A 115343-nucleotide genomic window follows, 5' to 3' on the forward strand; every position below is an offset into this window, starting at 1 on the left:
TATTGAGAAATCTGGGGCATATGGACTTTGCTACAGTCCTACCTTATTTTTAGGTCATTCTTCTCCGCTAGAGCTGCTTTTGTTTGAAGGAAACGATTATGTCATTCGAGAGAGAGGGACCCCGGATGATCTTTTATTAAAACAAAATAGATTATTCTTTACACAAAGGAGGGATGAATATGACACTGACAGAGCTACGTCAAGAAACGATTGATCGTCTTATTTTGCAATTTTCGGAAAGGGCGAGTCAGCTTGATGACAAATTTCAGTTCCCGCATCAAAATCTAGACGAACTGATTGATTGTGGATTACATGTCGCCAATATGCCGAAACAAGACGGGGGTCTTGGTTATGGATTTGAAGAAACGGTGACTCTTTTGTCACACATATCTAAAGGATGCGCGTCGACAGGACTCATTATGGCGATGCATTACTATTCGCTCGGCGCATTTTCTGAAGTGCTTACAAGTGAGCAGCAGGCCATGGTTTTTGACGATATTCGGCGTTCAGGAGAACTAATCGCTTCTGTTAGCGATCCGAATGTGATTTTTATTTATCAGCGTAAGCAAATGGACGGAATTCCGACCATTACCGCAGAAAAAACAGATGGCGGATATCTTGTGAGTGGAACTAAATTTACAGTAACTGGTGCACCGCGCATTAAATATTTACCGATTTATTGTCAGTATGCTCCGTCGTCATGCACATCTCAATATGGAATGACGGCTCTATTAATGACATTACCTACTGAAGGCGCTGCGATTGAAGAATCGTGGAATTATTCGGGCATGAGGGCATCGATGAGTCATCACATTCATTTTGACCAAGTGTTTATACCCGATCATCAGCTAATCGGACGGGAAGGCTACGCGATAGAAGATACTGAAAATTTAATTTACTGGTTTCGTCTAGCTGTTACAGCTGTTTATTATGGCATTGCAAAAGCAGCATATGAACATGCCCTCGGTATGGCATATAAAAGAAATGATCGAATTTCCAAGAAAAAATCAGCCTTTTTACCAGGTCCACAATTTCGTATTGCAGATATGAAAATTAAATTAGATGTTGCACATTCTCAGCTTATGGCTTGCGCTCAGCAAGCAGATCAAGAAAAGAAACAAAATCATTACTCAAGTGATTTGTATACGAAGACACTGATTACAAAACATTTTGTGACGCAAGCAGCAGAAGAAATCGTGCAGCTAGCTTCTCAGGTCGAGGGTTTTTCTTCATTACAGCAAGGATCTTTGCTCGAGCGTTTAAGCCGAGATGTGAAAGCGGCAAAATTTCATCCGCCTTCTGAAGATTTATTAAAAGAAGTGATTGCGAAAAAAGAGCTGGGCATTATCCCGTTAAAAAATCGATGGGTATGATGGCAAGAAAAAGGAGGAGACATAAGTGGCTACTGCAGCACCTATTTACCGGAACAATTACTTAAACTGTTCTCAATTAACGATTGCAGCCATGCTTCTTAGAAAAGGGATTGAAATTGATAGGATTTGGAGGCAGGCCGGCCTTGTTTATAGACCCCAAGACAAAGGGTTTGTTTTGATCGGTTCCTTTAAACATTTTCGTGAGGATATTCTTCATCATAATGGCATTCATTTAGAAGAAATTTTTTACACGGAAGAGGAATTAGACCTCTATATCAATCGTGTGTTTAAACAGCATCCAAGCGGAGGGACTGTGTCTGTTTCCCTAGATATATTTGACTTACCGTACTGTCCATTTTACGAAAGAGAACATGGGTATCACACATTGGAAGTACTTGAGGTGAATGATGATCATGCAGTGGTCAGTGATCATGCATACTCCTATCATGGCACATTGAGTAAAGACCATTTGATGAAAGCTGCGCGCTCTGTATATGAACATACACCTCGAACCGAAAATCGTTATAAGTGGATTAAACATGTGGAACTTCAGAAAGAACCGGATGTGTTGGTGATATTAAAAGAGCATGCGGCCATATTAGAAGGAGCACCGCCGCATTTTGATTTGCCTGGAGCTGTCACAGGGCTGGGCGCTATTTCAGTCATTCAAAGGGATTATATTGATAGTATCAAAGACAATGAAACTGGAAATTTATTAGACAATGTTTACTTTGAAGGACTAAAGGATGTGGCTAACTCCAGAAAACATATGGTGACATTCCTATCTTCTTATGAAAATGAGCTTTTACATCCCCTTATTCAAGCGTTTGAAGATGCTTATCAAAGCTGGACAGTACTCGCCAATTTTACGGCTAGAGTAGGCCTCAGTAAAAATCCTCGCAGTATGATAGAAAGAACGGCGAATCGGTTTCAAAAAACATTAGAAGTGGAGACCAGCCTGCTCACAGAACTAAAAGAGGTGATTCAAAATGAAGACTTATCAAACTCTTTCTCTTCATGATTATGTCAATAACAGAGGCATCACATATCAAAATGAATATGAAAAAGGCCAATTAACAATTGGCGGAGCTTCTTTGCCGGCTGAGTTAATTATGAACGTGCAAGATCCTTTTATCGAAGGGATTCCATTTCAGTTCATATATCAAGATCAAGGAGACAATATTGAATTAGAGGGACAGTCTCTTCATTTTCCGCCACTTGAAGCAGAAGCGCTTCATGTCGTTGGCTGTTCATCCAATGGCAATCTTTACGAAGAGATTTCATTATTACGAGAGGGGAACGTTGTCTGTGAGACTCGGCTTTCATTAACGGATGTGATTGAACGTGAACCTGCATTTCATGATCGAGCGGCATATGCATTTGATTATATTCATACGGTATCCGGCATTAATCATCATATGACATCAAACCTATGGCTTGATTCGCTCACCTTCTCGAAAAAAGTAGTTTTTGATGAAATTCGCTTTCAAGATAATCCATTTATGCATATTTTCGCAATGACGATTCAGCAGTCAAATCATTAATGGAAGGGAGCCATGTCTATGTGCGGCATTGCAGGTTATTGTCATTTTAACCAAGCACCACTAGATCCTCACATCTTACTGAAGATGAAAAACGCCCTTGCTGTGCGTGGACCTGATGATAGTGGTGTATATCAAGATGACTCAGTTGGTTTGGTTCATACGCGGCTTTCCATTATTGATATTCAATCTGGACCGCAGCCAATAACAAATGAAGATGATTCTATCTGTGTGATTCTAAATGGTGAGATTTATAATTTCAAAGATTTAAGAGAGAAATTATGGAATAAAGGCCATTTGTTTCGTACGCAGACAGATACAGAAGTACTTGTTCATGGTTATGAAGAATACGGAATTTCCTTTGTTGAGCAATTAAACGGAATGTTTGCAGCTGCGATATGGGATAAAAAGAAGAAAGCACTTTATTTGTTTAGAGACCGGTCTGGGATCAAACCGCTGTATGTTTCAGAATGCCGGGGAGGGCTTATTTTTGGATCGGAAATGAAGGCTCTTTTTCAGCATCCTGACATAAAAACTGCTATTGAGCCGGAGGCTGTTCTTAGTTATTTATCCTTCCGTTATTCGATCGGAGAGCAGACTTTTTTTCAAGGAATTCAAAAATTACCCCCAGGTGTTATCTTGAGAATAGATGAAACAGGCATAACAAAAGAGGCCTACTGGCAATATCCGCTTCCGGCTGATGGGATCGATCGGGGAGAACGTTATTATCAAAAGGAATTGTTTGAATTAATTCAAGATAGTGTGCAAAAACAGATGATGTCTGATGTGCCTGTGGGAGCTTTTTTGAGCGGGGGAGTGGATTCGACTTCGATTGTCGCTTTGATGTCCAAATACAAAAACGAGAATATTCATTGTTTTTCGACCAGCTTTGAAGAGGAAGGCTTTTCTGAAGAAAGTTATGCCAAACTCGCGGCAGATCAATACAATGTCAAGCTTCACTCACATCGAATGAGTGAAGAAGAGTACTTTCAATTACTGCCTGAAGTTGTGAAGCGAAGAGATCATCCTCTTTCTATTCCTCATGAAGTCGCTTTTTACCATATGTCACGGGAAGCAAAAAAGCACGTGACGGTTGTTTTATGTGGTGAAGGAGCGGATGAATTGTTTGCAGGTTATGGACGTGTCTTTAGGAGTCCAGCAGATTGGCGGAAAATTTTATGGCTTCAAAAAAACAGAAAACTGTCCTCCATCCTTTCTAAGGTATTATTTGAACCATCCTTTCAGCACGAGGTCCATCAAATGATCCACCTTGAAGGTGAGATGGATCATTACAAAAAAAGGTATGCATGGTTTACTGCTGGCGAAAAAGAGCTGCTTTTAAGTCGTCACGCTGATTCAATTGATCCTCCTGACTCGCACATGAACCAGTTTATTGCCCATTGTTTTCAAAAGATGGAGGGGGAGTCTTATGAAAATAAACTGCTCTATTTATTTCAGCAGATTCATTTACCCAATCTGTTAGACCGGCTGGATATGATGACGATGTCACATGGACTAGAAGCGCGTGTTCCATTTCTTGATCATCGCATCATCCAATTTGTCAATGACATGCCCTTCAAATATAAGCTTCCTTATAAAGGACTGCCTAGCAGGCTGCAAGCCTTTTTTCAGTCGAGTCTCAAAACAAGTGAGGTACAAGACATTCCGAAATATATGTTGAAAAAGACAATGGAGCAAACGGTGGATAAGCGTATATTATATAGAAGAAAAATGGGTTTTCCGGTTCCTGTGTATCATTGGATGAGCAAAAGGATGAAAGAAATCGAAGAGAAGCTTCTTGATCAACAAAGCTTTGCAACAGAACTGTTTCAAAGAAAGCCGCTAGAGCAATTTTTACGAAATCATTCGAATCAGAAAAACAAAAATGGAGCGGATCAAAAAGTCTGGATGCTTTACAACTTGGAATTATGGCATGATCACTACATGAAAGAGGCTCGGCTTCCTCTCCAAACTAGTCATTAAAGAGATCCGGTCTATTTCTCTTGCCTGCTGCATATATGATACGGAAGGGAAGTGATGCGATTTTGAGGCTGAGTGAACTGTCGGGAAAAGAGATCGTCGATATTAAAAGAGCGGAGCGGCTTGGCGTGCTTGGACAAACTGACCTTGAAATCAATGAACAGGACGGTCAAATTACAGCACTCATTATACCTTCCGTGAAGTGGTTTGGCTTTCGAAAACAAGGAAATGACATCCGCGTCCCGTGGAATCACATTCAAAAAATAGGATCAGATATGATCATTCTCGATGTGCCTGAAGAACTTCAGCTGCACGGAGAAAAAGAGCACCCGCAATAATGGGTGCTCTTTTTCTTTTCTCTCTCTGATTTGTTCACAGGCTGAATCCTCTCCTCATATGCTGAAAGGGAGATTCAGAAAATATTACAGACTTTTTTAAATAAAGAAGGTGAACGGTCAGTATGTTGAGCGGTTTAACGGTTGCGGTGATCGGGGGAGATGCAAGGCAGCTTGAAATTATTCGCAAGTTGTCACAGCAGCATGCCAAAGTATTTTTGGTTGGATTTGACCAGCTGGATCATGGATTTATCGGTGCTGAAAAGCTGAAAATGTCTGAACTTCCATTCGAACAAGTAGACAGTATGATCCTGCCAGTATCTGGGACAACGGATGAAGGCGCTGTTGCTACAGTTTTTTCAAACGAGCAGGTCTTGCTGGAAGCTAAATATTTAGAAAGAACCCCTGCCCATTGTACCTTGTACTCAGGTATTTCAAATACGTACTTAGACAATCTGGCAAAGCAGGTGAACCGGAAGCTTGTGAAGCTGTTTGAGCGAGATGATATTGCCATATATAACTCTATTCCAACAGTTGAAGGAATTATCATGATGGCCATTCAGCAAACGGACTATACGATTCACGGGTCTCATGTCGCAGTCCTCGGACTTGGAAGAACAGGACTCACCATTGCCCGCACATTTCGGGCACTAGGGGCAGACGTAAAAGTAGGGGCGGCAGACACAGCACATTTAGCGCGGGCCTTTGAGATGGGTCTTCATCCATTTTCAATGGACCAGTTAAAAGAGGAAGTAACGGATGTTGATATTATCATCAATACCATTCCAAGTCTCGTATTAGATTCATCTGTCATCGTCAGCATGACACCAAAGACACTCATTTTGGATATCGCCTCCCGTCCAGGCGGAACAGACTTTGACTTTGCACAAAAGCACGGAGTGAAGGCACTTCTTGCACCAGGACTCCCGGGGATTGTTGCACCAAAAACAGCAGGACAAATCATTGCAAAAGTGCTTTCCGGGCTTTTATGTGAACTTGCGGAGGAAAAAAGGGGGATGGAATCATGACAACATTAAAAGGGAAAAGAATCGGCTTTGGTTTAACAGGTTCCCACTGTACGTATGAGGCTGTTTTTCCGCAAATCGAAGCGCTTGTAAAAGAAGGGGCAGAGGTGCGTCCAGTGGTGTCGTACACGGTGCAGAGTACGAATACGAGATTTGGAGATGGAGCCGAGTGGATCGAGCGGATTGAGAAGCTGACTGGATTTCAAGCGATTGACTCAATCGTGAAAGCAGAGCCGCTCGGGCCTAAGCTGCCGCTTGATTGTATGGTCATTGCTCCTTTAACTGGAAACTCGATGGCGAAATTTGCAAATGCCATGACAGACAGTCCTGTTTTAATGGCTGCTAAAGCAACCATACGGAATCATCGACCTGTCGTTTTAGGAATCTCAACAAATGATGCGTTAGGTTTAAATGGTACAAATCTGATGAGGCTCATGTCGACAAAGAATATTTTCTTTATTCCGTTTGGTCAGGATGATCCATTCAAAAAACCGACCTCTATGGTCGCGAACATGAATCTGCTAACTCAAACAGTAGAAGAGGCACTCCAGCATAGACAAATTCAGCCAATTTTAATTGGACCAAACGAATAATAGATTCACTAGAAAATCATGAAAGATTCAAAAAAGATGCTTCAAGCCTTGCTTTTCTATGGTAAAATAAAATGTAAAAAGTCATAGGATGGCCATCCGAAAGAAAAGAATCATGGATGGGTCGGAAGGAGTTTTACTGATGGGAAGAGGATTGCATGTAGCTGTAGTTGGAGCGACTGGAGCTGTCGGTCAACAAATGTTAAAAACACTAGCTGACAGAGATTTTGAAATGGATACACTTACTCTACTATCCTCAAAACGTTCTGCTGGAACAAAAGTGACATTCAGAGGTCAAGAGTACACTGTTCAGGAAGCAACACCTGAAAGCTTTGAAGGAGTGAACATTGCATTATTCAGTGCTGGAGGAAATGTTTCTAAAGCGCTGGCTCCTGAAGCAGTCAAACGAGGTGCGATTGTTGTTGACAACACAAGTGCTTTTCGTATGGACGAAAACATCCCTCTTGTCGTACCAGAGGTAAACGAAAAAGATTTGCATGATCATCAAGGGATCATTGCAAACCCTAACTGTTCAACGATTCAAATGGTAGCGGCATTAGAACCGCTTCGTCAGGCATATGGAATGAAAAAAGTCATTGTCTCTACGTATCAAGCAGTATCAGGTGCGGGACATGAAGCCATTGACGAACTATACAGCCAATCACAAGCCATTTTAAATAAAGAGGATGTAACACCAGAAGTCATGCCTTATCAAATTGCATTTAATGCGATTCCGCAAATTGATAAATTCCAAGACAACGGTTATACATTCGAAGAAATGAAAATGATCAACGAAACGAAAAAAATCATGCATATGCCTGAGCTGGAAGTAGCGGCAACATGCGTAAGGCTTCCAATTGAAACAGGTCATTCAGAATCTGTCTACGTCGAACTAGAATCAAATGATGCAACAGTGGAAGACCTCAAATCAATTCTAAAAGATGCACCAGGAATTACGCTGCAAGATGATCCGTCTCAGCAAATTTATCCAATGCCAGCAGATGCTGTTGGGAAAAACGACGTATTTGTCGGCCGCATTCGGAAAGATTTGGACCGTCCAAACGGGTTCCATATGTGGATTGTATCTGATAACCTGCTTAAAGGCGCTGCATGGAACTCTGTTCAAATTGCAGAAAGCTTAAAAGCATTAAAATTAGTTTAACATTCAATGGATGATGAGGACGAACAGAAGAGAGTTAGGCATCTTTCGCCTGCTCTCTTCTGTTACGTCAGAATGAACTTGGAGTGAAAACAGTGAAAATAATTGTCCAAAAATTTGGCGGTACATCTGTCAAAGATGATCAAGGTAGAAAAAGGGCACTTGCACATATCTTATCTGCAAAAGAGAAAGGCTATAAGTCGGTTGTTGTCGTTTCTGCAATGGGACGAAAAGGCGATCCCTATGCGACAGATACGCTGCTCGGTCTGCTTTACGGCAGCGCGCAGCATATGACAAACAGAGAAAAAGACTTGCTTGTTTCCTGCGGGGAGAATATCTCAGCTGTTGTGTTTTCAAGTATGCTGAATGAAAACGGTCTAAAGGCTGTAGCGATGACTGGAGCTCAGGCGGGCTTTGTGACTGATAAGGAGCATACAAGTGCGAAAATTATTGACATGAAGTGCGAACGTCTGGAAGCAGCACTGTCTGAACATGATGTTGTCGTTGTCGCTGGGTTCCAGGGAGCGGCGAAAAATGGAGACGTGACAACAATCGGACGAGGTGGCAGTGATACGTCCGCAGCAGCTTTAGGCGCTGCATTGCAGGCAGACTTTATTGATATTTTTACAGATGTAGAAGGCGTTATGACAGCAGATCCCCGCATTGTTGAAAATGCAAAACCGCTGAGAGTCGTGACATATACGGAAATTTGCAACCTCGCATATCAAGGGGCAAAAGTCATTCACCCGCGAGCTGTTGAAATTGCGATGCAGGCAAAAGTACCAATGAGGGTCCGTTCAACATACTCTGATGATGAGGGCACGCTCGTTACATCACACTACTCAGATAAAATGAGCCATGATGTGTATGACCGCCTCATTACGGGTATTGCACATGTCAATGATGTGACACAAATCAAAGTCCCTGCAAAAGAAGGTCAGTACAGCGTACAAACAGAGGTCTTCAAAGCAATGGCAAACGCACAAATCAGTGTCGACTTCTTCAATATCACACCGAGTGAAATTGTGTATACAGTGACAGGTGCAATGACTGAAAAGGCAACGTCGATCCTAAAAGATCTTGGCTATACACCAATTGTGACAACAAATTGTGCGAAAGTATCAGCTGTTGGCGCAGGCATTATGGGTGTACCAGGTGTCACATCTAAAATTGTAACGGCTCTATCCGAGCAAAACATTCCGATTTTACAATCGGCTGACAGTCATACGACCATTTGGGTGTTAGTGAACGAAGAAAACATGAGAGCGGCTGTCAATGCCCTGCATGAAGTGTTTGAACTTTCAAGATAAATGTGATTGAATCATGATGAGGTGAAAAAAATGAATTTCGGAAATATCGCAACAGCTATGATTACACCTTTTGATAAAAAGGGCAACATCGATTTCCAAAAGCTATCAATTCTCATTGATTACTTGTTAAAAAACGGCAGTGACTCCTTAGTCGTTGCAGGGACAACAGGCGAATCGCCAACTTTATCGAATGAAGAAAAAGTCGCTCTTTTTCAGCAATCGGTCAAATTAGCAAATGGTCGTTGTAAAATCATTGCAGGAACAGGCAGTAATAATACAAATGCGTCTATCAAACTAACGAAAAAAGCAGAAGAAGCGGGCGTTGATGCAGTGATGCTTGTCGTACCTTATTACAACAAGCCATCACAGGAAGGCATGTATGCACACTTTAAAGCCATTGCCGAGTCTACATCTCTTCCTGTCATGCTTTACAATGTACCAGGAAGAACGGCTGCGTCATTAGCACCAGAAACAACGATTAAGCTTGCGCAAATACCTAACATTGTTGCCATCAAAGAAGCAAGCGGCGATCTTGATGCCATGACAAAAATCATTGCAGAGACGCCAGAAGATTTCGACGTATATTCAGGGGACGACAGTTTAACACTTCCGGCTGTATCTGTTGGTGCAAAAGGAGTTGTCTCGGTTGCGTCTCATATCGTAGGGCTGGATATGCAGCAAATGCTGAAAAGCTATGCTTCAGGCCAGACAGCGAATGCAGCTTTGATCCATCAAAAGCTGCTTCCAATCATGAAACAGCTTTTCTCAGCGCCAAATCCAACACCTGTCAAAACAGCCCTTCAGCTGAAAGGACTAGATGTCGGATCTGTTCGTCTTCCGCTTTTGCCTTTGTCAGAAGAAGAGAGACTGGATTTAAGCAGCGTTTTAAACAGCTGATCAAAACAAAAGATTTCGTAAGCGGTCATTCTCAGATGTCCCTGAGTATGACCGTTTTTTATACATAAACACTTTCTTAAAATGTGACTTCATCTTGTTTTCTAAAATTAGATTCAGTTATAATAGCATTAAGCGATGATGGACGGGCTTGAGACTAGGAGGATAAGAATTTTGAAAAAGAAAAATACAGAGAACGTAAGAATTATTGCACTCGGAGGCGTTGGAGAAATCGGAAAAAACCTATATGTCATTGAGATTGATTCGGACATATATGTAGTAGATGCAGGTTTAATGCATCCAGAAAATGAAATGCTGGGCATTGACGTCGTCATTCCTGATATCTCTTATTTAACAGAGCGTGCTGATCGGGTGAAAGCAATTTTTCTTACCCACGGACATGATGAAGCAATCGGAGGCGTATTCCATTGCTTGAGCAAATTGTCTGTACCAGTCTACGGAACGAAGCTGACCCTTGCGTTACTTCGAGAAAAATTAAAGCAGTATGGCTTCAATCAAAAAGCTGATTTGCGTGAGGTACATGCAAAATCAGTTATTACTTTTGAAACAACAAAAGTATCGTTCTTTAGAACGAATCACAGCATTCCTGATTCAGTTGGGATCAGCTTCAAAACCTCTCTTGGTTCAATCGTATGCACAGGTGATTTTAAATTTGATCAAACCCCAGCGCTTAACCAAGCCTGTGACATCGGAGAGATTGCGAAAATTGGAAACAACGGCGTTTTAGCACTACTTTCAGACAGTGCAAATGCGGAAAAACCAGGCTATACACCTTCTGAGGCGCTCGTCCAAGACGAAATCTCAAATGCGATGTACAATGCTGAAAATCGTGTGATTGTTGCTGTGTCTTCATCTAATATTAACCGCGTGCAGCAGATCATTAATGCAACAAATCAAAATGGCCGTAAGCTTGCCGTTGCAGGGAAGAATATGATGACAACCCTTCAGCTGGCGATCAAGCTTGGTTATGTTACAGCAGACGAAGAATTATTTGTACCCGTTCAAGAAGTGAAGAAAATGGCGAAAAACGACGTGGTCATCCTGACCGCTGGAAGCCACGGAGAGCCGCTTGCTGCTTTAACAAAAATGGCGAAGCAAAATCACAAACAGCTTCATATTGAAAAAGATGACACGGTTGTGATTGCATCTACACCTCTTCCTGGACAAGAACTCACATACTCTAAAACAGTGGATTTCCTTACAAGGAGCGGAGCACAAGTCATTTTTGCGCAAAAACGTGTACATGTATCTGGACATGGGTGCCAAGAAGAGTTAAAGCTGATGCTGAACTTACTAAAACCGAAGTATTTAATTCCGGTGAATGGCGAATATCGTATGCAAAAAGCACATTCTCGTATTGCTGAAGAAGTAGGTATGAAACGCAGTGACATTTTCTTGATTGATAAAGGAGATGTTGTTGAGTTTAGAGGACAGAACGTCAAAATCGGTGAAAAAGTTCATCAAGGAAACATTTTGATCGATGGTCTTGGCGTTGGTGATATCGGAAACATCGTGTTACGCGATAGACGTCTATTGTCTCAAGACGGTATCTTGATTGTTGTCATTACGCTCGATAAACAAAAGAAACAATTAATTTCTGGACCTGAAATCATCACAAGAGGATTTGTCTATGTAAGAGAATCCGAAGAGCTGATTGTGAAAGCAACAGAAATGGTCAAAGAGATTGTCAAAGAGCAAACGGAAAACTCAATTGTTGAATGGTCAACATTGAAACAATCCATGCGCGATGTGCTAAATCAATTCCTATATGAAAAAACAAAACGTAAGCCGATGATCATTCCAATTATTATGGAAGTGTGATGATAAAGCCCAAGGAGCATAAGCTCTTTGGGCTTTTTAGATGTGGCATGAGGAATGCGGATGGAATATGCCCTATTTGTTCATAATAGGAGAAGAGTTTGAGGAAAGGATGGAGACAAATGGACGAAAAGAATGAACAGCAGCCTGAGCGAAAGCCAGAAGAAAAAGACAGCATTATGAGCAAAATACAGCAGCTTGGTGAAACAGCCGTTCCGCAGCTGCCGCAAGATACAAATATCCATTGCCTCACCATTATTGGACAAATTGAAGGCCACATGCAGCTTCCACCGCAAAATAAAACAACCAAATACGAACATGTCATTCCACAAATCGTAGCTGTTGAACAAAACCCGAAAATAGAAGGTCTTCTGATCATCTTAAATACAGTAGGAGGAGATGTTGAAGCGGGACTCGCGATTGCAGAAATGCTTGCTTCTTTATCGAAACCAACTGTCTCGATTGTGCTTGGCGGCGGCCACTCGATAGGTGTCCCGATTGCTGTATCGTGTGACTATTCGTATATTGCAGAAACAGCCACAATGACCATTCATCCTGTGCGATTAACAGGTCTTGTGATTGGCGTTCCGCAAACCTTTGAATACTTAGATAAAATGCAGGAAAGAGTCATTAACTTTGTCACAAGCCACTCCAACATTACAGAAGAGAAGTTTAAAGAGCTCATGTTCTCAAAGGGCAATTTGACAAGAGACATCGGAACAAATGTCGTTGGTCATGAGGCAGCAGAATACGGACTCATGAATGAAGTGGGCGGTGTAGGACAAGCGATTAAAAAGTTGAACGAACTTATCGGAGACAGGGCATCTCAAAACGAGGGGCTGATCCAATGATTTTATATACGCCTATGCCATATGAAGCCATTTACGCTGAGGAACAGGGAGAACGCAAGCTCCAGCAGGTAAACATTCAAGGTGTGCCAGTGATGGTTGAAATGAAAGAAGATGAAGCAGAAATTGTTCAAGTCATGAGCACCAATCCAATGGATTTTCTCAATCAAGAGCTTGCACCAGGCAAGCGATTGAAGTTACATTTAGGCACCAATCAAACCGACTCATATGAATGATTCTATGCTATAATAAAGGGAAAACTTACAACAAGATGCAGCCAAAACCAGGCTGCTTTCTTTCTGATCTTTCGGTAGGTTATATTTTCTTTCGTAGTAAGGTGATGAGTATGGCTAAAAAGAGAAAACGGAAAATGAGAAAAAAACAAAATAAACAGCTAAAACTGAAATATGAATTAAATGGGTTAGTCTGTATTGCCATAGCGATCATTGCCATTTTACAGCTGGGCGTTGTTGGACAAACCTTTGTACATCTATTCCGATTTTTTGCAGGTGAATGGTTCATTCTCTGCCTTATCGGATTATTTCTTTTTGGTGTGACGATTTTCTGGAAAAAACAAATCCCAGATATTTTAACAAGAAGAAAAGCAGGTCTCTACTGCATCATTGCGAGTATCTTGCTTTTGTCACATGTGAAGCTCTTTCAGCATCTTTCATCTGCTGGTGTCATTGGCTCTCAAAGTGTGATTAGAAATACATTTGAGCTCTTCTTGATGGATATGAAAGGTGAAACAGGATCGCCTGATTTAGGGGGCGGCATGATCGGAGCCGTATTGTTTGCTGCTTCTTATTTCTTATTTGCACAAGCAGGCTCGCAAATCATGGCGATTGTTCTGATGCTGATTGGAATTGTCCTGATTACAAACCGATCCCTTCAGGAAATGGTGAAAAAAGTGACGATTCCTCTATCACAATTTATGGTGAAGCAGTGGAAAGCGTTTGTTGAAGATATGAAAGGAATCAGGCAGGCGAAAAAGAGCGCGTCCTCTCAGAAAACAGGTGAAAAGAAAAAACGTTCACGCATTCAAGAAGAAGAAGACGAGGATGATCTGATCTTGATCGAAGAGGAAACGCCGTCTTCTGATAATAGCCAGCCGATTATTTCAAGCTTTGCAGATAGAGATGACATTCTCACCCCGACGGTTCAAAAAAAGCAGGCGGCAAAAGAGACAGCGCCTCTTCAGGACTCTGTGCAAAGTGCACCAGTTCAATCAGATACAGCCGATGAACCAAAAGAGGCACCGCCGATGACATTTACAGAACTTGAAAACAAAGATTACGAATTGCCGTCACTTGATATTTTGGCAGAGCCCCAGCATTCAGGTCAGCAAACAGATAAGAAAAATATTTATGAAAATGCCAGAAAGCTTGAAAAAACATTTCAAAGCTTTGGTGTGAAAGCAAAAGTCACACAGGTTCATTTAGGTCCAGCTGTGACCAAATATGAAGTATATCCAGATGTTGGTGTGAAGGTCAGCAAAATCGTCAATCTAAGTGATGATTTAGCCCTCGCGCTCGCAGCAAAGGATATTCGAATTGAGGCGCCGATTCCTGGTAAATCAGCCATAGGCATCGAAGTTCCGAATGCAGAAATTGCTATGGTTTCATTAAAAGAGGTATTAGAATCGAAGCAAAATGACCGTCCAAATGCTAAGCTCCTCATTGGACTCGGCCGTAATATCTCGGGTGAAGCTGTGCTTGCTGAAATGAACAAAATGCCGCATTTGCTTGTAGCAGGTTCGACTGGAAGCGGAAAAAGTGTGTGTATCAATGGTATTATCACAAGCATTCTCATGAGAGCGAAGCCTCATGAAGTGAAAATGATGATGATTGATCCGAAAATGGTTGAATTAAATGTGTATAACGGTATTCCGCACCTTTTGGCTCCTGTCGTAACTGACCCTAAGAAAGCCTCGCAGGCACTGAAAAAAGTAGTCAGCGAAATGGAACGCCGCTATGAATTGTTTTCGCATACGGGGACAAGAAATATTGAAGGATACAATGATTACATTAAACGTATGAATCAAACAGAAGATGCTAAACAGCCAGAGCTTCCTTATATTGTTGTCATAGTAGACGAGCTTGCAGATTTAATGATGGTCGCTTCCTCTGATGTGGAAGATTCCATTACAAGACTTTCTCAAATGGCTCGTGCTGCGGGAATTCATTTGATTATCGCCACCCAAAGACCTTCTGTCGATGTCATTACAGGTGTCATTAAAGCCAACATCCCGTCCCGCATTGCCTTTAGCGTATCCTCTCAAACCGATTCAAGGACGATCCTTGATATGGGAGGCGCAGAAAAGCTGCTGGGCAGAGGGGACATGCTGTTTTTACCTGTTGGTGCAAACAAGCCGGTTCGTGTGCAAGGCGCCTTTTTATCAGATGAAGAAGTGGAGCATGTTGTGGATCACGTGATCACACAGCAAAAAGCTCAATACCAAGAGGAAATGATTCCGAGCGAAGAAACGCAGGATCAGCTTGCTGCTGTGGAAGATGATCTGTATGATGAAGCAGTTGAATTGATTATCGGCATGCAGACGGCTTCTGTTTCTATGCTGCAAAGAAGATTCCGCATCGGTTATACCCGGGCGGCACGTCTCATTGACGCAATGGAAGAGCGGGGCGTGGTAGGCCCATATGAAGGAAGTAAACCGAGAGAAGTTCTTCTCTCAAAAGAACAATATGACGAGCTCTCTTCATAATTGAAGAGAGCTTTCCTGAAAAATAGTAAACGATAGTATGATTATGTTAACTGGATGTCAGACTATTTATTTATTTGCAAAAACATGATATAGTTATGTTCAACTTATCTCGGAATAGAGATTTCTCATCTTATCATTTGCATTGATTAGACGGAGGGAAAACATGTCGACCAAAACAGACAATCGCCATTTATATTTGAAAGTGATTGACCGTATAAAAGAAGATATTCAAACAGGTGTATATGCCGAAAAAGAAAAGCTGCCTTCTGAGTTTGAGCTCTCAAAACTTTTAGGTGTGAGCAGAGCGACACTGCGTGAGGCCCTTCGTATATTAGAAGAAGAGAAGTATTTAATTAGAAGGCATGGGGTAGGGACTTTCGTCAATTCAAGACCACTTTTTTCGACAGGCATAGAACAGCTGACAAGTGTCACGAAAATGATTGAGCAGGTCAATATGACGCCTGGCACCATCTTTTTATCCTCGCAAGAAGGGGAGCCAACAGAGAATGATGTCATTCGTTTTCAGTGTGATAAATCTGATGGGATTTTTTCAATGGAACGCGTTCGAACGGCAGATGGGCAGCCAGTTGTTTATTGTTTAGATAAAATTCCGGTCAAACATCTTCCCGCTTCTTTTACACATGAAGAAGAGTCTCTTTTTGAGCTGTTTGGAAGAGAACCGCACAGCGGGATTAAATATGCAGTTGCTGACATTGAACCAATTGGCTACCACGATCAGGTCTCACCGATTCTAGATTGTGACCCTGAAACGGCGTTATTATTACTAAAACAAATGCACTATGATCAGGATGATCAGCCGGTCTTATACTCCCTCAATTATTTTCGAGCGGATAAATTCAGCTTTCATGTCATACGCAAACGATTTTAACAAGCAGTCGCTTCCATAGGCGTCTGCTTTTTGTTTGCCCATACATAATACTCGTCAAACTTGCCACACTAATACGTAACAGTATATAGAATTGGGTGAATGATGTTGGGCGAGAAAACAGTCAGTAAAAAGAATATCATTGCATTATCATCAGTCCCTCTAATCATGACACTAGGGAACTCGATGTTAATACCAGTATTGCCAGAGATAGAAAAGAAACTCTCGATTACTTCCTTTCAAGTCTCTCTCATTATTACGGTATATTCGGTTGTAGCCATCTTATGTATTCCAATCGCCGGTTACTTATCAGACCGGATTGGGCGGAAAAAGGTACTGCTGCCGTGTCTTTTAATCGCCGGACTTGGAGGAGCTGTGGCAGCAGTCGCCTCAACGATCATGAAAGAACCTTATATGTGGATTCTGTTTGGAAGGGTCCTTCAAGGTATTGGTTCAGCTGGAGCCGCACCTGTCGTTATGCCGTTTATTGGAGATTTGTTTCATGATGATGAAGAGGTCAGTGCAGGACTTGGCGCCATTGAAACCTCTAATACAGCAGGTAAGGTACTAAGCCCTATTATTGGGGCACTTCTTGCTTCATGGTTTTGGTTTGTGCCTTTTTGGTTCATCCCGTTCTTTTCGATCATCAGCTTTCTCATGGTACTGTTCATGGTAGAGTCGGCGAAAAAAGAGGAGGACCCGCCTACATTTAAAGAATTTTTAAAATCAACAAAGACCATTTTTAAGCATGAGGGACGCTGGCTTTATGCCATTTTTGCTATTGGCGGTTTTATTATGTTTCTTCTTTTTGGTGTGCTTTTTTACCTATCCGATAACCTAGAGGCGGCTTATCAAATAAAGGGCGTCAAAAAAGGGCTCTTGCTGAGTATTCCGCTCCTTTTTCTATCAATCAGTTCCTACATTGCTGGAAAAACGATTGGAAAAGAAAAAGGAAAAATGAGAATCTTTTTAATTGTAGGGATGGCTTTGTTATCACTTTCTTATATTTTTTTATGGTGGAATCACAGCTTTTACGTATTGTTTATCTGTTTAAGCATTGGCGGAGTGGGCATCGGTATTGTGCTGCCTGCACTTGATGCGCTGATTACAGAAGGAATTGAAAAAGAGCAGTGCGGTACCATTACGTCATTTTATAGCAGTATGCGTTTTATCGGTGTTGCTTTAGGACCTCCGATTTTTGCCTATCTAATGGATAAAGGGGACTCCATTGTTTTTATTCTCTCGACCATTTGCAGTCTCATCTCACTATTTTTGGTCCTCTTTTTCATCCAGCCAGATGAAGAGGATGAGAGTGAACAATTAAAAACGGTTTAAATATAGAAAAAAGATGGTATTTTGCCATCTTTTTTCTTTTTTATAAATTGACATGTAAAATTTTGATAGTTAAACTAATGTATAGTAATATCTTTTAAATTATCCCAAATTGGAGGTGTTCAAAAACATTCATTTTCTGTCTTTCTTTAGGCAGAAATTGAGCTCGCGTGCTGATGATGGAGATATGCTTCTTCAACACGAAAGGACAATTGAATAGGTCATCCTGCCATTTGAAGGAGACGCAGTCAGCACTTCAGACACGCTCACATACAGCAAATTGATTGAAGAAGTAGAAGGAGCTTGAAGCAGCTATGTTGCAAATAATTAAAGCAAGATGGATTGTATTAGTGGTGTGGATGATAACAGCTGTGATTCTGTTTATTACTGCGCCCGATTTAGAGGAATTAACAAGAGAAAAAGGGCAATTAAAGGTTCCGGAGGGGACACCAACAGCTGAAGCACTTCACCTATTGGATAAGCTGTCAGATAAGAACGGGAAGAAAGATACAGGTGTGCTTGTATTCTCCGAACAACATCTGTTCCCTGCGAAAGAGCAGGAATTAAAAAAGGCTTTAGCTGCACTCATGTCAAATGCCCCAGAACTCCACATTGACGGAATTACTTCGTATTTTCATGTAGATCCGGACATTCAAAAACAACTTTTATCAAAGGATAAAAGTACACTTCTTGTTCCATTCAAATTCGACCACTACGAAACAAAAGCTGTGAAGATTAAAGAACAAATTGAGGAAGTTTTAAAGCACTATCATGTCTCATATGAAATAACGGGTCAAAAGTTTGTGGATTCAGATGTCATTCAAAGCTCTCAACAAGGTCTGAAGAAAACCGAACTTATCACGATGATTTTTATTTTCTTTATTTTAATTATTGTTTTCAGATCGATATTGGCACCTGTTGTTCCGCTCATTACGATAGGCATTTCTTACGCTGTCAGCCGGTGTATTGTGGCTTTTCTCGTAGAATATACACAATTTCCTCTATCTAATTTTACTCAGATTTTTATGGTAGCCATTATGTTCGGTATCGGAACGGATTATTGCATCCTGCTGTTAAGCCGTTTTAAAGAGGAGATCGGTCAAGGCCGTGATGTCAAAGAGTCGATTATCGTCACGTATCAATGTGCAGGGAAAACGGTATTTTTCAGCGGCTTAGCCGTGTTAGTCGGCTTCTCAAGTATTGGATTTGCTAAATTCCAATTGTATCAATCAGCCGTTAGTGTTGCCGTTGGAGTAGGCATTCTGCTGATTGCCCTTGTCACCATCGTTCCCTTTTTTATGTCTGTTTTCGGAAAATCTCTATTCTGGCCATCTAAAAGAGAAAACATTCGGCACCCGCAAAGTAAAATGTGGGAATGGGCTGGGCGTTTTTCATTTAAAAGGCCGCTGATCAGCTTAGGGTTAGTCGCTCTTATTACGGTACCTCCTATTCTGATGTACGACGGGACCCTATCTTATAACAGTTTAAATGAAATTGGGAATAAATATGAGTCGGTGTCTGCATTTAATACGATATCAGAGCAATTTGGCTTTGGTGAAGCGCTGCCGCTGAATGTGCTTGTCGAAAATGATGATAAGCTAGATAATCAAGAAAAGATTGTCATGATTGAAAAACTGACTCGTAAATTAAATGACATTGACGAAGTCAAAACAGTCCGCAGTGTCACGCGTCCTGTTGGGGACGGGCTGAGCCAGCTTTATGTCACCTCTCAAGCGAAAGAGCTGGGAGGAGAACTTGGCAAAGGCCATGAAGGAATCGGGAAAATTTCAGATGGCTTGACCGAAACAAACCTCGCTCTTCTCAAACAAAAACCAAAAATTGAAGAATCCGCTCAAGGCATTGACCAGCTGATTGATGGAACAAAAGCAATCAAAAGCGGTGTCGGAGAAGTCAGGGAATCGCTAATCTCTTTAGAAGATGGGGTGAGACGCAGTAAGGAAGGCGTCGGCACCATTCGAAGTAAAATCAAAAAAGCGAAAAAAGAATTAGAGCAAGAATATCGCAGCAGCGAAACGATGATTCAAGAGCTAGAGCGTGTGGTGAATACACTTGAACGCCATGCAAAATCGAATCAGCAGCTGATGACAACCATTAAGAAAGTAAAAGCATCCTATGAAAATCTATCATTTGAAGCACTAGAAAATCGTCTTCCAGAAGTAAAAGACATGGATGAATATAAAGAAATCAAGAAAGTATTCAAAGAAACAAAAGGAATGCTTGATCAAGCAGGGGATCAAATGAGTGTATATGAAGAGGAAGCCGCTCATTTTAAGCAAAAGATCAAGCAGGCAGATCAAGTGATTCAAACCTTATCAAGCAAGCAAAAAGAAGTAAAACGCCAAGTGCAAGCGCTCATGGACGGGCTTGATCAAATTTATGACGGCCTTGACCAAACAAATGAGGGCCAAAAACAATTGATTAAAGAAATGCCTAAAATCGAAGATGGTGCAGATCAGCTGACAGAAGGCCAAAAAGCCATCAAAAAAGGATTTAGCCAGCTTTCATCGAAACTTACGTTATTAACAGATGGATTAGATGAAAGTATTGAAGGGCTTGAGCAGGTCAAAAGCGGCTTCACCGAGGCTGACGGCTACTTAAAGCAGCTTCAGCAAGCGCCAGATGAAGAAGTAACGGGCTGGTTTATTCCAGAAGAAGTGCTGAAACGCCAAGAATTTAAGCAAATCTTTCATACGTATATGTCTCCAGATCGTAAATTAACGACTTTTGAAGTCATCTTAAATGTGAATCCATACAGCAATGAAGCGATGAAAGGTGTCGCGAAAATTGAGGAAACCCTTGATCAATATTTACCTGTAAGTGGACTCAAAAATGCCAAATACGGGGTATCTGGTATCTCAAGCTTAAATGTGGACTTAAAAGAAACGTCTGACGGTGACTTTATTCGAACTGTTATCTTCATGTTAATTGGTATTTTTATTATTTTAATTATTTTATTACGGTCAATCGTCATGCCGATATACTTAACACTTTCACTGATTTTAACGTATTTTACATCAATCGGTTTAACAGAATGGATCTTTAAAACATTTTTTGGCTACGATGGTGTCAGCTGGGCTGTCCCATTTTTCAGCTTTGTCATTCTTGTGACGCTCGGGATCGATTATTCCATCTTCCTCATGGATCGTTTTAATGAATGGAAGGGAGAGCATGTACAAGCATCGATGATATCAGCGATGAGAAATATGGGTTCTGTCATTATTTCTGCAGTGGCCATTTTAGCAGGTACGTTCGCTGCTATGCTGCCATCAGGAGTATTATCGCTTGTTGAAATTGCAACGGTCGTACTCATTGGACTTTTATTATATGCTTTTGTTGTATTGCCCCTCTTTATTCCGGTCATGGTTCGTATTTTTGGTAAATGGAATTGGTGGCCGTTTAGAATGAAATAACGACTGGCGTCTCTGCTATGAGCAGAGGCGTTTTTATTTCCTATCCTTTCCTCTGATTGATATAATGTCTATTAAATGGCTGTTTCACGTATATATCAGCCATGTTCTAATACATAATAAATAGGATGAACAAAGGAGGTTTCTCATGACGTACTTACAAGAGAAGACACTGGACACACCCGGTCTTCATACTCATATTGTCAAAACAGAAAAATTCAAAACCGTGACAATCCTTTTTAAAATGCTTGCACCGCTATCCAAAGATGACGTCACCATGCGTTCTCTTTTCCCGCATGTGCTGTTAAGAGGAACAGAAAAGATGCCCAAAACAGGCGCACTGCGTGCCTATTTTGATGAGCTCTATGGAGCAACCGTTTCGGCAGACATGGCAAAAAAAGGTGAGAATCACATCATTACCTTCCGCCTAGAAATGGCGAATGAAAAATATTTAAAGGATCAAACTCCTTTACTAGAAAAAGGGATTTCCTTACTATCCGACCTATTATTCCACCCGTATGTTGAAGATGGGGTGTTTAGTCAATTATATGTGGATCAAGAAAAACGCACTTTAAAACAGCGAATTCAGGCAGTTTATGATGACAAAATGCGTTATTCGAACTTAAGACTCGTGCAGGAAATGTGTAAAGGAGAACCATATGCACTGCACGTCAATGGTGAAATGGAAGACATTGACGCCATCACAGCTCACTCGCTCTTTGAAGCTTATGAGCATGCGCTTCAATCAAACCAGCTTGATCTTTATGTTGTCGGAGATGTTGACGAAGAAGACATCAGCCGAATGGTCTCCCAGTACTTTAAAACAAGTGAAAGAGAACCAGTCAAAAAGCAGACTGAATCAGCAAGACCTCAAAATGAACCAAAAGAAGTCATTGATGAAGAGGACGTGAAACAAGGCAAGCTGAATATCGGCTTTCGCACACATACAACGATTGCAGATAAAGATTATCCGGCACTGCATTTGTTTAATGGCATATTCGGCGGTTTCTCGCATTCTAAGCTTTTCATTAATGTTCGGGAAAAAGCAAGTCTTGCGTACTATGCTGTGTCTAGACTTGAGAGCTTTAAAGGCTTGATGATGGTGATGTCAGGAATTGAAGTCGGCAACTACCAGCAGGCAGTGGACATCATCAAAGAACAATTTGAAGCGATGCAAAAAGGTGATTTTTCAGATGAAGCAATTGATCAAACAAAAGCAGTCGTCAAAAACCAGCTGCTTGAAACGATCGATACGTCTTATGGAACAGCAGAATATTTGTATCAGCATGCCGTTGTGCCAACTGGGGAAACCCTTGATTCCTTTTTAGAAGCATTAGACCGAGTGACAAAAGAGGACATCATCAAAGTGGGTCAGAAAATCGAATGGGATACGACCTATTTTCTTAAAGGAACGGAGGGTGCTTCATGACAGTGAAAACAATTCAATTCGATCAGCTGCAAGAAACGGTCTATCACGAAAAAATGGAAAGCGGACTTGACGTCTATGTGCTGCCAAAGCAAGGGTTTAACAAAACCTATGCGACCTTTACAACAAAATATGGCTCTGTCGATAACGAATTTGTGCCGCTTGGAAAAGAAGACATGATTCGAGTGCCTGATGGAATTGCCCATTTCTTAGAGCATAAGCTGTTTGAAAAAGAAGATGGAGATGTGTTTCATACTTTTAGTAAACAAGGAGCATCCGCAAACGCTTTTACAACGTTTACAAGAACGGCTTATTTGTTCTCAAGCACTTCAAATGTCGAACAAAACCTTGAGACACTCATTGATTTTGTTCAAGAGCCTTATTTTACTGAAAAAACAGTCGAAAAAGAAAAGGGCATCATTGGTCAAGAGATTAACATGTATGATGACAATCCGGACTGGCGTTTATTCTTTGGTCTGATTGAAAATTTATATCAAGAGCATCCTGTGAGAATAGATATTGCTGGAACAGTAGAGAGCATTGCCCCTATTACAAAAGATCATTTATATGAATGCTATGAAACGTTCTATCACCCGAGCAATATGCTTCTATTCGTTGTCGGTCCTGTTGATCCGAAGCAAATTTTAGATCAAGTCAGAGCGAATCAGGCGAAAAAGCCATTTACAGACCAGCCGGAGATCAAACGAAAAGACATCAATGAGCCTGAAGGTGTATACCGGAAAGAATACGAACTTCCAATGAACGTACAAGGCTCTAAATGTATGTTCGGTTTGAAAACAAAGAATCCGCATAAAAAAGGAAATCAGCTGCTAAAGCATGAGCTTGGGATGAATCTCATTTTAGAGACGCTGTTTGGCAAAAGCTCCTTACAATATGAACAGATGTATGAAAAGGGCTTAATTGATGAAACATTCAGCTACGATTATACCGAAGAAGGCGGTTTTGGCTTCACTTCAGTTGGAGGGGATACAAATGATCCTGATCAACTCGCAAAAGTATTAAAAGAAACCCTTCTTCAAGCAAAAAGCCTCATGACAGAAGAGAAAATTGAGCTTGCACGCAAGAAAAAAATCGGCAGCTTTTTAAAAGCCATGAATTCTCCAGAATACATCGCGAACCAATTTACTCGATATGCATTCTTAGACATGAGCTTATTTGATGTCGTCACAATGCTGGAACAAATTCAATTAGCTGATATTCAGCAAATTTTAGATGAAGAAATTGATGAAGAACGGATGTCTGTTTTCAAAGTCGTCCCAAAAACAAAATAAATTTAAAAAGACAAACTCATATCGGCAGAGTTTGTCTTTTTTATGTTCATTGAAAAAGCCGCTTTATTTACGAGGATATTCATTGACATTTGTTTTGGATATTAGTTAAACTCTTTAATAGTTAAACACTTAAACTAAAAAGGAGCAGCGTATGGAACAAAATAAAATTGCCCAGCTCATCCAGAGGTATGCAGATGTCTATCTCTGGATGGAGAAAAAAGTCTCGAGTATGATCACCGAAAAGCTTGATAAAGAGCTGACACTTGATCAATATTACTCGCTTCGATACATCAATTTACATCCAGGGTGTACATCTACGGACCTTGCTTATGTATGTAATGTAAACAAAAGTGCTGTAACATCCATGACCAACCGTCTTTTTACGAAAAACTATATTTTTCGTGAACATGATCAAGCTGACAGAAGGAATGTTCACCTGTACGTCACGCCAGAGGGCAAAGAAGTGGTCAGCCGAATGGAAAAGCAGCTTCAAGACTTAGTTCGGTCTTATTTTGAAAAGCTTGAAGAAAAAGAAATGGAATCATTTATTCAAACATATGAAAAGATCTATCAAGTGATCATCGAAGAGGAGGCACAAAGTTCTAATGAGAGCAATCATAAAGGGTAGATGGCTGATCACGATCCTGTGGGTCGTATTAGCGGCAGTGTTACTCATCACCGCTCCTAATATGGCGCAATTAACAAAAGAAAAGGGGCAAATTTCTGTACCAGACGGCTATCCGTCCTCATATGCCAATCAGTTATTAAAGAAAATGTCTGAAAACGGCGATACAGAAAAATCAATCGTCATTGTCTTTCAAGAAAAGAACATTGTGAAAGAAAGAGAAACATCTTTAAAAAAGGCAATGGATATTTTAGAAAAGGATCAAGATCTCCACATAGAGGACATTACTTCTTACTTTGAAGCCAATAAAGATATCAAAAAACAAATGCTCTCTAAAGATCAAACGACACTCCTTGTTCCAGTTACATACGACTCAAACAAAATCAAAGCGTCCGATTTTAAAGAAAGAGTCAATGAAAAGCTGAAAAGCTTAAATCTGAAATTTGAAATGACAGGGCAGCCGTTAATTGATGATGATGTTATTACAAGTTCGCAGGAAGGCCTGAAGAAAACAGAATTCATTACGATTGGGTTTATTCTCGTTGTCCTTATTCTTGTCTTTCGGTCAGCTGTGGCGCCTTTCGTTCCGTTAGTCGCAGTGGCACTGTCTTACTTGGTGAGTCAATCAATCGTAGCTTATTTAGTGAAATATGTAGACTTTCCGCTCTCGACCTTTACTCAGATCTTTATGGTCGCGATCATGTTTGGAATTGGAACGGACTACTGCATACTGCTTCTCAGCCGTTTTAAGGAAGAGATCGCACACGGTAAAGATAAAATTGAGGCGATTCTGATTACGTATAAAACAGCAGGAAAGACCGTCTTATTCAGCGGAATTGCGGTTCTGATCGGTTTTACATGTATTGGCTTGGCACAATTCCAGCTTTATAAATCAGCAGTAGCAGTAGCAGTTGGGGTTGCTGTGCTCATTGTGGCTCTTCTCACGATTGTGCCGTTCTTTATGGCAGTTTTAGGAAAGGTGTTATTTTGGCCGATTAAAGGCGATATTGCCCACCCGCAGTCAAAAATGTGGGAAACAGCAGGCCGTTTTTCATTTAAGAAACCGCTTTTCAGTTTATTAATTGTAGGAATCATTACGCTTCCGCCAATTCTCATGTATAAAGGAACTCTTTCTTATAACAGCTTAGATGAAATTGGTAATAAATACGAATCGGTTAACGCATTCAATACCATTTCTGATAAGTTTGGACCGGGTGAAGCACTTCCGGCAACAGTGGTTGTGAAATCATCTGACCTTTTAGACAACAATGAAGGGCTGATTGCCATTGAAAAACTCAGCCGTGCAATTGAACAAACAGATGGCGTCAGCAAAGTCAGAAGTGCCACTCGTCCTGTCGGTAAAGGGCTGAGTGATCTGTACGTAAAATCACAAGCCAAAGAACTGAACACAGGACTTGATAAAAGCAATGAAGGCTTGAAAAACATCCAAGATGCACTGACGACAATGAGTCAATCCATTGAGGATCAAACGCCGCAAATCAAATCATCAGGAAAAGGCATTAACAAATTGATTTCTGGTACAGAATCTGTGCAAACAGGGATTCAAAATGTTGAAAAATCCTTAAGAAAATTGCAAAACGGCATCGACCAAAATAAAAAAGGTGTAGCAGCCATTAAAGATGAAATCAAAGGTGCAAAAAAGGAATTAATGGCTCAAGTCGCACAAGTGAATCAGCAAGTCTCACTGTATAAAAGCATTTCCAAAGAATTAAAGGCGGCATTAGCGCAAGTGGATACGTCATCCTCTGCCGCAGCAGATGTAAAAACGTTAATCAAACAAGCAAATACACAATTTAGTACCCTTGAAAAGCAAATCCCGCAGGTAAAAGAAAATCAATCGTATCAAGCGATTAAAGCTTCATACAGTGAACTTTCTGCGACCTTGCAAGAAGGGGCGAAACAGGCAGACAGCTATGCCAAACAAGCGAAAGAAGCTAGAAAGCAGCTTGAAGCGGCTGATGCCTTTATCGCAAAAGCTTCAGAGCAGCAAAAAGTCTTGACGAATCAAATCGATGAACTCATTGCTGGCTTAGATGCAGTTGAAAATGGACTGGATCAAACGTCTAAAGGTCAAGGACAATTAGCTGATAATATGCCAAAGCTTGCAAATGGAGCGGGCGACATCATGAATGGCCAAAAGCAAATGAAAGAAAAGATTGGCGGCTTTGGAGATGATCTAACCAAGCTAACAGACGGCCTGAACAAAAGTGTAAATGGACTGGAGAAAATTTCAAGCGGCTTAATGGGTGCAGGTGACTACTTAGATGAACTGAAAAATGCACCAGATCAAGACATGGCCGGCTGGTTTATTCCAAAAGACGTCTTAAAAAATAAAGCATTCAAGCAAGTATTTGATTCATACATGTCAGATGATCGCAAGATGACAAAAATTGATGTCATTTTAGAGAAAAATCCATATGGAAATGACGCCTTGTCGATAATTAAACAAGTGGAAGCTTCTGTCGAGCGGGCACTTCCTGAAACAAACCTAAAAGATGCGTCATTTGGCGTCTCAGGTGTATCAAGTATGAACGCTGATCTAAAACAGCTGTCAGACCAAGATTTCAATAAGACAGTTCTTTACATGATGATTGGTATTTTCCTTATTTTGGTGATTTTGTTCCGTTCGCTTGTCATGCCGCTTTACTTGGTAGGTTCACTCATATTGACTTACTTTACCGCAATCGGTGTAACTGAATTTATTTTCACCCATTTCTTCGGGTATCCAGGCATTAACTGGGCTGTGCCATTCTTTGGATTTGTCATATTAATGGCGCTCGGAGTCGATTATTCGATTTTCTTAATGGAGCGGTTCAATGAATATAAAACAAAAGACATCCAGTTTGCCATGACTGAATCAATGAAAAATATGGGATCTGTCATTATGTCTGCTGCTGTTATTTTGGCAGGAACATTTGCCGCAATGCTTCCATCCGGTGTGCTGTCTCTCCTGCAGATTGCAACACTTGTCCTCACAGGACTTTTACTGTACGCACTCGTTGTGCTACCATTATTCGTACCTGTGATGGTGAAATTGTTCGGATCAGCCAACTGGTTCCCATTTAAACGAAAAGAATAGGTATTCTATATAGAAAGAAGGAATCAATGTGACGAGTCGTTGGGCGCTGATAACAGGTGCCAGTGGCGGGATTGGGCAGGCAGCTGCCAAAAAGCTTGCCCAAGAAGGCTGCCATGTGATGCTCCATTATTATAAAAATGAACAGGCAGCTGTGCGCCTCGCCGCTCATTTGGATGAGGTATATTCCATTCAAACGCATGTCGTTCAAGCAGATTTATCTAAAACGGGCGGAGCAGATGAGCTTGTCAGCCGTCTGCCGCTCTTTCCAGATATTCTTGTTTTAAATAGCGGCAGGAGCCATATCGGATTGGTGACAGACACAGAAAAAGACGTATTAGCCAGTATGGTGCAGCTTCATGTCACAAGTCCATATGAGCTTACCCAATCCCTTTTACCTGCCATGATTCAAAAGAAAGCAGGCCATATCATTGCGGTCAGCTCGATATGGGGAGAAACGGGAGCATCGTGTGAAGTGCTGTACAGCATGGTCAAAGGTGCGCAAAATGCATTTATAAAAGGATTAGCAAAAGAGCTTGCTCCAAGTGGAATTAGAGCAAATGCTGTCTCGCCAGGTGCTGTCAAAACTGACATGATGAATCGTTTTACGCAGGAAGACATCACAATGCTGGAAGAAGAAATTCCGCTTGGCCGGCTTGCATCCCCTGAGGAGGTTGCAGATGTCATTTGGTTTCTCGCCTCAAAACAGTCAAGTTATATCACAGGTCAAATTTTATCTGTCAATGGCGGCTGGTACTGTTAAAAAACGTGTATAATTCGTCTCTCCATGACAAAAGCTATGGCTGTAATTCATCTTTTCGAATGGAGGAATCGACATGTCTGTACTTGAGAACTGGGACCATTGGAAAAACTTTTTAGGTGATCGCTTAAATCATGCGCAGGATAAAGGTTTAGAAGGTGAGACCATCAATAACCTTGCGTATGAAATTGGCGGATATCTAGCTAACGAAGTTGAGGCAAAGAACGAGCAGGAAAGAGTACTTGCTGACCTTTGGAGCGTTGCATCAGAAGATGAGCAGCGTGCCATTGCAAATATGATGGTCAAGCTGGTTGAAAATAATAGCTCGCACTAAACAAAAAGAGAGGTCGTTTGTGCCTCTCTTTTTATTTTAACCGTTTCACAACATTGTGCTTTCTAAAAATGTGAAAATGCTTTATGATAAAGGAAGGTAAAAATTTGCCACAATGAAGGGGGTAATATCATTTGGCAAAGCTCGAATGGTATTTTGAATATGAGATACAGGTAAACCGTCCCGGACTTTTAGGAGACATTTCTTCTCTAATGGGGATGCTTTCAATTAATATTGTGACAATCAATGGTGTTGATGTATCAAGACGCGGAATGCTTTTACGCTGTGACCACACAGATCAAATTAAGCGCCTTGAATCAATTTTAAATACAATGGAAACGATAAAAGTAACGAAATTAAGACAGCCGAAGCTTCGTGACCGCTTAGCTGTTCGTCATGGAAGATACATACAGCGTGATGCGGATGACAAAAAGACGTTCCGTTTTGAAAGAGACGAGCTCGGTCTTCTTGTTGATTTTATGGCTGAACTCTTTAAAAAAGAAGGACATAAATTGATTGGGATTCGCGGAATGCCGCGTGTCGGAAAAACAGAATCAATTGTGGCTTCAAGTGTTTGTGCAAGCAAGAGATGGCTGTTTGTATCATCAACTCTTTTGAAACAGACGATCCGAAGTCAGCTGATCGCAGATGAATACAGCCCAGATAACGTCTTTATTATTGATGGGATTGTGTCGACAAGAAGAGGTTCTGAGAAGCATTTGCAGCTTTTAAGGGAAATTATGAGACTGCCGGCAACGAAGGTGGTCGAGCATCCAGACATCTTTATTCAAAATTCAGAATATACAATGGATGATTTCGACTATATCATTGAATTGCGGAATAGCGCAGACGAAGAGATTACATATGAACACGCTGAAGAACCACAAGTGTTTGATCATTCTGGTTTTTCCGGCTTCGATTTTTAATATGGTAATGGTAGGTGTTTGTTTTGACTGAATTGGGAAAACGGCTCGTTGAGGCCAGAGAGGAAAAAGGGATGTCGCTGGAGGATCTGATGGCGGCTACCAAGATCCAAAAGCGCTATTTGCTAGCAATCGAACAAGGAAACTATGATATTATTCCAGGTAAATTTTACGTCAGAGCGTTTATTAAACAATATGCCGAAGCCGTTGGACTGAATCCTGAACAATTGTTCGAAGAATTTCGTAAAGATGTTCCAAGCACGTATAACGATGAAGTATCTGATAAATTATCGAATATTAAGCCGCAAAGAGAGCTGCCAAAGCCTGCCTCGAAAGTGCTTGAACTATTGCCGACAATTTTAATTATTGGAGGCATCATTGTGGTCATCGCCATCATTTATGTGATCGTGCAGGCGGTCAATCATGATAGCGGACAGAAGAATAATCAGGCGGCCCCTCAGCAATCAGAATCTAAATATGAAGTATCTGAGGATTCATCTCTTGCAAAAGATCAAAAGAAAAAAGAAAAAACTTCGTCAGATGATAAAGAAAAATCATCTAAAAAAGATGATTCATCAAAAGACGATGAAACTGTATCTTTAAAGGCGACGAATACAGAAGGCTCGACAACAACGTATGAAGTATCAGGTGCAGACGAAATGGAGTTAAAAATTTCTGCCTCGCAAGCTTCATGGCTGCGCGTAAGAGACGAATCTGGAAAAGTGCTGAAGATGGGTGAACTAAAAGATGGCGAATCGTTTAAAACAGACCTGTCTGATCTTTCTCAGGTCGATATCCGTCTAGGCAATGCGTCTGGAATTAATATCAAGGTAAATGACGAGACACTTAAGTACGAATTAGACCCTAAGAACACCATGACACAAAACATTGTGATTGTGAATAAAGGAAAGGAAAAGTCATCTTAAGCAAGTAGATGACTTTTCTTTTGTTCCTACTATTATATACATAAAAAATTGCATTATTGGAGGATTGGATTTCATGTTTAACTTACCGAATAAAATAACCCTTTCTAGGATCGCCTTGATCCCTGTTTTTATGATCATTATGCTTGCACCGTTAGATTGGGGTGTTGCGCGCTTTGGCGACGTCAGCATCGAAGTGACGCACCTTGTTGGAGCGATCCTGTTTATCGTCGCTTCAACAACGGACTGGATTGATGGATACTACGCACGTAAGCTTAATTTGGTGACGAATTTTGGTAAATTTTTAGATCCGCTTGCAGATAAATTGCTTGTTTCAGCTGCTTTAATTATACTTGTTCAATACGACCTCACACCGGCATGGATGGCGATTGTGATCATTAGCCGTGAATTTGCTGTAACAGGTCTAAGGCTTGTTTTAGCCGGAGGCGGTGAAGTGGTGGCGGCGAATATGCTTGGAAAAGTGAAGACATGGGCGCAAATCATTGCGATTTCAGCACTTTTACTGCATAACCTGCCGTTTGAACTTGTATCATTCCCGTTTGGTGATCTAGCGATGTGGGTAGCGGTGTTCTTCACTGTTGTCTCAGGCTGGGATTACTTTGCGAAAAACTGGGAAGCTTTAAAGAATTCTAACTAAAAAGGACGTGTACGCTTTGAAGTCAGAGAGAAAAGCAGAAATTATTGCAGTCGGTTCCGAACTATTGTTAGGGCAAATTACGAATACGAATGCACAATTCATCAGCAAACAACTAGCTGAAATTGGTGTGAATGTTTATTACCATACAGCAGTTGGTGACAATCCAGAGCGTTTAAAACAGGCCATTCAGGTGGCGCAGGAAAGATCTAATTTTATTATCTTCTCTGGTGGTCTTGGACCAACCAAAGATGACTTAACAAAAGAAACGATTGCGAGCACGCTTGGTAAAGAGCTTATACTAAATGAAGAAGCATTTGAATCAATTCAAGACTACTTTCGAAAGACCGGCCGTGATATGTCACCAAACAACCGTAAGCAGGCACTCGTTCTAGAAGGATCTGATGTGCTCGTGAACCGTTTCGGGATGGCCCCAGGTATGTTTGTTCAAGAAGACGATACGTTTTATATGCTTCTTCCTGGACCGCCAAGTGAACTGCACCCGATGTTTGAAAACGAGGCAAAGCCGCTGATTTCTGAGAAGCTTGGCTTAAAGGAAAAGATCGTGTCTGTTGTTCTGCGCTTCTTCGGAATCGGTGAATCGCAGCTTGAAACAGACCTAGAAGATTTAATTGACGCTCAAACGAATCCGACAATTGCACCACTCGCATCTGACGGTGAAGTGACGCTAAGGCTGACTGCTAAGCATGAGGATGAAAAAGAAACAGAGCGTCTGTTAAAAGAAACAGAAGCGCAAATTTTGGCACGGGTAGGTGAGTACTTCTACGGATATGGGGATACATCACTTGTCCGCGAAGCATCCAAAGCCTTGCACGAGCACGGAAAAACAGTAGCAGCAGCAGAAAGCCTGACTGGCGGAATGTTCTCCGAATGGCTGACAGATCTCGAAGGAGCATCATCCATTTTGAACGGAAGCGTGGTTTGTTATACAAACCAAGTCAAGCAGCAGGTACTTGGCTGCCGGGAGGAAACATTGTCTTCCCATGGTGCTGTCAGCAAAGAGTGTGCTTTAGAGCTTGCTGAAGGAGTTAGAAAGCTGACCGGAAGTGATATTGGCATTAGCTTTACGGGTGTAGCAGGACCTGATACCCAAGAGGGTCAGCCTGTTGGAAAAGTGTTCATTGGACTATCTACGAAAGACCAGACGGACGTGTTTGAATGGATGTTTACAGGCAGCCGGTCGGGCATTCGAAAGCGTGCTGTGAAATATGGTCTGCATCACTTACTCAACTTATTAAAAGAGAGTTAATTTTGTTTTTTGTTAGGTTTACTCCTTTATAAAAGAGCGTTTTTTCTAATAGAAAATACTCTTTTCTTAAAAAATCTGCCAAGAAAAAATCGAATATGTGTTCGTTTTTTTCTTGGCAAATGACGTAAAACAAGGTATAGTATAGATAGTGGAATTGATAAAGGAGGAAACAATAGAATGAGTGATCGTCAAGCAGCCTTAGATATGGCTCTTAAACAAATAGAAAAACAGTTTGGTAAAGGCTCTATTATGAAACTAGGAGAGCAAACAGATACACGTATTTCAACAGTACCTAGTGGTTCGTTAGCACTTGATACTGCGCTTGGAATAGGCGGATATCCCCGCGGCCGTATTATCGAAGTATATGGTCCAGAGAGTTCTGGTAAAACGACAGTAGCCCTTCATGCCATTGCTGAAGTTCAGCAGCAGGGAGGACAAGCTGCATTTATTGATGCAGAGCATGCACTCGATCCAGTTTACGCTCAAAAACTAGGTGTCAACATTGATGAACTGTTACTTTCTCAGCCGGATACAGGAGAGCAAGCACTTGAAATTGCAGAAGCTCTTGTCCGAAGCGGGGCAGTTGATATTGTTGTTATTGACTCTGTAGCTGCTCTTGTACCAAAAGCAGAGATTGAAGGAGACATGGGTGATTCACACGTTGGTCTTCAAGCACGTTTGATGTCCCAAGCGCTCCGTAAACTATCAGGTGCCATCAACAAATCAAAAACAATTGCCATCTTTATCAACCAAATTCGTGAAAAAGTTGGTGTCATGTTTGGTAACCCTGAAACAACGCCTGGTGGACGTGCGCTGAAGTTCTATTCGTCTGTTCGTTTAGAAGTGCGCCGTGCTGAACAGCTGAAACAAGGCAATGACATTATGGGGAATAAAACGAGAATTAAAGTGGTCAAAAACAAAGTAGCACCTCCATTCCGTATTGCCGAAGTAGATATTATGTACGGTGAAGGGATCTCAAAAGAGGGAGAAATCATCGACCTTGGAAGCGAGCTGGATATCGTACAAAAGAGCGGTGCCTGGTATTCTTACCAAGAGGAACGTCTTGGACAAGGCCGTGAAAATGCGAAACAGTTCCTAAAAGAAAATAAAGATATCATGCTGATGATCCAGGAGCAAATTCGCGAACACTACGGTTTGGATACAAACGGAGTGAAAGCAGCTGAAGAAGAAGGACAAGAAGAATTGGAGTTTAATGACTAAAAAGACTAAAAGACGCTGAAAAGCGTCTTTTTTTTACATTTACATGACAGCTGGCAGGTCAAAAGTTCTGTCTTTGCTTGAAATAACGACTTACGCCTCAGTCTGACTAGCTTGACAAGTATTTCCGACACAATTACAATGGGAATGTATCACTTGTTTTTCTTAACATGATTGATAACTAATTTAAACTTGACAAGGGCAGTGAGGATCTCATTCCCTGTGAAGGCCCTGTATGTTGAGACACAAAACAATGTACATGCCGACACTTTATTTGTAAAACCAAGTTCATAGCAAGAGGAGGTGAAAATATGTCGCCTACGATGTTTACGATCATCTCCATTTTGCTGAGCCTAATCTGTTTAGTTGTTGGCTACTTTGTTCGTAAAACCATTGCAGAAGCAAAAATATCCGGCGCAAGAAACATGGCCGAACAAATTGTTGAGGATGCAAAGCGTGATGCGGAAGCATTGAAGAAAGAAGCGCTCTTGGAAGCGAAAGATGAAATTCATTCGTTTCGTGTAGAGGCGGAGCAAGAAGTTCGTGAAAGACGAAATGAGCTTCAAAGACAAGAAAACCGTTTACTTCAAAAAGAGGAAAATCTTGATCGCAAAGACGAATCTTTAGATAAACGGGAGTCCCTGTTGGAGAAGAGAGATCATTCTCTGAATGAACGACAACAACATATTGAAGAGATGGAAAGCAAAGTGGATGATATGATTCGTTTGCAGAAAGCCGAGTTGGAACGTATTTCAAGTCTAACTCGAGATGAAGCGAAACAAATCATTCTGGATCAAGTTGAAAATGAGCTTTCCCACGACATTGCAGTCATGACGAAAGAATCTGAAAACCGAGCGAAAGAAGAGGCTGACAAAAAGGCGAAAAACATTCTTTCACTTGCGTTACAGCGTTGTGCAGCTGATCATGTGGCTGAAACAACGGTATCTGTAGTCAATCTTCCAAATGATGAGATGAAAGGTCGTATTATCGGACGTGAAGGACGAAATATCCGTACGTTAGAAACGTTAACAGGTATTGACCTGATCATAGATGATACACCTGAAGCTGTCATACTATCGGGCTTTGATCCGATTAGACGTGAAACAGCGAGGATAGCTCTGGACAAGCTAGTCCAGGATGGCCGCATTCATCCTGCACGAATTGAAGAAATGGTGGAAAAATCACGCCGTGAAGTCGATGATTATATCCGTGAGATGGGTGAGCAAACGACATTCGAAGTCGGAGTTCACGGTCTGCATCCGGATCTGATCAAAATTCTCGGCCGCTTAAAATTCCGTACAAGTTATGGACAAAATGTCCTGAAGCATTCAATTGAGGTTGCACATCTTGCAGGTCTCATGGCTTCAGAGCTTGGAGAAGATGCAAAGCTTGCAAAACGAGCAGGTCTTCTGCATGACATTGGAAAAGCCATTGATCATGAGGTAGAAGGAAGCCACGTAGAAATTGGCGTTGAGCTTGCGACGAAATATAAAGAGCATCCTGTTGTCATCAACAGTATTGCCTCTCACCACGGTGACCAAGAACCGACATCTATTATCGCTGTTCTTGTTGCGGCAGCTGATGCATTATCTGCAGCACGCCCTGGTGCAAGAAGTGAGACACTTGAAAATTACATTCGGAGACTTGAGAAATTAGAAGATATCTCTGAATCTTATGAAGGTGTTGAAAAATCGTTTGCGATACAGGCTGGACGTGAAGTACGTATTATGGTGAAGCCAGATTCAATTAATGATCTTGAAGCTCACCGTCTAGCAAGGGATATTCGTAAGCGAATTGAGGACGAGCTCGATTACCCTGGTCACATTAAAGTGACAGTCATTCGAGAAACTCGCGCAGTAGAGTATGCAAAATAGAGCGGTGCGCTTAGCGCCGCTTTATTTTTTTGTGTAAATATGCAACACTGATAAGAAGATCAATTTAAAAGAGAAAGGGTTCAAAAGCGCATGAAAATATTATTTGTTGGAGATATCGTCGGTTCACCTGGCAGAGACACACTGAAAGAATACTTGCCAAAGCTGAAGAAAAAATATCAGCCGCACTTTACTATTGTCAACGGAGAAAATGCTGCTCACGGGAAAGGTCTAACTGAAAAAATCTATCATGAGCTGCTGCAAGCAGGAGCTGATGTGCTCACAATGGGTAACCATACATGGGATAAAAGAGACATTTTCGATTTCATCGATGATGCAGCAAATATGGTCCGGCCTGCTAACTTCCCAGAAGGCACACCTGGAAAAGGTCTCACCTTTATTAAAAAACAAGGAAAAGAATTGGCTGTCATCAACCTGCAAGGACGTACGTTTTTACCGCCAATTGACTGCCCATTTCAAAAAGTAGATGAATTAATTGCGGAAGCATCCAAACGGACACCGTTTATTTTTATTGATTTTCATGGTGAAGCCACAAGTGAAAAGCAGGCGATGGGCTGGTATACAGACGGCCGTGCATCATGTGTCGTTGGAACGCATACACATGTTCAAACAGCAGATAACCGCGTATTGCCTAAAGGAACTGCGTATATTTCAGATGTCGGGATGACAGGACCTTATGATGGCATTTTAGGTGTTGACCGAGAAACGATCATTAAACGATTCAAAACAAGTCTCCCAGTTCGTTTTGAAATTGCAGAAGGCCGCACGACGTTAAGTGCAGTGATCGTAGAAATTGACGAACAGTCGAAAAAAGCTGTCAAAATTGATCGAATTTTGATAAATGATGACCATATTTTCTTTGAATAAATGTTCACATATTTATTTCAGAAAAATATTAATCAGAAAGAAGGAATATGCGCCCTCTATCGTGAATATAGTAAAAATGGTAGGTAGCCTGCTATTTTTGAAAAACATTTTGGGGATGGATTTTCAAAAAAATAGCATCATCTAACAAAGATTGTTCTAATGAACACTCACTTATCCATTGTAAATTTAAGGGGGAGCAGAAATGGAAATTTTAAAAGTTTCAGCAAAGTCAAATCCGAATTCAGTAGCAGGAGCATTAGCCGGCGTTTTACGTGAACGCGGTGCAGCGGAAATACAAGCAATCGGCGCTGGAGCACTGAATCAGGCGGTTAAGGCTGTCGCCATTGCAAGGGGATTTGTCGCGCCAAGCGGAGTGGATTTGATATGCATTCCAGCCTTTACTGACATTCTGATCGATGGAGAAGAAAGAACAGCCATCAAATTGATTGTTGAGCCACGATAATTCTAATTTTATTATTTTCAACCTGCTTACATCATGTAAGCAGGTTGTTTTTGTTTACCGCTATACATTTCTTATATAACATATTCAGTTCGTGAAATAGATAAAAATGACATATTAGAGCTTGCATTTTTTCACCATGATGATAAATTAAGATTAAGTTGAATTTACTTCATCAAAAATAAATATTTAAGTAGGTGAAATAATGTTCGAAGCTTTTTTGAAAAGAGGAAAGCTAGTTTTTATTTTATTTTTTATCGTTCTCATTGCTGGCGGCTATTTATTCGCGCAGCTTCCTAAACGAGAACTGCCAGAATTCGAGGCGAATCTCGTCACGATTTCTACCGTTTTTCCTGGTGCAGATGCAAAACAGGTGGAAAGAGATGTCACCAATAAGCTGGAATCAGCTCTATCAGATATCAATGGTGTAGAGAAAACGAGCTCGGTTTCAGCCATTGGTTTCTCAAATATTGTGATTGAAATTGAGGACCAAGCCGACTTTCAAAAGACGGCAAGTCAAATTAAGAATGAAACCACAAGTGCTGCGTCGTCTTTTCCTGATGGGGTGATGGAGCCGGAAGTAAAGGATGAATTTGGCAGCGTGCCGGTTGGTTCTTATATGATTGTGTCGAGTGAATCATCGGACTTAGCAAAGAGTCAGAAATCGCTGCGTGCATTGAAGGAAAAAGTGGAGGACATCAAAGGGGTAGACAGTGTCGTTATCAAAGGCTTCAATGACAAACAAGCGATATTAAACTTAGATTCAAACAAGCTGGAGGGTGAAGGGCTCAATGTAACTGATGTCACAAATGCCATCAATCAGGAATTTGACACATCTCCACTAGGCGATATTCGGGCAGGCAAAGAGAAGGTGAAGCTGTCCATCAATACATATGACCGCTTAGATCAGGTTAAAAAGATTGAGCTTTTTTCTAAAACGAAAAGAGAGCCGGTCACAATTAGTCAGCTTGGTAGTTTAAAAGAAGTAGAAAAACAGAAAAGTGATATTGTGTCGTATAACGGAAAGCCCGCTTATTCATTTACTGTGAATATTAAACCAGGGCTTGATATTCCTAAAATGTATGACAAAGTCAGTGATGTCATTGAGAAAGAAAAGCAGCTGCCAAATGGGGTGGAGTGGGTAGACTACTATTCACAAAAAAGTGAAGTGGATACCATTTTCAATGATTTAATAAAAGAAGCCATTGTTGCGGTCATTGCTGTCATAATTGTTACCACACTTGGACTCACGATTGGCGGGGCGTTTATCGTTTCACTAGCCATTCCGCTATCGATTACAATTGGAACGATTCCACTGCCATTTTTACAAGTGGACCTCAATCAAATTTCGATCATCGGCTTTATTATTGCCTTAGGGATACTTGTCGATGATGCCATTGTCGTCAATGATAATATTTTAAGACAAATGAAAAAATACGAAAGTCCGCTTAAAGGAACAATTGCAGGAGTGAAAGAAGTCGCAGGATCCATTTTGACATCAACACTAGCTGTTGTATTTGCCTTCCTGCCGCTTGTTTTCCTATCAGGTGCAAACGGTTCATTTATTCGGGCATTACCGTCTGTTCTAGTTACGACCGTGCTTGCATCCATGGTGATTTCTCTGACACTTGTACCGGTCTATCAATATACTGTGAACCGGAAAAGAAAGAACAAAAACAGTCAAAAAGAGCCGGGATTCCTAGGGAAACCATTAAAAAGGCTGGCTGATTTCTATGCAGACCGTGTGCTGATAAACATTGTGAAGCGGCCGCTCGTTATTGGACTAAGTGGTTTGCTCGTTGCAACGCTTGCTTTTTTACTTATTTTCGTCACACCATTTGAATTTTTCCCTGCGGCGAATAAGAAAGAAGTGGTCGTCACTGTCACACTTCCAAGTGAAACAACACTAGACAAAACAAATGAAACACTAAAGAAAATAGAACAAGAGATCAAACGGCAAAAAGGCATTGAAGAAACGGCGATTTTTGCAGGCGGCGGTGTGCCGAACCTGTTTAATGAAAGTATTTCAAATGCAAGTGACCATACGGGTCAGGTTGTCGTGAGAGTAGACAATGATCAGATAACTAGTAAGGCATTGATAGATCGTATGACTGAGCCTTTGCGAGAGAAATTCAATGAGGCAGAAATTTTTATGAAAACCATTGTTCAAGGGCCGCCAGCTGGAGCACCAGTGACAGTAACGGTTGCGGGTGAATCTTTTTCAAAGCTCATTGATGTCAAAGAAACGCTGACAAATGAAATGAAAGACAAAGGGGCAAGCTTGATTACGGACGATGTCAATCAGCCGGTGAAAACGATCTCCTTTGAATTAAACCGCGAGCGAATGGCAGAGGATGGGCTCAGTGCTCAATTTGTCAGCAGACAGCTTGGTCTTGTGACAGAAGGGATTCCATTAGGTACCTTTCAACAAGGAACAAATGATATCGATTTAGTGATGAAACAGGATACAGGCACACATCAAAATGGTTTAAAGCTAAAAGAAATGAATGTGCCTGTGAAGACAAATGAAGGCGGTATGCCTCAACTTGAGCCGCTTAGCCGATATGTAAAAGAAAAAGAAACAGAGCAGTACGAAAGCATTCCACATGAAAATGAAGTGCCGACCATTACGCTGAAGGCGTATCCCGGTGCATCAGATTCGTTTAAAGACGATATGAAAGAAGTCGTCAATCAAGTAGGGAAAAGTTCTGCAGCGAAGGATTTGACCATTTCACAAGGTGGAGAAAATGAAAATCAGACCCAGTTCTTTATTGAAATTAGTCTCTTATTTGCAGTGGTCTTGCTGCTCATTTATGTGACCATCGCATTCCAGTTCAATTCATTGATGCTTCCGCTGTTAGTTCTAGGAACGGTTTACTTAGCCGTATCAGGAGCCATTATCGGACTATTTGTTACACAAACACCATTCAGCTTTATGGCAACAATGGGAATTGTCTCATTGGCTGGTATTGTCGTCCGAAATGCGGTCGTCCTCTTCGAATTTATTGAGCAGCGGCGCAAGCAAGGGTTTGATCAACAGACAGCTGTCATTGAAGCAGGAAGAGCAAGGATTAAGCCGATTCTCTTAACAGCATTTACGGCACTTGTTGCACTAATGCCTGTTGCATTAAGTCATGATCCACTCTTTAAGCCGCTGGCAATCTGCATTGTATCAGGTGTGTTTTTCTCAACAATTCTGACATTATTCATTGTGCCAGCCCTATATGTTGCCGTTTCAAAGAAACGCTGACGATGAAAGCAAATCTCCGATCGAAAGGAGATTTGCTTTTTTTTTTAGAAAAATATCCAAAAAAATATGTGGGGTGTTCATTTGTATTTATCTGGTGGACAGTGGTATTTACGACTAAAATAAGTCGTGTTAAAATCTGATTGGGAGAAGTTTTTTAACAAAGGGGTTGTACGTCATGTGTGGAACGATGAAAGCAATTGTTAAAAAAGAAAGCGCTTACGGAGCGGCGTTGATGGAGATGCCGATTCCAGAAATCAAAAATCATGAAGTTTTGATCCAAGTGAAAGCCACTTCGATATGCGGAACAGACGTGCATATTTATAATTGGGACGACTGGGCTAAGGGAAGAGTCAAAGCGCCCTACATTTTTGGACATGAATTTACTGGGGAAGTTGTTAAAGTGGGGAAGCAAGTCTCACGAGCAAAGGTAGGGGACTTTGTATCGGCTGAGACGCATGTTGTATGTAATCAATGTTATATGTGCTTAACAGGGCAGCAGCATTTGTGCAGTGAAACGAAAATTTTAGGGGTAGACATTGATGGCTGTTTTGCTGAATATGTCAAAGTACCTGAACAAAATGTGTGGCACAATCCAGCCCAAATGCCGGTTGAGCTTGCCTCTATACAAGAGCCGCTAGGAAATGCTGTTCATACTGTACTGCACACACCTGTTTCAGGTAAGTCAGTGGCGATTTTTGGCTGCGGACCAATCGGTTTAATGGCAATTGCTGTCGCAAAAGCCTCCGGGGCTGTTCAAGTGTTCGCTGTTGATAAAAATGAATACAGGCTCGATCTTGCCCGAAAAATGGGTGCAGATCATATTGTAGATATTGGAAAAGATGATCCAGTCGCGATGATTAAGCAGCTCACGCGGATGGAAGGGGCAGAAGTGATGTGTGAGATGTCAGGTCATCCAGCTGCCATTAATCAAGCACTCGAAGCTTGTGCAAATGGAGGAAAAGTCAATATACTAAGCTTGCCAGAACGACCAGTGACAATTGATATTACGAATCAAATTGTTTTTAGGGGATTAACCGTGCAAGGGATCACGGGGAGAAAAATGTTTGAGACGTGGCGTCAAGTATCTGAGCTGTTAAGAACGAATACCATTGATGTAAAGCCAGTTGTCACTCATACACTGCCATTTGAAGAGTTCGAAAAGGGATTTGAACTTATGCAAAGCGGTACGTGCGGAAAAGTCGTACTGATGATGCCATCATATCAAAGGGGGAAGAAATGATGAAAGAATTCACGTATTTACAAGATGAATTGGACACAATGAAGCAGCAAGGCACCCACCAAACTTTGAAAGAGATCGACTCAAAACAATCATCCACTGTTACATTAAATGAACAATCTGTCATACAACTCTCCTCAAATAACTACTTAGGCCTCACCTCGCACCCAAGGCTGATGAAAGCAGCAAAAGAGGCGATTGATGAATTCGGTGCGGGTACAGGATCTGTACGAACCATCGCCGGCACAATGACAATGCATGAACGCCTTGAAAAAAAGCTTGCTTCATTTAAAAAGACAGAAGCTGCTCTTGTGTTCCAATCAGGCTTTACGACCAACCAAGGGGTCTTATCCAGTATCCTGACAAAAGATGATATTGTCATTTCAGATGAACTGAATCATGCCTCCATTATTGATGGAATCCGATTAACCAAAGCAGATAAGAAAGTATACAGTCATTCTAATATGGAAGAGCTGGAGAAGATTTTGAAGAAATCAATGAATTACCGCGTCCGCCTCATCGTTACAGACGGTGTGTTCTCGATGGATGGAGATATCGCGCCACTTCCTGAGATCGTCAGGCTCGCAGAAGCATATGATGCATTTGTGATGGTAGACGATGCGCATGCCTCGGGCGTGCTTGGCGAGAATGGCCGCGGGACGGTCAACCATTTTAAACTCGACGGCAGAGTGCACATTCAGGTCGGGACACTTAGCAAGGCTGTCGGAGTGCTCGGCGGCTACGTGGCTGGTTCAGCGGTTTTAATTGATTATCTAAAACATAAAGCAAGACCGTTTTTATTCAGCACCTCTCATCCGCCAGCTGTGACTAGAGCGTGTGAAGAAGCGATTGAAGTGCTGTTAGATGAACCGAAGCGAATCGATACACTTTGGGAGAACGCCGTTTATTTTAAAGAAAAAGTCATCAGCCTTGGATTTCAAGTCGCTCCAACAGAGACACCGATTATCCCAATCATGATTGGAGACGAAGCACTTACTTTTCGTTTCTCAAAGGCTTTAATAGAACGAGGCGTGTTTGCCCAAGGCATCGCCTTCCCAACTGTAGCAAAAGGCAAGGCAAGAATTAGAGCCATCATCACAGCCGAGCACACAAAAGAAGAACTAGACCGGGCACTGACAATCATTGAAGAAGAAGCAAAAAAACTAAACATACTTGATTGAGAGAGCGCAGGCTCTCTTTTTTTTTGACGATATTCTTTCCAATTTTCATCAAATCTACCGTTTGTTATGTATAATGTATGTAAAAAGATCTATTGGGGTAAGTGATGAGACAAATGTTATTTAATAAAGAAGATTTTTATAAGCAATATTTAGATTATAAGAGCAATGTAATAACAGATAAGAATCACCCTTTTCACAAAATGTTTAATAAAGAGATACCAAACAAAATTCAAAATGAATTAGAAAAACGTCATATGAAAAATTTGGATAGAATCGATATTAAAGCATCTACAGGAAATGGAAAAGTTTCAGAGTCTATTTGGATAGCGTTTCTAGACCAGCTCTTAACAAAGAATCAAAAAACAAATAAAACAACAACACAAAAAGGATTATATATAGTCATTTTATTCGCTAATAATGGCAAAGACTTTTATTTATCGATTGGTTTAGGTACTGAAAATCTATCTCTCAAAAAGATTGAATATGAAGCGAGTGTTTGGCGAGAACGACTAAAACCTCAATTGATGAATAGTCCTAATTTAAAAGGATTTGAAATAGGTGATTTTTACTTAGGAGAATCTGATAGACCTAAAAAATATGCAGCAGGTTCTTTGGTATTTAAAAGGTATAATATTGATACATTTAATCAATACGAATTTTTAAAGGACATATATAACTTAAATGAATTTTTTTATGATTTTATTTTCGAAATATATTCGAATCCGGATCTTCATATGGACACAAAGATTAATAAGAGTATAAAACGAAAAAGAATCATCCATAGAGACGTTTATAAGCAATTAAGAGAAGAAAGAGCCAAGCAAAATGAAGAGACAGGTCGAATAGCAGAGAAATTTGTTTATGATATGGAAGTAGAGCAATTAAAAGCAGCGGGTCAGGAGCAATTAGCGAAAAATGTCAATTGGTTAGCCGAGACGGAGGATGGTCATGGATTTGATATCAAATCTTATTACCCTGATGGAAAAGAAAAACTTATAGAGGTAAAGGGTTCTAAACTTGCTCATCAAGACTTTCCTTTCTTCTTATCTGAACAAGAAAGAATGGTAGCAGAAGAGGAAAAAGAAGCGTATGTGATTACTTTAGTTGAGAGTGTCGGTACAAAGCAAATGAAGATTGTAAAAGAAATACAAAATCCTTTGGAGAAAGATAACATACTGTTAAAACCTATTCAATACTCATGCAGAATCCGGGTGGATTGAAAAGTGATGACACATATGATTTATTTTCAATTCATCACAAAATAGTCTATACTGTAGGGTGGAACTTGGTTTGAAAGGAGTACAAATTCATGAATGAAGAGCAGAGAAAAGCGAGCGGACAAGTAAGTTCATCGGACAAAAAATCCGAGAAGGACTACAGCAAATATTTTGAAGCTGTGTACATTCCGCCTTCCTTAAAAGATGCAAAAAAACGGGGTAAAGAAGAAGTTGAATACAATCAATTTCAAATTGACGAGCAGTTTCAAGGGTTAGGAAACGGCCGCAAGTTTTATATTCGCACATATGGCTGTCAAATGAATGAGCATGACACAGAAGTGATGGCTGGTATTTTTATGGCGCTTGGCTATGAACCAACAAACTCAACGGAAGATGCAAATGTCATCTTATTAAACACTTGTGCTATTCGTGAGAATGCAGAAAATAAAGTGTTTGGAGAGCTTGGTCATTTAAAAGCATTAAAACGTGAAAAGCCAGATTTAATTTTAGGTGTCTGCGGATGTATGTCACAAGAAGAATCTGTCGTGAGCCGTATTTTGAAGAAACACCCATTTGTTGACTTGATTTTCGGCACGCACAACATTCACCGCCTGCCAGAGCTGTTATCTGAATGCTACCTTTCAAAAGAAATGGTCATTGAGGTTTGGTCAAAAGAAGGCGACGTGATTGAGAACCTTCCAAGAGCCCGTCAAGGTAAAATCAAGGGCTGGGTGAACATTATGTACGGCTGTGATAAATTCTGTACATACTGTATCGTGCCTTACACGCGCGGCAAGGAAAGAAGCCGCCGCCCAGATGAAATTATTCAAGAGGTCAGACGTTTAGCGGCAGAAGGATATAAGGAAATTACCCTTCTTGGTCAAAACGTGAATGCATATGGAAAAGATTTTGAAGATATGGAATATGGTCTTGGCCACCTGATGGATGAGCTGCGAAAAATTGATATTCCGCGTATCCGTTTTACAACAAGTCACCCGCGTGATTTTGATGATCACTTAATTGAAGTCTTAGCCAAGGGCGGAAACCTTCTCGATCATATTCATCTGCCAGTTCAATCCGGAAGTTCTTCTGTGCTGAAGCTTATGGCGAGAAAATATGACCGTGAGCGTTACCTTGATCTTGTGCGCAAAATCAAAGAAGCTATGCCGAATGCTTCATTAACAACGGACATTATTGTTGGGTTCCCAAATGAAACAGATGAGCAGTTTGAAGAAACACTTTCCCTCTATCGCGAGGTGGAGTTTGATGCTGCTTATACATTCATTTATTCTCCAAGAGAAGGAACGCCTGCAGCGAAAATGAAAGACAACGTGCCAATGCGTGTGAAAAAAGAACGTCTGCAGCGCCTAAATGCACTTGTGAATGAAATTTCTGCGAAAAAAATGAAGGAATATGAAGGGCAGATTGTCGAAGTATTAGTAGAGGGTGAAAGTAAAAACAACCCTGAGATCCTAGCCGGATATACAAGTAAAAGCAAGCTTGTGAATTTTAAAGCACCAAAAGAAGCGATTGGCAACATCGTCAAAGTGAAAATCACACAAGCCAAAACTTGGTCTCTTGACGGAGAAATGGTTGGAGAAGCTATCGAGGTGAATTAAAATGACACTTTATTCAAAGAAAGAGATTGTCGAGCGCGCAAGAGAGCTCGCTAAAATGATTTCTGAAACGGAAGAAGTTGATTTCTTCAAAAAAGCAGAAGCGCAAATCAATGAAAATACAAAAATTTCAACGATCATTAATCAAATTAAGGCGCTTCAAAAACAAGCTGTGAACTTAAAGCATTACGGCAAACATGAAGCCTTAAAGCAAGTCGAAGAAAAAATCGATGCCCTGCAAGAAGAACTTGATGACATCCCAGTGATTCAAGAATTCAAAGAATCACAAATGGAAGTCAATTCCCTGCTTCAGCTTGTAGCGCACACGATTTCGAATCAAGTAACAGATGAAATCATTCTTTCAACCGGCGGTGACCTCTTATTAGGAGAAACCGGTTCAAAAGTGAAAAACTCATCACCAAGTTGCTCCATTAAATGAGAAAACCCCGCAGATGCGGGGTTTTTTGCTTTCATATTAACATTTTTTGAAAAGCACTATCCATTCTTTTTCATGCTTCATCGTCTCCAAACCTCTCACTCTCCAACTTTTCCAATTTTCAAGGCAAGTTTATGGGCGACCATGCATACACTGAAACAGAAATGAATTTAATTGAACATGAAGTTCAAAATCGTGACACACTAGACGAATGCCCAGCATAAGATAAAACGATCAAGAACAAGGAGGCATGCCGGAATGTCTGAATACAGAGAAATTATTACAAAAGCGGTGGTTGCAAAAGGGAGGAAATTCACCCAAAGCACACACACCATTTCTCCATCGCAAAAACCAACCAGCATCCTAGGTGGTTGGATCATTAATCATAAGTATGATGCTGAAAAGGTCGGTAAAACCGTTGAGATCGAAGGAACATTTGATATTAACGTATGGTACTCTTACGCCGACAACACGAAAACAGAAGTCGTCACAGAGCGTGTGAAGTATGTAGACATCATTAAACTGAGATATAAAGATAAGAATTTCCTTGATGATGAGCACGAAGTAATTGCGAAAGTATTGCAGCAGCCCAATTGCTTAGAAGTGACCATTTCTCCAAATGGCAATAAAATTATCGTTCAGGCAGAGCGTGAATTCATTGCTGAGGTAGTCGGTGAAACAAAAATTGTCGTAGAGGTCAATTCAAGCTGGAAAGAAAAAGATGATCACGAGTGGGAAGAAGAAGTGGATGAGGAGTTAGAGGATATTCATCCAGAATTCCTAGCAGGTGAGCCAGAAGAGTAATGATTGACTAGGGCGCATATCCCCCTAGTTTTTTTGTGCCTGATCTAGGAGAAAAAAGGTGATTTTTTATGCTATAATTGAAGATGGTATGAATTCGAAAGTAATATAGTGAGGGATTAGAAATATGGCAAGTTATACGCCCATGATACAGCAATATTTAAAGATCAAGGCAGATTATCAAGATGCCTTTTTATTTTTTCGCCTAGGCGATTTTTATGAGATGTTTTTTGATGATGCAAAGGAAGCCGCGCAAGAACTAGAAATTACGTTAACAAGCAGAGACGGCGGCACAATTCCAATGTGCGGCGTTCCTTATCATTCTGCGTCTGCATACATAGAACAGTTGATTTCAAAAGGCTACAAGGTCGCCATTTGTGAGCAGGTGGAAGACCCTAAAACGGCAAAAGGTGTAGTCAAAAGGGAAGTCGTTCAACTGATTACACCAGGAACCGTCATGGATGGTAAAGGTTTAAGTGAAAACGAGAACAACTTTATTGCGTCTGTTACCAGCTTTCAAAATGGGTACGGTCTTGCGCTGTCAGATTTATCAACAGGTGAAAACATGGCGGCATTCATCGATCGATTAGATGAAGTCGTATCAGAAATTTATTCTGTTGGTGCAAAAGAAATTGTGGTGTCAAAGCAGCTGGATGAGGAAACAATCAAAACCCTTAAAGAACGCTGCCAAGCGACCATTTCATACGAAGATAGTGATGAATTATTAGATGAAGCTGAACAGCTCATTTCCCATCTTGATGAAAAGTTAAAAACAGCATTTTTAACACTATATGCCTATTTAAGAAGGACGCAAAAAAGAAGCTTGGACCATCTTCAGAAAGTTCAAGTATTTGAGCTTGAACAAACGATGAAAATCGATCTTTACTCAAAACGAAACCTTGAATTAACAGAAACGATTCGTTCAAAAAGCAAAAAAGGCTCTTTATTATGGCTGTTAGATGAAACAAAAACAGCGATGGGCGGCAGACTGCTCAAACAATGGATCGACCGGCCGCTCATTCGCCTTTCGCAAATTAACGAGCGTCAGGAAATGGTGCAGATTCTGATGGATCATTTCTTTGAGCGAGAGGATCTGCGCGAACGATTAAAGCAAGTATATGATCTTGAGCGTTTAGCGGGCCGCGTGGCATTTGGCAACGTGAATGCCCGTGATCTCATCCAGCTCAAAGAATCCTTAAAACAAGTACCGGATATTAAACAACTCGTTCATTCATTACCAGAGGAAATGGCGAAATCAAGAGCGAATGAGATTGATCCTTGTGGTGACCTCCTTGATTTATTAGAAGATGCACTTCATGAAAATCCGCCGATGACGATAAAAGAAGGCAATTTGATTAAAGATGGGTACAATGCAAAATTAGATGAATACCGTGATGCCAGCCGAAACGGAAAGGACTGGATTGCACGGCTTGAACAGCAGGAAAGAGAATATACCGGTATTCGCTCCTTAAAAGTCGGGTTTAATAAAGTGTTTGGTTATTATATCGAAGTGACACGCGCAAATACACATCTGCTGGAGGAGGGGCGTTACGAAAGAAAACAAACGCTTGCCAATGCAGAGCGGTATATCACACCTGAATTAAAAGAAAAAGAAGCACTGATTCTTGAAGCAGAATCAAATATTAACGAATTGGAATATGAACTATTTACAGCTCTTAGGGAGCAAGTAAAAGGCTATATTCCTAGATTACAGCTGCTTGCAAAACAAATGAGCGAGCTTGATGCGCTTCAATGCTTTGCGACTGTCAGTGAAAAGCGCCGTTATATCCGGCCGGAATTCTCAGAGGATGACGTGGATGTCAAAGATGGCCGTCACCCTGTCGTTGAAAAAGTGCTGGATCACCAGGAATATGTACCGAATGACTGCTATATGGGAAAAGGCAGACAAACCTTACTCATCACTGGACCGAATATGTCAGGGAAAAGTACGTATATGAGACAAATGGCGCTCATCTCGATTCTTGCGCAGATTGGCTGCTTCGTACCTGCGTCAAAGGCGACGCTTCCAATCTTCGATCAAATCTTTACACGTATTGGTGCAGCAGATGATTTGATTTCTGGTCAAAGTACTTTTATGGTAGAGATGCTCGAAGCAAAAAATGCGATGGTGCACGCTACGAAAAACAGCTTGATTTTATTTGATGAAATTGGACGCGGGACAAGCACTTATGATGGAATGGCTCTTGCGCAGGCGATCATTGAATTTGTTCATGATCATATTGGGGCCAAAACCCTATTTTCTACACATTACCATGAGCTCACTGTCCTTGAATCCCAATTAAGCGAGCTGAAAAATGTTCATGTGCGAGCTGAAGAGCATGAAGGCACGGTCGTTTTCTTACATCAAATCAAAGAAGGTGCAGCTGATAAAAGCTATGGTATTCATGTAGCGCAGCTTGCGGAATTGCCTGATGCCATCATTAATAGAGCCCAGACTATTTTAACGGAGCTTGAGAGCGGATCACATGACGTGACCCCAACCGTATCTGCAGCACCAAAAGCAGAAAAGGCTGAAGAAAAACAGCAGCTATCTTTCTTTGAAGTAGAAGAAAAACCGCAGCCCAAAGCTGCCCTAAAACAGAAGGATCAAGCGGTCATCGACGAATTAAAGTCATTCAACCTAATGGATATGACGCCGCTTGACGCCATGACAAAGCTATATGAATTGCAAAAGAAATTATAATGTAAGGTGAGGTGAGCAGAAATGGCAAAAATTATTCAGTTATCCGATGACCTATCCAATAAAATTGCTGCAGGTGAAGTGGTTGAGCGTCCGGCTTCTGTTGTAAAGGAGCTTGTGGAAAATGCGATCGATGCAAAAAGTACAGTCATTGAAATCGATGTAGAAGAAGCAGGTCTTTCTTCTATCAGGATTATTGATAATGGTGTTGGAATCGATGCTGAAGATTGTAAGCTCGCCTTCCAGCGCCATGCAACGAGTAAAATCAAAGATGAAAATGATCTGTTTCGTGTTAGAACGCTCGGATTCAGAGGAGAGGCGCTGCCAAGTATTGCATCCGTCTCTCATCTAGAAATGAAAACAAGTACTGGCGAAGGAGCTGGGACACACTTAGCTTTGCAAGGCGGGAAGATTATTTCAGAGAAAAAAACCTCTGGCCGCCGCGGCACCGAGATTGTGGTCACCAATTTATTTTACAATACGCCAGCCCGCCTAAAATACATGAAAACCGTTCATACGGAACTTGGCAATATATCGGATGTGGTCAATCGAATTGCACTAGCTCATCCCGAAGTATCGATCCGTTTGCGTCATCAAGGGAAAGTTCTGCTACAGACAAATGGAAACGGAGATGTGCGTCATGTACTTGCGGCCATTTACGGGACAGCTGTGGCTAAAAAAATGCTGCCGCTTCACGTACAATCACTTGATTTTGAAGTGAAAGGATATATTTCCTTACCAGAAGTGACGAGGGCATCACGGAATTATATGTCTTCTGTTGTAAACGGCCGATATGTCAAACATTTTCCGCTCGTGAAAGCCATCCATGAAGGGTATCACACGCTGCTTCCGATTGGCCGCCATCCAATTACATTTATTGAGATGAAGATGGATCCCATTCTAGTGGACGTGAACGTTCATCCATCGAAGCTAGAAGTGCGGCTAAGTAAAGAACAGGAACTTCATGAGCTGATTAAACAAGGAATTAAGGAAGTATTTCAAAAGCAGCAGCTCATTCCAAGTGCTTCAGCACCAAAAAAAGCACCAATGCCAGCTGTGAAAAATGAGCAGCAATCCTTAACCTTCGATGCGAAACAAAGGAAATCAAGCCCAGCGGAAACACCGCTAACTTATCAGCCGGAGCCGCTCGAATCGATCGTATACGAGACAAGTCATACCGATGCATACGGAATGCCTAAACAAGAGAAGACAGAAGCATCATCACCAGTATGTTATGAAGAAGCCTCATCTGAGCGTGTTCATTTAGAGGAATCCGCCGCTTCACTTGAATATGAAGAGACGGTACTGCACGAAGAAGTGACAGAAACAATTCCTGAAAATGAGCGCGTCCCTGTGATGTATCCAATTGGACAAATGCACGGCACATATATTTTGGCTCAAAATGAACGAGGTCTTTATATCATCGACCAGCATGCGGCTCAAGAGCGAATCAAGTATGAGTATTATCGTGAGAAGGTGGGAGAGATCAAGCAGGAAGTGCAAGAAATGCTCGTCCCCTTAACATTTCACTACTCTAAAAACGATATGCTGATCATTGAAGAGCATAAGGATATTCTAGCGAAAGTGGGGGTCTTCTTAGAGCCCTTTGGTTCAGGTAGCTACATCGTTCGGTCGCATCCGCAGTGGTTTCCAAAAGGTGAAGAGGCTGAACTGATCGAAGAGATTATAGAGCAAGTGCTTAATGAAAAACGTGTTGATATCAAGAAACTGAGAGAAGAAGCGGCGATTATGATGAGCTGTAAAGGCTCAATCAAAGCAAATCGTCATTTGCGTCATGATGAAATCAAAGCCTTATTAGATGAACTTCGACAAACGAAGGACCCATTCACCTGTCCGCACGGCCGGCCGATCATCATTCATCACTCCACTTATGAAATGGAGAAGATGTTTAAACGGGTGATGTGATATAAAAAAAGCGCTCTAATCAGAGCGCTTTTTTATTTAGCATCCGCAAGGATCTGGCGGTGTGACCACAACTGGTCGTGTATTAATATCAATCGTATCTTCTGCATAAAATGTGGAACCGATGCTGATGGCTCGATTTTCTGCACGGAACGTATATGTACCTGCAGCAGGAAGTACTTTATGTGAAAGCTTTAATGTATATTTGGAAATTCCAAGTAAATCCAATCTGAGCGGGATACGAACGGTTTGTCCGTTGTTCAAAATGTAGCTGTCTTTTAATGCTTTACCGTTCATAATGTCTTTAGTTGTTGCTTGGAAACCCTTTGGCAGAGTGAACTCAACCGCACCAAGACTTAGAACAGAATTTGGGCTGTACGTCAGCTCAATGTCAGAAAAAGACCATTCCTGCTTACTTGCTCCTGTAATTTTTGCGTAAAGTGCAGCTGGTTTTGCATTGGTTGTTGCTTTGCCGGCTTCCTCAGCAGATGCAGAAAGCGGTACTGACAGTGCCATAACCAATGTGAGCATCCCCATCATAAGAATCGTCCACGTTTTTTTCATTTTTTCCTTCCCCCTTGTTGAATATAGGTAAATAATAGATGACAACACCCATTATTTACCTATAATGTTACCATATTACCATATGGTATTAAATGGGATATTATACCCTTATTTTGTCATCCTTTAGTAATGGCGGGGAAAAAGCGCATTTGGTTGATTCATTCCGTAATAATGGCCTGGCATTTGCTGGTTTGTTGGCATCATCATATGCATATCTTGATAACCATATGGATGATGTGGCATCATCCCGTATCCACCATAATGGCCTAGATGATGATGGTCCTTCATTGGAACATGCTTTGAAAAGGTATCATGCTGATTTGGAAACGGTGAATAAACTGAATGATGATGTGGATGGTGCGCGTTATACACATCTTTTTTGCCGCTATGATAATGGTTTGGCATATTCATATGATCATGCATGTTTGGCGCGACCATATGCTCATGATTGGCTGTATACACATTTTCAAATGTGTGATAGGGATTTTCTTGGTGATAATGATTCATTTGGCTGTTCATATCGTTCATGTATATCTCATCCTTTATGTCAGGTTGCCATATCCTATGAGACAGATCTGCTTCATGAGCCTATCCATATAAAAGAAAAAAACCGGCCTTTCAGCCGGGAAAAGGAAAAGCAGGTAAAGCGTCAAGCCTTAAATTGTGTAGCTGTGTCTTCTTCTGCGACGCTTTTTACATCTGCTGCAGACACTTTTAGGAAAATAACAGGGATCGTAGCTTCGAGAGGTATCCCAAAAATCGCTCTCAAACCATTTATCTTTTTTATGACAAAACTTTTTTTCTTTACATGGATCCTCATGGCAATGATCGTCATGCTTTTTATGGCAGTGTGAGTGGGAATGTTTGCACTTGCATTTGCACATTGTCATCCCTCCTAAATGTGACTCAATGCTAGTATATGCAAGAAAGAGTCATGAGGACTGGATGCTCTTGCTTCTTTTATAAAAAAAGGCCTTTTTCTGAAAAAACTCAAATAAAAAGAATTGACTAGTGCTAAATTAACATGATAAAATATAAATTTTTATCCTCTGATGAAATGTGTTATAATGATATTGTGAATACTTTCGGAGGTGGCGGATTTGTTTCAAATAGGTGATAAAATTGTTTATCCAATGCATGGAGCCGGTGTGATTGAAGGAATGGAAGAAAAAGAGATTTTAGGTAAGACGCAGGAATATTTCCTGATTCAAATGCCGAATATGCAGATGATGGTCCCAAAAGGCAGAATCAATCAACTAGGTATACGTCCGGTAGCAGATCAAGCAACGCTGAAAGTTGTGATGAACAATTTTGCAGAAGAAACAAACGACGACACGCTTACTTGGAAGCAAAGATATGATGAAAATCTGAAAAAGCTAAAAACAGGTGCGATCGAAGATGGTGCAGACGTTGTCAAAGATCTAATGAGACGAAATCAGAAGAAAGCATTAAATTCAAGTGAAAAGAAGATGCTTGAAGATGCAAGAGGTATGTTAGTGAGTGAGATTTCACTTGCACAGGGACTGACGCAAGATGAAGTGATGACAGCTTTAGAGAATGAATTAAGAATGTAATGATGATATACAGAGACTAGCTGTAAACTGAAGGGGGCACTCCTTTTGTTTACAGCTTTTTTGTTTGAAGAAAAGAGTAATATTGCCATTTTTGTAGGCGGTTTTAACTAAAATTGAAATGAGGTCATACGATTTAGTTTTTACGTTCACAACAAAAATTTAAAGACCTCTGAAATACCTAGATAACATTAAAAACAGGTAACTTCTCCTGATTCATTCAAATGAGCCGGACAACCTTTGAATTTTCTAAGCCATTGATAGTAAAATATTGCGGTAAGATGACACCTAAGAGAAAAAAGGAGCGGTGAAATGAAAAGGTTACTAATATGTGGATTCATCTTTCTTATTCTGTGTACTCTTTTAATGGTGAAATGCAGCCATTCTGTTCAAGAAAAAAAAGAGCAAAAGCAGCATCATCAAGAGGTAGAAAAGTATCAAAAAGAGCGAAAACAAGGCGATCAATATGAAAACTTTAAACAGCTCATGCGATATGAAAGAGACGGTTATGAGATAGAATTTCACGAAAAGGGCGGAAGTGATTTACTCGTATTTTCTCCTCATGGAGGTGACATTGAACCAGGAACAAGTGAAATTGTAGAAGCCTTTCAAGAAAGCTACTCTACGTATTTGTTCGAAGGTACAAAGCAAGACAATAACCGGGACCTGCATATCACGAGTACCAATTTTGATGAACCCATTTTGGTTCAAATGATTAAAACGTATCCTTTTTCAATTTCCATCCACGGCTATAAAAGTGATAAAAGACACACGCTCGTTGGCGGCACAAATGAAAAAATGCAAAGAGCAGTTGTACGAGAACTAAAAGATCGGGGATTTTCCGCAGAAATGGTACAAAAAGGAGAACGGCTTTCTGGTACAGACCCTAAAAATATAAATAATCGAAATGCGAGTGGTGAAAGCGTGCAGCTCGAAATTAGTACAGCGCAAAGAGAAGCTTTTTTTGACAATTTTGATACGAGAAAGGGAAAGAAAAAAGCATTCAGACGCTATACTAATGCGTTAAAAGAAGTGCTCAGAGAATTCGACCCTTCTTCGTAAAAAAATTTTGATGGGCAAAAGTACTCTATTTAAACTTGGTAAAAAAGATAGGAATATGCGATTTGAACATAAAATATGTAATAACTTACAATTTGCCTTAAAAACATAAATTATGTAAAATAATAGTTATCAGTTTGATATGATAGAATGGGGCTGAAGTGGATGGCACACAAAATACCATCTTCCGAAGTAGGTGTAAAGATCAATCAATGGTACACGCATATTTGCAAATTTGAAGTTGAACAGGCAAACGGCATGAAGCGCCTTGTTGAAGAAGAAATTCATGATATGGAAGAGGATCAAGATTTACTCCTATACTATTCTCTAATGGATTTTCGCCATCAAATGATGCTTCAGCACTTAGCGCCAGTCCATGCAGGGAGTGAAACGCTTCAAGCAGTGTCCTTTCCTAAAGAAATTGACGATGCAGAAGATGAGATGACAGGCTTACTCGGCTATTATTTTCATTTTTTTCATGGAATGTATGCGTTTATCCAGCGCCGCTATATCGAGGCCATTTCATATTACAAGCATGCTGAACATCAACTGATTTTAGTGACAGATGAGATTGAAAAAGCAGAATTTTACTATAAAATCGCAGAAGTATACTATCATATGAAACAAACCTATTTCTCCATGCACTACGCTAAAAAGGCAAGAGACATCTACAAGAAACATCAGCTTTATGGAAAAAGAAGTATTCAATGTGATTTTGTCATGGCAGGTAATTGGATTGATGTTAATCAGTATCAAAAAGCGCTTCCTTATTTAGAAAAAGCTTTAAAGGTCTGTGAAGCGATGGAACAAAAAGAATGCACATCTTACTTTAAAGCAATGGCTCTTAATAACTTAGGCACTTGCCATTATAGTATGGGAACGTACCATACAGCGACTGTCTTTTTTGAACAAGCCATCTCACTTTATCAGAAAGATCAAGCATCCACGATGATCAAATCATTGTTTTCACTTGCCCTTACTTGTTTTAAACTCGGAGATATTCAGCGGGCGGGCGAGGCCATATCTACAGGAATGAAAGAGGCTTGTGTATTGGAAGATGAAATTTATCAGTTGAAATTCCAATTTTTGCAGGCGCTCTATATAGAGAAAGACGGCTGTGAGCAATTGAGGTCGGCCCTTTTTGGTCTGAGAAATAAAAAAATGTTTGCTGATTTAGAGGAATTAGCACTTGATGCGGCTAATTATTATAAGGAACGCGACATGTACAAGGAATCCTCCACTTTTTTTGAGATTGTGATCGAAGCGCGTACGCACATTCAAAAAGGAGATGAGATGTATGAGAACGAAGCATAACATGTCAGCTGCTCAAGTAGATGAAAGACTTCACACTTAAAAATGAGACAAACAACACCCTTTACGCAAAACGTAAAGGGCTTTTTTCTTTATTCTTTGATTGCTTTTTCTGCGTCAATTGCACCTGCTCCATAAATCATCGGGTCATCCCCAGACCACTTGCCAGTATTTTCTTTTAACAGGGTTTTGACTTCATCTGGCGTTAAATCTGGTGAATGCTCTAACAGTAGAGCGCAAATACCAGCACAAATCGGTGTTGCCATCGATGTGCCAGATAACGTTGTATAATCCTCATCGACTCTGCTTGATTTATCGAGTTTATCCAGAAAGGATCTTGGTGATCTGAGAGAAACGATGTTTACGCCTGGTGCGAGGATATCAGGCTTTGCTTCCCCATAAACAGTTGGCCCTCTGCTTGAAAACGGTGCCACGACATCGTCACTTGATTCTGGTGTATTCCTGTCATCGTAGGCTCCGACCGTAATGACTTTTTGGCTGACAGCAGGGCTTGCAATTGTCTGGCTGTTAGGACCAGAGTTTCCTGCAGCGACGCATACAACAATGCCTTGATCCCAAGCCGCATTGACAGCACGCACCATTGGATCGTCCTGTTCGTCATCATAACGCTGGGCAGCGCCGCCTAGCGACATACTGATAATATGAATCGGATCATCAGGGTGGTCTTCGTTGAACTGTATGCACCATTCAACACCTTCTATAATAGTAGAAAGTGATCCAGCCCCTTGTTTATTTAACACTTTCACGCCAATCAGATTTGCTTTTGGGGCAGGTCCTTTGTATAAGCCGTCTGAAGCGGCTCCATCTCCCGCGACATCTCCCGCGCAGTGAGTACCGTGGCCATTATCATCATAAGGCTTTGTTTTTTGTTTGACGAAATCCACAAAATCTCGAATTCTTCCATCTAAATCTTCATGCGGATAAATTCCTGTGTCAATGACAGCGACCGTAATTCCTTCTCCGGTTAAAGTTGTCCTGTTTCGGATGACTTCTTCAGCATGGCTTGCTTGTGTGGCTACATCCAGCAGCGCATGAACTTTCCGGTCTAAATAAATTTTACGAATATGCTCCCCATTTGCTAATAGCTCCTCTAAAGCAGCAGGCGTTAGATCAGCAGCGCAGCAGTCGATATGGGAAAAATGCCGTTTTATATTTGTTTTTCTGCTTTTTTTCATGAGCTGTTTTGTGCTTTGAATCCCTGCTTCGGCTGCACCTTCCTTAAATTCAATAATCACACGAAGCTTCTTTTTCTTCTTCAGCCTGCCTTCGAAAAAACGATGAAGAAAGCATGGCGTCCATTTAAAAGGTTTATAAAGGTGAAGAACGGTCTCTCTTAAAGGCTGATCTAGTTTACTAGCATGTGTTCTGACCATTTGCACCATAGAAAATCCAAACATGTGATGCCCTCCATTCCAGCTATCCATTCTCGTACACTCTTACGTTATGAGAATGAGAACTGCTTGGTTCGGATTCTTGTCCCTCCTTTTCTTTATATTGGCGGCTTGCTTATGTCTTTCAAAAAAGAAAAGCGCTTACATTTTGTAAAATAATAGAAAAAGGTGGAAATCATATAGAATCTGCCGATGATAGGTGGGAGAGTTCTTCTGAGAGAACCAGTGAAACAAAGGATTTTGCAGAAAAAGGAGGGCTGTGGACAGGGTCAATGCTCATATAAATGTGATGCGTGACAGATGGAAAACATCAAATCCTTATCAAAAAAAGCCGAATTAAAGAAAACAGACTGGATAGGACTAGGTCATATTAAACATAACGTCATTTGTTTGTCATACTATTCTAACTCTGTTTTCAAAGAGGAGAGGCGTTTCTGTGTATATAAATGCAATTATCTTATTTTTGAGGAATCTCATGATCTAGAGTGTTATGATCAAACGTGAAGAGAAAATGTGGAAAAAATGATAAGAAATGATGATTCAATATAAATCATAGAAACGGCTTAGAAATCTGTTAAAGGAGAACGGGAATGAAGAAGTTTTTTGCTTTGCTTCTCCTGCTTGCGATCGGATGGGGCGTTTATTATACCATGCAAGCACAGGAACATGATGAGCCAGTGTCATCAGGTGGGGAAGACGAAAGCGGTTCAAATGATATTTATCGAAATTTTAAAGAACTTGAAGAAAACGAATCAACGAGCAGCTATAACATTACAGCCAACCCAGTGCCCGGCAGCCGCCTTCTTGTGATGTCACCTCATGGCGGGAGGATCGAAGGCGGCGTGAGCGAGATCGTCCATTTTTTTGACAACGATTTTTCGACGTATTTATTTGAAGGTCTAAGAGAGAATGCATCAGAACTTCATATTACAAGTACAAACTTTGATGAGCCAATCGGCGTCGCGCAGGCAAAAGCACATGATTACATTTTAGCAGTGCATGGATACAAAGGCGAGGAAGGAATTGACCATACTCTCGTCGGCGGAACAGATTACGACCGTGCAGAGAAAATTGTCAACTCATTAGAGCGGAACGGATTTTCTGCTGAACTAGCTGTCGCACACGCAACCCTGAGCGGGACAAGCAATCATAATATTAATAATCTTACAAAAACAGGGCAGAGTGTGCAGCTTGAGATTAGTAGAAGTCAGCGTGAAGCTTTATTTGACAGTTTCGATTTTCGGAGGCGGTCAAGTACAAAAAACGAGACATTCTATCGTTATGTCAGGGCGATTCGGACAGTGCTGGATGAAGAATATACATAATGGCTGTGCACATGCTAAGACAAGCAGGGGAATTCTTGTTACACTATGAACAGTGATAACAAAAGGAGAGACGGATATGGCGCGTCATCATTTTCATCTTCAGGCAAGCTGGCCTGGTCTGCGTAACGATGTGGGTACAATCGCATGTGAACAATTAAAAACAAAGATTTCGATTCCAAAGGAAATGGACGGTCCTGGTGTTGGAACCAATCCAGATGAGATGCTTTTAGGTGCAGCGGCTACGTGTTATATCATTACACTTGCAGCCATGATGGAGCGGAGTCAATTAGAGAAAGAGAATCTATCGATGAGCTCTGAAGCCGTCGTAGATGTGACAAATGGTGTGTTTACTTATGAGGAAATCATTCATCGACCTGTCATCACACTTAAAGAGTCCGCTTCTGCACATGAAATTGAGCTTGCCCGTAAGCTTGCGCATAAAGCCGAAAGCTCATGTATGATCTCAAGAGCTGTTCAGGGGAATGTGAACATTTCTTTAGAAGAAACCATTCAAGTCGGCCGTTAAAAACAAAAAAGTCATTTTCTCTTGAAATATGGAGAAAATGACTTTTTTTATGACGTCCATTCGGTTTGATCGAGTTGTGCTTTGGTTTCGTTCTGTTGCTTCTTGGATTGATTTAAGACAATCACGCCGCAGATGACAAGTGCAAGGCCGATGAAGCCTTTCGTGCTGATGGTTTCGTTAAACAGCACAAGTCCTACAAGAGCGGTAAGGGCTGTTCCAACGCCAGACCAGGTTGCATAGGCAGACGAAAGCTCAATGGTTTTTAGTGCCAAACTGAGGAAAGTAAAGGCGCAGCCAAATCCGATCAGTACCCCAATACTCGGCAGCAGCTGCGTAAAGCCTTGAGAAAGCTTCAGCATTGTACTGCCAAAAACCTCCGTTAAAATGGCTCCTGTTAAGTAGAGCATTCCTTTCATGATCTCTCACATCCTTTATGACATATTCAATAGTACGACCCCTGAGACAAGCATCGCCATGCCAATGACTGCTTTTTTGTTCAAGGTTTCTTTGAAAAAGAGCACGCCCAAAATAGCCGTGAGGACCGTACCAACCCCAGACCATGTTGCGTAAGACATGCTTAGCGGAATGATATTGAGCGTCAATGACAGCATATAAAAAGCAAGTGTATAGCCAGCCACAACGGCAGCGCTAGGCTTCCAGCGCGTAAAGCCATTTGATAATTTTAACATCACGGCGCCAATGGCTTCTGAAAAAATGGCAACAGCCAAAAAAAGATATCCGAGGATCATGATCATCCCTCCTCTAATAGGTGTAAAATCCGATGAAGTAAAAGGGTTTTTTCCTCTCTTTTCAGCGGTTCAAGCTGAAACATTTCTGAAAACCATATCCCATCACATGCAAGGCGGATCAGCTGACTCAGTGTAGGATCGCTTATTTCCTCAGCTGCTTTTTCTTTGAACTCCGCATAAAAATCACGCCAAGGTTGCAGCAGCGCATCATCAAATGACATCGTAGCCAGCATACTTGTACATAGCTGGGTCGTATGCTGCATATCTAAATCATGTAATGTGGCCAATATATATGCGCGTACATAAGGCGCTTTTTCGTGTTTGTATGTTTCTTGATACGTCTCGAGCTGCTGACGAAAACAAAGAATCGCATGCTCATTCATTTTTTGGATGAGCTCTTCCTTGCTTGAAAAATGATAAAGCAGACCAGCTTTGGTCATATTTGCATGCTCTGCCACCTGCTGAAGGGTGAGCTGGCTGACTCCTTCTTTTAGAATTGTGCTGGCAGCCGCGTCAAAAATTTGCTCTTTTTTGGTTTTAGACATAAAAAAAACACCTACTTTACTGAACAGTCGGTAAAGTAAATGTTAACCCATGAAAAAAGAGTGTGTCAATCGATTCATTTTATGAACGGATGTTTTCACTTAAACGTCATATTTAATACCAAGGGTATGGTCCATATGGCGGGAATGGCGGATAAGGATATCCAAATCCTGGAGCAAGCAAAGATCCAGCAAGCAGACCGCCAGCAAAACCACCTAAAAATGGAGGTCCAAAGAATCCAGGTCTTCCAAAGCCAAAGCCTGGGCGGCCAAATCCAAAACCGGGTCTCCCAAATCCAAAACCAGGTCGGCCAAACCCAAATCCAAAAGGTCTTCTCATGTCTTCTTGAATAAACGGAGGTGCGTCAAAATAATTCATAATAAAAGGCTCCTTTCTCATAAAATCACTGTAACTGACATCAGTGTATTCCAGTTGCCTACATATGTTTGGATGAACGCCTAATATAAGGAGGAATGTTAGAAATGGGCCTGTATCCATCTGATTGGGCAAAGTGTCCGCCGCATGCTCATGCATATAAAGCACGTACGGATGTAACAGAGGGGCATTATCATTTAATAGAAGGTATTTCTCAGCCTGTGAATGGAAGCAATACCGACCGGCATACTCATTTTTATCGCGGAATCACTTCCTTTGAAAGAGGGCATTTCCACAGGTACTACGGGGTCACAGGGCCTGCAATTCCGAGAGTGGATGGAACACATTATCACGAGATCGAGGAAGTCACCTATTCAGCCTATCTCGATTCTGTACCCATCCCATATGGAGGTGTCGTCTATAGTCCAGATGAGAAGCGGCCAACCCATAAGCATCGTTTAAAAGGAAAAACATATGAAGTGGTTGGAAATGAACCGCTTGGCTGGTGATGGGCAGGATATAGGAGAGTAAGAAAAGTTATGCTATACTGTAGGCAGTTTTGTAAAAGTGAGTGATGTTATGAATAAAGCGAAGCAGCCAGTAATCGTGTTAGTAGGGCCGACAGCTGTCGGCAAAACCAAATTGAGCATTGATATAGCCAAAGCATTTAATGGAGAGATTATCAGCGGGGATTCGATGCAGATTTATAAAGGGATGGATATCGGAACAGCTAAAATCACCCCCGAAGAAATGAATGGCATCCCGCACCATTTAATTGATATTAAACAGCCGGACGAATCTTTTTCGACAGCTGAATTTCAGCAGCTGGTTCGTTCGAAGATCAAAGAGATTGCCGCTAGAGGGAAAACGCCAATGATTGTCGGCGGAACAGGCCTCTATATCCAATCTGTTTTATATGATTACACATTTACGGATGAGAAAAGTGATCCTGCTTTTAGAGAAGAAATGACGCTCTTTGAACAGCAGCACGGCGCGCTTTTGCTGCACGAAAAGCTAAAGGCAGTAGATCCTGATGCGGCAAACGCTATTCATCCAAATAACGTCCGCCGCGTGATCCGGGCGCTGGAAGTGATTCATACAACAGGTCAGAAAATGTCGGAGATGCAAAACGGGCATCAAGAAGTTCCTCTTTATGATACAGCCTTCATTGGGCTGAAAATGGATCGAGAGGTTTTGTACGAGCGCATTCATCAAAGAATTGATATGATGATAGATGAGGGCTTAATTGAAGAAGTGAGAGCACTTTATCAATCTGGCTTGAAGGATTGTCAGTCTGTTCAAGCCATTGGTTATAAAGAGCTGTATGCCTATTTTCAAGGTGACTGCTCACTTGATGAAGCCATCCAGCAATTAAAGCAAAATTCCCGTAGATATGCGAAGCGTCAGTTCACGTGGTTCCGTAATAAAATGGCGGTCACTTGGTTTGATATGACACCGCCTTGCCACTTTTCAGACAAAAAAGAGGAAATTTTCGCATATATAGCAGGAAAGCTTGGACTTAAAGCGAAACTGTAGTTATCAGAATCAAGGAGGACGAAACATGAAACCGATTAATATTCAGGAGCAGTTTTTGAATCAGATCCGCAAAGACAATACATTTGTCACAGTATTCTTGCTGAATGGCTTTCAGCTTCGCGGTCAAGTGAAAGGGTTTGACAATTTCACGGTGCTGCTTGAAACAGAAGGGAAGCAGCAGCTTATTTATAAACACGCCATTTCTACATTTGCACCTCAAAAGAATGTAAATCTAGAATTAGAATAGGATATGTTGTATTTAAAATAGCCCCATGCCTCTGCGAATAAACCGGCCGGAACCCGCTACGTTTTTTGTCAGTGCAGAGGGGCTATTTTGTATGCAATGAAACTTTTCTGCCAATTTTCCGTATAATTCCTTATTGGATATTAGAAGGGTGAGGGGATTCATATGGAAAATGCAGAGCTTGAATTAAGAAGGATTAGAGTGATCCTCCTTTTGATTGGAATTGTTGTCTTGTTTGGATCGTGCGCTATCTCAAACATTGAAACGAGACAAGAAAGTTGGAATAACCATTCTCATGAAAATGCAGATGGCGTTTTACCATCATCTGCTGCACTAAAAAATAATCATTTTGCTGTTGTGAAAGATGATCAAGTACATGTGTACCGGTTTGATGAAAAAGAAGGAGAGCTGACTCTCGTTACAACGAAATACATAGATGAATGGGACGACGAAGAATATGATGATGACCTTAATGAAGAAGAGTAAGCACGTAAATTTACAAATGAATGTGAAGCCGCTACACTATAATCATGCATCAGACATCTAGACAGAAAAGGATGAGTTCATGACACATAAAATTAAAATTAATCATTGGGAACAAACTTGTGAAGACGATTCCTGTTTCGAATATGGAACGAGTGTTTCTGTAAATGGGAAAGAATTAGTGAGAGAAGCTTCAATCGTTTCTGCGCTTGAAGCGGTGCTAAAAGAATTAGGTGTTGAAGTGGAAATTACAGAAGTGTCAGAAGATTTACAGTGCGATGCCTACAAAAAATAAAACAAAAAGTCTAGTCTACTAAGCGATTTTTTTTCGTGTTATGATAGATTTCGGTTTCAGTTGAATAGGGAGTAGAGCAGTCTATTTTTAGATCCTGTTCTGCTCTATTTATTTGAACGTACGAGTTCGGCTATGAAGGTTCGGCCGGGTTGGTTGATTTTTTTCGTTTCGAACATCTATATGTTGTGTTTTGAAAAAACATAGTATACTATATATAGTGAATAGCGAAATGATCAACAATACTAAAAACTAGGTCGTGATGGAATTGATTCAAATCGTATTTGATTCAAAAACAGGAAATGTTCAACGCTTTTTGGACAAGACCCCTTTTACAGACAAACGAAAATTGACTGGAGAAGAGTTTTTGGATACGCCGTTTATTCTCGTCACCTTTACGACAGGATTTGGACAAGTCCCTAGTACCACTCAGTCCTTTTTAGAGAAAAATGCTCACCTTTTACTAGGTGTTGCGGTGAGTGGCAACAAAGTGTGGGGAGATAATTTTGCAAAAAGCGCCGATACGATTTCTAAACAATATCAAGTTCCTATTTTGCACACCTTTGAACTAAGCGGAACAAAAAGGGATGTTGAATTGTTTACACAGGAGGTAGAAAGAATTGTCACAAAATCAGGTTCCAAAGTGGATACAATTAAATAACGAGATTATGATTCAAAAAGAAGGAAAGTTTCAGTTCGATAAGGACAAAGAAGCTGTACATAGTTATTTCGTAGATTACATTAATCAAAACACGGTCTTTTTTCACAATCTAGAAGAGAAGATTGATTACTTAATAGAAAACGACTACTATGAGGAAGAATTTTTAAGACAATACAGCATGGCAGATATTAAAGAAGTCTTTGAAGCTGCATATGCCAAAAAATTTAGATTCCCATCATTTATGAGTGCGTTTAAGTTTTACAATGACTATGCACTGAAAACAAATGATAAAAAGAAAATCCTTGAACGTTATGAAGACCGCATTTCAGTTGTAGCACTTTTCTTTGCAGGTGGGGATAAAGAAAAAGCACTTGAGTTTGTAGAACTGATGATCAATCAAGAGTACCAGCCAAGTACACCAACCTTCTTGAACGCTGGACGTAAAAGACGCGGTGAACTTGTGAGCTGCTTCTTGCTTGAAGTAAATGACTCACTAAACGATATTTCAAGAGCGATTGATATTTCCATGCAGCTGTCAAAACTAGGCGGCGGCGTCAGTTTGAACCTGTCAAAACTTCGTGCAAAAGGCGAAGCAATCAAAGATGTCGAAAACGCGACAAAAGGTGTCGTCGGCGTGATGAAGCTTCTTGATAATGCATTCAGATATGCAGATCAAATGGGGCAAAGACAAGGATCAGGCAGTGCTTACCTGAATATTTTCCACAGAGATATCAATGATTTCTTAGATACGAAAAAAATCTCTGCCGATGAAGATGTTCGCGTGAAAACTCTGTCCATCGGAGTCGTCATCCCGGATAAATTTATCGAGCTTGCTAGAGAAGATAAAACAGCTTATACCTTCTATCCGCATACAGTCTATAAAGAATATGGACAGCATCTTGATGAGATGGACATGGAAGAAATGTATGACGAGCTTGTAGAAAACCCGAAAGTCAAAAAAGAAAAAGTCAATCCGAGGAAGCTTCTTGAAAAATTGGCTGTTCTACGCTCAGAATCAGGCTATCCATATATCATGTTCCAAGATAATGTAAACAGAGAGCATGCCTTGAACCATATTTCACGAGTGAAATTCTCAAACCTTTGCTCAGAAGTGCTTCAGGCTTCAGAGGTTTCTTCTTACACGGACTATGATCAAGAAGATGAAATCGGTCTTGATATTTCTTGTAACCTTGGTTCGTTAAATATCATGAATGTCATGAAAAACAAATCGATTGAAAAAACGGTTAAGCTTGCAACAGACTCACTAACGCTTGTGTCTGAAACAACAGACATTCGCAATGCACCAGCTGTTCGAAAAGCGAACAAAGCGATGAAGTCAATCGGACTTGGTGCGATGAACCTTCACGGGTATTTAGCTCAAAACCAAATTGCCTATGAAAGTGAAGAAGCAAGAGATTTCGCAAATACATTCTTTATGATGGTGAACTATTATTCAATTAAACGCTCAAGTGAGCTTGCGAAAGAAAAAGGAGAAACATTCCATCGTTATGAAGGCTCTGGCTATGCAACTGGTGAGTACTTCAATAAATACGTGGAGAATGATTTCACACCAAAAACAGAAAAAGCAGCAGCGCTATTTGAAGGCATGCACATTCCAACAAAAGAAGACTGGGCAGCACTTAAAGAATTTGTAGCGGAACATGGCATGTATCACAGCTATCGTTTATGTATTGCACCAACAGGTTCCATTTCTTATGTTCAATCGGCAACAGCCTCTGTGATGCCAATTATGGAACGTATCGAAGAAAGAACATACGGCAACAGCAAAACCTATTACCCAATGCCAGGTCTTTCAGCACAAAACTGGTTCTTCTATAAAGAAGCGTACGATATGGACATGTTTAAAGTGGTCGATATGATCGCAACGATTCAGCAGCACGTCGATCAAGGAATCAGCTTTACACTATTCTTAAAAGATACGATGACAACGCGTGATTTAAACCGCATCGATCTTTATGCACACCATAAAGGCATTAAGACACTTTATTATGCAAGAACGAAGGATACAGGGCAGGAAGGCTGTCTTTCTTGTGTTGTTTGATTAAAGGAGAGTTTAACGTGACAAAAATTTATGATGCAGCCAACTGGTCAAAACACGAAGACGATTTTACACAAATGTTTTACAACCAAAATGTGAAGCAGTTCTGGCTTCCAGAAGAGATTTCCTTAAACGGAGATCTCTTAACATGGAAATATTTAGGTGAAAAAGAGCGAGATACGTACATGAAGGTACTTGCTGGACTGACTTTACTTGATACAGAACAAGGAAATACAGGGATGCCGATTGTTGCTGAACATGTGGACGGCCATCAGCGTAAAGCTGTACTAAACTTTATGGCAATGATGGAAAATGCGGTGCATGCGAAATCATACTCCAATATCTTCATGACACTTGCACCAACTGAAACGATCAGTGAAGTGTTTGAATGGGTCAAGAAGAATAAATTCCTGCAAAAGAAAGCAGATATGATTGTCAGTTTATACCGTTCGATTCAAAAGGACGATCCTATTTCTCTCTTTAAAGCAATGGTTGCTTCTGTTTATTTAGAAAGTTTCCTATTTTATAGTGGTTTTTACTACCCGCTTTATTTCTATGGACAAGGAAAGCTCATGCAAAGTGGTGAAATCATCAACTTAATTTTGCGTGATGAAGCGATTCATGGTGTGTATGTTGGATTATTAGCACAAGAAATTTACAACAAACAAACACCTGACGTGCAAAAAGAGCTGTATGATTTCTCTATTGACCTTTTAAACGAGCTTTATGAAAATGAACTTCATTACACAGAAGATATTTATGACCAAGTTAATTTATCGCATGATGTGAAAAAGTTTATTCGTTACAATGCCAATAAAGCGTTAATGAACCTTGGATTTGCCCCTTACTTTGAAGAAGAAGAGATCAATCCTATTGTATTGAATGGACTCAATACAAAAACAAAGTCGCATGACTTCTTCTCAATGAAAGGGAACGGCTACAAAAAAGCAACAGTTGAGCCGTTAAAAGATGACGACTTCTTCTTTGGAGATGAATCATAAGAAAAGCGTAAAAGTCAAAACGCATCACTCGTTTTGGCTTTTTGCCATTTCTAACAATGTGTTACATACTGGAGGTTACCGAACATGGGAAAAATGGACGAAATCATTTTAGTTGCACCACGCGCACGCGTGTTTCAAAACGAAACACTTGCGTTTAATGGTGTGAACAGTGAAGAGAAAACAATCAGCACAATAATGAAAGAAATCGAAGAGCACTTCGAGCAAATGCGAAGAGGCGATGCAGAAGAAAATCCTGACTTCAAGCAGCCGATTCCTTATGTTGTGATTAAGCGTGAGGACGAAGTGTATGTATACGAAAGACTTCAAGGCGGGGGAGAGACTCGCTTACATCATAAGTTATCTCTTGGTTTTGGGGGGCATATGAATTTCATCGAAGGAAAAAACTTTGCTGAGATTCTAAAAGAAAATACAGATCGTGAGCTGGACGAAGAACTTTCTATTCAAGAAGAAGACAAACTTGAAATGAAAACCCTTGGATTAATCAATGACGATGACAACAGTGTCGGCCGTGTGCACATCGGAATGTTATCAGCGCTTGAGCTATCTCCGGGTGCTCATGTGGAAGTAAAAGAAACAGATCAAATCTCAGGAAAATGGATGAAAGCAGCCGATTTGAAAAAGCCTGAATACTTCGACCGTCTTGAAACATGGTCTCAATTTGTTGTCAACATCCTAGCGTAAATGAATAAACAACAAACCGGCTCAGCAGAAGACTTGAGCCGGTTTGTTTCGTTACAACAGCTTCAGCTTATTGGAAAACGAATGCGTCGTGACCGGCCTGCTTCAATCTTGCGACGAGATCATCTGCATTTTGTTTTGTACGGAAAGCGCCGGCCTGTACTCGGAACATGCCGCCGTCTAATACAACAAACGCGTCAAAGCCTTTGGATTTAAGTGTTGCTGCTAATTCATCTGCATTGGCTTTCACTTTGAAAGCTCCTGCCTGCACTTTATAAAGATTACTTGCTTTTTTTTTCAATTGAAAGGCTTCTTCTAGACCAGTCGCATGAGCGCGAGCGATGCCTTGAAGGAAGGTTGCGTTGCGGAGCTTATTAGCATCAGCTGCCGTATCAATGAAACCATTCTCTGTTAAAATAGCGGGCATAGAAGTTTCTCGAAGAACGTGGAAGTTCGCAGTTTTCTTGCCGCGGTTCGCAAAATCAACCGAGCGGACAATTTCATCATGAAGGGCATTGCGATACGTGGTGGTCGGTGCTGAAACGCCAGGATACACATAGCTTTCAAACCCTGTGCCCCCGCCAGCATTAATATGAATAGACACGAAATAGTCTGCCCCCCAGCTGTTTGCCGCATTCGTACGCTGGGACAAAGTGACGGATTGGTCAGTTGAACGACTTAAGCGGACAGAAACCCCATCATATTCACTAATCAAAATGTCTCTCAATAAAAGCGCGATTTGAAGTGTTATATTTTTCTCCAAAAGTCCATTAGCACTAGCTCCAGAATCTGTTCCTCCGTGGCCAGGATCAATAAAAATTTTCACCATCTATTCATCACCTCGTCTTTATTTTATGAGAAAATAGAAGAATTGCCTGTACAAAATGCGGAAATCATTGAGACTCTTTTCTGCATCATTTGTGATCAAAAAGCTACATTTTTCTAAGAAAAAGCAAATTGTTGGTTTGTCCGCCCAAACGGGGTGAATACAATGGAAATAGCACATCATTTCCTGGGAAACCGCAGAAACCCCTACAATATTCGGTATCTCGGGTCATTTTGACAGCAAACTTGGGCTTAAGCGGGCGATTGTCACGATTACAGCTCCACCCGAATAGAATAAAGAGAGAAGAGCGAGAGGTGAATACGTTGGAGCGAGCTGTCACATATAAAAACAACGGCCAAATCAATATTATACTTAACGGACAAAAGCAAGTATTGGTTGATGCAGACTCAGAGGCAGAATACCTGGAAGCCTTGCAGAAAAATGAGGCAAAACACAGCATCTTACGGGAAATAGAGCGTGAAATGAACAGCCTTGTCGGTATGGATGAAATGAAACGAAACATAAAAGAGATTTATGCTTGGATTTTTGTTAATCAAAAACGGCAGGAACAAGGGTTAAAGGTAGGAAAACAAGCGCTTCATATGATGTTCAAAGGAAATCCTGGCACAGGGAAAACCACAGTTGCAAGACTTGTCGGGAAGCTTTTCTTTGAAATGAATGTGCTCTCAAAGGGTCACTTAATTGAAGCAGAACGCGGTGATCTTGTTGGAGAGTATATTGGTCATACAGCGCAAAAAACAAGGGATTTAATTAAAAAATCACTAGGTGGTATTTTGTTCATTGACGAAGCCTATTCTCTTGCACGCGGAGGAGAAAAGGATTTTGGAAAAGAAGCGATTGATACCCTTGTAAAACATATGGAGGACAAACAGCACGAATTCATTCTCATTCTTGCTGGCTACTCCAAGGAAATGGATCATTTTCTTTCTTTAAACCCCGGCCTGCAATCAAGATTTCCAATCAACATCAGCTTTCCTGATTATACAGTCGATCAGCTCATGGATATTGCAAAACGAATGATGGCAGACAGAGAATATGTATTTACACAAGAAGCCGAATGGAAGCTGCGGGATTATTTAATGCACATTAAAAGTACCACAAGCCCGGCAAAATTCAGCAACGGCCGGTTTGTGCGAAACACCATTGAAAAAGCCATACGAACCCAGGCGATGAGACTGCTTCTTGTGGATCATTATGATAAAAAAGATCTGCTGACCATTAAAAGTCACGATCTTCAAATGAAAGAGGATACGCCTTCTTGAAATGGCGTATCCTTTTTATAAAGAGTCACTAAAATAAACCATCCGAATAGTGGTATACGTGTGATGTGTTTGGTATGATGGTACTACTGAAAACTTAAGTACAGAAAGGAAACAACTGACGTTGAATGAACATGAAATGACTGAAAAAGCGATCCTTGTCGGCTGTCAATTGCCGCATGTAACGGATGAACGCTTCCAATACTCAATGGAAGAATTAGCTTCCTTAACCAAAACAGCTGGCGGTGAAGCTGTCAGCGTGATGACGCAGAAGAGAAATAGACAAGACAGCGCAACGTATATCGGTAAAGGGAAAGTAGAAGAACTTGAGGTGCTTTGCGAGGAGCTCGAATGTGATGTCATTATTTTTAACGACGAGCTTTCTCCAAGCCAGCTAAAAGCTTTGGCGACTGCTTTAGATGTGAAAATTATTGATCGTACGCAATTGATTTTAGATATCTTTGCAAAAAGAGCCCGTACAAGAGAGGGGAAGCTGCAAATAGAGCTTGCCCAGCTTCAGTATGCCCTGCCGAGACTAAGTGGACAAGGGATCAGCCTCTCAAGACAAGGGGGCGGAATTGGCGCAAGAGGTCCGGGTGAAACAAAACTTGAAACAGACAGACGCCATATTCGAAACCGCATTCACGAAATTAACGGGCAGTTATCTGCAGTCAAAGAACACCGAACAAGATACCGGGAACGCCGGAAGAAAAATGGTGTGTTCCAAATTGCCATCGTCGGGTATACGAATGCCGGAAAATCAACTTTGTTTAACCAGTTAACAGAAGCGGATAGTCATGAAGAGGATCTGCTGTTTGCGACACTTGATCCAATGACACGTAAGATGACATTAGAATCCGGCTACAGTGTGCTGATTTCAGATACAGTTGGCTTTATCCAAGACCTTCCGACCACACTGATTGCCGCATTTCGTTCCACCCTTGAAGAAGTGAAGGAAGCCGATTATTTGCTTCATGTCATCGACTCTTCTAATGAGGATTATGAAGGGCACGAACGAACGGTTCATGAGCTTTTAGAAGAATTAGAAGCCGACCGTATTCCGATGCTGACTGTTTACAACAAGGAAGATCAAATCAGACCAGATTTCATCCCATCTTCAAAGCATCGCCACATCTTAATCAGTGCTAAGCGCAAAGAAGATGTAAAAAGGTTAAAAGCGGATATTATGGCCGAGCTGAAAAAAGCCTTTTTAAAGCCATATCATGTAAAGATTCCAGCGTATGAAGGGAAGCTCATCTCCGCATTAAAATCAGAAACGCTTGTGGAATCACTAGAATTTCAAAAAGAAGCAGAGATATATGACATCATCGGATATAGTGGTGAGGATCAGACCATTTTAGGTCAAATCAAGAAGTATATGTTGGAAAGGAATTAAATCAAGATGTTTCACACATTAAAACACGGCAGTATTTTAGAACAAGCAGCAGCAGAAACAGAACAAGAGATTTTACACGTGCATCAGCAAATTGATCAAAAGAGCGAACAAAATGAGTGGCGGGTGCTTGAAAGCTATCGAAAGCACAAAGTCAGTGACTCTCACTTTAATCCGACGACTGGATATGGCTACGATGATATGGGGAGAGACACATTAGAAAAGATTTATGCGGATGTCTTCGGCGGAGAAAGCGGGCTTGTGCGTCCGCAAATTATTTCCGGTACACACGCAATTTCCATTGCCTTATTTGGTGTGCTGAGACCTGGCGATGAATTGATCTATATGACGGGAAAACCATACGATACGCTAGAAGAAATTGTCGGGATTCGCGGGAAAGAAGGGACAGGCTCATTAAAAGACTTCCAGATTGACTACAAAGCCATTGATTTACGACAAGATGGATCCGTCGATTATGAGAAAGTAAAAGAGTCGATTTCCTCTAAAACAAAAGTCATCGGCATTCAGCGTTCGAAAGGCTATGCGTCAAGACCATCCTTTACTATAGAAGAAATTGAGCAAATGATTTCATTTGTGAAAGAGATGAATGAAGAAATCATTGTGTTTGTAGATAACTGTTATGGTGAATTTACTGAATTAAAAGAGCCGTGTCATGTCGGAGCTGACCTCATGGCCGGTTCACTCATTAAAAACCCAGGCGGAGGCCTTGCCAAAACAGGCGGCTACATCGTTGGAAAAGAAAAATGGGTAGAAGCTTGCTCTTATCGAATGACTTCTCCAGGCATCGGCAGTGAAGCGGGTGCATCGCTGTATGCGCTCCAGGAAATGTATCAAGGCTTTTTCTTGGCGCCGCATGTTGTGGCTCAAAGCTTAAAAGGCGCAGTATTTACGGCTCGTTTTCTTGAGAAGCTCGGATTCCAAACAAACCCAGCGTGGAATGCGAAAAGAACGGATTTGATTCAATCAGTTGAATTTGGAGATCCTAAAAAAATGATTGCGTTCTGTCAGGCAATCCAGTATGCCTCTCCGATTAACAGTCACGTCACACCACATGCAAGCTATATGCCGGGCTACGAGGATGATGTCATTATGGCAGCGGGCACATTTGTACAAGGAGCCAGTATCGAATTATCAGCCGATGGTCCGATCAGACCGCCTTATACTGCCTATGTTCAAGGCGGACTCACGTATGCCCATGTGAAAAATGCGATTTGCAGTGCTGTCGATGCCTTATTGGAACAAGGTTTTATTGAAGTACCTGCTCAATAAAAAAATCCATGTTAATATTCCTAACATCTTGTTGACACATAATATAACATGACATATAATAAATTTAAGCAAAGAGGAGGAGACAGTTGAGATGAGTGATAACATTCGCCGCTCAATGCCTTTATTCCCAATTGGGATTGTCATGCAGCTAACAGAATTATCTGCAAGACAAATTCGCTATTATGAGGAAAATGGTTTAGTATTTCCAGCAAGAAGTGATGGAAACCGCCGATTATTTTCTTTTCATGATGTTGATAAATTACTAGAAATTAAAAACCTCATCGAACAAGGTGTAAACATGGCAGGAATCAAAAAGCTTTTTGCCAAAGCTGAGGCAGAAAATCCATCGTCTGTTACAAAGACGGAGGAAAAAACCACAGCGAAGCACAACTTGACAGATGATGAACTCAGGAAGCTACTGAAGAAGGAACTCATTCAGGCTGGACGTTTCCAACAAGGAACGACCTTTAGGCAGGGGGATATGTCAAGGTTCTTCCGTTAACCAATTAGCAAAAGCATTGCTATACACATTTTACCTTTTGTAGGGGAGGAGTTTTACGAAATGGCAAAGTACACAAGAGAAGATATCGTAAAATTAGTAAATGAGGAAAACGTAAAGTACATCCGTCTGCAGTTTACAGACATTCTCGGAACGATTAAAAATGTTGAGATTCCTGTGAGCCAGTTAGAAAAAGCTCTCGATAACAAATGTATGTTTGACGGTTCATCTATTGAAGGATTTGTACGTATCGAAGAATCAGATATGTATCTATACCCAGATCTAAACACATTTGTTATTTTCCCTTGGACAGCAGAAAAAGGTAAAGTTGCACGCTTTATTTGTGACATTTATAAGCCAGACGGGACACCATTTGATGGAGACCCGCGTAACAACTTAAAGCGTATCTTGAAGGAAATGGAAGAACTGGGATTTAGTGATTTCAACCTTGGACCTGAGCCAGAATTCTTCTTATTTAAATTAGATGAAAAAGGCGAGCCAACGCTTGAACTAAATGATAAAGGCGGATACTTTGACCTTGCACCAACAGATCTAGGCGAAAACTGCCGCCGTGATATCGTGCTAGAGCTTGAAGAAATGGGCTTTGAAATTGAAGCATCTCACCACGAAGTAGCACCAGGGCAGCACGAAATTGATTTCAAATATGCAGGCGCAATCCGTTCTTGTGACGACATTCAAACGTTCAAACTCGTTGTCAAAACCATTGCGAGAAAGCATGGTCTTCATGCGACATTCATGCCAAAACCATTGTTCGGTGTAAACGGATCTGGAATGCACTGTAACCTATCATTATTTAAAAATGGTAAAAACGCATTCTTTGATGAAAAAGCAGATTTACAATTAAGCGAGACGGCTAGACACTTTATCGCAGGTATCGTCAAGCACGCAACAAGCTTTACCGCAGTCACAAACCCAACGGTTAACTCATACAAGCGTCTTGTACCTGGCTATGAAGCACCTTGCTATGTGGCATGGAGTGCACAAAACCGCAGCCCATTGATCCGTATCCCGGCATCACGCGGCATCAGCACACGCGTAGAAGTGCGCAGCGTAGACCCATCTGCAAACCCATACCTTGCACTAAGCGTATTACTTGCAGCAGGTCTAGACGGAATCAAAAACAAACTAGAAGCACCAGCACCAATCGACAGAAACATCTATGTCATGGACAAAGAAGAGCGCCTTGAAAACGGCATCTCTGACCTTCCTGCAACACTTGCAGAAGCACTCGAGCTGCTAAAATCAAACGAAGTCATGATCAACGCACTAGGCGATCACTTATTCGAGCACTTCATCGAATCAAAAGAAATCGAATGGGATATGTTTAGAACCCAAGTACACCCATGGGAACGCGATCAGTATATGTCTCAGTATTAATAAAGAAAACCCCTTGGAGCCAATGGTTTCAGGGGGTTTTTATTTTGGTCAAAAAATGAACGAAACAATATTTTTGGTCCTTGACCAAAATATGACCAAAAAAATTTGAAGTTATGAATTTAACTCCACAATTGATGAGACGTAATTCTCGTAATCCTTAATTCGATTTTGGTCAAGTTTCTTACTAATGTGTGAATAAACATCTGCTGTCACCATCATGCTTTTGTGACCTAATCGTTCTTGGATGTATTTCATGTCAGCTCCTGACTCTAAAAGGAGAACAGCATGTGTATGGCGTAAAGCATGAATTGGCATTTTATCAATATTAGATCTTTTTAAGATACGATTAAAAGCATTAAAAAGAGTAGACTTTGGCAGAAAGTTTCCGTCAACTCTGCAAAACACCAAATTGAGATCATGCTTATAATTATCCTGTAACATTTGTTTGTTCTCAAATTGCCACTTCTTATGTTTTTGCAAAGCAGTGGAAAGGGAAGAGCTAATTAATATTCTTCGTTTGGATTCATATGTTTTAGTTTCTTCAAATAGATCCTCAGCTGATTTTGCAGAGAAATCTAAGGTGTTAGTAATGTCTATATAATTTTCTCTTAGATTAATATTTGTCCATTGTAGAGCGGCAGCTTCACCTTTACGCATACCGGTTTCTATGAGTGATCTAAAAAAGATATAGTAAATATAGTTGTATTTATATGCTTCCTGAAGAAATTTTGGAATGTCCTCAGAAAGCATATATTCGAGAGAGTTTTTTTCTTGCTGTTTTTATTAGAAACAGTTGCACCATAACAAGGGTTTTTTGTGAGTTTACCTATAATGACAGCCTTGCTGAAAGCATTAAACATCGTACCGTGTATGATTTCCACAGTACGCTTGCTATAACCTTGACTGGTTAAATAGTTTAAGAATTTTTGATACATAATCGGCTTAATATCTGTAATTTTGATATTTTTGAAGTAGGGAAGGATATGATTCATGATGTTTCGTTCGTGGAGTTCATATGTGTTCTTTCTAACGGTGTCTTTTTTGTATTCATGTAGCCAATTGATCAGAAATTTTTCGAGTGACATGGTGCTTGTGTCCAACTCGAATCCTGCTGCTATTTGCTTTTCTTGTTCTGTTGCAGCTTGCTGAGCTTCTTTTTTTGTTTTAAAACCACTTTTTGATTTTACTTTGTATTTGAGTGTGAAAGGATCCTTAAAGGAAATACGATATTCCCACTTGTCTCCTCTCTTTCTGAATGTAGCCATAATAATCCTCCAATAAAATTTGTGGCTTATTAAAAAGGTATTTCATCTGGAAAAGTTATTTGACTTTCTTCAATTGATTTTTCTTGTTGTGTGTTATTTTTTATTTCTTCTTCCCATTTCTTCAAAATCTCTTCCTCATAAAAAGTAGATGTAGATCCACAACTTGTACAAAAGCGTGCATCACCCTCAAGTAATTCACCACACCCTTTAGCATGTGAATGCCAAAAAATACGTTGCTGATTGTAACCATACTCTATTTCTCCTGGAGCTAGGCCTGTACATTTATTAACTAAGTAAATTCCACAAACCTGACAATATTCTCCCATGACTTTTTCGTTAGAACATTTGGGACAATTTTTTGCATAATGTGAGTCTGTCAGTTCAATACTTGAATAAATCATATCAAAATAATCTCCTTTCCGTATTTCATAGTTCCCACAGATAAGACAATTGTTTGGGGATTCTTTAGTAAAAGAACTTTTGCAATTTGAGCAACAATATGTATTCTTCTTTTTCCATAAATAATCTTTAAAAATTTTTAGGGAAGGGTGCCTGTTAGAATAGGATACACCCATTCTAACTCCTTCAAGTAAAAAGTTATAAATATTGATAGAAGCTTCATATGATATGTTGCAAATTTCTGAAATGAAGTGTGGACTAGAAGGTTTTAACTCTCTTAGTACAGGAGCAGGAGCCAGTAAGTTTCTAGCAAAACAATTAGCCTCTTTCTCAAATACTTCATATTCTTCACTTGAAAGAGAGCTTCTTGAGAATATTGCTTTTCCGGTAATTTCATTGTGTTTTAACATGAAATGCCCTAACTCATGAGCTATTGTCCATCTTTTTCGGCCATCATTTTCAACAGTATCATTGTATAAAATTATATACTGTTTTTTTGATTTTATATACCAGCAACAGCCTTCTTCAGAATTGGCTATTTCACAAACTTCATCAATAGTAAGACCCCATTTTTTTGCATACCATGTATATTTCTTTATTTTAAGGTTAGCAAAATTTTTAGCTAATCTCTTTACTTTTATTGGTAGTTCGTTAGCTCCACACATTTTGAGTAGATCGTGAGCCTTTTTTTCTGCTTTTTTGTAGTTAGCTTTATAAATCATCTTCTTCATCATCATCTTCCTCAAAAGCGTCAACAAAAGATAATTTTATCATTTCAACCATACGATCCATTCTGTCTCGTTCCGATTGAGTTTTTAGTTTCTTCTTAGCTCTTTGTATTTGGTATAGGTCATCATCTAATAGAGAGACCTTACTGTTAGGATCGTCAGAACGCCCTAATAAATAATCAGTTGTAACGCCAAAAATCTTCGATAATTCTAGAAGAACGTTGCCTGGTGGAACAACTCTCCCCGCTTCATAATTTGCTATATTAGTTCTTTTCATTTCTAATCTTTCTGCAAGTGCTTCTTGAGACAGATTAATTTCTTTTCTTAGTTCTCGTATACGCAAACCCATGCGTTTTTTTTCTTCTGGATTCAATTTATTAGTCCCCCTAATAATAAAATTCATTTTAAATGACGTTTTTAGGGTTGACGTGTTTTTAAATGACTGATATTATGAGGTTGTCAATTTAAAGCACAAAAATATCAGAAAGGAGATTATTTAATGAATACACGTCGTAGAGAGCAATTTCGAAAGTATAGAAAACAATTTCAAATCTCTCAACGTCAACTTTCTTTAGCTTTAAATGTTAGTGAAAGTCATATCCGAAATATTGAAAGTGGACGTGGTAATCCTGATGTAAAACTTCTTTTCAAGATTGCAAATTATTTTGGCACAACTGCTGAAGATCTTTTTCCTGACCTAGCAGAAGAGCGGATTTAGTCTTTCTTCACCTTATGTCAATATTATAAACCGTCAATTAAAATAACGCAAGGAGAAGTAACGCTTTAAACTTCCTTATTTTATGAAATTTATTATGAAAAGGAGAGGTGTTTAAGTGATTCTAAATATAGTTAAAAGAAGAAATCAATTATTTATGGATAGTCGTCAGGTAGCTGAAGTAACAGGTAAAAGGCATGATCATTTAATACGTGATATTGAACAATATTTGAAGATCATAAGTCAAAACCCAACATTGGGGGCTGATCAATTTTTCTTGGAGAGCACCTATAAAGCCGGTACGGGAAAGAAATATAAGAATTTTCTCCTTACTCGAAAAGGCTGTGACATGGTTGCAAACAAAATGACCGGTGAGAAGGGTGTTCTGTTTACAGCTGCTTATGTAACGAAGTTTGAAGAAATGGAAAACAAACTTAAGCCCAACATTCCTCAGTCATTACCAGAAGCTTTACGGCTTGCTGCTGATCTGGCAGAAAAGAATGAAAATCTTCTATTAGAAAACGCACAGAAAAATCAAATGATAAATGAATTACAACCTAAAGCTTCTTACTATGATTTGGTTTTACAGAATAAATCCTTACTCTCAATCAGCAAGATAGCAAAAGACTACGGAATGAGTGGAACTAAGATGAACAAACTTTTGCATGAGTTAGGAATTCAATTTAAACAGGGGAACAGCTGGTTGTTATATCAGAAATACGCTGATAAAGGTTACACACAAAGTAAGACACATGCAATCGATTCAGAAAAAAGCAGACTGCATACTTATTGGACTCAAAAAGGCCGATTGTTTATTTACGAAACGTTAAAAAGTAAAAGAAGCATTCTGCCAATAATTGAACGAGAAGAGCGTGCTTCGTAAGGGGGAACAAGAATTGTTTGAATTAACAATGAAAGCAGATTCTGATTCATTTAGAAATAATCTCTATGATTTGCTTCAGGAAGTTGCTGCTTCAATTATAGAAGACCATAAACAAGAAAATGAACTTCCTTACATGATCAGTAAAGCTCAGCTAGCTAAACATATATTTAATGTCAGTTCTCAAACACTTGATGTTCACGTGATTAATAGACCAGACTTTTCAAAGTTTAAAGTTGGCGAAAGAATATTGTTTCCACGAGACATGGTGCTTGATTGGATTAAAAAGCATATTGAGGTCGTTGAAAAAATCAAACTAAACAATTAAAGGGAGAGAAGGAAAGTGAAGATCAAAAGGAGGTGACGAAATGAGCGACAAACTAAATAAAACAACCCCTGCGGCAACAGAGGTTGAGTCTAAACTTTTTCGACGAATTGGTATTGCGAGTTATCAAATTAAACAGCAAAGAATTAGTGAATGTCCAACTGATAATTTAAAAAGCACACTGAGTGTTGAATTCTTATTTATCAGTCGGAATTCAGGTGTTGAAAAATTCGATAAGTTTTTGAAAGACTTAGCCCTATTCATTGAAGAACAGAGCAATTAAACCTAGAGGCCAATTCTAGACTTAATAAACGCAGCTGCGACTTGAGACACAGTAGGTAATGACACACTAGCGAGTTGGGAAATTTTCGCCTTAGTGTCTTTCCAAATACCATCGTCTCTTATGTTGTCCAAAAATTCATGTCCGGAAAAGGAAATTGAAGAAACAACAATGTCCCATATCTCACCATCGCCTCTTTGGATAGAACCTATAAGGTATTCATTTTCAATTAGTTTAGTGACACAGTAAATTGTTTCATCTTGACCAAACTTGTCTGCGATTTTAGAAGATTTGATATCGTTTAAATAGATATCATCATTGAGACCTAGGTTTTCTTCAAATTCAAGCATTAGCAATCTAACACAATCATGATTCAGTTTCATAGTTTCACCCCCTATCTAAACAGATAGGAACATTATACCAATGATTGGAAAGAAGGAGAAATATGGATCTAAATCAATTTTTAAAAGCTGACCGTGAAAAAGCAGCAAGGTTGATTAAATCACTTCACTTTCTTGTTGATGAGTTACTAACCGATCCTATAACAGATCAAGATTTTGAAGGATGTATAGAGATAGCTGGATCAGTTATTACGAATTGTAAGGAACTTAAACGGATTGAGCAGTCGGAACATATAGTCCAGCTACACGCATCAAAATTTGAAGATAAAGATTTCAAATGTAACGAGACCGATGAAATAAATTTAAAGCGCAAAAAGTATTGAATGATATAAATTTTGCCTAAAAATTTTTTGTTTTATGGTTGACTCACCATAAAAAACATAATTTTTACCCCAGAAACCACATAAGTTAGGAACTATTTTTATGCATTATTTAAAGAATAAAATATATATAGAACCAAAAAAGCCCACACTGCAATGTGGACTTAAAAAAACAAAAGCAAGTTCCATTTTAAATGGAACCTTTAACAAAATCAATTAGAGGAAGGTGTCTCATTTGAATCCATTACAGGATTTTGAACTAAATGAAATTAATAACGGCGAACTGCCGGGAGACCATCCACAGTTTGAAATTACTGATATGAACAGCCTTAATTGGGCTTTCCGGAAAATAGCTGCTCTCAAGTCGCAAGAAAAGGAAATCAAAGCGCTGGCAGTAACAGAAAAGCAACGTATTGAAGAATGGGAAAGGCAGGAGCTTAAGCCTTTAAGTGACAGTCTTTCATTCTTTGAAAACCTAGTTAGCGTCTATCATACAAAGCAGTTGCAAGAAGACCCGAAGGCAAAAACACTTTCCACACCTTATGGGAAATCTAAAAGCCGGACAACCAAAGCATCGCCTAAAGAAGTGGACAAGGAAAAACTTCTGCATCATGTGAAAGATGCTGGCATGACTGAATTTATAAAAGAGTCTGTGGCATGGGGTGATCTTAAAAAGACACTGACTGTCACTGAGCTTGATGGGAAACCGATCGTAATTGATTTAAATGGACAAGCTGTCCCAGGAGTAGAAGTGCAACCGGAAACAGTCAACTTCAAAGTGGAGGTATAAGCCATGTTTCAAGTAACAGATGCACAGCGTCAAAAGGAAAAAGCAATTGTTGGATTTATTGGTACGAGTGGTTCCGGTAAAACAGCCGGAGCGCTGCTAGTAGCTTATGGAATGATGCGGGAAGCATACCCAAAAGCAAGCGATGAGGAAATTTGGTCTAAGATCGGCGTTGTTGATACCGAGCACCGTCGAGCGAAACTATACGCTAATTTACAATTTGATGAAATTCGTATAGGCAGCTTTAAGCATATTGATTTTACGCCGCCTTACACAACCGAACGTTATCAAATGGCCGTTGAGGCAATTAAGAACGCAGGGGCCGAGGTGGTTGTAATTGATTCACTTTCCCACAACTGGCAGGGGGAAGGTGGAATTGTTGAAACACACGGCAGCATGTCCGGCAACTCTTTTCAGAACTGGGGCAAACTTGCTCCGGAAACAACCAAGCTAATCAAAACTTTGACACAAAATAATGTTCATATCCTGGCAACAATGAGAACAAAAACAGAGTATGTTGTCGAGCCCGATAACAACGGGAAAATGGCCCCTCGTAAGGTTGGGACCAAGCCAGTACAAAAAGATGAAATGGAATATGAATTTATGCTTAATTTCACAATTAGCATTGATCATATGGCCGAAACGTCTAAGGATAATACACGCATGTTTGAGGGTTCTTCCTTAAAATTAAATCCTGATGTTGGCCGTAAACTTTACAAATGGCTTGAGCTTGGAATTGATGTAAAAGCAGAGGAAGAAACCGAAAGAATCGGCTTAATTACTCATATTAAAACTTTGATTGAAGGTAACGAGAAGGCAGCTCAAATGATTGAAGAATTTCAGATTAAAGCCAATCAGAAATTGGATCAATGGAATGTCAAACTTGCTAACGCTGCAATTGATAGATTAAACGGCGTCTTGGGAGGTGATCAAGGTGAAAATTGATACAAAGCTCGAGACGATTCGTGAACATGCCAGCATATCAGATATACCCTGGCTAATTTCAGAGATTGATAGATTAAACAGTGGCATAGATAGTGTAATTTATGATTTGCGAAATGAAGACACCATCGATCCGTATGTATTGGATCAAGTAATTCAAAATCTTGTAACCGTTCTGAACGGTAAATAAAAAATTTGGAGGAATTAATATGTTTACAGTAGATCACAGCAAAGGCGATTCATTTGAACCAATTAAACCAGGAGAATATGAAGCAACAGTTATCAATTTTGAAGCCAAAACAGCAGCTACGGGAAATGAGCGACTTGTCGTAGATTATGAAATTCGTTCAGATGTTGAACAGCCATGTCAGGGGCAGAAAATTTTATATGATAACTTCACGGTTACAGAAAACGCTATGTGGCGATTCCACCAGGCATCAAAAGCCGCAGGTTTTCCAAACGGCATGAAATTTAAGGATCATCTTGAATGGGCGAATGCTTTCTTAAATAAACCAGTTCGTCTTGTTGTCGGAGAAAGAGAGCATAACGGGAAAAAGTATCCCGAAGTAAAAGCGTTTAAGCCGTCCGAAGCATCGGCCCCGAATGATGACCCAATCAATATCAGTGACGACGATGTACCTTTTTGATCATAGAAAACACAATTGAGGGAGTGTTTAGCTCCCTCGTTTTTAAAGGGGAGTTATTACATGTACGAATTTAAGAACATACCGCAAGAGCTCAAAAACGCCCCTCAATGGATATTATGGCGTTCCGAAGAACGTGACGGCAAGAAAACAAAAGTGCCGTATCAGATTGACGGCAGCATGGCACAATCCAGTAATAAAAGAACCTGGTCAACATTTCCGACCATTTCAAAATTTTATAATAATCGAGACTACGACGGGATTGGCTTCATGTTTTCAAAAGATGATCCGTTTATAGGCATAGATATTGATCATTGTGTCGAGGACGGGGTTTTGTCGCCATTCGCTCAAGAAATTGTTGATAGTGTAAGCAGCTATACCGAATTTTCACCAAATGGAGAAGGTGTCCACATTATTGCCAAAGGTAAGATACCATTACGGGGACAGGGCACAGGAAGAAAAAACCCCGAACTTGGATTGGAAGTATATCGACACGGCCGCTATTTTACCTTTACTGGTAACAGTCTCGGAATCGGGGCAATTGAAGAACGATCGGACAAGCTCAAGGAGCTCTTTAATAAATATTTGAAGGACAAAAAAGAAGAAACGAAAACATCTAGCCCGCCTGTTGCTTCATCCCGTGATATGAATAATCTTTCTAATAAAGAGATATGGGAAAGGATGTTCAACAGCAAGAACGGGAAGAGCATTCAAGATTTGTTTAATGGTCATTTGATAAACGAGGATCATTCTGCCACAGATATGGCCCTGTGTAATCATTTGGCGTTTTGGACCGATAAAGACACTTCAAAAATGGATTCGATGTTCCGTGAAACGGGATTGTATCGGGAAAAGTGGGATCGGCAACATTCATCCGATGGTGCTACATATGGAGAAATGACTATTGCAGCTGCCGTTTATTCTACTCATAAAACAATATCTGATTTGATGGAAGAACAGCAGGATCAGCCGTACGAGGTGTATATTTCTCATCCTGATAATTCTCAAGTTGAGGATACCGAAGAAATTATAGATACGCCGCCCGTGTTTCATTTGACGGAACTAGGGAACGCCGAAAGGCTTGTCTATTATCACGGAAAAAATATCCGGTATTGCAATGAGCTTGAATGGTTAATTTGGAATGGGAAGATGTGGGAAGAAGACAGTAAACGAAAAATAGAGGCTTTAGCTGCTCAAACATTGCGTGCCATTTATGGTGAAGCAAAAGCAACGGAAGACGGGTACAAAAAAAAACAACTGAACGACTGGGCAAAAAAATGCGAGCGCCGCAATATTCGTATGAATACGATTTTAGATACACGGCCGATGGTTGCCGTTAAAAAAGAGGAGCTTGATTCTCATAAATATCTGTTTAATTGTGAAAATGGTGTGATTGATTTAAAGACAGGTGAGATATTGCCACATGATCGAGATTTACTCTTTACTAAAATTTCAACAGTGGCTTATCAAAAAAACGCAGAATGTCCAAACTGGAAAGCATTTTTAGAAAGTATTTTCATAGATGAAAACGGGCAGCCGAACTATGAAATTATTAATTTTATGCAAAAGGCCATTGGCTATGCATTAACGGGTGATACGTCTGAACAAGTCATGTTCTTTCTGTTCGGAAACGGCCGTAATGGTAAATCTACATTTATCAATACTGTTCAACAACTACTTGGAGACTATGGGCGGCAAACGAACAGCGATACATTTATCAAAAAGAAAAATGATAGCAGCATTAATAATGACATAGCCCGCCTTGATGGTGCACGCTTTGTGTCGGCTGTAGAGAGTGAAGAAGGCCAGCAACTTTCTGAATCATTAGTGAAGCAGATCACCGGAGGCGAAAAGATGTCCGCCCGTTTCTTGCGTCAGGAGTATTTTGAGTTTACACCGGAATTTAAAGTGTTTTTTACGACAAACCATAAACCAATTGTAAAGGGAAGCGATGAGGGTATATGGCGACGCATTCGATTAGTTCCTTTTACGGTTACGATCCCAAAGGAAAAAGTAGATAAGAAGCTGCCGCAGAAACTAGCTGCAGAAATGCCAGGTATTCTAAGATGGGCCGTTGAGGGTTGTTTGAAATGGCAAAAAGAAGGGCTCAAGGAGCCGGAGGTCATAAGGAAAGCAACCGAGGGATATCGAGAAGACATGGACATTTTAGGGCCGTTTCTTGCTGAAAGATGTGTTATTCATCCAACTGCAAAAATCGAGGCAAAAGAAATCTATAAGGAATACAAAGATTGGTGTTATGAAAATGATGATGTTGAATTAAAAAACCGCGCCTTTTATCGTCAATTAGAAATTCGAGGTTTTAAAAAAGGAAAAGGCGCAAAAAATAAGACATTTATTCATGGAATGACATTAATTCAGTATGCAGGAGGAAGTTTCTTACAGAGTGACGATGGTCGGGTTACTGAAAGGGTTACTGAATTTACTTCAAAAAGTAACCCAAATAAGGTTACTTCAATCAATAGAAAGAAGCTCTAACCATTGATATATAAGGGTTTTTAATGTTTTACATTTTTTAGGGGTTATTAAGGGTTACTTAATTTCTATGTTCCTCTCACATGAAAATTAATTAATAAAAAATAATATATATATAAGTATATAGACTTTAATAGAAAAATAGATAACCTTTGATAACCCAGTAACCCGAAAAAGGCTGAAAGCCTTGATATGATTGAGTTTTTAAAGGGTTACTGAAATTTTAGTTCGCTAACCCTTTACTAACCCTTTTTTAAAAGAGGTGGGAAAAATGCACCCGAAACAAATTTGTGCAGACATAGAAACGTTGGGCGCTCGTTTGGTTCTCGATGGTAACGATCTTTATATTGAAAATCCTGAAAACGTCTATCAAAAACTTGTGGAATTTGTGCAGTCATACAAGAAACGAATTATTCGATATTTGAAAGGCGAATACTCGGATCATGAACATAATGTGAAACAAACAATAGATAAAATCATTAATTATTACATGGGCATTGCTCAAGACTTAAATAAAAAAATAGATGACTGGTTCAATCATGATTATGAATCAGTTATGAAGGTGATGAAATTGCTCGTTTTATTTTGGGAGAACGGATGGAGAGACCTTGACACTTCCGTTTCAAATTTTGAAAGTGAGGAAACGGACAAACTCTCATTAGAAATTTATGAGAGGGCCATGTCTTATTTTAAGGGGAATAAATCATGACTATTATTCATTACAGCTATTCTGACACAGAATTAAAAAAATTTTAGGCAGCATGATCATTATTGTGGATACGAGAGAACAGAAGAATCAACATGTTCTTGACTATCTCCGCAAAAAGAATGTATCCATCAAATTCAAAGGGATGAAGACGGGCGACTATTCCGCAATGATTCCCAAAAATGAGGAATATGGGATCAATAGAGATATGTATTTAAACGCAGCTATCGAAAGGAAAAACGGAGTTGATGAGCTTGTTCAATCCATTAAGGACCGTTCCAGGTTTGAAAATGAATTGATTCGTGCATCAAAAAACCCTTTTACTCTTCTTGTGGAAGACCTGGAAGGGTATCAAAAGATACTCAACGGAAAATATCGTTCAAAATATGAACCTAAATCGCTGCTTGGTAGCTTGAAAACATTTGAGGTTCGTTACAATTTCTCAACGGTTTTTATTAATCCAAGTGCGACCGGAAACTATATCTATCATCATTTTCATTACATGGCCCGTGAATTACTAAAGGGGGGCTTGATGTGAATGAATTAATGAAGGCCCTTTATATTGAGCGAAAAAAGGATGAAATCAAAGCGCAGCTGCTTAAAATGGGATATTTTAAAACGCCTGATGGTCGGCAGTTGTATGAACTTTCACTAGATGAATTAGACGGAATATTCAAAAAACAATTGATTGAAAGGGGAAAATAAAAATGGCGTTTGTAGGTTTTGAAGAATCACACGAGGTGCGGCAGCTGGCTAAAAATTTAATTGATGAACACCACCCACATTTAAAAGATTCGATTGAGCATATTGGGTTCTATATTCGAGAAGGCAGCAGCAAATGGGCGGGGAAAGCGAAAAAATGCACGGCCTTTGAACGCCATATGACCGATTACATGCTTTTCGTATTTGTAAATAAGGAAGCCTGGAAGGCAATGAACAAAAAACAGCGTGCCGCCCTGGTTGATCATGAACTTTGTCATTTTACACGAACTAAAACGGAAGAACCTGACCCGAAAGATGCGAGGAATTGGATTACTGTGTACGGGCCCGCCGATGATCCTGACAGCTGGGGAATACGAGAGCATGATGTGGAGGAGTTTTCCGAAATCATTGAACGTCATGGTCTTTGGGATACGGGTATTGAATCATTCGCGGCAGTTGTGCGGGAGGCTGATCACCAAATGAATATTGATGATGTAAACCGTATAACAAGGGTGAAGTAAATGAGAAATCGTCTATTTATCTTTTATATCGTGTTTGGATCGGTTTCCGTTATGGCTGTTATGAATATGAATTAAGGAGGCAATGAAAGACTTGAGATTACAAGACATTCCAAGTAAAATTATAAATATTGAGAATTTAGACAAAAAGGAGCCTTTCGTTTTAGTTTTTTCTGGTGGCGTATTGAAATATACACAATTACCGCCGCATGGTGAAACGAAAATTGTCACTCATAATAACAAAGTGACTCGATTGCTTTTTAACGAAGGCGAACTATTTGAATAAAACCGTTCTACCGGAAAGCCGGGGGGCACTGATCATGACAGCATAGCGCTGTTTGGTTGGTGTCCCTTTTTTATATTCAGAAAAGAAGAAAACGAGGTGTAAATCTATGTCCAAAAAAGAACTGATGTTCCCGAGAACAAACGTGCCCAAAATCGCACGCATGAGCTTTCATATGAAGAGATAAAGGAACTCATGGGTATTTACCGCCCTACATATAAAAGAAGCCGTGGCGGGGCGTTAAAAGCAAATAATGGGGAGGGTATTTTATGTTGGGTGAACCACCTGAAATAGATAAAAAAGAAACGAGAAAAAGAGTTGAAAGTATACTAGACAATTATCGTTTATATCTTCTTCAAGTTCCCGATGACATGCTGCCTAAAATAACGGCCGGATTTAGTATCGTGCCGCCAGCTGCGACGAATGCTTTTCATTCTTCTACAGAGAGTACGGCCATAAAACGTATTGAGTGGGAGCAAAAACGAAATGCATATCTTGAGAGAGTGCAAAAGGCTGTCAATCGTCTTCCGTATAACGAGAGACAGATCGTTATAAAACGTTACATGCAACAAGAACCCGTTTTCGATTACCAGGTTTATAATGAAATCGGCATGAGTGAAAGATCATATACACGCTTGAAAGGAAAGACGTTCCTAGACCTGGCGTATGCGCTCAATGAAGTTGTATTTAAAGCACCCGTTTAGAGGTGTTTTTTTGTTCGACAAGTTCTGCAAAATATAAAATTTTATAAGTGGAGGTCGATAAAAGATGGGGGTGAAAGAATTGACTAGAAATTATAACGAAGCTAAATCTACAATAAAATATTTAAAAAAACGTTATGGTAAATTTTATAACTTAACTAATGATGGACAAAAGGAACTTCAAAAATCAATTATTTTAGATCATAACAAAGATGATTTAAATAGAATGTTGAGAAGAATTAAAGTTGATATAGAAGTAGCCAAAGACACACAAGCGATTAGCGTCCTACCACCATATAATTTCTTATTGGTGATGATTGCATCCCTAGGTTCTGCCGGTGTGGCGATGTTGACTGGTGGTATGTTATTCTTGAACAGCGTTTTTAGTAAGTATTTAGATTCTAAAGAAGTTAGCAAGACGGAAGCCTCAGATATCCTAAATGCAATAGACATCGGATCAATTATTCAAATTGGGGTAATAGCCGTTAGTTTGCCTTTTTTTATAATTTTTATTGTCTGGGGATTCCATTCTAAGAGTGTGACGAAAGATGTAGATAAAAACTATATCATAAAGATATTATTGGAAGAATGTCTAGAGGATTACAATAAGGTAACTCAACAAGTGGTACCAGCGAAACAAAATTAAAATGAAATTTAAGCGCCCTTCGAGGGTGCTTTTTGTATTGGCGTAAAACTGGCGTGTTTTTGGCGTAATGTTGGCGCAGCATGACGGGAAAAGGGTTGTAATATTGTATTATGTGATAAATTGATAGGGCGGCTTTCGAAGGAGGTCGTTTTTTCGTTCGACAAATTTTGCGATTACTTCAGTAGTTATGTCTCCTTCCGATATAAATCCGGGAGGTAATTATAATGATAGATATAAATAAGATATTGTTTTATTTTTTGCGGGTTATGTTTTATTTGGTGGTGGTGATCAAAAAAACTATGATTTTTATATTTATTCCATCAAAAAATTCTTCCGTAAGACTTATCCAGTTGATAATATGGGGAATTTCAGTTTCTATAATTTTGTTGCTTTTTCACGTTTCGATGGAAGTGCTTGAAGTTATGATTTTTCTGTTATTTAATTTAATTTATTTGTCTGTTAATTATTGGGTTGTAACTTTTGTTTTCTATTTAAATAGCAGGAATGACCCAATATATATAAAGAATTTAAAGAGTAATGATTTTTTGCATGAGATGCCGAAAACCAATGACATTATATTAGAGATTCAAAAAATAAAGAAATCTATCAATGATTGGGCAGAAAAAGATAAGGAACAAGATATAGCAAGATTAAAGTTATTAAGAATATTTGATAAAGTTAGTTCAGATAAAAAAAGGTTTAATTTCTTTAGTAATTCGATAATAACTTTAATCCTTGGTTTAACGACTTCTGTCATCTTAAATAAGGACGTAATAAAGTATCTTGACTATACACAAGGGGCAACTTCAATTGATAAAAGTTTTATTAATTATACTAATGGAGTAACTTTGCTTTTACTGGGATTAATTTATGCGAGTAAATTCTTAGTTCTAGGTCACAGGATTAATAAAAAGAACGAGCTTTATGAAGAACTTCTTAATGATCTTATTTTAGAAAAAATTGAAGAAAAAAAGGTTGAGACTGAAAATACTTCAAGTTCCAATAACTAGCCAAACTTATTCAAAATATGTCTAATCAATGTTTAATTTAATATATATGTATTATGGCGCTTTCCCAAAAGGGAGGGCGTTTTTCGTTCGACAAAATTTGCAATCCCTTCAAATTATCCAATTTAGTTCGATAATTCATATGAACATATACATTGGGGGAAATTAGATTGAGAGAAAAATTTCGCGAGTTTTATTTTGATAAGAATGATGAAAGAATTTGGAAAGAATCTATCATTGTTTTAGATACAAATGTTTTACTCAACTTGTATAGATATACCAAGGAAACATCAGATCAAATACTTGGATTGCTAAAAAAGTATAGCGACCAATTGTGGATACCTCATCAAGTAGCTTTGGAATATCATTATAATAGAAAGACAGTAATCATGGAGCAAAACGGGTCATATAAAAAAGTGTGTAGTGCATTTAATGCTATTCCAAATAAAGTGAAAGATTTGCTAAATCAGGATTTGAGTAGTTATAAAAAAAGGCACAAAGAAGATGTGGAAGAATTCATTAAGGTTATTGAAAAAGTTACTGAAGATCAAATAAAAAAATTAAATGAAAATGTTGTTGAATACGACTTAAATAAAGATGATGTTATAAAGACAAAAATTACAGAGCTTTATTATAATAAAGTCGGAGAACCTTACAACGAAGAACAGATGAAAAAATTGGAAAAAGAAGCAGATAAGCGTTTGAATATGGAGATTCCACCAGGATATAAAGATTTCAACAAAAAGAATGGACTTAAGTTTTATAATGGCGTTATTATACAAAATAAATATGGGGATTTAATTCTATGGAAGCAGTTGTTAGATTTTGCTGTTAGAAACGATACTAATATTATATTTCTTACTGATGAACAGAAAGAAGATTGGTGGTACAAACTGAAAAATAAAATAATCGGACCTAAAGTCGAATTGCTAAATGAGTTTACAAGTTTAACCAACAAGGAATTCCATATGTTTACCTCACTAGGTTTTGTGGAACGACATGAGAGTGACTTAAATCCGGATACTGTTTTAGAAGTAAGGGAAGCAAGTGAAGAAAATGAAATAAGTGATATTCTTGCTGATTGGAGTGAGGAGCAACTTATTTCAATAAAACGTATTTTAGATGAGATTTCTGATGATAACAATAGTAAATACAGTGATGAAAGTTTTGACATTAAGGAATCGGATCCAAATGCACTTTCAATATTTTATCGTTGGTTCAGAAATAATCAAGATAGGTTTCGATTAGATAATTATAGTTTTGCTAGATTTTTTAATATTCTTGAGGATGATTTTGATATTTCTTTTGCTAAAAAAATAATGGAATTTTTATATAACGAGAATTTGGTGTACTCAGATAAAGAGAGAGGAATCATGATGATTAAGATGGACCTTTTAAAAAGTAAAGCCTATTTAGCTTTAATGAATAATGAAAATTTTTAAGCACCTTACTAGGTGCTTTTTATTTTGGGGTGAAATCATGAAAAAACCATTAAAACCATGCAATGAAGCTGGATGCCCTCAACTAACGCACGAACGATATTGCCAGCAGCACAAGACATCAAAGCCTTTATATGATCTGTTCCGTGAATCATCGTCTCGCCGTGGATATAACAGCCGATGGCGTAAAGCGCGTGAAGGCTATTTAAGAAAGCATCCTTTGTGTCAGTCTTGTATGCTACAAGGCAAACGTATTGCTGCTACAGTAGTGGACCACATCAAACCGCATAAGGGAGATAAGAAACTGTTTTGGGATTCTTCTAACTGGCAGCCACTGTGTGCGTCCTGTCACAGTAGGAAGACCGCTAAAGAAGATGGGGGGTTTGGAAATGGATTATAAAAAATGTACATGTGATCAGTGCGGAACAATCTTCATAGTTAAATATTGTTCTAGGATTATGAAGGTCGGCCGTGGAATCAAACGTCACTTTCTTGTATGTCCAGGGTGTAAAGCTGAGTACACATCCTACTATACAAACGCGGAAATCAGAAAGCAGCAAAGCAGGATCAGTAAGCTGTACTATGCCATTCGAATGACGAGGAACAACAGCCTACTTGATCAACATCATAAGAAAATGGATTCAATACGAGCAGATTTAGAAAGAGACATGAATCAGCTTCGCATCGAAGTTGAAGGCCCCCTGGGTTAAATCCCTAGAAACGATTTGCCGTAGACCGCGTCTCCCTCAACATCGCGAGAAATTCCCTAAATGAAAATTCGGAAGGAGGTGAGGGGATGGCAAGGCCGAGACAACCAGTTGACTTGTTGCTAGTGAAAGGGAAGAAAAACCTTACCAAGAAAGAGATTGAAGAAAGAAGAGAGCAGGAAATTAAGGCACCAGATGACAAAGTGAAAGCTCCTTCTTACTTACCAAAAGACTTAAAAAGAGAATTCAAAAAGATAGCGGACGAGCTAAAAAACATCGGAATTATCACGAATTTAGATGTTGATGCGCTTGCCCGTTTTTTGTTTGCAAGAAAACAATATTTACAAATAACAGAAATCATATTGGATACGCCGATTACAGCACTCACCGAAAATTCAGATGGTGAAAAATTTGAAATTGCGAATCCTGCTTATAGTGATCTTCTTATAAATCAAGACAAGCTGTTTAAACAATGCAGACAAGCATCAAGTGATTTAGGATTAACCATTTCCTCTCGCTGCAAACTTGTCATTCCGAAAAAAGATGATGGGAAACCGAAGTCAAAAGAAGAAGAACGCTTTGGAGGACGCATGTAATGCTAACGCAGGAAATGACCGCAGAGCTTTTAATTGAGCGTGTATGGTCATATTGTGAAAAGATCCAAACGGGGGAAATAAAAGCAGGAAAGAAGCACAAGCGGGCTGTTCAGAGGTTCTTTAAAGACGTTGAGCGGTTAGCAGATGAAGACTGCCCGTATTATTTTGACGCAGAAGCAGTCCTTGATTTTTATGAATGGGCCAAACAATTTAATCATGTTGAAGGCGTATTGGCTGGTAAACCTATTGAGCTTACAGACTTTCAGTTATTCATGGCTGCTAATATCTATGGGTTTTACAAAAAGATCAATGGTGCAAGGCGTTTTAGAAAGGCTTATATTCAGTTAGCGAGAAAAAACGCGAAATCACAATTGTTGGCTATCATGGCTTCATATGAAATCTTTCCCACTAAGGAAAAACATCGTGTGTTCATTGCTGGTTGGTCAAGGGAGCAGTCAGATGAAGTCTACCAAGCAATCCTTGAGCAACTACAGCACGCACCTATTTTAGAGGGGAAATACACAGACGCTAACGGGCAGGTCACAAAATACGCAACAAATTCAATTATCAAACCGTTATCCCGTGAAGCCCGAAAGGTTGGAGACGGAAAAAACCCATCACTAGGGATAGTCGACGAATATATGTCTCATGAAACAAGTGAAATATATGATGTTATTGATAGCGGTATGGTAGCCCGTCGTAGCCCTTTGATGATTATTATTACTACTGCAGGTTTCAACTTAAACGGGCCGTGTTTTAAAGAGTACCAATATGTTTCCAAAATTCTTGATCCCGTCATAGAAATTGAAAACGATGATTATTTTGTTATGATCTGTGAGCTTGATCCCCAAGACGATATAAAGGATGAATCGAACTGGATCAAGGCAAATCCGATAGTCGCAACTTACCCGGAGGGGATGGAATCACTAAGGGCAGCGTTAAAAGTTGCATTAGATGTGCCTGAAAAGATGAGAAGTTTCCTTACAAAAAACATGAATGGATGGGTTGATCAAAAAGACAACGGATATATGAAAATGTCTAAATGGCGGGCCTGTCATGGTGAAATACCTGATCTAAAAGAAATGGCGATCTATCTTGGTTTAGATTTATCTATGACAACGGACTTGACTTCTGTCGGGTGGGTTGGCGTTCTTGATGGTTTTTATTATGTCGGCCAGCATTCCTTCATTCCAGAGGAAAAGGCAAAAGAGAAAATGGCTACTGATAAAGTGCCTTATGATTTATGGCGTGATCAAGGTTGGATGACATTCACACCAGGGGAGGCGGTTGATTATCAATTTGTTGAAAGGTGGATTGTTGAATTTGCCCAAGTCAACAAATTAAGGGTCATTGAAGCTGCTTACGACAAATGGAATGCGTTGCACCTTGCACAACGGCTTGAGAGTAAGGGATTTAATATGGTTGAGCTGCCGCAAAGGATTCAGCATCTTTCTTTACCCACAAAGGATTTCAGACAAAAGGTATACGAGGGAAAGGTCGTTCATGGGAACGATCCTCTTTTAACTTTTGCATATAATAACGCAATCATTAAACAAGACGCTCAAGAAAACATCATGTTAGACAAAGCGAAGTCACCACAAAGAATAGATCCAGCTGCAGCCGTTATGAATGCTTTTGCTAGGGCCATGTATCACGATATGGGTGCAAACGTTGACTTAAACGAACACTTTTCAGGAAATTTCAGTTTTTAGGATGTGAGAGAGTGAAAAAATTTATTGTTCTTCTTAAATTAATACTAAACGACTTGCTGTTTATCGGAGGGTGCGCCTTTATTCTGCTGGCAGCGTATAGGATAAATACAAACATCGGTCTATTTCTGACGGGTGTATTTTTTATGTTTTATGCCTACTTGCTGTCAAGTCACGCGCGGCAGAAAGAGAGGTGAAATAAATGTTTATAGACAAGTTTTTTGAAAAACGATCCAACTCAACATCATCAATAGACGGTTTCAGTCAGTTGATCAATCTTTTCGGAGGCAGAGAAACGGCAAGTGGTGAAAGAGTCAGTGAAAGCAATTCACTTGTACAACCGGACATTTTTGCATGTGTGAATGTACTGTCTGACGACATCGCAAAGCTACCGATACACACATTTAAAAAAGAGAGTCAAGGAGTCAACAGAAACCCTAGTCACCCATCTGCCTATGTAATCTACGCAAGGCCGAATCCATACATGACTGCTTATGTGTGGAAAAAGCTGATGATGACGCATGTCCTCACATGGGGAAATGCCTATTCCATGATTGAATTTGGGGCACATGGCTTCCCTGAAAATCTTTACCCGTTGCGGCCAGATGCAACTAAAGCATACATCCATCCCGACTCAGGGAGGCTCTGGTACCAAACCAACGTTAACGGAAGAACGATGGAACTATATGAACACCAAGTGCTGCATTTTAAAGGTTTATCTACGGACGGCATACACGGTAAGTCGCCTATCGGGGTAGTGAGAGAGCATATAGGCGCTCAAGCAGCTGCCACAAAATATAACGCAAAACTATATAAAAACGAAGCCACGCCGCGCGGCATCCTAAAGGTTCCATCCTTCTTGGATGAGAAGCCCAAGGAAAACGTAAGGAAAGAATGGCTGCGGGTCAACCAAGGTGAAAACATAGCCATTATTGACAATGGACTAGAATATCAATCTATTGCCATGCCGTTGCAAGAAGCCCAATTCGTCGAGTCGATGAAGTTCAACAAAGCGCAGATTGCAATGATCTACAAAGTTCCTTTGCACAAGATCAATGAATTAGATAAAGCCACTTTTTCAAATATTGAGCACCAGTCCATCGAATATATGAAAAACACCTTGCAACCTTGGATAGTGAATTTTGAACAGGAGTTAAATATCAAACTGTTTACCGACAGTGATCAAAAAAACGGCCATTATGTGAAATTCAATGTTGATAGTGAGTTGCGCGGAGACAGTAAGACACAAGCCGAGTATTTCAAACTAATGATCGAATCAGGAATATTAAATAAAAATGAAGTTCGTGACTTACTCGAAAGAAACCCTATCGAACATGGAGACAAATATCTTACAAGTCTAAACTATGTATCACTTGACTTTATGGAAGAATACCAAAGGCTTAAAGCTGGTTCAGCCATGAAGGGAGGTGACAGCAAGAATGAGTAAAGAAAAAGAAGTGCGGCTGCTCACGACGCCAATTGAGATCCGTTCCGAAGGAGAAGGACAAGCCGAATTTATAGAGGGATATGCCCTGAAGTTTGAAAAGTGGTCCGAGCGATTGGGGTGGTTCAAGGAGATCATAAGCAGGGATGCTTTAGAATCTACCGATCTATCAAATGTTATTGCATTGTTCAACCACAGAGAAGATTTTCCCCTAGCGCGAAATACCGTTTCAGGTGATTCAGGACGGCTTGAACTAGAAATAGATGGAATAGGTCTTAAATTTAGATTTAAACCGTCAGACACGTCATATGCGCGCGATCTCATGGAGAATATACGCAGCGGAGTTATTAATCAATGCTCATTTGCTTTTTCGTTGGATTATAACGGAGAAGAGCCTGACGAATGGCGCATAAATGAAAATGAAGACATATACGAACGAAGAATAAACAACATTCACCGCATTTATGACATATCTCTTGTAACGACACCTGCATATAGCGATACCGAAGCTGTAGTAGGTGCCCGGAGCTTAGAGAAAGTAGAAGAAATGAAAGAACAACGAAGCACACCAACGGATGAAACTTTAAAAATTGAATTGGAACTATTAAGCCTTGATCTTCCCGAATAAGGCTTTTTTGCGTTCTATGAGGAGGAAAAATAAAGATGACAAAAAAAGAAATTGAACTGCGTCAGCAGTTTACACAAAAGAAAGAAGATGCTGATAAAGCACTAGCAGAAGGTAAAACAAGTGAAGCGCGCCAGCTTATTGAGGAAGTGAAGGAGCTGAAAAGTCAAATTGAATTAATGGTAGAAGGACGATCAATTGACGTTCCTGACCTGACTGGCGGTGATCCTTTTGTGCCGCCACAAGATGGAAAACGTTCGCAGGAGGAAGGCGATAAGGAAGAACGTCAAAAGAAATTCACCAAGTTGTTTATGAAGTCTCTTCGAGGTAAATCCTTAACACATGAAGAACGTGAATTCCTAGAAAATCCTGAATTCAGAGCGATGTCAGGAAAAAACGAAGAAGATGGCGGAATCCTGATTCCCGAAGATATTTCAAGAACTATTAAAGAGTTAAAGCGGGAGCAATTACATCAGCTTGAGCAATATGTAACAGTCGAGCCTGTGGCAACGCGTTCAGGTAGTCGTATGCTTGAAAAAAATGCAGACATGACACCGTTCCAAGACATCGAGGAAATGGGAAACATTCCAGAAACAGACCAGCCTAAGTTTACAAAACTATCATATTCCATCACTGATTATGCTGGGCTTTTACCACTTTCAAATACATTGCTGCAAGATACAGATCAAGCGATCATGACATATGTCGCGAAATGGTTCGTTAAAAAATCAGTCGCAACAAGAAATGCACTTATCCTGAAAATCCTTGACGATTTGAAAAAGGTTGAATTTAAAGGCCTGGATGACATTAAAAAGACTTTAAACGTTACGCTAGATACCGCCATTTCTGCTGGTGCGATCATCATGACAAACCAAGACGGGTTTAACTATCTCGATCAATTGAAAGATGCGGACGGTAAATATCTACTCAAGGATATTCCTTCCGAACCGACAAACAAAATGCTGTTTGGTCGCCGCGTGGTGGTGATCTCAAACAAAATCTTGAAAACAAAAGCAGGGAAAGCACCTGTAATCGTTGGGGATTTAAAAGAGGCAGTTGTCTTGTTTGATCGTCAGCAACAGTCTATCGACTATACGAATCTTGCTGCAGGATCATTTGAAACGAACACAACAAAAGTGCGTGCAATTGAACGAGAAGACGTCCGAAAATGGGACGAAGAAGCCGTAGTATACGGCCAATTATCAATAAAAGAAGTAAAAGAAGTAAAAGAAGAAGAGGTGAAAAAGTCATGAGAGTGACGAAAAATTACACCACTGATGGCGGGGATCGAACTGTCATCGGTGGTGTATTGGAGTTAGCAGGCGGAAAAATCGTCAAAGACGGCGAGGAAGTGAGTAGGAGGCGGCGGATCAGCTGCACCAGGAAGCGTGACACATGAAATGCTTGCTGAAAAAGCGGTCCGGTCGGTAAACATCGGGACGGGAAGTGTAATGCCGGAGCATCTTAATTCGTCTATTGAAACTAGACTCAAAGGAATGGAAGACGAAATAAAAGAGCTGCAAGGAAAAATGATCAAAGAATAATAATTGAAAGGAATTGATCTAACATGGCAAAAGACTATCTAAACGAAAGTAATGGAGTATTCACGTCCGCGGAGGCGGGCCCTGATGGTAAACCTATCACAGCAGTTACGGTGAAAGACAATAGCGAAGAAAATCCTCTTTATGTGAAGGGGTTAAAGGGTGATCCTGGTGAACAAGGTCCTAAAGGAGAAAAAGGCGAACCAGGAGAGCAAGGCCCAAAAGGTGACAAGGGAGATCCTGCAGTAATTGAAACGGGATCTATTAAAAACGACCATTTAGCAGATAAATCTGTTAACTCTCGCACTATAGGCACTGGCAGTGTTATGTGGGAGAATCTCAATTCTGCAGTAAAAGACATGATTACCGATTTACAGACGCGAGTCAATGATCTTGAGGGTAAAGAAAATACTGAATAAGTAGGCGGTCTTCTATGGATTTAAAAACGCTGAAAGATGAATATTTAAAAATTGATACCGACCAAGATGACGCCTTGCTTAAAACCTTAATTACTGCAGCAAAGGAATACATCAAAAATGGAATAGGGCGGTATGTAGAAGGTAACGCTCAATTTGAACTTGTAGTAGGGATGTTAGTCGAGCATTGGTACGAAAACAGGGGGATGTATGAGTCAGGTGTTTCCGGCTCAAACATCCCTTTTACCGTTCATGCTTTGCTGACTCAACTTCGATATGTGGATGTGAAAGGTAATGAAGAAGATAAGCAAATTGAACCGAAGGTTAATCTTCCAAGTAAAGAAAAGGGTGCAGGATGACGAACTGAATTGGAATGAAACCTATGAAAATGTTTTTGAGACATGGGGTTCAATTGAAGGTTTTAGCGGTTCAAAGTCAGACACGCTTGTTGCTGGTGCGTTAGGCGTCAAGTCACCGAAGAAAATCACAATTAGATATCGTGAAGACGTTAAACAAGACATGCGAATCCTTCATCAAACTGGAACAGACGAGGCAGGGAAGCCAATCTATCGCATTTTCGACGTAATGGATTTCAACGACATTGAAAATAAAAAGAAGCGACTTGAAGTCACATGCAATGAGGTCGGCATAAATGGCTGATATGGATATTGATGGATTTGATGATTTAACGAGATTTTTCAACAAGATAGGTGACGACGTCGAAAAAGCTGAAAAGATTGCCCTTAAAGCTGGGGGCGAGGTAATAGACGAGCATCAAAAACGAAATGTGAATAAGAGTTCAAAAAATCAGCCACACATGGTCGATAATATCACCGTTTCAGCTGCAAGAGAATCAAAAGACGGTGAGCTATTTGTAACCGTTGGACCAAATCGGAAAGTCGCTTACAGAGGACGTTTTTTAGAATGGGGCACTTCTAAAATGCCACCACATCCTTTCATAGAAAAAAGTGCAATTGAAGGGGAGGGACAAGCTGTGAAGATCATGGAAAGAATTATCACGGCACCTATTAAATGAGTCTTGATGCTAAGAAAGAATTGAGTGCAGAGTTAATAAAAAACAATGAATTAAAGCAGCTTGTCACGGGTGGTTTTCATAATCTTGTGGCTGATGATGTGGCGGCATTCCCCAGGGTTGTATTTTCAGAGATTACTAATAGAGACCAGGAGTACAGAGACAACCATTCCGCAGCAAGTGAGGTTCGATTCCAGTTAAGCATATTTTCAAAAGCAGACACACGGAAAAACGAAACAGAAATAGCGAAACAAATAGACCGTCTTATGAAAGATTTAGGTTACGGAAGATATGATTCAGTGGATCTTTACGAAACAGATACAAAAATCTTTCACAGAGGTATGAGATACGTCAAAACATTTTTCTAGGAGGAAAACAGATGGGGAAAACAATCTACGGATTAGACATGTTTCATTATGCTGAGCTTATTCAGGATGATGAAAAAGGGCTTGAATACGCAAAGCCTTCAAGAATACCAGGAGCTGTAAACGTAAAAGTCGATCCTAAATCAGAGCAATCTAAATTTTGGGCTGATAATGGCGTTTTTGATTCATTTAACAACATGGGCGATATTGATTTAGAGGCTGAAATAGCAGATCTGCCAATTGAGGTGCAGAACAAAATTTACGGTCACAAGGTCGAGAATGGGATTTCTTTTGCCAGCTCTGATGATAAAGCGGTTTTCTTAGCTTTCGGGTTTAGAGCGAAAACATCCACAGGCGGGCACAGATATTATTGGTTCTTGAAGGGGCTTCCTGAATTGCTGGGCAATGAACACAAAACTACCGAAGGGAAAGCCGATCCTGAAACACCAAAATTTAAAGCAGGTTTCATGACTCTTCAAAACAAAAAAGGAAAAAACCGTTGGAAGGCTCAAGTTGAATTCGACGAAAGTTTTGATCCTGAAGATTGGTTTAAACAAGTTGTATACGACGGGGCGTCGTTTGCAAAGGGAAAAGATACAGAGGATTCCACAAGTTCAGTAGATCTTGGAAAGGGCGTTTAATAACGCTCTTTTTTATTTTGTAATCGGGAGGCAATAACATGGAAGCATTGACAATCATCTTGCATTTAAACGGTAAGGAAAAGGAATTTTCCACACCTAACTTTATCACAGGTGCTTTATTCAGGACCGCGGCAGAAATAACAGAAGACCTTGAATCGAATGATCCTGAAAGAATTTATACAAGTAGACAATCAGAGTTTATTTGTGAAGTATTTGGAAACAAGTTCACTGCAGAAGAATTTGAACAAGGCATTGATTCACGACTTTTATATAGAACGATTTACGCAACTGCAAACTATGTCATTGGGAATATCGTTGAAGCGAGTAAGATCCTGAATCCAGAAACCGCAGAGGAAGCAGAGCCGGGGGAGTAAGTTTGTCCGATGCTGTCCTTGATATGTATAACGCATTAGAGGACATTGGCTTTACTCAAAATCAGATAGACGAAATGGACATTGTCTATCACCTAAAACGTCTTGCACGAAGGAAAGAAGTGAGCAAGGAAAAGCCAAGTAAGAACGCTGCAGCATCGGATAAACCTTTGTACATTGATCAGATACCTGGACTGTAAAAAGGTGGTGAGGGATTGAGCAAAGACATTAAAGTAAAGCTGTATTCTAATTCATCCCAATTTAACGGGGAAATGAAAGCAATTGCCGTTCAAATGAAAAACATAAAGTCTGAGTTTGAGAAAAATCGGACTGCCGTTGGTGTTTGGGGCAATGAACTAAAAACGTCGCAAACGAAAGTCAGAACCCTTTCACAGCAATTAGACCAGCATAAAATTAAGGTCAAAGCACTTGAAAGAGCTTATGCAGATTCAGCCATCAAGAAGGGAAAGGATGCGGAATCTACGCAAACCCTAGCCCGTCGGTTGAACTATGCAACAGCTGAAATGAATAAAACGCAAAACGCGTTAACACAAACGACCAACAAAATTCAGAGGATGGAAGCTGAGATAAAAAGAACATCCTCATCGCTTTATAAGATGGGCCAAAGAATGAATACAGTTGGCAACAAAATGAGAAGTACGGGTGCTTCGGTAGCGATGACTTCAGGAGTTGCTTTCGCTGGCTTGGCCCTCCCACTGAAAGATGCTGTAGAAGTTGGTATGTCATTTGAAACACAAATGAGCAAAGTTAAAGCTATTTCAGGGGGAACAGCTGCAGAAGTCGAAAAGCTGAAAAACCAGGCAAAAGAGCTGGGGGCAACAACTGTTTTCACCGCCAGCCAAGCAGCAGACGCGCAAAGCTTCCTAGCGATGGCCGGATTTAAAGCAAATGACATATATGCAGCGATGCCAGGAATGCTGAATTTAGCAGCAGCAGGTCAACTAGATTTAGCAGCTGCCGCCGATATTTCATCTAACATGATGCAGGCGTTTGCAATGAAAGCATCGGAAGCTGGGCACGCATCGGACGTAATTGCATACGGTGCGGCTAACGCAAACACCAATGTCGAACAGATGGGCGAGGCCATGAAGTTCCTTGCACCTAACGCCAATTCATTAGGTTGGGGACTTGAAGAATCAGCGGCCGCAGTCATGGCGTTTGGTGACGCAGGTTTGCAAGGTTCAATCGCAGGACAAGCCTTTGGTACGTCTTTGATCAGGCTGGCAACGCCAGCTAGAAAGGCGCAGAAGGAAATTGATAGATTAGGCTTTGAGTTCTTTGATGCTGCGGGAGACATGAAGAGTATGCCGGAAGTTGTTGCCGAGATGGAAAAGGGCATGAAGGGCATGACGAAAGAGCAGCAAGCCGCAACCTTAAAAACCATTGTCGGAGCTGAATCATATAAACATTGGGCCGTTCTCTTACAAAAAGGCAGCAAGGCATTGAAGGATAACACGAAGGCACTAAAAGAATCAGATGGTGCGGCTAAAAAAATGGCTGATACAATGCTTGATAATGCGCGGGGCAGTATCATTGCTTTCCAGTCTGCAGTTGAAGGGGCAAAGATTAAGCTCACTGAAAGTCTACTTCCTGCACTTGGTAACCTAGCTGAAAAAGGTGCAGACATCGTTTCCATGTTTAACAAAATGGATTCTGCCACAGCTCAAACGGTTGCTAAAACTGCGTTGTTTGCTACGGGTGTCCTGGGCGCCACAACAGCAGTCGCAACGCTGACGATGGGTATTGGTGCGCTTTTAGCATTTACGGGTCCTGTGGGGCTTGCCATAGTTGGCGGAACGGCTTTACTAGGAGGCATTGCTGTTGCGACGTATGCTTACAATGAGCAGCTGAAAAACCAAAAGAAACGACAAGAAGAAGCAAAGGAATCGGCTCTTCTATATGGAGAGGGCGTTTCTAAAGCGACACAAAAAGCGGCCGGATCATACGTCAACTTGCGTGAAAAAGCCACTTCACAACTGTTTCAGTTAACACAGGTTTTAGGAAAAGAAGCAGATAAGATGGCTAGTAATCTTTTGGCTACTTATCAAAAAATGTCCACTTCTCTTATTAAGGAGTTAGAAGGATTTAAGACTGATGCAATCGCAGTTCTCAAAGGACTATTTGAAGACCAAGAGAAAGAGACAAAGAAAATCGGAGAAGATTGGACAGATCAATTAGTTGGTAACATCGACAAGGATGTTCAAAAAGCACGAGAGAAAATGCGCCAACTTGAAAAATTGAAGGATGAAACAGGTTTATTATCATCAAATATGAATGCTTCTCAAAAGAAACGATTTGAAAGCATTATTTCATTCTTTCAACAGGCTACGAGTAAATTTGCGGCCAATCAAAAAGACGCATTGGCTATTCAACAGAGGGTTTCCGAGAGCCAAAACAAACTCTCTTTTAAAAATGCAAAAAGTTACAATGATCAAATCACAGAGCTATACAAAGAAGGTCAGAAAGCAGCGAAAGAAGACCGAGACTATAGAATTAAAGTCTTGGATGAAGCTATTGTAAAAGATGCAAAAAATGCTGAAAGATACAAAGCGTTAAAAGCGAAAACGAATGCCGATTACCAAAGGGATCTTGCTAAGAACCTAGAAGCGTATAAAAACAATTCAAAAGCGCTATTTGATCAAATGGCTCAAAATGGAAAACTGCTGGACTTGGAAACAGGAAAAGCCCTAGAAAAGCAAAAAGAGTATTCCAGCAATTCAATGGGAATCTTTGTTGAAATGGAAGAAAGTGAAGCAAAGTACCAAGAACGATGGGCCGAAAAACAAGTAGCATTCTTGCAAAAACTTGGAGACAGCAAAGAAGAAGCATTAGAAAAAACGAAGCAAGCGCTCATTGAGTTTAACGAGGGATTGGGCCGTTCTACAGAAGAGTCAGCGAGCAAAGCAAATGAAGCTATTGAAAAGATAGAAAACGAATTCAACCGCGCAACATCTGCCCGTGAATCAGGAAAGAAAATGGGGGATGAATTTGCTGACGGCTTAACAGCTGCCACGCCTAACACGTTAGCAAGTGGAACGATCCTTAAACAAACACTGGATCAAAAACTGGGAGAAGAAAACGGCATCCCTAGAATCGCAGGGAAAGAAAAAGGTCAATCGTTTAGTGAAGGTATCAATGCCTCAAAAGTCAGTGTATCAAACAGTGGAACATTGCTGCAGCAAGCGCTAAAACAAAAGTTAAGTGAAGGCAATGCAGGAGCTAAAACATTCGGCTCACAAAAAGGCCAATCATTTAGCGCAGGTATAAGCTCAACAAAAGGCAGCACAAGCACTGCAGCAAGCAACGTAAACCAAACAGCGTTATCAAACCTAAACAAAAATAACACTCAAGCCACACAAGCAGGGGTGACAAAAGGGAAAAGCCACAGTGCAGGAATAACAAGCACAAAAGGCGCCAATACGTCTGCAGCATCTTCCGTTAGTGCGTCAGCAACAGCCCAGCTTGCAAAAACGACCGATGGCGGGGGCGGACAAAAAGCAGGGGTTCAATTTGCATCGGGAATCCGTAGCCAAGCTGGCAACGCCAGCAATTCAGGCAGCACCGTTGCAAAATCAGGAAAACAAGGCTTATCCAGTGTTAAAACAACTAGCACAGGTGCTGATTTTTCTAAAGGATTTGCTAACGGTATTCGTAGCATGGGAGGCACCGGCGGTACGATATGGAAAGCCGCCTGGACTATCGGTAAAGTCGCCATCCAATCCCTGAAAAAATCAATAGATTCTAAGTCTCCTGCAAAAAAGACCATTGCAGAAGGTGTGAACTTTGGCGATGGGTTTATCATTGGGCTTGGAGAAAAAGCGACGGAAGTGAAAAAGAGCACTGCAGCTATGGCGCAAGGTGCTATGTCGTCCTTTAAATCTGAAATTAATAGAATGGCGTTTAACATCCAGGGGGCAGCAGATGAAATAAATACGATGCGCGCTGAACTGACTGTGAGAAATGAGATTGATACGCCTGTATTAAACCAAAAGCTAGATGCCCTTATTAGTCTTCTATCAAACAATTTACAAACGAACAATGAAAGCGTAAGTGCTGCAGGACAAACAATCAGAATCCATCCTGCGCCTGTCATTATTGGCGGCCAGCATTTAGCAGACATCGTTTTTGAACAAGGTGACACATCCATACTGGATAGAAAGAGCGCTCAAAAGTACGAACAGAGTGCTTATAAAGGAGGGCTGAAAAGATAATGGATCTGTATTTTGATTTCAGAGATGGAATGGGGGAGCAACCTTTGTCGGGGTTACTTCCCTATTTTAAGTTGTTGAGCTTTGCACCTGACGCGCCGAGCACTGATAGGGAGCTTGTACAGTTGACGAGGTTTAACGGACTTGTACCAACGCAGCATCCGCGCGACATAGTGTACAAAGAAAGGTCTATCAAAGTTGAGATATTGCTTGATGCTAAAATCGCGGTCAACTTTTATCAGTACAGGCATGAGTTTTATGATCTCGTTGTTCAGCCCTTCTGGTATTACATTTCATGTGATCTGCTTCCAGGGAGGCGTTTTGCGGTTACGTGTGACGGAGGGTTTCAAATACCCAAAGACAAGCAAAAAAACCAGGTATCCTTCCAAGTGGATTTTAACAATATCACAGGGCTGGCAGAGTCAAAGGGCACGTCTTTAAGCGCGCAGAACTTTTCTAATGAAAGATGGTTTTCAGGAATGGGTATCCAAAGGCGCGACGATCTGCAGTACCGATTTAAAAACAAAAAAAGATTCAGTGTATTCAATCCAGGCGTGCCTATTAACCCGTTGCAGCATGATTACAATGTGCTGATAAACGCAAAGGGAAAAAACGTGACTATCATCAACCACACGAACAATGAGAGGTTGAAAATTGAAGCTGAACTGAAAAAGTCTCAGCAAGTAAGGAACCTGAAACAGTATACCGTTGTTGGTAATAAAAGATTGAAAACGTCGGGAAGGTTACCGTCCTTAGATAAAGGCATGAATGAGATTGAGGTACAGAATACAAATGACTTTGAAATTGTATTCGATACGAGATTTTATTTTCCGTAAAAGGGGGTTGTCATGGCTGCAAAAGATTTTATAAAGGAGATAGCAAAAGACGCGCAGAGGATTTATAAGAAATACAATATTTTAGCTTCTCTTATTATCGCGCAGTCTTGCCTGGAAAGCGGATGGGGAAAAAGCGATCTAGCTCAAAAGGGTAAAAATCTATTCGGAATAAAAGGATCATTCAATGGTCAATCAGTCCTCATGTGGACCACTGAATACGATAAAAAGGGTAAAGCAACCAGAGTACAAGCACCTTTTAGAAAGTACCCTTCATGGTACGAATCTGTACAAGACTTAGCAAAGCTGTATCTAAAAGGGGTAAGCTGGGATCCAAACATTTATAAGGCTGTAATCGGTGAGAAAGATTACACCAAGGCAACAGCAGCACTTGTGAAAGCTGGGTACGCCACCGACCCAAACTACGCAACGAAATTGAATAGTATCATCTTCACCTATAAACTTACGCAATACGATACGGTGGAAGGTGTGGACGATGGCCCAAGCGAACCTGAAACACCAACTAAACCTTCTTATCCGAGCAAAGAGTATCAGGGTAAGGACGTAGAGTTAAATGACGGATTACCTTCTGATATTGATTTCAGGCAGCTGCATGTCTCAACCAAGGACGGCAAAGAACTTGTTGAAATCGTGGGCGCTGTGTTGGAGTTGCAAGACGATACAACAGGTAAGAAGAGTTTCACATTCTCCCTTCTACGGACTGAGGATAATGGGGCAGAATTTGACTTGCTCGTTCCAGGAAACATACTGTACTTGGATGAAAAAGTTTATAACCATCAAAAATATTACATTACAGATATTGAGCTTGATCAAAGCAGGAAAAACGTGCTGCAGAAGAAGGTAACGGCCAACCATGTCTATACTGTACTTCTTGTAAATGACAGGGTCGAGGAAAAAACGTCAAAGAAACTGAACATCAAAGAAGCCCTAGACATTGCACTTGCTGATACACCTTTTCAATATGTCCTAAAAGAAAAAGAATCATCATTTGATACCGTTGATCAAGACGGCTTTGGTGAAAAGAATAGGATCGAATTAATGGATCAGATTGTAGATGACTACGAAATAGAGCTTGATGTAAACAACTATGTCATCTATGTATATAAAAAAATGGGAAGAGTAGTAGATTACACTTTTGACAGCCGATACAATATGCCGGGCTTTAAATTAAAGATCAATGACCAAAACACATCCACAAGAGCTTGGGGTTATGGTGCAGAAAAGAAAGAAAAGAAAAGAAAAGAAAAGTGACGCAAAGTCAACGGATACAAAAACGAGCAAGGATGAAAAGGAAAAAGAGCCTGAATATGAATTCGAACCTATCCTATACATTCATCCAGATGAAGATAAGTTTCTTATTGAAGGAAAGCCGCGATGGGGTGAGCCGATAAGAGATGACACAGTAAAAAAACCAAGCAACATGGTATCAGCTTTGAAAAAGCATGTGAACCCATGCCCTGACGTGGTCGTTGAGGCAGAGTACCAGTATATCTATGAGCCAGCACTACAAGGAATAGAAGAGGATTTTTGGAAGGGTGACACCATACATGTCATTGCGGATAAGGCAAACGGGATTACGTTTGAGAACGATGTGAGGCTAGTGTCTGTCACTTATAATCCCCTTAACCCGTATGACAGCCCTAAAATGACTTTCGCTAACTTTAGGAAAGACATTCAGGACTACCAAGTAAGTCAGGCGCGGCAGATTAAGCAGCAAAAAAGATACATTGATCAATTGATGAGAACGCTCAATTAGGGGCGTTTTTTCTTTTGGAAATGAAAGGAGTGAACATATTGGTCCGGCTTAAAAAGGATTATGATACGACAAGGAATTCGGTCTATGAATCACAGTTACGCGGTGACATGCAAGCGGTTGAGAATGAGCTTAATAAAAACGCAACTGAATTACAGTCTCACAAGGATAGTAAAAAAGCTCATTTGTCTAGTCAGATTATGCATGGTCTATTCACGGTTGCCAACAGGATTGACAACATGTGGGCTAGATTGACAAACCTCGTTCTCAATCATGACGGAAATGATGTAAAGGAAGTTGTAGACATTCGAGTTGCAAGGGATGCATCTATTCATCCCACAGCAAAAGATAGATTAGACTATGACTTTCAATTACTTGAAGAAGAAATAGAAGCAGCTGCCGTTTCCCTGAATTTAAAGAGGTTTATTAAAAAGTACGGAAGTTTTACCGCAGGATTCAAGGCAGCTCTTAGTCTTGCAAAATTATATCCTGTGCACATTGTTGTTCCTCAAGGACAATACAAACTAATGGAGACTGCACACATCTATAAAAACACTCACTTAACCTTACAAGCTGGTGCAGTTATTAAACGCGGCTTTGTAGGTTCAATGCTTGTAAATGGTGACAAAGATGATCAAACCAAAGGCTATGAGGGGCATGGGAATTTGCTGATTGACGGTCAGGGGATGTTTGATAGCGCAGGCGATGAATATAAGGAACAGTGTTCCGTTATAGGATTTGCTCACGCAGATGGAATAGTTATCAAAGGTATTCACATACGTGATGTCTGTGGTGGACATGGATTAGATTGCGCTGGTAACAAAAACGTGTTGATTGATGATGTCAAATTCTCAGGATTTGCAGATTATAAGGGTGACAGGTGGTTTTCAGCAGCTATTCAATTAGACCTAATGAGATCATCTGAAAATTTTGGGGCGTTTGGAAGCTATGACAATACCCCTTCTGAAAATATAATCGTTCAAAGGTGCCATTTCAGTAAATCAGATAAGCTAGGCGGCTATGCACGAGCAATGGATTCACATACAAGCACAGATGGTTTTTGGTATAAAAATATCAAGTTTTTATTCAACATTGTGGAAGATACAACTGAATGGGCTATTTCAGGAAACAAGTGGGAAGATGTCTTGATTGAAGGGAACACATTTTTAAATTGTGCATCTGGTGTAAGGTTGCTACTTCCGGCCGTTACATCAAAATATACGCAAGATAAGAATGGGAATCCTACAAATCGAGTCAATAAAGTGAAAAGGCACATTGTTTCAAAAAATACTTTTATTAACGTAAAAGGCCGCCATGCCGTACAAGTTTATGGACGTAAAGGTTATCAAACAATCGAGGATGTAAAAATTAATGGAAACTTTATAGATGGCGTTAAAGTGAAACATGCTATTCATCTGTCTGATGTAGTCGGCTTCACTGTTTCAGACAATGAGTTTAATAATGTAGGACATCATGGGGTTTTATTGACTCGTTGTAAAAATGGACAAGTTGACTTAAGCATTGGAAGAAATATTGAAGGGAACGGCATTAGAGTGGAGTTTGGATGCGAAAACGTCAGCATCAACCGCACGCGACTAGATGAAGTGGGTTATTCAGGAATATCAGTTTCTGGAGACTCAAAAAATATTGATATTGATGGAGCTAATATCAACAATGCGGGAAAGCGTACTTCCTCTTCAAATCCATATTACGGGGTCATCTTGATGGATGGTGTAGAAGATTCTTCGGTTAAATTTGTAACTGTCAAAGGAAAGAAATGCAGGTATGCAATGTATTTAACTAGCAAATGTTCAAGAAATTCAGCATTTCGGAAACAGACTTAAAGGAGCTGGCGCAGAAGGTTCTTTGAAAGATAACAGCGTTGATCCAATTAAATCAATAGAAAATGTAATTTGAGTGAGGTGATAACAAATGATTCATAAGAACGGGCCGATTGAATTTGATGTAAACGCATATACCAGTTCAAGCGTATCAACCAGTATAAATTTTTGGACGCAGGATCGTCAGACAGCAAGACTCATATTCAAACTCACGAAAGATGGAGTCCCTTTGCCTCTAGCAGCTGTCACAGGAAAACTTGTATTAGTTATGTCAGATGGTAGCCGATTCATTCGAGACATAAATATTATTGATCGAGTGGAGGGGCAAGCGGAATACATCTTGTCTGATCAAGAGATTAAGCATCATGGAAATGTACAAGCTGAGCTGAATTTGTATTATGCAAATGATCAATCTATGTCCGTACATCAATTCTCTTTCCATATATCTAAGTCTCTTATAGATCAAGATATTGTGCCGATCACTGAGTATTATGTGGATGAGTTCGAGGCATTAAGAGCAAAGATAAATGAGCTTTACGAAGAATCTATACAAACGATTGATGATCTGAGGGCCAAGTTCGAGGACTTGAAAAAAATTGAAACAAAGGAAGGCGCGCAGTCTAAAGCAGATACGGCGCTTGCAGAAGCTAAAAAATATACGGATGCTCACGCGGAAACACCTGCAGGTGCAAAAGATAAAGTAGCGGCGGCACTGGAAGAGGCAAAAGAATACGTTGATCCGCACCTTGAAAATAAAAAGATTCACGTAACAGAATCAGAGAAAAGCAGTTGGAACAAGAGCCAGCTTTATAGGCTTACGCCTAATGATGGTAAAGTTGCAAGGGTTCCGAATGGTACCGACATATTTACCCTACCCACAGGTCCTTACATGGGGGCCCAGCTCCTAAATGCTCCAGTAGAAAATGATACAAGCTTTTATTACGTCAATGTGTTGGAGACGGCCTATGAACAAAATGAAGTAGTTTATAAGTGTATTATCGCTACAAGGTCTTTTGATAACATAACTTGGATCGGTACATTTCATGCCCAAGGTTTCAAAGGATGGGATCGAGTGTTATCCGAAAAAGACTTAAACAGCAGCTGGAATCAAGTAACGTTAGTCGCTGGAACAACAATAAAACAATTTGCTGGAAATCCACTTAAATTTTCAATTCGTCAAAATGAATTACTACTTAGGGGATCGTTTGAGGGAGTCCCGGTGAATGATGCAGTCATTGCCCGTTTTACTCAAAAACCGGCATCAAAAGCTGTGTTTCTCGGTGCAACGGTAGGTTCTTATGGGTCAGCTAGATTTACATTAGAGAAAGATGGTTCTTTACGCTTTGATGGGATGTCCGCTAACGATAATTCTTTTGTAAGCAGGTTTGAAATAAATGAATCTATTCCGTTGTGGTAGGAGGGAAGGGACATGCACATATATTATTATGACGAAAATTTTATGTATACAGGCGAAGATGTAATAAGTGATTACGACGAGCTACCGAAGAACGCTACGGACGTAAGACCGAAAGAGGATTTATATCTTCCTGAATATGATGCGGACAAGAAAGAGTGGATTGAATCGGCATCCGAAGAGTATATAGAGAGCATGCAGCCGAAACCGCCTTTACCTAATGATATAACCACTCTTAAAAAACAGGCGGCTTTACTCACATTGCAAGTTACGCAGCTGCAGAGAGGCGGGTCATCATGATTTATCCAACGGCGACTGACATAAAAGTCTTTTGGGATTGGGGCGTTTACACTCTTGAAATAATGAGAGAGTATGTTTCTTTAAAGGTAATCACAAAAGAAGAGTTTGAGCAGATCACTGGCGTTTCATTCGACAAGCCAGCTGCTTCTGCAGATTTAGGTTCAACAGCATCTTAACAGGTGCTTTTTATTTTGCCTTCGAAAGGAGGTGACAAACGAATGGGGGATATAAAATTGTTTATTAACTTTGAAACTTTGGATTTAGCGAAGACTTATTTATTTGGCGGTGTGAAATTTTTGGACTTGCTCTTGCTGCTAAGCGTCATCGACGTTTTAACAGGAATCATCAAAGCGTGGAAAGTCGGCAAGCTGCGCAGCCGTACAGCATGGTTTGGCTACGTAAGGAAAATGCTTAGTTTTGTTGTCGTGATTGTTGCTAACATCATTGATCAGATCATGGGACTAAATGGAGTGCTGACCTTCGGGACAGTATTGTTTTACATCGCAAACGAAGGGCTTTCTATCACAGAAAACCTTGTACAGATCGGTGTTAAAATTCCAGCTTCCATCACAGATCGACTTCACGTCATCGAGTCTGACAGCCAAAAAGAAGAAGAGGAAAAGAAAGCTGCTGAGTAATCGGCGGCTTTTTTCTATAAAAAAACAAATTAAGGAGTAGATGAACATGACAAAGAAAATTATGATTGATCCGGGACACGGCGGACACGATCCCGGCGCAGTAGCAAACGGGATGAAAGAAAAAGATCTTGTACTAACTATCGCAAAGAAAACTAAAGCGATTCTTGAAAAGGTGTACGGGGCAACGGTCAAACTCACGCGTTCAACTGACGTTTATATTGATCTGTCTCAAAGAGCTAGACTAGCAAATAATTGGGGCGCCGATTATTTTGCGTCTATCCATATCAATGCAGCTGGTGGCACAGGCTTTGAGACGTTTCGTTACGACAAATTATCTGCATCATCCAGCACAGGAAAGCAGCAAACAATTGTACACGATGCGATCTATAACAAAATCAAAGAAAAAATAGGAGACCGAGACCGCGGGACCAAGTCTAAAAACCTTGCTGTTTTAAGAGAAACAAAAATGCCAGCGATTCTGACAGAGAACCTTTTCATCGACCGTAAAGAAGATGCCGCGCTGCTGAAACAAGATTCGTTCCTAAATCTATTGGCCGAGGGACACGCAGAAGGAATTGCGGCGGCCGTCGGTTTAAAAAAGGTGTCATCGTCATCTAAAACAAGTCCTAAAAAAGAAACGACACCAAAGGGCGTTAAAATGGCCGTAGTGAAGAAGAATGCTGATGGGTGGTTATGGGTCTATGATAAGCCGAATTGGTCAGCGAAGCACAAAAAAGTAAAGCCGGGTGAAGCATTTACGATTGATAAGGTCGTAACAGTCAACGGATCAAAAATGTATAAACTGAAATCAGGTCTTTATATCACAGCTGCCACGAAATACGTTCAAGTAAAACAAAAGTAAAATGAAAAATCCCTCTCTTATGAGAGGGAAAATATCAAAATGGAAGTTCAGTATCATTCATATAAAGCGGACCCCAAGAATTGGTATCATCTTCTTCAATTCCGTATTTTGTTTTAGTACCTAGTATTTTCTCATATCTGTTAAAAAATTCAGTTGTTTCATTCCGATAAAATTGATCATTATTAGAACTGTATTTCTTGATTTTTGTATAATCATCGTTATTTACTTTAGCAATAGCATTGAAAAGTTGTTCCTTGAACCCGAAATCTTCATAAGCTTGTATAAGAGTTTTAAGATCTTCAATTTTTTGTTTATAGTGATACCCGACTACATAAATAAACTTTTTATCTATTTTATAATTATCAATAACTTCCCAACCTTCATTAATGTAATTTTTCAAATCCGAATATTGGATCTCTTTAATGTCTATATATTCGTTCATTTAACCACTCCTTTAATTCTATTTTAAAAAGGATAGCACATTTTTTGAATGCTTTGGGGAGAGTGCGATTTTTTCTAATATAATAGGAGTTTTATATTTTTGGAAAAAAGCCAGGGATCTTCCCCCATTTAATTGATTTTTGATCATATGCCATTTCTTTTAAGGATTTAAAAAAGTTTTTCGAATCATAAAAAAGGAGTTCTTTATCATCTAGATCACCAAAGTATTTTTTTGTGGTTTCAACAATGTACTCTTTAGTTGTATCTTGCGTATCAAAAACCCCATACGCAATAAATTTCACATTAGACTTTTTTATAGCATCTATAAGATGTTTATCGTATTGAGGATTTAAACCTTGGCCTAGAACGGTAATACCACCATCACTATTTAAAAGCTCTTGATAGCAATGACTTAAATAATTATTACTTTTGATTTGTGCTAATTTTTTCTCTGAATCTCCTTCTGAGACATAAATAGGAAAGTGTCCCATCTCATACTCTTTTGTAATATTATCCATTAAAATTTCTCCTGTTACTTTGATTACGTCACCGCGATCTACATAAAGATGTAATGCACCATGTAAGTAAAATAATTTAAATTGATCCTTTTTAAGGGTATCCGGTTGGAAAGAAAGCTTTCGATCATCCCTATATCCAAATCCATCCCTGATTTTCTTTTTCCCTCTCAGAGCTAGTAATGCCCAGTATGACAATAAATCGTAATTAGTTGTGAATATGTTTTTTTTGAAGATATTAAAACTCCAAGCTAATTTATCAATATCTAAGTAAGCATATTCAGGATGTATTTCTTTTACAGACATAATTAGGAGATCTTTGATAGTTTGATAACTTTCATCTAAATAATCTGTATTTTTATCAAACGTTTTATTAATTGTTTGAGCCTTGAATAGTGAATTTAAAACTTGTTCAAAGTTTGTAGTATCAAAAGCTCTAAATAATTTTTTTTCCTTTTCATCAAAAAGCCCCTTTTTTTGTAAAAAATCGTATAGACCACCGTATCTAAAATTCGAATCAAATTCTATTGAGAAGCCATTTCCTGTGAGTAAATTATCTAATATTTCAGGATGCTTTTCTGATAATGCTTTAAAATCATAAACTTCTGTCATATGAATATCCTCTTTCCTTTTTCAAAATATTTCAATCTTACATATTACTTTGTTGGCTTCACGACGATTATTTCGTTTTCTCTGTTATTAACAGCGTGAACATCTCCTGAAAGTTATCCGGTTTTTAATATGCTGATCGTATTTTTCTTATAATCTTATCGGATAAAATCTTCTTTTTTTTAAGAGAGTACTATACTATTACCATCATGTATTGGTCACTATTTAAAATTTTTGACCAAAATCATGACCAAAATTTGACCAAAAAATATTGAGAATCATAGAGGTTCTATTTCAAATTTAAAATAATATAACAATAAAAAAACCTTTGTTTTCAAGGGTTTAGAGTGTTGCATATACTGTATGGGAACGCGATCAGTATATGTCTCAGTATTAATAATAAAAACCCCTTGGAGCCATTGGCTTCAGGGGGTTTTTATTTTTGTGGGTGTTTCTAATATTTCAAAATGAAGAAGCCGCCACCCACAATTCACCCACAAAAAAAGATAAAAAAATCACTCCATTATCTTGGAGATATACTCTTCATACTTATTCATTGAATCAAGGTCAATTTTTTTGCTGATATGAGAATAAATATCAGATGTTACTCTAATGCTTTTGTGGCCCAGTCGCTCTTGAACATATTTCATAGATGTCCCAGATTCTAAAAGTAAAACAGTGTGTGTATGTCGAAGGGCATGGATAGGCATTTTTGGTAGGCCTGCTTGTTTAAGTATACGTTCAAATGCATTGAATAAAGATGATTTCGTAAGTAGAGAACCATCTTTCCGTGAGAATACTAAATTCAAGTCATGCAATTAGTAAGGTTCCTTAGTGCTCTTCAGGGCAAATTCATTATAACCACATTGGGGGCATGAAGCGGATGAAACCAACTGAAATTAAAGTCTTTGAAACAACGATTCAAAACGCAAATGAAGCAGATAATGTCCGCATAATCGTGATTGACGGCAACGAAGGAACTGCACAAATCACAGACGCGCCTGAACACGGAAAAACAATCATTCAAACTGCTAAAGGTCATTTTGTGAGAGTTGACCATGAAATAGGATACAAGATCAAATAATTGGAGGCTGAGAGTTATAACGTATTAAGAAGAAAGTTCGATAAGTTAAGGTAAAACAGAAATTTTAAATACAATGTGTATTTATTTAAAAATTAATGTGAATATTTCATTGTGAAATGAGGACAATACTTATGAATTTATCACAGGAGGGATTTGCATGGAATATCCATTTAAAAATCTTGTTTTTGAGGGAGGAGGAGTTAAAGGAATAGCCTATGTAAGGGTTTTGGGAATTTTGGAAAATCATAAAATTTTAGACAATGTTGAGCGAGTTGGAGGGACCTCTGCTGGAGCTATTGTTGCAATGTTGGTGAGTCTAGGTTATAGCTCAGCAGAATTAGAAAAGAGTCTTAGGGAGATGGATTTAGAACAATTTATGGACTCTGATTTTGGAGTTGTTAGAGATACATTTAGATTGATAACAGATGATCATGGTTGGTATAAAGGTAGAAAATTTATGAAATGGATTGAAAGTCGCATAGAAGAAAAAGGGATAGACAAAAACGTAACATTTAAAGAGATACAGGACAATCCTAAATTTAAAAACATTTACATTCAAGGAACTAATCTGTCAACTTACAGGACTGAGACATTTTCTGCTGAAGATCCTAAATTTGCTGATATGAAAATAAAAGATGCTGTCAGAATATCTATGTCAATACCTATATTTTTTGCTGCAGTCAAATTGAATGGATGTTTTTATGTAGACGGCGGA

The 115343-nt window shown here is 40.0% G+C and carries 119 protein-coding genes and 4 pseudogenes (2 of these 123 running past the window's edge); 108 read left to right on the forward strand and 15 right to left on the reverse strand.

Features of this window, described 5'->3' with window-relative positions; genetic code table 11:
• The 41 genes from MHB66_RS08190 to mutL form a co-directional block, all read left to right on the forward strand.
• Positions 1-214, forward strand: the 3' portion of a protein-coding gene (locus MHB66_RS08190) for a hypothetical protein (RefSeq protein WP_046310999.1). 1097 nt of this gene lie to the left of the window's left edge; 214 of the gene's 1311 nt are visible here — the last part of the coding sequence; its start codon lies beyond the left edge, outside the window; its stop codon occupies positions 212-214.
• Positions 180-1373, forward strand: coding sequence for an acyl-CoA dehydrogenase family protein (locus MHB66_RS08195; RefSeq protein ID WP_034281872.1), 1194 nt, complete (start codon positions 180-182; stop codon positions 1371-1373). Before MHB66_RS08190 ends, MHB66_RS08195 begins: the two co-directional genes overlap by 35 nt.
• 25 nt (positions 1374-1398) lie before the next feature.
• Positions 1399-2394, forward strand: coding sequence for a hypothetical protein (locus MHB66_RS08200; RefSeq protein ID WP_046311001.1), 996 nt, complete (start codon positions 1399-1401; stop codon positions 2392-2394).
• Positions 2363-2917, forward strand: a complete 555-nt coding sequence (locus MHB66_RS08205) for a hypothetical protein (RefSeq protein ID WP_034281877.1) — start codon at positions 2363-2365, stop codon at positions 2915-2917. The genes MHB66_RS08200 and MHB66_RS08205 overlap by 32 nt, the downstream gene beginning before the upstream one ends.
• A 12-nt stretch (positions 2918-2929) precedes the next feature.
• Positions 2930-4897: an asparagine synthase (glutamine-hydrolyzing) gene (asnB, locus tag MHB66_RS08210; protein WP_080943448.1), complete on the forward strand. Its 1968-nt coding sequence runs from the start codon at positions 2930-2932 to the stop codon at positions 4895-4897.
• 62 nt (positions 4898-4959) lie between these two features.
• The gene (locus tag MHB66_RS08215; RefSeq protein ID WP_034281978.1) at positions 4960-5232 is read left to right on the forward strand and encodes a YlmC/YmxH family sporulation protein; all 273 of its coding nucleotides are present in this window, start codon (positions 4960-4962) and stop codon (positions 5230-5232) included.
• Between the two features lie 122 nt (positions 5233-5354).
• Positions 5355-6257 (forward strand): dipicolinic acid synthetase subunit A, encoded by a 903-nt coding sequence (gene dpaA / locus MHB66_RS08220; protein WP_046311005.1) that lies wholly within the window; start codon positions 5355-5357, stop codon positions 6255-6257.
• A complete protein-coding gene (gene dpaB, locus MHB66_RS08225; protein ID WP_046311007.1) occupies positions 6254-6847 on the forward strand; it encodes a dipicolinate synthase subunit B in 594 nt (197 codons plus the stop codon). Before dpaA ends, dpaB begins: the two co-directional genes overlap by 4 nt.
• Positions 6848-6986: 139 nt before the next feature.
• Positions 6987-8006, forward strand: coding sequence for an aspartate-semialdehyde dehydrogenase (asd, locus tag MHB66_RS08230; protein ID WP_024427010.1), 1020 nt, complete (start codon positions 6987-6989; stop codon positions 8004-8006).
• Positions 8007-8098: 92 nt separating this feature from the next.
• A complete protein-coding gene (gene dapG / locus MHB66_RS08235) occupies positions 8099-9313 on the forward strand; it encodes an aspartate kinase (RefSeq protein WP_034281880.1) in 1215 nt (404 codons plus the stop codon).
• 30 nt (positions 9314-9343) lie between these two features.
• Positions 9344-10210 (forward strand): 4-hydroxy-tetrahydrodipicolinate synthase, encoded by an 867-nt coding sequence (gene dapA / locus MHB66_RS08240; protein WP_024427012.1) that lies wholly within the window; start codon positions 9344-9346, stop codon positions 10208-10210.
• Positions 10211-10381: 171 nt separating this feature from the next.
• Entirely contained in the window at positions 10382-12049 is a 1668-nt protein-coding gene (gene rnjB, locus MHB66_RS08245; protein WP_034281883.1) for a ribonuclease J2, read from the forward strand.
• Between the two features lie 119 nt (positions 12050-12168).
• On the forward strand, positions 12169-12897 hold the full coding sequence (locus MHB66_RS08250) for a ClpP family protease (RefSeq protein WP_024424124.1): 729 nt from the start codon (positions 12169-12171) through the stop codon (positions 12895-12897).
• Positions 12894-13130 carry a YlzJ-like family protein gene (locus MHB66_RS08255; RefSeq protein ID WP_008344712.1) on the forward strand — a complete coding sequence of 79 codons (237 nt, stop codon included), beginning with the start codon at positions 12894-12896 and terminating at the stop codon, positions 13128-13130. The genes MHB66_RS08250 and MHB66_RS08255 overlap by 4 nt, the downstream gene beginning before the upstream one ends.
• A gap of 110 nt (positions 13131-13240) precedes the next feature.
• Positions 13241-15616, forward strand: coding sequence for a DNA translocase FtsK (locus tag MHB66_RS08260; protein WP_046311010.1), 2376 nt, complete (start codon positions 13241-13243; stop codon positions 15614-15616).
• A 163-nt stretch (positions 15617-15779) separates the two neighbouring features.
• Positions 15780-16505 (forward strand): GntR family transcriptional regulator, encoded by a 726-nt coding sequence (locus MHB66_RS08265; RefSeq protein ID WP_024424122.1) that lies wholly within the window; start codon positions 15780-15782, stop codon positions 16503-16505.
• Between the two features lie 99 nt (positions 16506-16604).
• Positions 16605-17837 carry an MFS transporter gene (locus MHB66_RS08270; RefSeq protein ID WP_170825840.1) on the forward strand — a complete coding sequence of 411 codons (1233 nt, stop codon included), beginning with the start codon at positions 16605-16607 and terminating at the stop codon, positions 17835-17837.
• Between the two features lie 311 nt (positions 17838-18148).
• Positions 18149-21265 carry an MMPL family transporter gene (locus MHB66_RS08275; RefSeq protein WP_046311012.1) on the forward strand — a complete coding sequence of 1039 codons (3117 nt, stop codon included), beginning with the start codon at positions 18149-18151 and terminating at the stop codon, positions 21263-21265.
• Between the two features lie 145 nt (positions 21266-21410).
• Positions 21411-22691: a pitrilysin family protein gene (locus tag MHB66_RS08280; RefSeq protein WP_034281889.1), complete on the forward strand. Its 1281-nt coding sequence runs from the start codon at positions 21411-21413 to the stop codon at positions 22689-22691.
• On the forward strand, positions 22688-23980 hold the full coding sequence (locus MHB66_RS08285) for a pitrilysin family protein (RefSeq protein WP_025092606.1): 1293 nt from the start codon (positions 22688-22690) through the stop codon (positions 23978-23980). The genes MHB66_RS08280 and MHB66_RS08285 overlap by 4 nt, the downstream gene beginning before the upstream one ends.
• A 151-nt stretch (positions 23981-24131) precedes the next feature.
• Positions 24132-24608: a MarR family transcriptional regulator gene (locus MHB66_RS08290; RefSeq protein WP_046311014.1), complete on the forward strand. Its 477-nt coding sequence runs from the start codon at positions 24132-24134 to the stop codon at positions 24606-24608.
• Entirely contained in the window at positions 24586-27705 is a 3120-nt protein-coding gene (locus MHB66_RS08295) for an MMPL family transporter (RefSeq protein WP_046311016.1), read from the forward strand. Before MHB66_RS08290 ends, MHB66_RS08295 begins: the two co-directional genes overlap by 23 nt.
• 28 nt (positions 27706-27733) lie before the next feature.
• On the forward strand, positions 27734-28465 hold the full coding sequence (locus tag MHB66_RS08300; RefSeq protein ID WP_046311018.1) for an SDR family oxidoreductase: 732 nt from the start codon (positions 27734-27736) through the stop codon (positions 28463-28465).
• Between the two features lie 73 nt (positions 28466-28538).
• Positions 28539-28796, forward strand: coding sequence for a DUF3243 domain-containing protein (locus MHB66_RS08305; protein ID WP_041109118.1), 258 nt, complete (start codon positions 28539-28541; stop codon positions 28794-28796).
• A 131-nt stretch (positions 28797-28927) separates the two neighbouring features.
• Positions 28928-29719 carry a DUF3388 domain-containing protein gene (locus MHB66_RS08310; protein ID WP_003211480.1) on the forward strand — a complete coding sequence of 264 codons (792 nt, stop codon included), beginning with the start codon at positions 28928-28930 and terminating at the stop codon, positions 29717-29719.
• A 23-nt stretch (positions 29720-29742) separates the two neighbouring features.
• Positions 29743-30642, forward strand: a complete 900-nt coding sequence (locus MHB66_RS08315) for a helix-turn-helix domain-containing protein (RefSeq protein ID WP_046311020.1) — start codon at positions 29743-29745, stop codon at positions 30640-30642.
• Between the two features lie 73 nt (positions 30643-30715).
• On the forward strand, positions 30716-31297 hold the full coding sequence (gene pgsA, locus MHB66_RS08320) for a CDP-diacylglycerol--glycerol-3-phosphate 3-phosphatidyltransferase (RefSeq protein WP_046311022.1): 582 nt from the start codon (positions 30716-30718) through the stop codon (positions 31295-31297).
• A gap of 16 nt (positions 31298-31313) precedes the next feature.
• Complete coding sequence (locus tag MHB66_RS08325) at positions 31314-32564, forward strand: competence/damage-inducible protein A (RefSeq protein WP_046311024.1); 1251 nt, start codon at positions 31314-31316, stop codon at positions 32562-32564.
• 177 nt (positions 32565-32741) lie between these two features.
• Positions 32742-33785, forward strand: a complete 1044-nt coding sequence (gene recA / locus MHB66_RS08330) for a recombinase RecA (RefSeq protein ID WP_034281901.1) — start codon at positions 32742-32744, stop codon at positions 33783-33785.
• Positions 33786-34093: 308 nt separating this feature from the next.
• A complete protein-coding gene (gene rny, locus MHB66_RS08335) occupies positions 34094-35656 on the forward strand; it encodes a ribonuclease Y (RefSeq protein WP_003211958.1) in 1563 nt (520 codons plus the stop codon).
• A gap of 90 nt (positions 35657-35746) precedes the next feature.
• The gene (locus MHB66_RS08340; protein ID WP_024424109.1) at positions 35747-36541 is read left to right on the forward strand and encodes a TIGR00282 family metallophosphoesterase; all 795 of its coding nucleotides are present in this window, start codon (positions 35747-35749) and stop codon (positions 36539-36541) included.
• A gap of 202 nt (positions 36542-36743) precedes the next feature.
• Positions 36744-37004: a stage V sporulation protein SpoVS gene (spoVS, locus tag MHB66_RS08345; protein ID WP_003211281.1), complete on the forward strand. Its 261-nt coding sequence runs from the start codon at positions 36744-36746 to the stop codon at positions 37002-37004.
• A 202-nt stretch (positions 37005-37206) separates the two neighbouring features.
• Positions 37207-40251, forward strand: a complete 3045-nt coding sequence (locus MHB66_RS08350) for an efflux RND transporter permease subunit (RefSeq protein ID WP_046311026.1) — start codon at positions 37207-37209, stop codon at positions 40249-40251.
• 175 nt (positions 40252-40426) lie between these two features.
• A complete protein-coding gene (gene tdh, locus MHB66_RS08355; protein WP_046311028.1) occupies positions 40427-41491 on the forward strand; it encodes an L-threonine 3-dehydrogenase in 1065 nt (354 codons plus the stop codon).
• Positions 41491-42669, forward strand: coding sequence for a glycine C-acetyltransferase (locus MHB66_RS08360; protein WP_046311030.1), 1179 nt, complete (start codon positions 41491-41493; stop codon positions 42667-42669). Before tdh ends, MHB66_RS08360 begins: the two co-directional genes overlap by 1 nt.
• 104 nt (positions 42670-42773) lie before the next feature.
• On the forward strand, positions 42774-43889 hold the full coding sequence (locus tag MHB66_RS08365) for a DUF3578 domain-containing protein (RefSeq protein WP_235362218.1): 1116 nt from the start codon (positions 42774-42776) through the stop codon (positions 43887-43889).
• Between the two features lie 89 nt (positions 43890-43978).
• Complete coding sequence (gene miaB, locus MHB66_RS08370) at positions 43979-45505, forward strand: tRNA (N6-isopentenyl adenosine(37)-C2)-methylthiotransferase MiaB (RefSeq protein WP_034281907.1); 1527 nt, start codon at positions 43979-43981, stop codon at positions 45503-45505.
• Position 45506: 1 nt separating this feature from the next.
• Positions 45507-45941, forward strand: a complete 435-nt coding sequence (locus MHB66_RS08375) for a RicAFT regulatory complex protein RicA family protein (protein ID WP_008358013.1) — start codon at positions 45507-45509, stop codon at positions 45939-45941.
• Between the two features lie 255 nt (positions 45942-46196).
• Complete coding sequence (gene cotE / locus MHB66_RS08380; protein WP_034281908.1) at positions 46197-46742, forward strand: outer spore coat protein CotE; 546 nt, start codon at positions 46197-46199, stop codon at positions 46740-46742.
• A gap of 124 nt (positions 46743-46866) precedes the next feature.
• Positions 46867-49443 (forward strand): DNA mismatch repair protein MutS, encoded by a 2577-nt coding sequence (gene mutS / locus MHB66_RS08385; protein ID WP_046311034.1) that lies wholly within the window; start codon positions 46867-46869, stop codon positions 49441-49443.
• 21 nt (positions 49444-49464) lie between these two features.
• Positions 49465-51366 carry a DNA mismatch repair endonuclease MutL gene (gene mutL / locus MHB66_RS08390; protein ID WP_046311036.1) on the forward strand — a complete coding sequence of 634 codons (1902 nt, stop codon included), beginning with the start codon at positions 49465-49467 and terminating at the stop codon, positions 51364-51366.
• Between the two features lie 36 nt (positions 51367-51402).
• Here mutL and bslA read toward each other — a convergent pair whose 3' ends face one another.
• Both bslA and MHB66_RS08400 read right to left on the reverse strand, forming a co-directional pair.
• Positions 51403-51927, reverse strand: a complete 525-nt coding sequence (gene bslA, locus MHB66_RS08395) for a biofilm surface layer hydrophobin BslA (RefSeq protein ID WP_024424102.1) — start codon at positions 51925-51927, stop codon at positions 51403-51405.
• 123 nt (positions 51928-52050) lie between these two features.
• On the reverse strand, positions 52051-52455 hold the full coding sequence (locus tag MHB66_RS08400) for a hypothetical protein (RefSeq protein ID WP_046311039.1): 405 nt from the start codon (positions 52453-52455) through the stop codon (positions 52051-52053).
• A gap of 572 nt (positions 52456-53027) precedes the next feature.
• Between MHB66_RS08400 and MHB66_RS08405 the strand changes: the two genes are divergently transcribed.
• The 3 genes from MHB66_RS08405 (at position 53028) to MHB66_RS08415 (ending at position 55871) form a co-directional block, all read left to right on the forward strand.
• Positions 53028-53501, forward strand: a complete 474-nt coding sequence (locus tag MHB66_RS08405; protein WP_024424099.1) for a CarD family transcriptional regulator — start codon at positions 53028-53030, stop codon at positions 53499-53501.
• 309 nt (positions 53502-53810) lie between these two features.
• Positions 53811-54560 carry a poly-gamma-glutamate hydrolase family protein gene (locus tag MHB66_RS08410; RefSeq protein ID WP_046311043.1) on the forward strand — a complete coding sequence of 250 codons (750 nt, stop codon included), beginning with the start codon at positions 53811-53813 and terminating at the stop codon, positions 54558-54560.
• A gap of 162 nt (positions 54561-54722) precedes the next feature.
• Positions 54723-55871, forward strand: coding sequence for a Rap family tetratricopeptide repeat protein (locus MHB66_RS08415; protein WP_034281920.1), 1149 nt, complete (start codon positions 54723-54725; stop codon positions 55869-55871).
• 89 nt (positions 55872-55960) lie between these two features.
• On the opposite strand, the gene MHB66_RS08420 is transcribed toward MHB66_RS08415, so the two are convergent.
• Entirely contained in the window at positions 55961-57286 is a 1326-nt protein-coding gene (locus MHB66_RS08420) for a S8 family peptidase (RefSeq protein WP_046311045.1), read from the reverse strand.
• 584 nt (positions 57287-57870) lie between these two features.
• On the opposite strand from MHB66_RS08420, the gene MHB66_RS08425 reads away from it, so the two are divergent.
• Positions 57871-58605 carry a poly-gamma-glutamate hydrolase family protein gene (locus MHB66_RS08425; RefSeq protein ID WP_024427035.1) on the forward strand — a complete coding sequence of 245 codons (735 nt, stop codon included), beginning with the start codon at positions 57871-57873 and terminating at the stop codon, positions 58603-58605.
• 76 nt (positions 58606-58681) lie between these two features.
• Positions 58682-59131 carry an OsmC family protein gene (locus MHB66_RS08430; protein WP_046311047.1) on the forward strand — a complete coding sequence of 150 codons (450 nt, stop codon included), beginning with the start codon at positions 58682-58684 and terminating at the stop codon, positions 59129-59131.
• A gap of 47 nt (positions 59132-59178) precedes the next feature.
• Here MHB66_RS08430 and MHB66_RS08435 read toward each other — a convergent pair whose 3' ends face one another.
• The 4 genes from MHB66_RS08435 to MHB66_RS08450 all read right to left on the reverse strand — a co-directional run bounded on the left by MHB66_RS08435 (position 59179) and on the right by MHB66_RS08450 (position 60801).
• On the reverse strand, positions 59179-59547 hold the full coding sequence (locus MHB66_RS08435) for a multidrug efflux SMR transporter (RefSeq protein ID WP_034281925.1): 369 nt from the start codon (positions 59545-59547) through the stop codon (positions 59179-59181).
• A 15-nt stretch (positions 59548-59562) separates the two neighbouring features.
• Positions 59563-59880 carry a multidrug efflux SMR transporter gene (locus MHB66_RS08440; protein WP_046311050.1) on the reverse strand — a complete coding sequence of 106 codons (318 nt, stop codon included), beginning with the start codon at positions 59878-59880 and terminating at the stop codon, positions 59563-59565.
• Positions 59881-59882: 2 nt separating this feature from the next.
• Entirely contained in the window at positions 59883-60425 is a 543-nt protein-coding gene (locus MHB66_RS08445; protein ID WP_046311052.1) for a TetR/AcrR family transcriptional regulator, read from the reverse strand.
• 112 nt (positions 60426-60537) lie between these two features.
• Positions 60538-60801 carry a hypothetical protein gene (locus MHB66_RS08450; RefSeq protein ID WP_025093279.1) on the reverse strand — a complete coding sequence of 88 codons (264 nt, stop codon included), beginning with the start codon at positions 60799-60801 and terminating at the stop codon, positions 60538-60540.
• A 104-nt stretch (positions 60802-60905) separates the two neighbouring features.
• Between MHB66_RS08450 and MHB66_RS08455 the strand changes: the two genes are divergently transcribed.
• The 9 genes from MHB66_RS08455 to MHB66_RS08495 all read left to right on the forward strand — a co-directional run bounded on the left by MHB66_RS08455 (position 60906) and on the right by MHB66_RS08495 (position 67776).
• Complete coding sequence (locus tag MHB66_RS08455; RefSeq protein ID WP_034281930.1) at positions 60906-61307, forward strand: YmaF family protein; 402 nt, start codon at positions 60906-60908, stop codon at positions 61305-61307.
• A 70-nt stretch (positions 61308-61377) separates the two neighbouring features.
• A complete protein-coding gene (miaA, locus tag MHB66_RS08460) occupies positions 61378-62334 on the forward strand; it encodes a tRNA (adenosine(37)-N6)-dimethylallyltransferase MiaA (RefSeq protein WP_034281931.1) in 957 nt (318 codons plus the stop codon).
• 25 nt (positions 62335-62359) lie between these two features.
• Positions 62360-62581 (forward strand): RNA chaperone Hfq, encoded by a 222-nt coding sequence (hfq, locus tag MHB66_RS08465; RefSeq protein ID WP_024424088.1) that lies wholly within the window; start codon positions 62360-62362, stop codon positions 62579-62581.
• Between the two features lie 162 nt (positions 62582-62743).
• Entirely contained in the window at positions 62744-63064 is a 321-nt protein-coding gene (locus tag MHB66_RS08470; protein WP_046311054.1) for a YmzC family protein, read from the forward strand.
• 79 nt (positions 63065-63143) lie between these two features.
• A complete protein-coding gene (locus MHB66_RS08475) occupies positions 63144-63356 on the forward strand; it encodes a hypothetical protein (RefSeq protein ID WP_003212415.1) in 213 nt (70 codons plus the stop codon).
• Between the two features lie 265 nt (positions 63357-63621).
• A complete protein-coding gene (nrdI, locus tag MHB66_RS08480) occupies positions 63622-64014 on the forward strand; it encodes a class Ib ribonucleoside-diphosphate reductase assembly flavoprotein NrdI (RefSeq protein WP_008360380.1) in 393 nt (130 codons plus the stop codon).
• Positions 63974-66076, forward strand: coding sequence for a class 1b ribonucleoside-diphosphate reductase subunit alpha (gene nrdE / locus MHB66_RS08485; RefSeq protein ID WP_024424086.1), 2103 nt, complete (start codon positions 63974-63976; stop codon positions 66074-66076). Before nrdI ends, nrdE begins: the two co-directional genes overlap by 41 nt.
• A 17-nt stretch (positions 66077-66093) precedes the next feature.
• Positions 66094-67074 carry a class 1b ribonucleoside-diphosphate reductase subunit beta gene (gene nrdF / locus MHB66_RS08490; protein WP_024424085.1) on the forward strand — a complete coding sequence of 327 codons (981 nt, stop codon included), beginning with the start codon at positions 66094-66096 and terminating at the stop codon, positions 67072-67074.
• Positions 67075-67158: 84 nt separating this feature from the next.
• Positions 67159-67776, forward strand: coding sequence for a hypothetical protein (locus MHB66_RS08495; RefSeq protein WP_046311057.1), 618 nt, complete (start codon positions 67159-67161; stop codon positions 67774-67776).
• Between the two features lie 67 nt (positions 67777-67843).
• On the opposite strand, the gene MHB66_RS08500 is transcribed toward MHB66_RS08495, so the two are convergent.
• On the reverse strand, positions 67844-68602 hold the full coding sequence (locus tag MHB66_RS08500) for an N-acetylmuramoyl-L-alanine amidase (RefSeq protein ID WP_024427042.1): 759 nt from the start codon (positions 68600-68602) through the stop codon (positions 67844-67846).
• A gap of 320 nt (positions 68603-68922) precedes the next feature.
• On the opposite strand from MHB66_RS08500, the gene spoVK reads away from it, so the two are divergent.
• The 5 genes from spoVK to glnA all read left to right on the forward strand — a co-directional run bounded on the left by spoVK (position 68923) and on the right by glnA (position 74459).
• Entirely contained in the window at positions 68923-69882 is a 960-nt protein-coding gene (gene spoVK, locus MHB66_RS08505) for a stage V sporulation protein K (protein ID WP_024424083.1), read from the forward strand.
• Positions 69883-70003: 121 nt separating this feature from the next.
• Positions 70004-71275 (forward strand): GTPase HflX, encoded by a 1272-nt coding sequence (gene hflX, locus MHB66_RS08510; RefSeq protein WP_046311059.1) that lies wholly within the window; start codon positions 70004-70006, stop codon positions 71273-71275.
• Positions 71276-71281: 6 nt separating this feature from the next.
• Complete coding sequence (locus tag MHB66_RS08515; protein WP_046311061.1) at positions 71282-72562, forward strand: aminotransferase class I/II-fold pyridoxal phosphate-dependent enzyme; 1281 nt, start codon at positions 71282-71284, stop codon at positions 72560-72562.
• A 91-nt stretch (positions 72563-72653) separates the two neighbouring features.
• The gene (locus MHB66_RS08520; protein ID WP_034281940.1) at positions 72654-73064 is read left to right on the forward strand and encodes a MerR family transcriptional regulator; all 411 of its coding nucleotides are present in this window, start codon (positions 72654-72656) and stop codon (positions 73062-73064) included.
• Positions 73065-73124: 60 nt separating this feature from the next.
• A complete protein-coding gene (gene glnA, locus MHB66_RS08525; RefSeq protein ID WP_024427046.1) occupies positions 73125-74459 on the forward strand; it encodes a type I glutamate--ammonia ligase in 1335 nt (444 codons plus the stop codon).
• Positions 74460-74570: 111 nt separating this feature from the next.
• Here glnA and MHB66_RS08530 read toward each other — a convergent pair.
• From MHB66_RS08530 to MHB66_RS08540, 3 genes and pseudogenes are all read right to left on the reverse strand, one after another.
• Positions 74571-75724, reverse strand: a pseudogene (locus MHB66_RS08530) (site-specific integrase).
• A gap of 29 nt (positions 75725-75753) precedes the next feature.
• Positions 75754-76854, reverse strand: coding sequence for an ImmA/IrrE family metallo-endopeptidase (locus MHB66_RS08535; RefSeq protein ID WP_235362220.1), 1101 nt, complete (start codon positions 76852-76854; stop codon positions 75754-75756).
• Positions 76835-77224, reverse strand: a complete 390-nt coding sequence (locus MHB66_RS08540) for a helix-turn-helix transcriptional regulator (RefSeq protein ID WP_046311065.1) — start codon at positions 77222-77224, stop codon at positions 76835-76837. The genes MHB66_RS08535 and MHB66_RS08540 overlap by 20 nt, the downstream gene beginning before the upstream one ends.
• A 126-nt stretch (positions 77225-77350) precedes the next feature.
• Here MHB66_RS08540 and MHB66_RS08545 point away from each other — a divergent pair, with 126 nt between their 5' ends.
• The 4 genes from MHB66_RS08545 (at position 77351) to MHB66_RS08560 (ending at position 79054) form a co-directional block, all read left to right on the forward strand.
• Positions 77351-77569 carry a helix-turn-helix transcriptional regulator gene (locus MHB66_RS08545; RefSeq protein ID WP_046311066.1) on the forward strand — a complete coding sequence of 73 codons (219 nt, stop codon included), beginning with the start codon at positions 77351-77353 and terminating at the stop codon, positions 77567-77569.
• Positions 77570-77684: 115 nt separating this feature from the next.
• Complete coding sequence (locus MHB66_RS08550) at positions 77685-78449, forward strand: phage antirepressor KilAC domain-containing protein (protein WP_052712392.1); 765 nt, start codon at positions 77685-77687, stop codon at positions 78447-78449.
• 13 nt (positions 78450-78462) lie between these two features.
• Complete coding sequence (locus tag MHB66_RS08555; protein ID WP_046311068.1) at positions 78463-78774, forward strand: hypothetical protein; 312 nt, start codon at positions 78463-78465, stop codon at positions 78772-78774.
• A gap of 40 nt (positions 78775-78814) precedes the next feature.
• Complete coding sequence (locus MHB66_RS08560; RefSeq protein WP_046311070.1) at positions 78815-79054, forward strand: hypothetical protein; 240 nt, start codon at positions 78815-78817, stop codon at positions 79052-79054.
• Positions 79055-79056: 2 nt separating this feature from the next.
• Here MHB66_RS08560 and MHB66_RS08565 read toward each other — a convergent pair whose 3' ends face one another.
• On the reverse strand, positions 79057-79434 hold the full coding sequence (locus MHB66_RS08565; protein WP_046311072.1) for a DUF2513 domain-containing protein: 378 nt from the start codon (positions 79432-79434) through the stop codon (positions 79057-79059).
• Between the two features lie 62 nt (positions 79435-79496).
• Here MHB66_RS08565 and MHB66_RS08570 point away from each other — a divergent pair, with 62 nt between their 5' ends.
• The 42 genes and pseudogenes from MHB66_RS08570 to MHB66_RS08775 all read left to right on the forward strand — a co-directional run bounded on the left by MHB66_RS08570 (position 79497) and on the right by MHB66_RS08775 (position 111979).
• The gene (locus MHB66_RS08570) at positions 79497-79775 is read left to right on the forward strand and encodes a YqaH family protein (RefSeq protein ID WP_046311074.1); all 279 of its coding nucleotides are present in this window, start codon (positions 79497-79499) and stop codon (positions 79773-79775) included.
• Positions 79776-80007: 232 nt separating this feature from the next.
• Positions 80008-80562: a host-nuclease inhibitor Gam family protein gene (locus MHB66_RS08575; protein WP_046311076.1), complete on the forward strand. Its 555-nt coding sequence runs from the start codon at positions 80008-80010 to the stop codon at positions 80560-80562.
• Positions 80563-80565: 3 nt separating this feature from the next.
• On the forward strand, positions 80566-81504 hold the full coding sequence (locus tag MHB66_RS08580) for an AAA family ATPase (RefSeq protein WP_046311078.1): 939 nt from the start codon (positions 80566-80568) through the stop codon (positions 81502-81504).
• Complete coding sequence (locus tag MHB66_RS08585) at positions 81494-81691, forward strand: hypothetical protein (protein ID WP_046311080.1); 198 nt, start codon at positions 81494-81496, stop codon at positions 81689-81691. The genes MHB66_RS08580 and MHB66_RS08585 overlap by 11 nt, the downstream gene beginning before the upstream one ends.
• Before the next feature lie 19 nt (positions 81692-81710).
• Positions 81711-82148 (forward strand): DUF669 domain-containing protein, encoded by a 438-nt coding sequence (locus tag MHB66_RS08590; RefSeq protein ID WP_046311082.1) that lies wholly within the window; start codon positions 81711-81713, stop codon positions 82146-82148.
• A gap of 60 nt (positions 82149-82208) precedes the next feature.
• A complete protein-coding gene (locus MHB66_RS08595; protein ID WP_046311084.1) occupies positions 82209-84641 on the forward strand; it encodes a phage/plasmid primase, P4 family in 2433 nt (810 codons plus the stop codon).
• 268 nt (positions 84642-84909) lie between these two features.
• Positions 84910-85347 (forward strand): hypothetical protein, encoded by a 438-nt coding sequence (locus tag MHB66_RS08600; protein WP_046311087.1) that lies wholly within the window; start codon positions 84910-84912, stop codon positions 85345-85347.
• Positions 85344-85882, forward strand: a pseudogene (locus MHB66_RS08605) (ERCC4 domain-containing protein). Before MHB66_RS08600 ends, MHB66_RS08605 begins: the two are co-directional and overlap by 4 nt.
• Complete coding sequence (gene fbpA / locus MHB66_RS08610; RefSeq protein ID WP_078061666.1) at positions 85879-86049, forward strand: Fur-regulated basic protein FbpA; 171 nt, start codon at positions 85879-85881, stop codon at positions 86047-86049. Before MHB66_RS08605 ends, fbpA begins: the two are co-directional and overlap by 4 nt.
• A 2-nt stretch (positions 86050-86051) precedes the next feature.
• Positions 86052-86567, forward strand: coding sequence for a putative metallopeptidase (locus tag MHB66_RS08615; RefSeq protein WP_046311089.1), 516 nt, complete (start codon positions 86052-86054; stop codon positions 86565-86567).
• Between the two features lie 82 nt (positions 86568-86649).
• Positions 86650-86850, forward strand: coding sequence for an XtrA/YqaO family protein (locus MHB66_RS08620; RefSeq protein WP_235362222.1), 201 nt, complete (start codon positions 86650-86652; stop codon positions 86848-86850).
• Between the two features lie 266 nt (positions 86851-87116).
• Positions 87117-87551 carry an ArpU family phage packaging/lysis transcriptional regulator gene (locus MHB66_RS08625; RefSeq protein ID WP_046311092.1) on the forward strand — a complete coding sequence of 145 codons (435 nt, stop codon included), beginning with the start codon at positions 87117-87119 and terminating at the stop codon, positions 87549-87551.
• 64 nt (positions 87552-87615) lie between these two features.
• The gene (locus tag MHB66_RS08630; protein ID WP_046311094.1) at positions 87616-88194 is read left to right on the forward strand and encodes a hypothetical protein; all 579 of its coding nucleotides are present in this window, start codon (positions 87616-87618) and stop codon (positions 88192-88194) included.
• Between the two features lie 224 nt (positions 88195-88418).
• Positions 88419-89204 (forward strand): hypothetical protein, encoded by a 786-nt coding sequence (locus MHB66_RS08635; protein WP_046311096.1) that lies wholly within the window; start codon positions 88419-88421, stop codon positions 89202-89204.
• A gap of 167 nt (positions 89205-89371) precedes the next feature.
• Complete coding sequence (locus tag MHB66_RS08640) at positions 89372-90643, forward strand: PIN-like domain-containing protein (protein WP_046311099.1); 1272 nt, start codon at positions 89372-89374, stop codon at positions 90641-90643.
• 37 nt (positions 90644-90680) lie between these two features.
• Positions 90681-91040, forward strand: a complete 360-nt coding sequence (locus MHB66_RS08645; RefSeq protein ID WP_046311101.1) for an HNH endonuclease signature motif containing protein — start codon at positions 90681-90683, stop codon at positions 91038-91040.
• Positions 91030-91350 (forward strand): hypothetical protein, encoded by a 321-nt coding sequence (locus MHB66_RS08650; protein ID WP_046311102.1) that lies wholly within the window; start codon positions 91030-91032, stop codon positions 91348-91350. Before MHB66_RS08645 ends, MHB66_RS08650 begins: the two co-directional genes overlap by 11 nt.
• Positions 91351-91436: 86 nt before the next feature.
• Positions 91437-91943 carry a phage terminase small subunit P27 family gene (locus MHB66_RS08655; protein ID WP_046311104.1) on the forward strand — a complete coding sequence of 169 codons (507 nt, stop codon included), beginning with the start codon at positions 91437-91439 and terminating at the stop codon, positions 91941-91943.
• Positions 91943-93655, forward strand: coding sequence for a terminase TerL endonuclease subunit (locus MHB66_RS08660; protein WP_052712393.1), 1713 nt, complete (start codon positions 91943-91945; stop codon positions 93653-93655). The genes MHB66_RS08655 and MHB66_RS08660 overlap by 1 nt, the downstream gene beginning before the upstream one ends.
• 11 nt (positions 93656-93666) lie before the next feature.
• Entirely contained in the window at positions 93667-93849 is a 183-nt protein-coding gene (locus MHB66_RS08665; RefSeq protein ID WP_046311106.1) for a hypothetical protein, read from the forward strand.
• Positions 93850-93854: 5 nt separating this feature from the next.
• Entirely contained in the window at positions 93855-95099 is a 1245-nt protein-coding gene (locus MHB66_RS08670) for a phage portal protein (protein WP_046311108.1), read from the forward strand.
• Positions 95092-95724: an HK97 family phage prohead protease gene (locus tag MHB66_RS08675; protein WP_046311111.1), complete on the forward strand. Its 633-nt coding sequence runs from the start codon at positions 95092-95094 to the stop codon at positions 95722-95724. The genes MHB66_RS08670 and MHB66_RS08675 overlap by 8 nt, the downstream gene beginning before the upstream one ends.
• Positions 95725-95759: 35 nt before the next feature.
• Positions 95760-96974, forward strand: a complete 1215-nt coding sequence (locus MHB66_RS08680) for a phage major capsid protein (protein WP_046311112.1) — start codon at positions 95760-95762, stop codon at positions 96972-96974.
• Positions 96971-97120: a hypothetical protein gene (locus MHB66_RS08685; protein ID WP_235362230.1), complete on the forward strand. Its 150-nt coding sequence runs from the start codon at positions 96971-96973 to the stop codon at positions 97118-97120. Before MHB66_RS08680 ends, MHB66_RS08685 begins: the two co-directional genes overlap by 4 nt.
• The gene (locus MHB66_RS08690; protein WP_235362232.1) at positions 97110-97265 is read left to right on the forward strand and encodes a hypothetical protein; all 156 of its coding nucleotides are present in this window, start codon (positions 97110-97112) and stop codon (positions 97263-97265) included. Before MHB66_RS08685 ends, MHB66_RS08690 begins: the two co-directional genes overlap by 11 nt.
• Positions 97266-97288: 23 nt before the next feature.
• Positions 97289-97681: a collagen-like protein gene (locus MHB66_RS08695; RefSeq protein WP_046311114.1), complete on the forward strand. Its 393-nt coding sequence runs from the start codon at positions 97289-97291 to the stop codon at positions 97679-97681.
• Between the two features lie 14 nt (positions 97682-97695).
• Positions 97696-98037 carry a head-tail connector protein gene (locus MHB66_RS08700; RefSeq protein WP_046311117.1) on the forward strand — a complete coding sequence of 114 codons (342 nt, stop codon included), beginning with the start codon at positions 97696-97698 and terminating at the stop codon, positions 98035-98037.
• Entirely contained in the window at positions 97991-98338 is a 348-nt protein-coding gene (locus MHB66_RS08705; RefSeq protein WP_235362241.1) for a phage head closure protein, read from the forward strand. The genes MHB66_RS08700 and MHB66_RS08705 overlap by 47 nt, the downstream gene beginning before the upstream one ends.
• Before the next feature lies 1 nt (position 98339).
• Positions 98340-98714: an HK97-gp10 family putative phage morphogenesis protein gene (locus MHB66_RS08710; protein ID WP_335363822.1), complete on the forward strand. Its 375-nt coding sequence runs from the start codon at positions 98340-98342 to the stop codon at positions 98712-98714.
• The gene (locus MHB66_RS08715; protein WP_046311123.1) at positions 98711-99079 is read left to right on the forward strand and encodes a DUF3168 domain-containing protein; all 369 of its coding nucleotides are present in this window, start codon (positions 98711-98713) and stop codon (positions 99077-99079) included. Before MHB66_RS08710 ends, MHB66_RS08715 begins: the two co-directional genes overlap by 4 nt.
• Positions 99080-99090: 11 nt before the next feature.
• The gene (locus tag MHB66_RS08720; RefSeq protein WP_046311125.1) at positions 99091-99717 is read left to right on the forward strand and encodes a major tail protein; all 627 of its coding nucleotides are present in this window, start codon (positions 99091-99093) and stop codon (positions 99715-99717) included.
• 38 nt (positions 99718-99755) lie between these two features.
• Entirely contained in the window at positions 99756-100091 is a 336-nt protein-coding gene (locus MHB66_RS08725) for a hypothetical protein (protein ID WP_046311128.1), read from the forward strand.
• 2 nt (positions 100092-100093) lie between these two features.
• Entirely contained in the window at positions 100094-100288 is a 195-nt protein-coding gene (locus MHB66_RS08730) for a hypothetical protein (RefSeq protein WP_046311131.1), read from the forward strand.
• Between the two features lie 15 nt (positions 100289-100303).
• Positions 100304-104320: a phage tail tape measure protein gene (locus tag MHB66_RS08735; protein WP_046311133.1), complete on the forward strand. Its 4017-nt coding sequence runs from the start codon at positions 100304-100306 to the stop codon at positions 104318-104320.
• On the forward strand, positions 104320-105153 hold the full coding sequence (locus MHB66_RS08740) for a phage tail domain-containing protein (protein ID WP_046311135.1): 834 nt from the start codon (positions 104320-104322) through the stop codon (positions 105151-105153). The genes MHB66_RS08735 and MHB66_RS08740 overlap by 1 nt, the downstream gene beginning before the upstream one ends.
• Positions 105154-105165: 12 nt before the next feature.
• A pseudogene (locus tag MHB66_RS08745) lies at positions 105166-106927 on the forward strand (phage tail protein).
• Positions 106928-106947: 20 nt separating this feature from the next.
• Complete coding sequence (locus tag MHB66_RS08750; protein WP_235362310.1) at positions 106948-108768, forward strand: right-handed parallel beta-helix repeat-containing protein; 1821 nt, start codon at positions 106948-106950, stop codon at positions 108766-108768.
• Between the two features lie 88 nt (positions 108769-108856).
• A complete protein-coding gene (locus MHB66_RS08755; RefSeq protein ID WP_046311137.1) occupies positions 108857-110182 on the forward strand; it encodes a phage baseplate upper protein in 1326 nt (441 codons plus the stop codon).
• 12 nt (positions 110183-110194) lie between these two features.
• On the forward strand, positions 110195-110479 hold the full coding sequence (locus MHB66_RS08760) for a hypothetical protein (RefSeq protein ID WP_046311140.1): 285 nt from the start codon (positions 110195-110197) through the stop codon (positions 110477-110479).
• The gene (locus tag MHB66_RS08765; RefSeq protein WP_046311142.1) at positions 110476-110655 is read left to right on the forward strand and encodes an XkdX family protein; all 180 of its coding nucleotides are present in this window, start codon (positions 110476-110478) and stop codon (positions 110653-110655) included. Before MHB66_RS08760 ends, MHB66_RS08765 begins: the two co-directional genes overlap by 4 nt.
• A 42-nt stretch (positions 110656-110697) precedes the next feature.
• Positions 110698-111117, forward strand: coding sequence for a phage holin family protein (locus tag MHB66_RS08770; protein WP_046311144.1), 420 nt, complete (start codon positions 110698-110700; stop codon positions 111115-111117).
• 46 nt (positions 111118-111163) lie between these two features.
• Positions 111164-111979 carry an N-acetylmuramoyl-L-alanine amidase gene (locus MHB66_RS08775; protein WP_046311146.1) on the forward strand — a complete coding sequence of 272 codons (816 nt, stop codon included), beginning with the start codon at positions 111164-111166 and terminating at the stop codon, positions 111977-111979.
• Between the two features lie 34 nt (positions 111980-112013).
• Here MHB66_RS08775 and MHB66_RS08780 read toward each other — a convergent pair whose 3' ends face one another.
• The 3 genes and pseudogenes from MHB66_RS08780 to MHB66_RS08790 form a co-directional block, all read right to left on the reverse strand.
• Positions 112014-112421, reverse strand: a complete 408-nt coding sequence (locus MHB66_RS08780) for a hypothetical protein (RefSeq protein WP_046311148.1) — start codon at positions 112419-112421, stop codon at positions 112014-112016.
• A gap of 91 nt (positions 112422-112512) precedes the next feature.
• The gene (locus tag MHB66_RS08785; RefSeq protein ID WP_052712395.1) at positions 112513-113547 is read right to left on the reverse strand and encodes a DUF4917 family protein; all 1035 of its coding nucleotides are present in this window, start codon (positions 113545-113547) and stop codon (positions 112513-112515) included.
• 512 nt (positions 113548-114059) lie between these two features.
• A pseudogene (locus tag MHB66_RS08790) lies at positions 114060-114359 on the reverse strand (tyrosine-type recombinase/integrase); the annotation flags it as partial.
• Between the two features lie 68 nt (positions 114360-114427).
• Here MHB66_RS08790 and MHB66_RS08795 point away from each other — a divergent pair.
• Complete coding sequence (locus tag MHB66_RS08795) at positions 114428-114628, forward strand: XtrA/YqaO family protein (RefSeq protein WP_080943449.1); 201 nt, start codon at positions 114428-114430, stop codon at positions 114626-114628.
• Positions 114629-114785: 157 nt separating this feature from the next.
• On the forward strand, positions 114786-115343 hold the 5' portion of the coding sequence (locus MHB66_RS08800; RefSeq protein ID WP_046311153.1) for a patatin-like phospholipase family protein. The gene runs 510 nt beyond the window's last position; the window shows 558 of its 1068 coding nt (coding positions 1-558); its start codon is at positions 114786-114788; its stop codon lies off the right edge, out of view.

The organism is Bacillus sp. FSL L8-0167 (assembly GCF_038630295.1).
Taxonomy (GTDB): Bacteria; Bacillota; Bacilli; order Bacillales; family Bacillaceae; genus Bacillus; species Bacillus safensis.

Excerpts from the sequence above, each read along its gene's own strand:
- MHB66_RS08195 (WP_034281872.1), top strand. The coding sequence starts at position 180 with ATGACACTGACAGAGCTACGTCAAGAAACGATTGATCGTCTTATTTTG.
- MHB66_RS08205 (WP_034281877.1), top strand. The coding sequence starts at position 2,363 with ATGAAGACTTATCAAACTCTTTCTCTTCATGATTATGTCAATAACAGA.
- asnB (WP_080943448.1), top strand. The coding sequence starts at position 2,930 with ATGTCTATGTGCGGCATTGCAGGTTATTGTCATTTTAACCAAGCACCA.
- dpaA (WP_046311005.1), top strand. The coding sequence starts at position 5,355 with ATGTTGAGCGGTTTAACGGTTGCGGTGATCGGGGGAGATGCAAGGCAG.
- dpaB (WP_046311007.1), top strand. The coding sequence starts at position 6,254 with ATGACAACATTAAAAGGGAAAAGAATCGGCTTTGGTTTAACAGGTTCC.
- asd (WP_024427010.1), top strand. The coding sequence starts at position 6,987 with ATGGGAAGAGGATTGCATGTAGCTGTAGTTGGAGCGACTGGAGCTGTC.
- dapA (WP_024427012.1), top strand. The coding sequence starts at position 9,344 with ATGAATTTCGGAAATATCGCAACAGCTATGATTACACCTTTTGATAAA.
- MHB66_RS08250 (WP_024424124.1), top strand. The coding sequence starts at position 12,169 with ATGGACGAAAAGAATGAACAGCAGCCTGAGCGAAAGCCAGAAGAAAAA.
- MHB66_RS08255 (WP_008344712.1), top strand. The coding sequence starts at position 12,894 with ATGATTTTATATACGCCTATGCCATATGAAGCCATTTACGCTGAGGAA.
- MHB66_RS08260 (WP_046311010.1), top strand. The coding sequence starts at position 13,241 with ATGGCTAAAAAGAGAAAACGGAAAATGAGAAAAAAACAAAATAAACAG.
- MHB66_RS08265 (WP_024424122.1), top strand. The coding sequence starts at position 15,780 with ATGTCGACCAAAACAGACAATCGCCATTTATATTTGAAAGTGATTGAC.
- MHB66_RS08270 (WP_170825840.1), top strand. The coding sequence starts at position 16,605 with ATGATGTTGGGCGAGAAAACAGTCAGTAAAAAGAATATCATTGCATTA.
- MHB66_RS08275 (WP_046311012.1), top strand. The coding sequence starts at position 18,149 with ATGTTGCAAATAATTAAAGCAAGATGGATTGTATTAGTGGTGTGGATG.
- MHB66_RS08280 (WP_034281889.1), top strand. The coding sequence starts at position 21,411 with ATGACGTACTTACAAGAGAAGACACTGGACACACCCGGTCTTCATACT.
- MHB66_RS08285 (WP_025092606.1), top strand. The coding sequence starts at position 22,688 with ATGACAGTGAAAACAATTCAATTCGATCAGCTGCAAGAAACGGTCTAT.
- MHB66_RS08290 (WP_046311014.1), top strand. The coding sequence starts at position 24,132 with ATGGAACAAAATAAAATTGCCCAGCTCATCCAGAGGTATGCAGATGTC.
- MHB66_RS08295 (WP_046311016.1), top strand. The coding sequence starts at position 24,586 with ATGAGAGCAATCATAAAGGGTAGATGGCTGATCACGATCCTGTGGGTC.
- MHB66_RS08305 (WP_041109118.1), top strand. The coding sequence starts at position 28,539 with ATGTCTGTACTTGAGAACTGGGACCATTGGAAAAACTTTTTAGGTGAT.
- pgsA (WP_046311022.1), top strand. The coding sequence starts at position 30,716 with ATGTTTAACTTACCGAATAAAATAACCCTTTCTAGGATCGCCTTGATC.
- recA (WP_034281901.1), top strand. The coding sequence starts at position 32,742 with ATGAGTGATCGTCAAGCAGCCTTAGATATGGCTCTTAAACAAATAGAA.
- rny (WP_003211958.1), top strand. The coding sequence starts at position 34,094 with ATGTCGCCTACGATGTTTACGATCATCTCCATTTTGCTGAGCCTAATC.
- MHB66_RS08340 (WP_024424109.1), top strand. The coding sequence starts at position 35,747 with ATGAAAATATTATTTGTTGGAGATATCGTCGGTTCACCTGGCAGAGAC.
- spoVS (WP_003211281.1), top strand. The coding sequence starts at position 36,744 with ATGGAAATTTTAAAAGTTTCAGCAAAGTCAAATCCGAATTCAGTAGCA.
- MHB66_RS08350 (WP_046311026.1), top strand. The coding sequence starts at position 37,207 with ATGTTCGAAGCTTTTTTGAAAAGAGGAAAGCTAGTTTTTATTTTATTT.
- tdh (WP_046311028.1), top strand. The coding sequence starts at position 40,427 with ATGTGTGGAACGATGAAAGCAATTGTTAAAAAAGAAAGCGCTTACGGA.
- MHB66_RS08360 (WP_046311030.1), top strand. The coding sequence starts at position 41,491 with ATGAAAGAATTCACGTATTTACAAGATGAATTGGACACAATGAAGCAG.
- MHB66_RS08365 (WP_235362218.1), top strand. The coding sequence starts at position 42,774 with ATGAGACAAATGTTATTTAATAAAGAAGATTTTTATAAGCAATATTTA.
- miaB (WP_034281907.1), top strand. The coding sequence starts at position 43,979 with ATGAATGAAGAGCAGAGAAAAGCGAGCGGACAAGTAAGTTCATCGGAC.
- MHB66_RS08375 (WP_008358013.1), top strand. The coding sequence starts at position 45,507 with ATGACACTTTATTCAAAGAAAGAGATTGTCGAGCGCGCAAGAGAGCTC.
- cotE (WP_034281908.1), top strand. The coding sequence starts at position 46,197 with ATGTCTGAATACAGAGAAATTATTACAAAAGCGGTGGTTGCAAAAGGG.
- mutS (WP_046311034.1), top strand. The coding sequence starts at position 46,867 with ATGGCAAGTTATACGCCCATGATACAGCAATATTTAAAGATCAAGGCA.
- mutL (WP_046311036.1), top strand. The coding sequence starts at position 49,465 with ATGGCAAAAATTATTCAGTTATCCGATGACCTATCCAATAAAATTGCT.
- bslA (WP_024424102.1), bottom strand. The coding sequence starts at position 51,927 with ATGAAAAAAACGTGGACGATTCTTATGATGGGGATGCTCACATTGGTT.
- MHB66_RS08400 (WP_046311039.1), bottom strand. The coding sequence starts at position 52,455 with ATGAACGATATGAACAGCCAAATGAATCATTATCACCAAGAAAATCCC.
- MHB66_RS08410 (WP_046311043.1), top strand. The coding sequence starts at position 53,811 with ATGAAAAGGTTACTAATATGTGGATTCATCTTTCTTATTCTGTGTACT.
- MHB66_RS08415 (WP_034281920.1), top strand. The coding sequence starts at position 54,723 with ATGGCACACAAAATACCATCTTCCGAAGTAGGTGTAAAGATCAATCAA.
- MHB66_RS08420 (WP_046311045.1), bottom strand. The coding sequence starts at position 57,286 with ATGTTTGGATTTTCTATGGTGCAAATGGTCAGAACACATGCTAGTAAA.
- MHB66_RS08425 (WP_024427035.1), top strand. The coding sequence starts at position 57,871 with ATGAAGAAGTTTTTTGCTTTGCTTCTCCTGCTTGCGATCGGATGGGGC.
- MHB66_RS08430 (WP_046311047.1), top strand. The coding sequence starts at position 58,682 with ATGGCGCGTCATCATTTTCATCTTCAGGCAAGCTGGCCTGGTCTGCGT.
- MHB66_RS08435 (WP_034281925.1), bottom strand. The coding sequence starts at position 59,547 with ATGAAAGGAATGCTCTACTTAACAGGAGCCATTTTAACGGAGGTTTTT.
- MHB66_RS08440 (WP_046311050.1), bottom strand. The coding sequence starts at position 59,880 with ATGATCCTCGGATATCTTTTTTTGGCTGTTGCCATTTTTTCAGAAGCC.
- MHB66_RS08445 (WP_046311052.1), bottom strand. The coding sequence starts at position 60,425 with ATGTCTAAAACCAAAAAAGAGCAAATTTTTGACGCGGCTGCCAGCACA.
- MHB66_RS08450 (WP_025093279.1), bottom strand. The coding sequence starts at position 60,801 with ATGAATTATTTTGACGCACCTCCGTTTATTCAAGAAGACATGAGAAGA.
- MHB66_RS08455 (WP_034281930.1), top strand. The coding sequence starts at position 60,906 with ATGGGCCTGTATCCATCTGATTGGGCAAAGTGTCCGCCGCATGCTCAT.
- miaA (WP_034281931.1), top strand. The coding sequence starts at position 61,378 with ATGAATAAAGCGAAGCAGCCAGTAATCGTGTTAGTAGGGCCGACAGCT.
- hfq (WP_024424088.1), top strand. The coding sequence starts at position 62,360 with ATGAAACCGATTAATATTCAGGAGCAGTTTTTGAATCAGATCCGCAAA.
- MHB66_RS08470 (WP_046311054.1), top strand. The coding sequence starts at position 62,744 with ATGGAAAATGCAGAGCTTGAATTAAGAAGGATTAGAGTGATCCTCCTT.
- MHB66_RS08475 (WP_003212415.1), top strand. The coding sequence starts at position 63,144 with ATGACACATAAAATTAAAATTAATCATTGGGAACAAACTTGTGAAGAC.
- MHB66_RS08495 (WP_046311057.1), top strand. The coding sequence starts at position 67,159 with ATGGGAAAAATGGACGAAATCATTTTAGTTGCACCACGCGCACGCGTG.
- MHB66_RS08500 (WP_024427042.1), bottom strand. The coding sequence starts at position 68,602 with ATGGTGAAAATTTTTATTGATCCTGGCCACGGAGGAACAGATTCTGGA.
- MHB66_RS08515 (WP_046311061.1), top strand. The coding sequence starts at position 71,282 with ATGTTTCACACATTAAAACACGGCAGTATTTTAGAACAAGCAGCAGCA.
- MHB66_RS08520 (WP_034281940.1), top strand. The coding sequence starts at position 72,654 with ATGAGTGATAACATTCGCCGCTCAATGCCTTTATTCCCAATTGGGATT.
- glnA (WP_024427046.1), top strand. The coding sequence starts at position 73,125 with ATGGCAAAGTACACAAGAGAAGATATCGTAAAATTAGTAAATGAGGAA.
- MHB66_RS08535 (WP_235362220.1), bottom strand. The coding sequence starts at position 76,854 with ATGAAGAAGATGATTTATAAAGCTAACTACAAAAAAGCAGAAAAAAAG.
- MHB66_RS08545 (WP_046311066.1), top strand. The coding sequence starts at position 77,351 with ATGAATACACGTCGTAGAGAGCAATTTCGAAAGTATAGAAAACAATTT.
- MHB66_RS08560 (WP_046311070.1), top strand. The coding sequence starts at position 78,815 with ATGAGCGACAAACTAAATAAAACAACCCCTGCGGCAACAGAGGTTGAG.
- MHB66_RS08565 (WP_046311072.1), bottom strand. The coding sequence starts at position 79,434 with ATGAAACTGAATCATGATTGTGTTAGATTGCTAATGCTTGAATTTGAA.
- MHB66_RS08570 (WP_046311074.1), top strand. The coding sequence starts at position 79,497 with ATGGATCTAAATCAATTTTTAAAAGCTGACCGTGAAAAAGCAGCAAGG.
- MHB66_RS08580 (WP_046311078.1), top strand. The coding sequence starts at position 80,566 with ATGTTTCAAGTAACAGATGCACAGCGTCAAAAGGAAAAAGCAATTGTT.
- MHB66_RS08590 (WP_046311082.1), top strand. The coding sequence starts at position 81,711 with ATGTTTACAGTAGATCACAGCAAAGGCGATTCATTTGAACCAATTAAA.
- MHB66_RS08595 (WP_046311084.1), top strand. The coding sequence starts at position 82,209 with ATGTACGAATTTAAGAACATACCGCAAGAGCTCAAAAACGCCCCTCAA.
- MHB66_RS08600 (WP_046311087.1), top strand. The coding sequence starts at position 84,910 with ATGCACCCGAAACAAATTTGTGCAGACATAGAAACGTTGGGCGCTCGT.
- MHB66_RS08615 (WP_046311089.1), top strand. The coding sequence starts at position 86,052 with ATGGCGTTTGTAGGTTTTGAAGAATCACACGAGGTGCGGCAGCTGGCT.
- MHB66_RS08620 (WP_235362222.1), top strand. The coding sequence starts at position 86,650 with ATGAAAGACTTGAGATTACAAGACATTCCAAGTAAAATTATAAATATT.
- MHB66_RS08625 (WP_046311092.1), top strand. The coding sequence starts at position 87,117 with ATGTTGGGTGAACCACCTGAAATAGATAAAAAAGAAACGAGAAAAAGA.
- MHB66_RS08630 (WP_046311094.1), top strand. The coding sequence starts at position 87,616 with ATGGGGGTGAAAGAATTGACTAGAAATTATAACGAAGCTAAATCTACA.
- MHB66_RS08635 (WP_046311096.1), top strand. The coding sequence starts at position 88,419 with ATGATAGATATAAATAAGATATTGTTTTATTTTTTGCGGGTTATGTTT.
- MHB66_RS08645 (WP_046311101.1), top strand. The coding sequence starts at position 90,681 with ATGAAAAAACCATTAAAACCATGCAATGAAGCTGGATGCCCTCAACTA.
- MHB66_RS08650 (WP_046311102.1), top strand. The coding sequence starts at position 91,030 with ATGGATTATAAAAAATGTACATGTGATCAGTGCGGAACAATCTTCATA.
- MHB66_RS08655 (WP_046311104.1), top strand. The coding sequence starts at position 91,437 with ATGGCAAGGCCGAGACAACCAGTTGACTTGTTGCTAGTGAAAGGGAAG.
- MHB66_RS08660 (WP_052712393.1), top strand. The coding sequence starts at position 91,943 with ATGCTAACGCAGGAAATGACCGCAGAGCTTTTAATTGAGCGTGTATGG.
- MHB66_RS08670 (WP_046311108.1), top strand. The coding sequence starts at position 93,855 with ATGTTTATAGACAAGTTTTTTGAAAAACGATCCAACTCAACATCATCA.
- MHB66_RS08675 (WP_046311111.1), top strand. The coding sequence starts at position 95,092 with ATGAGTAAAGAAAAAGAAGTGCGGCTGCTCACGACGCCAATTGAGATC.
- MHB66_RS08680 (WP_046311112.1), top strand. The coding sequence starts at position 95,760 with ATGACAAAAAAAGAAATTGAACTGCGTCAGCAGTTTACACAAAAGAAA.
- MHB66_RS08685 (WP_235362230.1), top strand. The coding sequence starts at position 96,971 with ATGAGAGTGACGAAAAATTACACCACTGATGGCGGGGATCGAACTGTC.
- MHB66_RS08695 (WP_046311114.1), top strand. The coding sequence starts at position 97,289 with ATGGCAAAAGACTATCTAAACGAAAGTAATGGAGTATTCACGTCCGCG.
- MHB66_RS08700 (WP_046311117.1), top strand. The coding sequence starts at position 97,696 with ATGGATTTAAAAACGCTGAAAGATGAATATTTAAAAATTGATACCGAC.
- MHB66_RS08710 (WP_335363822.1), top strand. The coding sequence starts at position 98,340 with ATGGATATTGATGGATTTGATGATTTAACGAGATTTTTCAACAAGATA.
- MHB66_RS08715 (WP_046311123.1), top strand. The coding sequence starts at position 98,711 with ATGAGTCTTGATGCTAAGAAAGAATTGAGTGCAGAGTTAATAAAAAAC.
- MHB66_RS08720 (WP_046311125.1), top strand. The coding sequence starts at position 99,091 with ATGGGGAAAACAATCTACGGATTAGACATGTTTCATTATGCTGAGCTT.
- MHB66_RS08725 (WP_046311128.1), top strand. The coding sequence starts at position 99,756 with ATGGAAGCATTGACAATCATCTTGCATTTAAACGGTAAGGAAAAGGAA.
- MHB66_RS08740 (WP_046311135.1), top strand. The coding sequence starts at position 104,320 with ATGGATCTGTATTTTGATTTCAGAGATGGAATGGGGGAGCAACCTTTG.
- MHB66_RS08750 (WP_235362310.1), top strand. The coding sequence starts at position 106,948 with ATGAAAGGAGTGAACATATTGGTCCGGCTTAAAAAGGATTATGATACG.
- MHB66_RS08755 (WP_046311137.1), top strand. The coding sequence starts at position 108,857 with ATGATTCATAAGAACGGGCCGATTGAATTTGATGTAAACGCATATACC.
- MHB66_RS08760 (WP_046311140.1), top strand. The coding sequence starts at position 110,195 with ATGCACATATATTATTATGACGAAAATTTTATGTATACAGGCGAAGAT.
- MHB66_RS08765 (WP_046311142.1), top strand. The coding sequence starts at position 110,476 with ATGATTTATCCAACGGCGACTGACATAAAAGTCTTTTGGGATTGGGGC.
- MHB66_RS08770 (WP_046311144.1), top strand. The coding sequence starts at position 110,698 with ATGGGGGATATAAAATTGTTTATTAACTTTGAAACTTTGGATTTAGCG.
- MHB66_RS08775 (WP_046311146.1), top strand. The coding sequence starts at position 111,164 with ATGACAAAGAAAATTATGATTGATCCGGGACACGGCGGACACGATCCC.
- MHB66_RS08780 (WP_046311148.1), bottom strand. The coding sequence starts at position 112,421 with ATGAACGAATATATAGACATTAAAGAGATCCAATATTCGGATTTGAAA.
- MHB66_RS08785 (WP_052712395.1), bottom strand. The coding sequence starts at position 113,547 with ATGACAGAAGTTTATGATTTTAAAGCATTATCAGAAAAGCATCCTGAA.
- MHB66_RS08795 (WP_080943449.1), top strand. The coding sequence starts at position 114,428 with ATGAAACCAACTGAAATTAAAGTCTTTGAAACAACGATTCAAAACGCA.